Source organism: Acidipila rosea (genome assembly GCF_004339725.1).
GTDB lineage: Bacteria > Acidobacteriota > Terriglobia > Terriglobales > Acidobacteriaceae > Acidipila > Acidipila rosea.
Genome location: NZ_SMGK01000001.1, coordinates 977,191 through 1,092,533, shown reverse-complemented (window position 1 = coordinate 1,092,533; position 115,343 = coordinate 977,191). Strand labels below are relative to the sequence as shown.

Annotated in this window: 80 protein-coding genes and 2 pseudogenes (1 of these 82 running past the window's edge); 56 read left to right on the top strand and 26 right to left on the bottom strand. The window is 56.4% G+C overall.

Features of this window, described 5'->3' with window-relative positions:
- Both C7378_RS04450 and C7378_RS04445 read left to right on the top strand, forming a co-directional pair.
- On the top strand, positions 1-110 hold the 3' portion of the coding sequence (locus tag C7378_RS04450; protein ID WP_243648063.1) for a sulfite exporter TauE/SafE family protein. 670 nt of this gene lie to the left of the window's left edge; the window shows 110 of its 780 coding nt (coding positions 671-780); the start codon falls outside the window, past its left edge; it ends in the stop codon at positions 108-110.
- 181 nt (positions 111-291) lie between these two features.
- Positions 292-1,521, top strand: coding sequence for a carboxypeptidase-like regulatory domain-containing protein (locus tag C7378_RS04445; protein WP_131992217.1), 1,230 nt, complete (start codon positions 292-294; stop codon positions 1,519-1,521).
- A 140-nt stretch (positions 1,522-1,661) separates the two neighbouring features.
- Here C7378_RS04445 and C7378_RS04440 read toward each other — a convergent pair whose 3' ends face one another.
- Positions 1,662-2,222 (bottom strand): hypothetical protein, encoded by a 561-nt coding sequence (locus C7378_RS04440; protein WP_131992214.1) that lies wholly within the window; start codon positions 2,220-2,222, stop codon positions 1,662-1,664.
- A gap of 15 nt (positions 2,223-2,237) precedes the next feature.
- Here C7378_RS04440 and C7378_RS17935 point away from each other — a divergent pair.
- The 3 genes and pseudogenes from C7378_RS17935 to C7378_RS04425 all read left to right on the top strand — a co-directional run bounded on the left by C7378_RS17935 (position 2,238) and on the right by C7378_RS04425 (position 6,082).
- A pseudogene (locus C7378_RS17935) lies at positions 2,238-2,792 on the top strand (AAA family ATPase).
- Positions 2,793-3,438: 646 nt separating this feature from the next.
- Positions 3,439-4,404, top strand: a complete 966-nt coding sequence (locus C7378_RS04430) for an ArdC family protein (RefSeq protein WP_131992211.1) — start codon at positions 3,439-3,441, stop codon at positions 4,402-4,404.
- Between the two features lie 76 nt (positions 4,405-4,480).
- Positions 4,481-6,082, top strand: coding sequence for a ParB/RepB/Spo0J family partition protein (locus C7378_RS04425; protein WP_131992208.1), 1,602 nt, complete (start codon positions 4,481-4,483; stop codon positions 6,080-6,082).
- A 159-nt stretch (positions 6,083-6,241) separates the two neighbouring features.
- Here C7378_RS04425 and C7378_RS04420 read toward each other — a convergent pair whose 3' ends face one another.
- The 3 genes from C7378_RS04420 to C7378_RS04410 form a co-directional block, all read right to left on the bottom strand.
- Positions 6,242-7,891, bottom strand: a complete 1,650-nt coding sequence (locus C7378_RS04420; protein ID WP_207901336.1) for a c-type cytochrome — start codon at positions 7,889-7,891, stop codon at positions 6,242-6,244.
- A 28-nt stretch (positions 7,892-7,919) separates the two neighbouring features.
- Positions 7,920-8,939: a YncE family protein gene (locus tag C7378_RS04415; protein ID WP_243648062.1), complete on the bottom strand. Its 1,020-nt coding sequence runs from the start codon at positions 8,937-8,939 to the stop codon at positions 7,920-7,922.
- A gap of 330 nt (positions 8,940-9,269) precedes the next feature.
- The gene (locus tag C7378_RS04410; protein ID WP_165876650.1) at positions 9,270-12,164 is read right to left on the bottom strand and encodes a TonB-dependent receptor; all 2,895 of its coding nucleotides are present in this window, start codon (positions 12,162-12,164) and stop codon (positions 9,270-9,272) included.
- Between the two features lie 294 nt (positions 12,165-12,458).
- Here C7378_RS04410 and C7378_RS04405 point away from each other — a divergent pair, with 294 nt between their 5' ends.
- Together C7378_RS04405 and C7378_RS04400 are read left to right on the top strand one after the other, a co-directional pair.
- The gene (locus C7378_RS04405; protein ID WP_131992202.1) at positions 12,459-13,142 is read left to right on the top strand and encodes a response regulator transcription factor; all 684 of its coding nucleotides are present in this window, start codon (positions 12,459-12,461) and stop codon (positions 13,140-13,142) included.
- Positions 13,139-14,566, top strand: coding sequence for a sensor histidine kinase (locus tag C7378_RS04400; protein WP_131992199.1), 1,428 nt, complete (start codon positions 13,139-13,141; stop codon positions 14,564-14,566). Before C7378_RS04405 ends, C7378_RS04400 begins: the two co-directional genes overlap by 4 nt.
- Before the next feature lie 218 nt (positions 14,567-14,784).
- Here the strand turns inward: C7378_RS04400 and C7378_RS04395 are convergent, their stop codons facing one another.
- Positions 14,785-15,243, bottom strand: coding sequence for a MerR family transcriptional regulator (locus tag C7378_RS04395; protein ID WP_131992196.1), 459 nt, complete (start codon positions 15,241-15,243; stop codon positions 14,785-14,787).
- Positions 15,244-15,305: 62 nt separating this feature from the next.
- Between C7378_RS04395 and merT the strand changes: the two genes are divergently transcribed.
- Positions 15,306-15,656 carry a mercuric ion transporter MerT gene (merT, locus tag C7378_RS04390; protein ID WP_131992193.1) on the top strand — a complete coding sequence of 117 codons (351 nt, stop codon included), beginning with the start codon at positions 15,306-15,308 and terminating at the stop codon, positions 15,654-15,656.
- Between the two features lie 82 nt (positions 15,657-15,738).
- Here the strand turns inward: merT and C7378_RS04385 are convergent, their stop codons facing one another.
- The gene (locus C7378_RS04385; RefSeq protein ID WP_131992190.1) at positions 15,739-16,056 is read right to left on the bottom strand and encodes a hypothetical protein; all 318 of its coding nucleotides are present in this window, start codon (positions 16,054-16,056) and stop codon (positions 15,739-15,741) included.
- A gap of 30 nt (positions 16,057-16,086) precedes the next feature.
- Here C7378_RS04385 and merP point away from each other — a divergent pair, with 30 nt between their 5' ends.
- From merP to C7378_RS04345, 8 genes are all read left to right on the top strand, one after another.
- Positions 16,087-16,377 (top strand): mercury resistance system periplasmic binding protein MerP, encoded by a 291-nt coding sequence (merP, locus tag C7378_RS04380; RefSeq protein WP_131992187.1) that lies wholly within the window; start codon positions 16,087-16,089, stop codon positions 16,375-16,377.
- A complete protein-coding gene (merA, locus tag C7378_RS04375; protein WP_207901334.1) occupies positions 16,377-17,849 on the top strand; it encodes a mercury(II) reductase in 1,473 nt (490 codons plus the stop codon). Before merP ends, merA begins: the two co-directional genes overlap by 1 nt.
- A 129-nt stretch (positions 17,850-17,978) precedes the next feature.
- Positions 17,979-20,615, top strand: coding sequence for a CHAT domain-containing protein (locus C7378_RS04370; RefSeq protein ID WP_131992181.1), 2,637 nt, complete (start codon positions 17,979-17,981; stop codon positions 20,613-20,615).
- Positions 20,612-21,919 (top strand): S41 family peptidase, encoded by a 1,308-nt coding sequence (locus C7378_RS04365; protein WP_131992178.1) that lies wholly within the window; start codon positions 20,612-20,614, stop codon positions 21,917-21,919. The genes C7378_RS04370 and C7378_RS04365 overlap by 4 nt, the downstream gene beginning before the upstream one ends.
- Positions 21,920-22,826: 907 nt before the next feature.
- Positions 22,827-23,921 carry an efflux RND transporter periplasmic adaptor subunit gene (locus tag C7378_RS04360; protein WP_131992175.1) on the top strand — a complete coding sequence of 365 codons (1,095 nt, stop codon included), beginning with the start codon at positions 22,827-22,829 and terminating at the stop codon, positions 23,919-23,921.
- Between the two features lie 5 nt (positions 23,922-23,926).
- Positions 23,927-26,983, top strand: coding sequence for an efflux RND transporter permease subunit (locus C7378_RS04355; RefSeq protein ID WP_131992172.1), 3,057 nt, complete (start codon positions 23,927-23,929; stop codon positions 26,981-26,983).
- Positions 26,980-28,323: a TolC family protein gene (locus C7378_RS04350; protein WP_131992169.1), complete on the top strand. Its 1,344-nt coding sequence runs from the start codon at positions 26,980-26,982 to the stop codon at positions 28,321-28,323. Before C7378_RS04355 ends, C7378_RS04350 begins: the two co-directional genes overlap by 4 nt.
- A 75-nt stretch (positions 28,324-28,398) precedes the next feature.
- Positions 28,399-28,902, top strand: a complete 504-nt coding sequence (locus tag C7378_RS04345) for a DUF2127 domain-containing protein (protein WP_131992166.1) — start codon at positions 28,399-28,401, stop codon at positions 28,900-28,902.
- A 184-nt stretch (positions 28,903-29,086) separates the two neighbouring features.
- Here the strand turns inward: C7378_RS04345 and C7378_RS17635 are convergent, their stop codons facing one another.
- From C7378_RS17635 to C7378_RS17630, 3 genes are all read right to left on the bottom strand, one after another.
- Positions 29,087-29,263 carry a hypothetical protein gene (locus C7378_RS17635; RefSeq protein ID WP_165876649.1) on the bottom strand — a complete coding sequence of 59 codons (177 nt, stop codon included), beginning with the start codon at positions 29,261-29,263 and terminating at the stop codon, positions 29,087-29,089.
- A gap of 459 nt (positions 29,264-29,722) precedes the next feature.
- A complete protein-coding gene (locus C7378_RS04340; protein WP_131992163.1) occupies positions 29,723-30,421 on the bottom strand; it encodes a hypothetical protein in 699 nt (232 codons plus the stop codon).
- Between the two features lie 486 nt (positions 30,422-30,907).
- On the bottom strand, positions 30,908-31,075 hold the full coding sequence (locus C7378_RS17630) for a hypothetical protein (protein WP_165876648.1): 168 nt from the start codon (positions 31,073-31,075) through the stop codon (positions 30,908-30,910).
- Between the two features lie 184 nt (positions 31,076-31,259).
- On the opposite strand from C7378_RS17630, the gene C7378_RS18165 reads away from it, so the two are divergent.
- On the top strand, positions 31,260-31,745 hold the full coding sequence (locus C7378_RS18165; RefSeq protein ID WP_131992861.1) for a winged helix-turn-helix transcriptional regulator: 486 nt from the start codon (positions 31,260-31,262) through the stop codon (positions 31,743-31,745).
- A 147-nt stretch (positions 31,746-31,892) separates the two neighbouring features.
- Entirely contained in the window at positions 31,893-32,513 is a 621-nt protein-coding gene (locus tag C7378_RS04330; RefSeq protein ID WP_131992160.1) for an NYN domain-containing protein, read from the top strand.
- 174 nt (positions 32,514-32,687) lie between these two features.
- Here the strand turns inward: C7378_RS04330 and C7378_RS04325 are convergent, their stop codons facing one another.
- Together C7378_RS04325 and C7378_RS04320 are read right to left on the bottom strand one after the other, a co-directional pair.
- Complete coding sequence (locus tag C7378_RS04325; protein ID WP_131992157.1) at positions 32,688-33,806, bottom strand: tyrosine-type recombinase/integrase; 1,119 nt, start codon at positions 33,804-33,806, stop codon at positions 32,688-32,690.
- A complete protein-coding gene (locus C7378_RS04320) occupies positions 33,793-34,512 on the bottom strand; it encodes a hypothetical protein (RefSeq protein WP_131992154.1) in 720 nt (239 codons plus the stop codon). The genes C7378_RS04325 and C7378_RS04320 overlap by 14 nt, the downstream gene beginning before the upstream one ends.
- Before the next feature lie 174 nt (positions 34,513-34,686).
- On the opposite strand from C7378_RS04320, the gene C7378_RS18160 reads away from it, so the two are divergent.
- The 11 genes from C7378_RS18160 (at position 34,687) to C7378_RS04265 (ending at position 50,498) form a co-directional block, all read left to right on the top strand.
- Positions 34,687-34,902: a helix-turn-helix domain-containing protein gene (locus C7378_RS18160; RefSeq protein ID WP_131992151.1), complete on the top strand. Its 216-nt coding sequence runs from the start codon at positions 34,687-34,689 to the stop codon at positions 34,900-34,902.
- Between the two features lie 65 nt (positions 34,903-34,967).
- Entirely contained in the window at positions 34,968-35,972 is a 1,005-nt protein-coding gene (locus C7378_RS04310) for a hypothetical protein (protein ID WP_207901331.1), read from the top strand.
- Between the two features lie 184 nt (positions 35,973-36,156).
- A complete protein-coding gene (locus C7378_RS17810; protein WP_131992145.1) occupies positions 36,157-36,411 on the top strand; it encodes a hypothetical protein in 255 nt (84 codons plus the stop codon).
- Positions 36,412-37,288: 877 nt separating this feature from the next.
- A complete protein-coding gene (locus C7378_RS04300) occupies positions 37,289-38,836 on the top strand; it encodes a class I SAM-dependent DNA methyltransferase (protein WP_131992142.1) in 1,548 nt (515 codons plus the stop codon).
- Positions 38,826-39,860 carry a PDDEXK nuclease domain-containing protein gene (locus C7378_RS04295; RefSeq protein WP_131992139.1) on the top strand — a complete coding sequence of 345 codons (1,035 nt, stop codon included), beginning with the start codon at positions 38,826-38,828 and terminating at the stop codon, positions 39,858-39,860. Before C7378_RS04300 ends, C7378_RS04295 begins: the two co-directional genes overlap by 11 nt.
- Positions 39,853-40,200 carry a hypothetical protein gene (locus C7378_RS17625; RefSeq protein ID WP_165876647.1) on the top strand — a complete coding sequence of 116 codons (348 nt, stop codon included), beginning with the start codon at positions 39,853-39,855 and terminating at the stop codon, positions 40,198-40,200. Before C7378_RS04295 ends, C7378_RS17625 begins: the two co-directional genes overlap by 8 nt.
- Complete coding sequence (locus C7378_RS04290; protein ID WP_165876646.1) at positions 40,197-41,219, top strand: restriction endonuclease subunit S; 1,023 nt, start codon at positions 40,197-40,199, stop codon at positions 41,217-41,219. The genes C7378_RS17625 and C7378_RS04290 overlap by 4 nt, the downstream gene beginning before the upstream one ends.
- Positions 41,210-41,614: a restriction endonuclease subunit S gene (locus tag C7378_RS04285; protein ID WP_131992133.1), complete on the top strand. Its 405-nt coding sequence runs from the start codon at positions 41,210-41,212 to the stop codon at positions 41,612-41,614. Before C7378_RS04290 ends, C7378_RS04285 begins: the two co-directional genes overlap by 10 nt.
- Positions 41,614-42,372, top strand: a complete 759-nt coding sequence (locus C7378_RS04280; protein WP_131992130.1) for an abortive infection family protein — start codon at positions 41,614-41,616, stop codon at positions 42,370-42,372. Before C7378_RS04285 ends, C7378_RS04280 begins: the two co-directional genes overlap by 1 nt.
- A complete protein-coding gene (locus C7378_RS04275; RefSeq protein ID WP_131992127.1) occupies positions 42,369-45,449 on the top strand; it encodes a type I restriction endonuclease subunit R in 3,081 nt (1,026 codons plus the stop codon). The genes C7378_RS04280 and C7378_RS04275 overlap by 4 nt, the downstream gene beginning before the upstream one ends.
- Before the next feature lie 1,422 nt (positions 45,450-46,871).
- Positions 46,872-50,498, top strand: a complete 3,627-nt coding sequence (locus C7378_RS04265; protein ID WP_165876645.1) for a TonB-dependent receptor — start codon at positions 46,872-46,874, stop codon at positions 50,496-50,498.
- 170 nt (positions 50,499-50,668) lie between these two features.
- Here the strand turns inward: C7378_RS04265 and C7378_RS04260 are convergent, their stop codons facing one another.
- Positions 50,669-51,700: a tetratricopeptide repeat protein gene (locus tag C7378_RS04260; RefSeq protein WP_165876644.1), complete on the bottom strand. Its 1,032-nt coding sequence runs from the start codon at positions 51,698-51,700 to the stop codon at positions 50,669-50,671.
- Positions 51,701-51,710: 10 nt separating this feature from the next.
- On the opposite strand from C7378_RS04260, the gene C7378_RS04255 reads away from it, so the two are divergent.
- The gene (locus C7378_RS04255; RefSeq protein WP_165876643.1) at positions 51,711-53,336 is read left to right on the top strand and encodes a tetratricopeptide repeat protein; all 1,626 of its coding nucleotides are present in this window, start codon (positions 51,711-51,713) and stop codon (positions 53,334-53,336) included.
- Between the two features lie 153 nt (positions 53,337-53,489).
- On the top strand, positions 53,490-55,022 hold the full coding sequence (locus C7378_RS04250) for a glycoside hydrolase family 27 protein (RefSeq protein ID WP_243648060.1): 1,533 nt from the start codon (positions 53,490-53,492) through the stop codon (positions 55,020-55,022).
- A 57-nt stretch (positions 55,023-55,079) separates the two neighbouring features.
- Here C7378_RS04250 and C7378_RS04245 read toward each other — a convergent pair whose 3' ends face one another.
- Positions 55,080-56,420 (bottom strand): APC family permease, encoded by a 1,341-nt coding sequence (locus C7378_RS04245; RefSeq protein WP_243648059.1) that lies wholly within the window; start codon positions 56,418-56,420, stop codon positions 55,080-55,082.
- Positions 56,421-56,587: 167 nt separating this feature from the next.
- On the opposite strand from C7378_RS04245, the gene C7378_RS04240 reads away from it, so the two are divergent.
- The 8 genes from C7378_RS04240 to C7378_RS04205 all read left to right on the top strand — a co-directional run bounded on the left by C7378_RS04240 (position 56,588) and on the right by C7378_RS04205 (position 67,512).
- Complete coding sequence (locus tag C7378_RS04240; protein WP_243648058.1) at positions 56,588-59,050, top strand: alpha-galactosidase; 2,463 nt, start codon at positions 56,588-56,590, stop codon at positions 59,048-59,050.
- A 155-nt stretch (positions 59,051-59,205) separates the two neighbouring features.
- On the top strand, positions 59,206-60,801 hold the full coding sequence (locus tag C7378_RS04235) for a SpoIIE family protein phosphatase (RefSeq protein WP_165876642.1): 1,596 nt from the start codon (positions 59,206-59,208) through the stop codon (positions 60,799-60,801).
- A gap of 13 nt (positions 60,802-60,814) precedes the next feature.
- Complete coding sequence (locus C7378_RS04230; RefSeq protein ID WP_131992106.1) at positions 60,815-62,497, top strand: DUF4135 domain-containing protein; 1,683 nt, start codon at positions 60,815-60,817, stop codon at positions 62,495-62,497.
- A gap of 77 nt (positions 62,498-62,574) precedes the next feature.
- The gene (locus C7378_RS04225) at positions 62,575-62,778 is read left to right on the top strand and encodes a hypothetical protein (RefSeq protein WP_131992103.1); all 204 of its coding nucleotides are present in this window, start codon (positions 62,575-62,577) and stop codon (positions 62,776-62,778) included.
- Between the two features lie 68 nt (positions 62,779-62,846).
- Positions 62,847-63,590, top strand: a complete 744-nt coding sequence (locus C7378_RS04220) for an iron-containing redox enzyme family protein (protein WP_131992100.1) — start codon at positions 62,847-62,849, stop codon at positions 63,588-63,590.
- Position 63,591: 1 nt separating this feature from the next.
- Entirely contained in the window at positions 63,592-66,027 is a 2,436-nt protein-coding gene (locus C7378_RS04215) for a protein kinase domain-containing protein (protein ID WP_131992097.1), read from the top strand.
- Positions 65,990-66,754, top strand: a complete 765-nt coding sequence (locus tag C7378_RS04210; protein ID WP_131992094.1) for a hypothetical protein — start codon at positions 65,990-65,992, stop codon at positions 66,752-66,754. Before C7378_RS04215 ends, C7378_RS04210 begins: the two co-directional genes overlap by 38 nt.
- Before the next feature lie 200 nt (positions 66,755-66,954).
- Positions 66,955-67,512 carry a sugar O-acetyltransferase gene (locus C7378_RS04205; protein WP_131992091.1) on the top strand — a complete coding sequence of 186 codons (558 nt, stop codon included), beginning with the start codon at positions 66,955-66,957 and terminating at the stop codon, positions 67,510-67,512.
- Positions 67,513-67,933: 421 nt separating this feature from the next.
- Here the strand turns inward: C7378_RS04205 and C7378_RS04200 are convergent, their stop codons facing one another.
- Positions 67,934-68,821 (bottom strand): aldo/keto reductase family oxidoreductase, encoded by an 888-nt coding sequence (locus C7378_RS04200; RefSeq protein ID WP_131992088.1) that lies wholly within the window; start codon positions 68,819-68,821, stop codon positions 67,934-67,936.
- A 146-nt stretch (positions 68,822-68,967) separates the two neighbouring features.
- Between C7378_RS04200 and C7378_RS04195 the strand changes: the two genes are divergently transcribed.
- The 3 genes from C7378_RS04195 to C7378_RS04185 all read left to right on the top strand — a co-directional run bounded on the left by C7378_RS04195 (position 68,968) and on the right by C7378_RS04185 (position 72,690).
- Entirely contained in the window at positions 68,968-69,582 is a 615-nt protein-coding gene (locus tag C7378_RS04195) for a TetR/AcrR family transcriptional regulator (protein WP_341539116.1), read from the top strand.
- A gap of 421 nt (positions 69,583-70,003) precedes the next feature.
- Positions 70,004-71,251 carry an acyltransferase family protein gene (locus C7378_RS04190; RefSeq protein ID WP_243648057.1) on the top strand — a complete coding sequence of 416 codons (1,248 nt, stop codon included), beginning with the start codon at positions 70,004-70,006 and terminating at the stop codon, positions 71,249-71,251.
- A 77-nt stretch (positions 71,252-71,328) separates the two neighbouring features.
- Complete coding sequence (locus C7378_RS04185; RefSeq protein ID WP_131992082.1) at positions 71,329-72,690, top strand: Gfo/Idh/MocA family protein; 1,362 nt, start codon at positions 71,329-71,331, stop codon at positions 72,688-72,690.
- Positions 72,691-72,715: 25 nt separating this feature from the next.
- Here C7378_RS04185 and C7378_RS04180 read toward each other — a convergent pair whose 3' ends face one another.
- A complete protein-coding gene (locus tag C7378_RS04180; RefSeq protein ID WP_243648056.1) occupies positions 72,716-74,134 on the bottom strand; it encodes an APC family permease in 1,419 nt (472 codons plus the stop codon).
- 591 nt (positions 74,135-74,725) lie between these two features.
- Here C7378_RS04180 and C7378_RS04175 point away from each other — a divergent pair.
- The 3 genes and pseudogenes from C7378_RS04175 (at position 74,726) to C7378_RS18040 (ending at position 79,183) form a co-directional block, all read left to right on the top strand.
- A complete protein-coding gene (locus C7378_RS04175; RefSeq protein ID WP_243648055.1) occupies positions 74,726-78,133 on the top strand; it encodes an outer membrane beta-barrel protein in 3,408 nt (1,135 codons plus the stop codon).
- 217 nt (positions 78,134-78,350) lie between these two features.
- A pseudogene (locus C7378_RS18155) lies at positions 78,351-78,584 on the top strand (transposase); the annotation flags it as partial.
- The gene (locus C7378_RS18040) at positions 78,485-79,183 is read left to right on the top strand and encodes a transposase (RefSeq protein ID WP_279388569.1); all 699 of its coding nucleotides are present in this window, start codon (positions 78,485-78,487) and stop codon (positions 79,181-79,183) included. The pseudogene C7378_RS18155 and the gene C7378_RS18040, both read left to right, overlap by 100 nt.
- Positions 79,184-79,321: 138 nt before the next feature.
- Here C7378_RS18040 and C7378_RS04160 read toward each other — a convergent pair whose 3' ends face one another.
- From C7378_RS04160 to C7378_RS04150, 3 genes are all read right to left on the bottom strand, one after another.
- Complete coding sequence (locus C7378_RS04160) at positions 79,322-80,932, bottom strand: ricin-type beta-trefoil lectin domain protein (protein ID WP_165876639.1); 1,611 nt, start codon at positions 80,930-80,932, stop codon at positions 79,322-79,324.
- A gap of 114 nt (positions 80,933-81,046) precedes the next feature.
- A complete protein-coding gene (locus C7378_RS04155) occupies positions 81,047-82,993 on the bottom strand; it encodes a family 20 glycosylhydrolase (RefSeq protein ID WP_243648054.1) in 1,947 nt (648 codons plus the stop codon).
- 304 nt (positions 82,994-83,297) lie between these two features.
- Entirely contained in the window at positions 83,298-86,489 is a 3,192-nt protein-coding gene (locus tag C7378_RS04150) for a TonB-dependent receptor (protein WP_165876638.1), read from the bottom strand.
- A gap of 655 nt (positions 86,490-87,144) precedes the next feature.
- Here C7378_RS04150 and C7378_RS04145 point away from each other — a divergent pair.
- Positions 87,145-89,469 (top strand): beta-N-acetylhexosaminidase, encoded by a 2,325-nt coding sequence (locus tag C7378_RS04145; RefSeq protein WP_131992064.1) that lies wholly within the window; start codon positions 87,145-87,147, stop codon positions 89,467-89,469.
- 51 nt (positions 89,470-89,520) lie between these two features.
- On the opposite strand, the gene C7378_RS04140 is transcribed toward C7378_RS04145, so the two are convergent.
- Positions 89,521-90,282 carry a DeoR/GlpR family DNA-binding transcription regulator gene (locus C7378_RS04140; RefSeq protein ID WP_131992061.1) on the bottom strand — a complete coding sequence of 254 codons (762 nt, stop codon included), beginning with the start codon at positions 90,280-90,282 and terminating at the stop codon, positions 89,521-89,523.
- A gap of 607 nt (positions 90,283-90,889) precedes the next feature.
- Between C7378_RS04140 and eat the strand changes: the two genes are divergently transcribed.
- From eat to C7378_RS04110, 6 genes are all read left to right on the top strand, one after another.
- Positions 90,890-92,338 carry an ethanolamine permease gene (gene eat / locus C7378_RS04135; RefSeq protein WP_131992058.1) on the top strand — a complete coding sequence of 483 codons (1,449 nt, stop codon included), beginning with the start codon at positions 90,890-90,892 and terminating at the stop codon, positions 92,336-92,338.
- Entirely contained in the window at positions 92,335-93,732 is a 1,398-nt protein-coding gene (locus C7378_RS04130; protein ID WP_131992054.1) for an ethanolamine ammonia-lyase subunit EutB, read from the top strand. Before eat ends, C7378_RS04130 begins: the two co-directional genes overlap by 4 nt.
- On the top strand, positions 93,729-94,514 hold the full coding sequence (eutC, locus tag C7378_RS04125; RefSeq protein ID WP_165876637.1) for an ethanolamine ammonia-lyase subunit EutC: 786 nt from the start codon (positions 93,729-93,731) through the stop codon (positions 94,512-94,514). Before C7378_RS04130 ends, eutC begins: the two co-directional genes overlap by 4 nt.
- Positions 94,515-94,624: 110 nt before the next feature.
- Entirely contained in the window at positions 94,625-97,336 is a 2,712-nt protein-coding gene (locus C7378_RS04120) for a bifunctional YncE family protein/alkaline phosphatase family protein (protein WP_131992051.1), read from the top strand.
- Positions 97,337-97,510: 174 nt separating this feature from the next.
- Positions 97,511-99,043 carry an acetaldehyde dehydrogenase ExaC gene (gene exaC, locus C7378_RS04115; RefSeq protein WP_131992048.1) on the top strand — a complete coding sequence of 511 codons (1,533 nt, stop codon included), beginning with the start codon at positions 97,511-97,513 and terminating at the stop codon, positions 99,041-99,043.
- 79 nt (positions 99,044-99,122) lie between these two features.
- Positions 99,123-99,494, top strand: coding sequence for a DUF779 domain-containing protein (locus C7378_RS04110; RefSeq protein WP_131992045.1), 372 nt, complete (start codon positions 99,123-99,125; stop codon positions 99,492-99,494).
- A gap of 42 nt (positions 99,495-99,536) precedes the next feature.
- Here the strand turns inward: C7378_RS04110 and C7378_RS04105 are convergent, their stop codons facing one another.
- Positions 99,537-100,619 (bottom strand): VWA domain-containing protein, encoded by a 1,083-nt coding sequence (locus tag C7378_RS04105; protein ID WP_131992042.1) that lies wholly within the window; start codon positions 100,617-100,619, stop codon positions 99,537-99,539.
- A 175-nt stretch (positions 100,620-100,794) separates the two neighbouring features.
- Between C7378_RS04105 and C7378_RS04100 the strand changes: the two genes are divergently transcribed.
- On the top strand, positions 100,795-103,176 hold the full coding sequence (locus tag C7378_RS04100) for a plasma-membrane proton-efflux P-type ATPase (protein WP_131992039.1): 2,382 nt from the start codon (positions 100,795-100,797) through the stop codon (positions 103,174-103,176).
- Positions 103,177-103,188: 12 nt separating this feature from the next.
- Here C7378_RS04100 and C7378_RS04095 read toward each other — a convergent pair whose 3' ends face one another.
- Together C7378_RS04095 and C7378_RS04090 are read right to left on the bottom strand one after the other, a co-directional pair.
- Entirely contained in the window at positions 103,189-103,692 is a 504-nt protein-coding gene (locus C7378_RS04095; protein ID WP_165876636.1) for an ABC transporter permease, read from the bottom strand.
- Between the two features lie 31 nt (positions 103,693-103,723).
- Complete coding sequence (locus C7378_RS04090) at positions 103,724-106,174, bottom strand: ABC transporter permease (RefSeq protein ID WP_131992033.1); 2,451 nt, start codon at positions 106,172-106,174, stop codon at positions 103,724-103,726.
- A gap of 327 nt (positions 106,175-106,501) precedes the next feature.
- On the opposite strand from C7378_RS04090, the gene C7378_RS04085 reads away from it, so the two are divergent.
- From C7378_RS04085 to C7378_RS04075, 3 genes are all read left to right on the top strand, one after another.
- The gene (locus C7378_RS04085; protein WP_243648053.1) at positions 106,502-106,735 is read left to right on the top strand and encodes a FeoA family protein; all 234 of its coding nucleotides are present in this window, start codon (positions 106,502-106,504) and stop codon (positions 106,733-106,735) included.
- A complete protein-coding gene (feoB, locus tag C7378_RS04080) occupies positions 106,732-108,612 on the top strand; it encodes a ferrous iron transporter B (protein ID WP_131992030.1) in 1,881 nt (626 codons plus the stop codon). Before C7378_RS04085 ends, feoB begins: the two co-directional genes overlap by 4 nt.
- Positions 108,613-108,744: 132 nt before the next feature.
- Positions 108,745-110,352: an ABC-F family ATP-binding cassette domain-containing protein gene (locus tag C7378_RS04075; RefSeq protein WP_131992027.1), complete on the top strand. Its 1,608-nt coding sequence runs from the start codon at positions 108,745-108,747 to the stop codon at positions 110,350-110,352.
- A 132-nt stretch (positions 110,353-110,484) separates the two neighbouring features.
- Here C7378_RS04075 and C7378_RS04070 read toward each other — a convergent pair whose 3' ends face one another.
- The 4 genes from C7378_RS04070 to C7378_RS04055 all read right to left on the bottom strand — a co-directional run bounded on the left by C7378_RS04070 (position 110,485) and on the right by C7378_RS04055 (position 115,117).
- Entirely contained in the window at positions 110,485-111,465 is a 981-nt protein-coding gene (locus C7378_RS04070; protein WP_424221128.1) for a transglutaminase family protein, read from the bottom strand.
- A gap of 11 nt (positions 111,466-111,476) precedes the next feature.
- On the bottom strand, positions 111,477-112,442 hold the full coding sequence (locus tag C7378_RS04065) for an alpha-E domain-containing protein (protein WP_131992024.1): 966 nt from the start codon (positions 112,440-112,442) through the stop codon (positions 111,477-111,479).
- Positions 112,443-112,532: 90 nt separating this feature from the next.
- Positions 112,533-114,017 carry a circularly permuted type 2 ATP-grasp protein gene (locus C7378_RS04060; RefSeq protein WP_131992021.1) on the bottom strand — a complete coding sequence of 495 codons (1,485 nt, stop codon included), beginning with the start codon at positions 114,015-114,017 and terminating at the stop codon, positions 112,533-112,535.
- Positions 114,018-114,202: 185 nt separating this feature from the next.
- Complete coding sequence (locus C7378_RS04055; protein WP_131992018.1) at positions 114,203-115,117, bottom strand: MBL fold metallo-hydrolase; 915 nt, start codon at positions 115,115-115,117, stop codon at positions 114,203-114,205.
- Positions 115,118-115,343: the final 226 nt, after the last annotated feature.

The following is a 115,343-nucleotide window of genomic DNA, read 5'->3' as shown; positions in this document are numbered from 1 at the left end:
GATGGGCCGCGGCTGGTGTGGCGCGCCGGGTGGGTAAGCGAATGGTGCGCCACTTCGTGATCGTCGTGGGATTTACCATTGCTGCCCTTCTGTTCGTAAAAATGTTTTAGGAATCTTGAGTGAGTTTCTCAGATTGACCTTCGCCAATATGGGAGCTTCTCAAGCGGCTACAAGGCGGCAACAACGCTGGCAAGGGATACTACTGTGACATCCTTATTCGCAAGATTCGTCTCGCTGACTGCAAAGACGTCCTCCCTTGGCTTGTTCCTCTTGGGACATACTGTGTTGATCATGTGCATCAACGCTAATGCGCAGTCGCCTGCGCTGAATCACCGGAAGGCATTCACGGCAGAGGCTGCCACTCCCGCCTCACAATATCAGGTCTCATCTCTGGATCGAACCCTTGTCTCGACAACTCCAGTCCCGAACGAGCTTCCGGATGCTCCGAGCGCACGCATCCAGGCGGCTACGATGGAAGATCAAGCGAGTCCTGCGTCAGTCCCGGAAAGCATTCCTGGATCAGCGCACGATCTGAACGGCGGAAATGATCAAACGCACGAAGTCGAAGGTACAGCGCAAATTACCGGGGTTGTTTCGGATGCGCAAGGTGGTGCCGTGCCCGGTGCCGAGGTAGTCCTGACTTCACCGGGCAAAATGGGACGTGAGAGGAAGACCACCGCCGCGAGCGATGGGACGTTTAGCTTCACCAATCTTCCCGCGGGCAAGTTTCGGATGGTCGTCGCAGCACCCGGGTTCAGCGCTTATACCTCTTCTGAGCTTTCCGTGATCTCCGGAGAGACACTCCAAGCGCCAAAGATCACCCTCAACGTTGCTACCTCTTCCTCCGTCACTGTCTTCGCAAATGCCGATCAGATCGCTGAGGCTCAGGTCGAGGAACAGGAAAAGCAGCGCGTATTCGGCGTGTTTCAGAACTTCTATACCAGTTATATCTGGGATGCGCAGCCCATGTCCGCGAAGCAGAAGTACAGGCTGGCGTTCCGCACCATCATAGACCCAACGACCTTTGTTGTGCTTGCGGGAGTGGCGGGCGCGGAACAATATAACGGCACCTATCCTGGATATGGGCCCGGAATCGCGGGGTACGGAAAACGATATGGCGCAGCGCTGGCAGATTCGGTTTCCGGTCGAATCATCGGAAGCGCAATCCTGGCATCCTGGTTTCACCAGGATCCTCGCTACTTTTATCAGGGAACCGGCGGGATCCGCTCGCGAAGCTGGCATGCGCTAACTTCCGCAGTCGTAACCCGCGGAGACAACGGGAAGCTGCAACCCTACTACTGCCACCTTCTGGGGAATCTTGCGGCGGGGGGTATAGCGAACGCATATCATCCAGAATCCAGCCGAGGAGTGGGGCTAACTTTCCAAACCCTCGGCGTTACGACAGGCGCAAACGCAATAGGCAATCTCTTCAGAGAATTTGTTTTGCGAAGCCTAGAGCCATCGGTGCCTGGTTTTGCGAATGGTAAAAAGGTTTCCACCTCCACACCAAGTCACCCATGATCGCCCTCTGTGCCAACGCAGAGGGTGCCTCGCCGGGCACGGGCACTGAATGCGGCGGAACAGCAGATCGTGCTCCAATTGAATTTCGGCGTGTACATTTGTCCTGTCTCCGACTTGCGAATTTATTAGCCCAAAATCGCTCAGTTCCTGTTTTGCCTCTGGTCCAGGAAGTGGTGCCGGAAGCCGCCAGCCAAACCGAGGGAGTTTACAGGCTGGGGAAAAGTTCTGCAATGAATTCCGTAGATCAGAACACCATCCCTAAGCGGCTTAGCCAGGCTGCAATTTCGGCATTTGTGGCACGAATCAATTCGTGCCCTTTCAAAACTTCGCCACCAAGAGTTTTTCCGCAGCCGCTTTAGCCCCTGCTCACTCCTGCACCCAAAAACAACAAAGCCACCAGCCGCGGTTGCCGAAATAGCTTTTGGGTAACAGATTCCAAGGCGAGTCTGGAAGACGCGCCGCGAAACATCATCCTTCTTTTTTAATGATGTCACTTGCAATATCCATCCCGGAAACCCGAGATAGAAGGCTAAAATAAATGTACGCCCAGCCGTCTGGAAAGTTGCGTGAATTCCGTTATGAATTAAGGACCCCAGCAGCAGCACCCCCAGCTTTCCGAACTCCACATCCCAAGTCAGCAGAACCGCCGTGCAGCCGAGCGCCACGGCTGCGCTTACCTTGAATCCCGATTGCTTTTGCATGGAAAAACCTCCGCGATGGAGACGTTTATAATGACCAATCTCAATCTTTACGTCGTAACCGGAGGCCCTGGAACAGGGAAAACCACCGTTCTGAGAGAATTGGAGCGGAAAGGCTTTCCCTGTGTTCCAGAGGTGGCCAGACAACTCATCCAGGAACAGATGCAGACGGGCGGCAACGCCCTGCCGTGGGGGTGATCGAGACCAGTACGCGAGGCTGATGCTAGAGCGGTCTATCACTTCTTTCCGGGAGTACACACCAGCGTCGAGGATCACTTTTTGCGACGGGGCATTCCGGACACGCTCTGCTACCTGCGCCTGATTGGCCAGGACGGTGCCGAAGCTATGGCCGCGAGCACTATTTACCGCTATGCCCCGAAGGTGTTTCTTGCGCCAGCGTGGAGGGCGATTTACGCAACCGATGCTGAGCGCAAGCAATCTTGGGAAGAGGCCGTCAGAACCTCTGAGCTGATGGCGCGCGTATATGGGGAGTGCGGCTATCATGTGCTGGAGCTGCCGCTGTGCTCTCCAGAAGAACGGGCAGACTTCATCCTCTACAGCAGCGTCCGGTAGGGCCCTTGTTAGCCGCGCTGCTGGCAACGCCCTGCCGCGCGGGGTGATCGAGATACGCGAAGCTGATGCTAGTGTAGTGGCGTCAACGAAAATGCCTATTATCGGAACGAGCAGAAGCGCCAGAAAGTCACTGCAATTGTATAGGTCGCTTCTCTGTATCGGCCCGACAATAATCGACAGATTAGTGACGTGACGCTCTACACTAAAGCGGTCTATCGCATCTTTCCGGGAGCACACGCCGGGCAAGATTTCTTTGCTGCCGGTCAGTCAAAGGCCGAGGAGTTCACCACTCCGGTTCAAATGCATTCTCGAAACTTCTGAGATTTGCGCCCGAAATGCAAATCGTTCCTACGACACCTTCCCTGACTTGCGTAGGCGATAAGAGCAACCTTCTGAATTTCCTCTTTCGCGACGTGCTCCCGCTTCCGGCAACGGTCTAGCAGAGGCGGGAAGAACCCGTCAAGGGTCTCCGCTGCGCTCCGATGAACGCGCAACGACCGCGCGCCCCGGACTGAACCTTCCCGCCCCCGCCCGTTGCAAAAGCCATGAAGCGGGAGCACTCAACAAAAGAAATTCATGTTTCAGGCAGTGCTTCTCCTCATGCACGCAAATCGCCCACAGCGGGCAGCACAGAAGGAGCAACGTCATGGCATCGACTGTTACAACATTCGCAACAACCAGCAGCGCCGCGCCGCACAGCAAAAATGCGGCGCAGCAGAGCCGCAGCAACTCACCCTACCAGCAGCGCACCAGCCAGCGCGACAACCCCACGCAGCAGCTTATCAAGCAGGCCGTGGATTACCTCATCCAGCAGCTTGAAGCAGGCAAGAGCGAAACCTTGACCGCCTACCTGAACGCAATGGCGCAGTTCCATTCGTATTCCTTCGGGAACATTTTGCAGATCGCACGGCAGAAGCCCGACGCGACGCGCGTAGCAGGCATTCGCGCGTGGAACGAGTTGGGCCGTTACGTGAAGAAAGGCGAGAAAGGCATCCAGATTCTCGCGCCGATGATCGGCTACCGACGCAGGAAGAACGATGACACGGAGCAGGAGCCGACGCAGTTAAATGCGAATCAGGACGCGAAGCCCGCGCCCATGCTGATTGGCTTCCGCGCCGTGTACGTCTTCGACATCAGTCAGACCGAAGGCGCAGACCTGCCCGAACTGGAGCACGGCATCACCGGCGAGGTCGGCGCGTACCGCGACCGGATGCTGGACTTCCTTGCACGGCAGAACATCGCGCTTGAATTCAACGAGAAGATCGCTCCGGCTTTGGGTGTCAGCTACGGCGGCAAGATTGCTTTGCTGCCCGGTCAGTCGAAGGCCGAGGAGTTCACCACGCTGGTCCACGAGACGGCGCACGAGCTTCTGCATAAGGCCGAGCGGCGCACCATCACGACGCAAACCGTCCGCGAGACTGAGGCCGAGGCCGTGGCCTTCATCGTAGGCCGGGCGGTCGGGCTGGAGTTGGGAACCAGCAGCGCCGACTACATCCAGCTTTACCACGGCAACGCCGTGCTGCTGGCCGAAAGTCTGGAAGTCATCCAGCGCACCTCCGCCGTCATTCTCGCCGCACTACGCGCCGAGGAACCGGAGAACCCAGCCGCCTGATCCGCAACTCTACGGGCGGGTACGGGCCGTGCCCGCTCACGCTTTCACGCTCGACAACCTGATAAGGAGAATCACAATGACTACCGCAGTACAATCGCAATCGGAATATCGCAACCTGCCGATCCTCAGCCTCACCGAATCGGCATCGAACCCTCGCACCACCTTTGACGACAAGGCACTTGACGAACTCGCAGAGTCCATCAAGGCGCAGGGCGTGCTCTCCCCGCTGGTAGTTCGGCCCAAAGGAGGGCACAGCTACGAGATCGTTGCCGGAGCGCGGCGTTATCGCGCGGCGCAACGGGCCGGGCTGGAATACGTCCCTGTCCGCATTGCAGAACTCAGCGATGCGCAAGCGGTCGAAGTTAGCATCGTGGAAAACCTGCAACGCCGCGATGTGCATCCGCTGGACGAAGCGAACGGCTACGCCCGTTTGCTTGCGCTCGACGAGCCGAAGTATTCCATCGAACAAATTGCCGCCAAGTGCGGCAAATCTCCGGGATATGTACTCGCCCGCGTTCGCCTCGCACAACTTGCGCCTGCCGTGGTCGAAGCCTTCTCGAAAGACGAGATCGGCGTAGGCCATGCGCTCTTGCTGGCGAAGCTCCAACCGGAGCAGCAGGAGCAGGCCCTCGCCGCCTGCTATCAGGAAACCTACGGCAATGGCAGCAAGTCGAAGCGCATTCTGCTGCCTGTCCGTCATCTCCAGCAGTGGATTGAGCACAACATTCTGCTGGAGCTTGCCGCCGCTCCGTTCTCGAAAGAGGACGCGCAGCTTTTACCGGAAGCAGGTTCCTGCCTCGAATGCCCCAAACGCACGGGACACAACGTCCTACTGTTTGATGGCATCAGCCCACGGCATGACAGTTGCTCCGACCCGAACTGTTATGGCGCCAAACTGGAGATGCACGTCAAACAGGCCATCGCCACCAAACCCAAACTGGTACAGATCAGCACGGCCTATGGCAAACCCGCCGAAGGCAGCGCGGCGATTCCACGCAACCAGTATGTCGAACTCCGGCAGGACAAGCCGCAGAAGAAGGAGCAGCGCGACTGGCCGGAATACAAGACCTGCAAGTCCACTACCGAAGCTATCGTCACCGAAGGCAGCGAGAAGGGCGAACTCCGCAAAATCTGTGCCGACCCGAACTGCGCGATTCACCATCCGAAGAAGCAGAAGTCCACTGCCGACGCCAATTGGAAGGCCGAACAGGAAAAGCAGCGCCGCGAGGAAGCGCTGGCCCAAACCACCGGGCTGCGCGTCCTGAAAGCCATCGGCGAAGCGGTTCCCGTGCGGCTGATGAAGCGCGACCTGCTGTTTACTGTCGAACGGCTGACTGCCATGCTGGACGAGCGCAAACTCGCCATCCTCATCCGGCAGCATGAGATCGGCCAGCCGAAGGACACTGGCTCGCCAGCGAAACTGCTGTCGGCGCTTCTGCCGAAGGCCGAGGAAAGCAAGCTGGGGCGCATTTTGGTGGAGACAGTCATCTTGCTCTCCATGCGTACCGATACGGATACCGTAAAGGTGCTGCGCGATGCGGCTCAGACCTACAGGGTAGACATCGATGCAATCGCAGCAAAGGTCAAGCAGGAGTTCGCAGCTAAGGACAAAGCCAAAACCGCGAAGAAAGTCACGTCCAAGCTGCCAGCCAAAGCTGCGAAGAAAACCGCAGCATAACGATTAACTCCACAGGAACACTTTGCGGAGCCTTGTAAGTCACAGGCTCCGCATTTTCTTATGTCGCTGCCCGCCTGCCCGCCCTTGTCCGATGCCCCGGCCATCGCCGGGTCGGCATCTTCCTCCCGCCCGACGGGCAGTGACGAGAACACACGAGGCTTATCTGATTCGCCATGGCGAAACCTCCGACCAATGGCTCATTGCATTCTCGGCCCATGCCGTCGATTTGTCTGTGTGGCACGACGTGCATGGATTGGGAATCTTGTATTTGTCCGTCATGGCCGGTGAGATGAACCGGAAGGTATGGGCGTGAACGTAGGCTCCCGGGACGCCCTCTGATTCGATCTTTGGCATATGGCAGGCGACACATTGGCTTCCAGGGCTGCCGTCTTTATGATGGGTGTGCGCCTCCAGTGCGGCTTCGTGCGGCCCGTTTGGAGAATTCGGGCCATGACAATCCAGACAGATTTGGTTCGCAGGCTTGATGAGCTGCGCGTAGTTTCCCGTCCCATGCACGTCATGGCAATCGAAGCATGTGATGTTGTGCCGATACATCACGCTCTGCACAAAATCATTCCCCTGCATGCGGTTCTTGTGCGCCGTGCAATCCGGAAAATAATAGAAATCGGTCTGCCCAAGGGTGCAGTTTTCCAGTCTCCAGAAGTCCTGCAGCTTGAGACCGACATGATAGCCAACAGGCCAGTCGTAATATTTTCCCTCGATCGGATTGGTCAACGGCCGTCCCTGCGAGTGGCACTGGATGCAGGTGTCGTTCGCCGCCAGTGAATCCATCTGCGCCGGGTTCAGGATGTTGCTCCGTGTCGGATGTTCGACATGCGCGCTGCCGGGGCCGTGACAACGTTCACAGCCCACGTTCCATTCCGCCACCTGCTTGGTGTGGATGTTGTAATCGACGGAATGGCAACCGTCGCAGGTTGGGCCGGTGGGCCGCTGCATATTGTCCGGCGGGTAAAGATGCGCCCACCAATCGGCCCCGTGCGACGGAACAACGTATTTGAGCCATTTGCGATTGCCGATGTCCCACTGCACTGGCAACGGGTAGTAATTATCTCCAACTTTGGTGAAGTAGCGTTGTTTCCAGATGCTGCCGTAGACGAAGGCAACCTGCTCTTTGATGAACGGGGCTACATGGTTCGTCGCGAGATCGGGAAGGATGGCATCGGGATGCGTTCTCGGATCGCGCACCACCTTTGCCATCGGCGTCTTCTTCCAACGTTGATAAATATCTGCATGGCACTTGGCGCAGGCTTCGGAGCCGACATAGTGGGCCGAAGTGATGGTGGAGGTTTGCTGTTGCAACTCTGTTCCCGAAAGAGGGCGGAGGCTGCGCACGAAGAGCGCGAGTTCCCAGCTCTCCGGGCCGGAGACTCTATGCGGACTGCCGAGGGCTGGCATACCGCTGAGCTGAACCCCGTTCTCGATGATGTAGTGAATCTCGCCATCCGTCAGTTTTTGGGTCGCGGGAGCCCGCAGGTCCGGGACGCGCGGATACTCTTGCAAACCGATTTGTGTCCTGCCGCTGCCGTCAATCCCATGGCAGCCAGCGCACCGCATGAAAAACTCCTGACGCCCTTGTTCCAGTGCTTCGGAATCGCCGGTGAAGGGGTTCTTTCTATGTCGTTCCTGCCGGGGAATAGCCATGTTCCGCAGACCACGGGCCATGGTGGTCTCGAAGGCCGATGGCGTCGAAGTGGCACGGAAGCCCCGCAGCATGAAAAATGTCAGGCAGAGGATTCCGAGGACCAGGAATCCTAGGATCGTTGCGAGAATTGGCTTCCATGATCGCATCGCTGATTTCCTATGCCTCCGTCGCAGGCTACTTTTGACCAGCGGGCCGCATGATCCTCAATACGGGGTGCCCGTTGATGTCTTGCAACGGAAAATAGACGAGATGCGTCTCTGGATCGACGGCCACGGTATGCGCATGAGGCATGTTGAGGGAGCCGAGCAGAGTCAGTTTCCTGCCGCCGTATTGGAAAATCGTAACAGTCCCCGACTCGGCGGAGACATACAGCCGCTTCAGGCCCGAATCGAAGGCCAGCACATCGGGATCGTCACCCACATCATAGCTCGAAAGCATCTTCATGCTGTTCAAGTCCACCAGCGCCAGGGAATGGTTCTCCTCCCCTGCGATGAAGGCGAGATGGTCCGCCACATCGAGCGCGATGCCGTGCGGGTTTTCGATTCTGGGAAGCGGGTATCGGCCCAGGATTTTATCGGTGTTCGGGTCGATGGCGACAAGCAGGTTCAGGCCATGCACTGCTACCAGAATATGTCCCGATACCGGATCGTAGACGGTGTTTCCCGCGCCGCCGCCAAGGGGAATCGTGGTGGTCAGCGTGTTGTTCTTGGCGTCCACCACCGCATCTACGCCGCCATGCTCGTCGGAAACAAAAACCTTCTTTTGCTTTGGCGCGTAAGCAAGCCCGTCCGGGTAGTTGATCGGCCCCGCCGTGCCCACAATCTTCAGCGTTTGCGTATCGACGGCTGCGACCTGATGCTTTCCCGTGACCGAGGCATACAGCCGATGCACCTCGGGCGCGGCAAAGACGCCATGCACCCGCTGGAAGCCGGCGAGGTTGGCGATCACTCTTCTGGCCCGCACATCGAAGACGACGAGTTGGTCAGCGTTCATGTGTGCGATATAGAGGCGGCCATTCACCGTATCGAGACTTTGATAATCGAACCGAACTGCGGCTCCGGGCATCGGCACATCGGCGACTACGGTCAACAGTTTATCGACAGGTTTCGCGGACTGCGCGAGAGCCATAACGGGAACGAGCACCAGGGCTGCGGCCATGCAGCTTGTAAGCATGTTGTTTCGACGGTTGATCATTCTGGATTCCATCCTATGCTGAGCGCAACAACTCTCCGATACTTTGTGGATGAGCTTCAATCATTCGGGCTGATAAAAGACTGCTTACGGCGCAGCCGAAGCATCAGAAAGCCCAACTCTACGGTTATAGTCGCAGTCGTCGGAACGGAACACTGAAGATGTCCTGAAGATTTCCTTACTTCGCCGTAAGGGGATCGTGAGCAAAACTTCAGAAAATTCCGGCACGATGCCTTTGAATACCAGAAGGAGGACATGAACCATGCAGATTCTTACGATCGAAGACGAACCGGAACTCGATTCCTGGTGCATGCTTCTCGACAGCATGTGCTATCAAAAGCTCAGCGCTACGCCTACGTCGACCAGTCGATTGGCAACGGGATTGCCGACCTGCGCGGAATAAACCCCGGTGGCGAGCGCGATCGATTGGCCAAAGAGCGGCGAGCCAAGAACATTCACCGGCGTGGCAAGATTGACGTTATTCAGCGCATTGAGGACAGATACACCTAGCGTCAGAGCGTAACGGCGGTTCGTTGCCCCACCGAGGCTTGTGCCGCCGCCGCTGCTCAGGCCGCGTCCGCCAAGGCCATGATCCGGCCCCCCTTCTGTTTCGGGTGCGGAACCTTCACCGCCATGCTTCTCCCCGACCTTAGGACCCAATCCAAACGTCCGGCTGAGCCGCACGTTCAACATGAAATTATTCGGCCCGGTTTCTGTGTTGGGACGGATGGGGGTATCGTTTGGGCCCGGAGCGGTATTGAAAGAGCCATACTTTGTTACGACCACGTTGGCTGGAGGTGTTGAGGCGGTTGCCGGCGCTGGTCGAGCGTCGTATACGCCGGTTCCATAAATATCCTGCGGAAGCTGGATGCTGAACGGCTGCCCGGAACTCGCGATGAGCATAGGGCTGAGTCGGAAGGCGTATGGCGCGACAAAGCTGCCCCCGATAACAACGCGATGGCGAATGTCAAAGCTGGTGCGCCCATAGTCCTGGGAAAGATCGTAGGGGTTGGTCTGGAAGCTGAATTCTCCGGCAGGGCTGCTCTGCAGGTTCAATCCCGCCTCGCCATGAGCATTGTTGAAGACGTAGTAGCCGAACAGTGAGACCCTGCTTGTCTGGACATGGATGTTCGCAACCAATTGCGTCTGCTTGTAGATGGCAGTGGATTCGTAGTTGTAGATGTTGCCGGCGGCGTTGCCGAGAGGCCTGACACCGCTGGTCGGATCGGCGGGATTGAAAGTTCCAGGCAATGGCGCGTTGATGTCATTCGCCAGAAACTGGTGAACTCCGCGAGAGTTCACATAGGTGAGTGACGCTGTTGTGCTACCCGACAGTTGTCGTTCCACGCTTACCGCAGTATCCATGTCATAAGGGAAGACAAGATTGGGGGCAATTTGAAAGGTCGTAGGCACCGAGGTTGCGGCCCCCGTCAGTTCCGAGAGAGGCGGCGGAGTCGGGTAAAAATCAGGATTATTCACGAGGTAAGTTCTCTGGTTGATCCCGTTCATCCGTTGCGCGATGATCATGTGATCGTCATCAAGATGCGTATAGAAGATGCCCCAGCCTGCTCGCAGCACCGTTTTGGTGTTCGAGCTGCGGCCCAGACCCCAGGAAACGCCGATCCGAGGCGCCCAATTGAACTTCCTGCTGACGTAATTTTCCGATTCAAAGCGCAGGCCGTAGCTGGCCATCAGATGCGGCGTGACGCTCCAGTCGTCGTTGACGAAGAGGTCACCGTCAATACGATTGATCGAGGCCCGAAGATTGCCTCCCGTGATACTGAACTGGCTGGGGCCATATCCTGCGGCCTGAATCTGGGCCATGGTCATGCCGTTCTGCAACCCTTGCAATGTTTTCTGGTAATCCGTCAGTGAGTTGAACGTGAATGTGCCGTTGAACCCTCCGTTGGTGGACTCGCTGCGGGGCAGGTCGAGCAGAGTACCGCCGAACTCAATCTGGTGCTTGCGGAAAGTCAGGGTCGAATAGTTTTGAATGGTGTAGTGGGTCTCGGAGCGGTTGAAGGTGCCGGAGCTGTCGCCGCCTCCAGTGAATGCGCCGAGAACCTGTATCGTTGGCGAGAAGTCCTGCGGTGTCTGCGTATTGTGGAAATGGAGATATTGAAAGAAGGTCTGATTGATCAGGCGGGGGCTCAAAACCTGAGTGTCGATAATTTGGACATTCTGGTGATGAAAAGTCCGGTCATAGGCTTGCGAGGGAAGCGACTGCGTGTCGATGCCGTCGTTGCGATCGCTGATTGCGTAATAGCGATAGCTTGCGCTGAGGGTGTTGTTCGCGCTGAGCTGAATATCCACGTGCGGGCTTACGTTGGTAAGGATGCGAGGATTCAGAACCGAAGTCACATACGGGACGACATTCAGACTGGAGTCGAGAATGTCCGTATTCACGAGGCTGGCCCGGTTGATATTGCGACGCTGAAAGTCGAAAAAAAACGATGCATTCTTCCAGAGCGGGCCGCTGAGGTCTGCGTCCCAGAGCCAGGTGTGGTAAGACGGCGGCGGCACATTGGAGGCGGAGAGAAACGTGCTCACGGCATTCATCACCGAGTCGTTGTATTCGCTCGATGCATCCCCGTGGAAAGCTGCCGCACCCGGTTTGGTGAAGATATCGATCCGTCCGTACCCCAGACGGTCGTTTTCCGCAGTAAAAGGATTGGAGTTGACGCGAATCTCGCGGATCGCCGATTTGGGCGGCATATCGCTGCCCGTCATGCCATTGACGTAAATCTCAGCGCCGCTCGCACCGACCGAAGGGCCAGCCAGTGTTGTTATCTGGTTCTGCAGTTCGTCCGGGTCATTGGAAAGGGCATTCATGTTGTTTCCCGAGACGGCCACGGCAGAGGCGTTGGACTGAGGAGAAACGTCCAGCAGCGGAGCGTTTCCCTGAACGACAACCTGTTGCGCCTGGGCTGCGATGGAAAGATCGATGTCCAGGGTGACGAAGCGTCCTGTGCCCGAAATGGCGACCTGCTTGACGGCTCTCTGAAACCCCTCCGCCTCCGCCGTTACCTGGTATCGCCCGGCAGTCAGGCCTGTAACTCGATAGTGTCCTTCCCCATCGGACTGCACTGTGCGCGCAAGTCCCGAAGGCTGCGGCTCAACAACGACTGACGCACCCGGCATCACAGCTCCAGAGGGATCGATGACACGGCCTTGCAGGCCGCCGAGCCGCTGGGCATACGCCCCGCCGCACATCCAAATAGTCAGCACAAGTGCGCGAATGCAAGGGCAGAGATTTTCGCTGAATGATCGGAGGAATTTGAACCGCATAGAAGATAAAAGATTCCCGCTGCAAGGCCCTTGAAAGCCAGCAAAATAAAGCTGATGGCTTGATCTCTGCGCAACAACATAAAACATCGACTGTCTTTGTTTATAGTCGCAATTATCAAAGCCAATCCTGAAGATGGCCTGAAGATTTTCTTACTTCGCCGTCAGGATATCTTCAGCAAGAGTTCAGAACATTTCGGCGCGATGTGTTTGTATACCGGAAGGAGGACATGAACGATGCAGATTCTTGTGGTTGAAGACGAACCGAAGGTCGGCCACGCCGTGCAGGAAGGCTTGCAGGCTGAAGGCTACGAAGTCGTCCTAGCTGGGACCGGAGAGGAAGGATTCTTTCTCGCCAGCAGCCGCGCGTTTGATCTGATCGTACTGGACATCATGCTGCCGGGCCGTGATGGCTTGGAGGTGCTGGCGGCGCTTCGCAGACAGAATTCGGGTGTCCAGGTACTGATCCTCACTGCGAAGGACGCGATCGAAGATCGCGTCGCCGGATTGGATACAGGAGCCGACGATTATCTGGTGAAACCCTTCGCGTTCCCGGAGTTGAGCGCTCGCATTCGAGCGCTGTTGCGTAGGGGAAAGGCAGAACCGGCGACGCCGCTCAGAATCGGCGCTCTTGAGATCGATCCGGTAAACCGGACGGTGTTGCGGAAAGGGCTGTGCCTGGAGTTGACGGGCCGGGAGTTTGAATTGCTGGAGTTTCTGGCACGCAACAAAGGCCGGGTCGTCTCCCGCGAAATGCTGGCGCGCGATGTTTGGAAAGAGCCGGGACGGGCCACGCCGCTCGACAACGTCATCGACGTACACATCGCACGCTTGCGAAAAAAACTGGACGATCCCTTCGAGGTCAAGATGCTGCACACTATCCGCGGCGTCGGGTTCATTCTCAACGAGGAAACGCCATGAAGAGAATACTCGCCAGAACACTGCGGGTGAGGCTGACCTTGCTCTACGGCGTCCTGCTGGCTGTCGGGCTTGCGTTCTATGCGGCAGGAACCTCTGTCTATCTTCTGCACAACTTGAGAAAGCAACAGGACGCAAGCCTGGGCCGTGAGATCGAAACGGTGGAAGGACTCATCACGGTGTCGCCAGATGGCGAAGTGGAACTGCGCTCGGAGGAAGGTGAAGCGCGCGAAGGAGGATCCGAACAGGGGTACCTGTTGGAGATATGGACCGCTGGCGGAAAACCGATGTATCTGAGCGATGCGCTGGAGGGGTCTCCGCTGGGTCCGGCTCCGGACGCGGCGCAGAAACCGTTCGACCGCTCTCCGCGCACATATCGTCTGCGGAATGGCACGAGAGTGCGAGTCGAATCGCGAACGCACCAGATCGAAGGGCAGTCGATTCTGCTTCGGCTTGGTGTCAGCGAGGAGCCGCTGTGGGATGAATTCTGGGACATGGTCTCGGTGCTGGCCATCGGCCTTCCGGTCACGGTGCTGCTGATCGGCTTGGCCGGGTATGCGGTTGCCGGGCAGGCCCTGCAGCCGGTGGAGGAGATGGCGCAACGGGCCAGGAAGATCAGCGCAGAATCCCTCAATGAACGTCTGACCGTACAAGACCCGGAGGATGAGCTGGGCCGTCTTGGACTCGCTTTCAATGAGACGCTGGCTCGCCTGGAGAAGTCCTTTGAGCAACTTCGCCGCTTCACGGCGGATGCGTCTCACGAGCTGCGCACGCCCCTGACCGCGATTCGGAGCGTGGGCGAAGTCGCATTGCAGAACACGGGAGATGCAGCGTATTACCGTGACATCATCGGCAGCATGTTGGAGGAAGTAAGTCGTCTCACCCGCCTGGTCGAAAGCCTGCTGACCATGTCGAGGGCCGACGCCGGGCAGATTCAACTGCAACGCACAAGCATCAAAGTCCTCGATCTGGCGAAGGAGTCGGCGGCGTTGCTCGAAGTGCTTGCGGAGGAAAAGCGGCAAACAGTCGCGGTGGAGGGAGATCCATCTCTCACCGTGCGTGGCGACCGGCTCATTCTGCGCCAGGCGTTGATCAATCTCATCGACAACGCGGTGAAGTATTCCCCATCCGGCGGAACCATTGCAGTGCGGGTGCGGGCAAACGGCAAAGACGTCTTGATCGAGGTGCGGGACAGCGGCCCCGGCATCCCGGAAGAGCATGCCGGCAAAATATTCCAGCGTTTCTATCGAATAGACAAGGCGCGCACCCGCGCCGAAGGCGGAGCAGGTCTCGGCCTGTCGATCGCGGAGTGGGCCGTGTCCGCCAATGGCGGGAGGATCGAGCTTCACTCCGAAGCAGGCCGGGGCTGCACATTCATCCTGCGCCTTCCCTTGAACACGGCGGAGAACCCTGAGCCGAACGCATGACACGATCCGCGCCATGGCGCGAGCATTGGCTTAAACATGATGATGAGAATTTGGTTGTTTGTTGTGTGTGTGGAGTTGTTGGAGTACGAACCTCCGGCTCCAATACGAATATAAGCCGGACAGCTTTCTCCATGTCATCTACAACCAGGGAAGTCAATTTATTAGCACGGAGGCTGGCAATCCTAACCTTCCATCCCAGAAGACCTTCACGGTAAAACTCACATACTCTTTTTTGCGCTGAGGATTGGCGCGGGCGTGGAGTTCAACCGCAATTCATTATTGTTGTGAGCAAGTGATTGGATGATCGGGCAGGTGCCGCGCTGATGTTTGCGTTCACACTGCCGAACCAATTGCTGCAAGGCATCGCGGATGGATGCGAGTCCCGCGATCTTTTGTTCGACGACGTGCAGCTTTTCCTGCGCCAGGTCGTGCGTCACGCTGCACGTTTGCGGTCCGTCCAACCGGAGCAGACCGGCAATATCCTCCAGATTGAAGCCGAGCGTCTGCGCCCGCTTGATGAAGCGGATGCGCCACGCATCGCCCTCCGCATATTCCCGATACCCGGACATGGGCCGCTCCGGCTCCGGCAACAACCCGGAGCGCTGATAAAAGCGGATGGTTTCCACTCCCACTCCCGCCGTCTCCGCCAACTTTCCGATGGTCATTCGTGATTTCATGCTTGACTCCGTACCCATGTACGGAGATTACTCTGTTTTTATTGCGGAGGAAAAGAAAGCGCATGGCATCGGAGAAATCCAAATCTGGCACGCTGGCGTTGGGTGGACTGGCGGCGATTCTTGCTTCGACGTGCTGCCTGGGGCCGCTGGTGCTGATTGCCCTGGGCTTTAGCGGTGCATGGATCGGAAACCTGGCGATGCTGGAACCCTATCGCCCGCTATTCATCGGCGTGGCGCTGGTCGCTTTGTTCTTTGCCTGGCGGCGCATCTATCGACCCGCCGAGAAATGCCTGCCAGGCGAAGTCTGCGTGTTGCCTCGGACCAAACGCGTTTACGAAATTCTGTTCTGGGTGGTTGCCGTACTGGTGGTGATCGCGTTCACCTTCCCATACATTGCGCCACTCTTCTACTGAGGGAAACGAGATACCCATGCCTGGCCCAAACCACAAACCAACCGATCTTGCCTGCGGCCGCTTCACAGTTCTCCTTTGGTGGCTACCCGTCATCGCTCTCGTTGTCGGGGCCAACTGGCCGAAGTTCGAGTTGCTGCTCTGGATTCCCGCCTTCCTGGTTATGGGTGTGGCCTGCCTTGCGAACGCCGCGCGATGCGGGCGGGTGCATTGCTATGTCACAGGGCCGCTTTTTCTGGTCGCGGCCGTATACGTTGCCTTGTGGGGTTTCCATCTTGTGCCGATGCAGCCCAATATCTTCCTGGGTTCCATCGTCGGGGTATTCCTGCTTGCCCGTCTCGCGGAAGTCCCCCTCGGCAAGTATAGAAAGAGCGCCTGTGCGAGTCAGTAAAGGCCCGCTCATGAAAAACATTCTGAAATAAGGAGATTTACCATGAAATCCAACAAATTCGTACTTCCAGTCCTGCTGCTGGCCGCATCGCTTCCCGCCCTGGCGGCCACTCGTACCGTAACGCTCGCGGTTCCTGGCATGACCTGCCCGGTATGCCCGATCACAGTGAAAAGGGCGCTCAAGACCGTTTCCGGTGTTTCCAAGGTCGATGTGAGCTACGCGAAGAAAGAGGCTGTCGTCACATACGATGACGCCAAAACCAGCGTGACCGCGTTGACGAAAGCGACGGCGGACGCCGGGTATCCCTCGAAACTGGAAGGAACGACGAAGTAATGTCAGCCAAAGGCATGCTTTCCAGAATCGGCTCTGTCCTGAAGGAAGAAGACTGCTGCGCTGTGCCGCGCTCAAAACCGCTCAAGGTCGCCATCGTCGGCAGCGGCGGCGCGGCCTTCGCCGCCGCTATCCGCCTGCAGGAAGGTGGCGCAGAGGTGACGATGGTGGAGCGCGGCACAACCGGAGGCACCTGCGTCAACATTGGCTGCGTGCCCTCCAAGATTCTTATCAGCGCCGCACATGTCGCGCACGTGCGAGCCTCCAGTCCGTTCGATACGGGCATCTCCGCCGCTCCGCCGGTTGTGAATCGAGCTGCCTTGCAGGCCCAGCAGCAGGCGCGCGTCGAGGAACTACGCAGCGCGAAATACGAATCGATCATCGAGAACAGTGCGAATATCCGCCTGATTCAGGGCGAGGCGCGATTCCAGGACGACCACACGCTGCGGATCCGTGGTGCCGATGGCCGAGAACAATCTCTCGCGTTTGATCGAGCGTTGATCGCCTCCGGCGCGTCTCCGGCAATTCCGCCGGTGCCCGGCCTCAACAACACGCCCTACTGGACCTCCACAGAAGCCCTTGCGGCGCAGGAGCTGCCGGAACACCTGATTGTGTACGGCGGCTCTTACGTTGCGCTGGAGCTGGCGCAGGCATTTCTGCGTCTGGGCAGCCGGGTCACCCTGATCGTTCGCTCCAGGATTCTTTCGCGCAGCGACCACGCAATTGGCGACGCGATCCAACAAATTCTGATCGACGAAGGTATGCGCATTCTCACCGGCAGACAGATCGAGCAGGTTCAGCACGACGGCCATCAATTCACAGTTGAAGCCGGCGGCGAACATATTGTTGGCGATCGTCTTCTGATTGCGACCGGACGACGGCCCAATACCGCCAGCCTTGGTCTGGAGCATGCAGGCGTGCTGACCAATGAAAACGGCGCGATTCCCGTCGACGAGTTTCTGCGTACCTCCAATCCGAATATCTACGCCGCGGGCGATTGCACCACCAACCCGGAGTATGTTTACGTTGCCGCCGCTGCTGGAACAAGGGCTGCAATGAACCTGCTCGGTGGAAACGAACGGCTGGATTTATCGGTCGTGCCAGGCGTGGTATTCACTGATCCGCAGATTGGAACAGTCGGCCTGGATGAATCCGCAGCCCGTGAGAGCGGATTCCGTGTGGACACTCGAACCCTTACGCTGGACAACGTGCCGCGGGCTCTCGCTAACTTCGATACGCGCGGATTTATCAAGCTGGTTGCGGAAGTAGAAAGCGGCAGGCTTCTCGGAGTACAGGCCGTGGCCTCGCAGGCAGGGGAGCTGATCCAGACCGCAGCGCTGGCCATTCGGACGCAAATGACCGTGAATGATCTTGCTGGTCAACTCTTTCCGTATCTCACGATGGTGGAAGGACTCAAGCTGGCAGCGCAGACGTTTACCAAAGACGTCAAACAGCTTTCCTGCTGCGCCGGATAAGGAGGGCGCACCTGCGCGAGAAGTAATCTGTTGCGGCTACGTTTTGGACGCGCTTAACAGGACGAATCTACGAATATTTGAACTGTTCGACACAATCTGGCATCATTGACCCCAAGTGAACGGGGTATTATGCGAATTGCCTCCTCCCCTGCCGTTCGCGTCACTGCCGGTTTGCTCGTTGCCGCTGCTCTGGGCGGGGTTGGATATCGTATTGTCCACCGCAGAGATCCAGATTCTCCAGAGTTGCTGCTGAAGCGAGCCGATGAGATGTCGTGGCTCAATAGCTGGATTGCGGCGGCTCCCATTTATCGTCAAGCAGAATTGCAGTTCCTGCAGGAGCACAATCTCTCGAAGGCTCTGTATGCGCGCGTCAGTCAGGTGCCGGCACAGAGCGAATCTTCCACGACGATTCCGAGCCAGATTGCGGTTTTGCGCCACGATCTGATTTTGCTGGAGGCGCATGATCCGGAGACGCGGCTTCGCATCCTGACGATTCTCGGAATGCTCGAAGTGAACTACGACTCCGGTATGGCGCGCCAGACCTGGGCCGAGGTCGAAGCTCTGGCGGTACGGCAGCATCATTATCTGCTCGCGTCTCGCGCGATTGGAGAACAAGGGATTGCCGCATTCCTGCTCGGCGATATCGCAACCGCAAAAAAGGACGTGGTGAAGGCATGGATGGTTGCAAAGGTCGCCGACCCAGCCGCGCAGATTCGATATGCCAGCATGTATGGCGCTGGTCTGGTGGAATTGCACAAATACAAAGAGGCCCTTGGACCGCTCAATGAGGCGATCAAGGTAGCCGCGAAGACGCACGGAGCGGCGTATCCCACCATCGCGACCACCGCCAAGATCGAAGCGCTGAGCGGTATCGGCGACAACAAGCAAGCACTGGCACTCGCCGCAGAAGAAATGCAGAAGGTATCCGCCTATCATCTTGCCGGACACCTCTATGAGCTTTACCAGACACGGGCCGACGTTGATGAGCGAATGGGCGACTGGAGTCAGGCGATCTCCGACCTCGAACAGTCAGCCACCAATGCAAAGAAGCTCTCGTACTGGCGTGGATTGACGCAGGTGGACGGGCTTTTGGCACAAGCCTATCTCCATCAGGGAGATTTGCAATCTGCATTGACGGCAATCAACCAAGCCATCGACGCCAACCGGAACATTCCGGATGAGCTGTACTTTATGCCCAGGAATCTTGCCATCAAAGCGGAGATCATGGAGAGGCTTGGGAACGTCAAGGCGTCCAATGATCTTTATGACAAAAGCGAGGACCTGCTGGATGCGCTATTGAGTAAGGCTCCAACCCCAATGGTCGAGCGGCAGTTGCTCAGTGACCTAAGCATGGTCTATGCGGGATATTTTGCATCGCTCACCGATCAGGGCCAGATGACAGATGCGTTCCGCGCCATCGAGCGTGCGCGCGGGCGTGTGGAGGTGCAGGCTCTTGCCCACCGCGAGGTGGTCGCACCGGGCGAGCAGGACGCCGGGGAGGCCCGCCTTACGAAGCTAGATGTCCAGCTACTCAACACCAACGATCCAGAGGCGAGAAGCAATATCCTCGCAGCCATTTACACCACGGAACAGCAACTCACCGGGGGAGCATCGGCGATGGACGTACCGCCCACGCCTGTCCCGCTCTACGAATTGCAGCACGACCTGCGACCGTCGGAACTCCTCATCGAGTATGTGCTTGCCGATCCGCACTCCTATGCGCTCGCCATTACACAATGCGCGGTTCATCGCTACACTCTGCCGCCGAAGACAGAACTGGAGCAGGAGGCGACGCTGTATCGATCCGAACTCATTCAGCAAAAGACCGACCTACCACTGGCTCAGTCTCTGTTCAACGGACTGCTTGGTGGCATGCCGGAGTTCAAAGAAACGCAGGCGCTGATTGTGGTTCCTGACGGGAAACTGCATCTTCTTCCGTTCTCCGCGCTGGCAAATACCGGGCAGTTCGTCCTCGCTTCTCATCTGGTTTCAGTGGTGCCATCAGGAACCGTGCTCGATATGCTAAGACACCGCGCCGACCAGACGATGAGAGACGACCTGCCGTATCTGGGCGTGGCTGCCTGGACATCCAAGCCGCCCTCGACAACTTTGATTGCTGCCATTCGCAGGACGGTGTCCGGGCCGGAGCGGCAGGAATTGGTTGCTCTGCCTGAAAGCCGGAATGAAGTAGAGACCATCGCCACCGATCTTCCCAAACCCGGCACCATCCTGCTGGGCGATCACGCCACCGAGACGGACTTCAAGCGTCTGCCGCTCAACCAATACAACGTTATCCACCTTGCTCTGCACGGATATGCCGATTCCGAATTCCCGGACCGCTCGGCTCTTGTCTTCGCGCCGGAGTCTCCGCCTTTGGATGACGGACTTCTCCAGGTGCGCGAAATTCGGCGACTGCCTTTGAATGCCAGCCTGGTAACGCTGTCGGCCTGCAATACCGGCGTCGGGCCGGTGGGCGAAGAAGGCGTTGCGAATATCGTCAACGCCTTCATCGAAGCGGGAGCGCAGAGCGTCGTCTCCACGTTTTGGGAGGTGGAAGATCGTGCTACCGCGCAGCTCATGATGGACTTCTACCAGCACCTTAGCCATAACGAAGGAAAGGCCGAGGCCCTGCGGCGAGCACAGCTCGATATGCTGCACTCCGGCGTGCCGCCATACTACTGGGCCGGATTCGAGCTGGTAGGCGAGCCGAGCGGCAGCCTCTTCCATAGGTCGAGGACGGAAACTCCGGTCAGGAGCAATCAATGACGACGAATTCGGCCTTAAAGACCGCCGTGCCCATTCAACTCTCCGCAAAGGACCGGCATGTCATTCTCGAAAATGTGCTCCATGCTTTGCAGAAACGGTTCTATTCGCCGGAGAAATTGAAAGAAGACTGGCGGATGGCGGTGGAGCGCCACAGACCTCTCATTGAAGGGTCGGTAACAACGGACACCTTTGAGCAGGCAGTGAGTGATCTGTTGACGGAATTGCACACTTCCCACCTGGGTTTTTTTCACCGCAGCGCGCGCAGAGCGTCCAGCCGCGCCGCGCTCAGTGCGACTTATCTTGCCGATGACACGCCCTATGGGAAGCGCTGGATCTTTCAGGATGTCCACTCCGGTGGGGCTGCGAACATTGCCGGCATCGCGCCCGGAGATATCCTGCTTGGCGTCGATGGCCGGGAGATCACTCCGCCTGAGCATCCCATTTTTGTCATGGGCAAGCAGACCAGCATTGAAATCGTCGGCAATGACGAGCAGCGACGCACCACGTCCGTCGATGTAGCTCGTCCGAAAGGCAAGAAGCTCCACTTCATTCAACCAACGCTCGTTGAGACCCGCCACATGGGCGGTGGACTGGGATATCTGAAGGTTGCAATGTTTCCCGGCATGGTGGGCGTCGAAGTGGCAAATCAAATCTCCGATGCGATAGAAAAACTGGGCGCGATCGAGCGCCTGATAATCGACCTGCGCGGGAATACGGGCGGTGGAATCGGCGCGCTGCGCGTCATGAGCCTGCTGACTCCGGAGAAAATCCCGGTGGGCTTTGCACTGGACAGGCGGCGAGTCACAAAGAACCTTGAATCGGCAAAGCTCACCTTTCCCCGATTCTCACGTATACCCGCATCCACCAAGGCCCTCTGGCCGCTTGCTCTAAAATTTGCACCCGCGATGCTGGCCAAAAAGCCGATCGTGCTTCAGTCTGAAGGGCTGGGCAAAAAGCCGTTTCATGGACGGGTCGTTCTGCTTGTCAACCGACACACTGCGAGCGCCGCCGAAATGATCGTCGCGTTCGCGCGCGAAAACCAACTCGCCACGATCATTGGTGAGAAGACCGCCGGACGGCTTCTCTCCGCGACCTCCGTCAAAGTCGGCAAGGGCTTTCGATTGGCGCTGCCCACCGGAGCCTATTACACGTGGGAAGGAACGGTTCTGGAAGGAGATCCTATCGTTCCCGATCAGATGGTTGAGTTTGACTGGCGTGATCGACGGGGCGGACGCGATCAACAGCTTGAGCACGCAATTAACCATATTCGCAGCGTGGCTGTTATGAAGTCCATGCATCAATGAGTGCCTCGGCGGAGATAAGCGGCCAATGTCTTTGCCAGATGGCAATGATGAATCGCCAGATGCAGCGCGGCTGACAGAGGTGGTTTATTATTCTTCAGCTGAATTTTTCTTACTGCAAGCCCGCCAGCCAGAGCATGTTCCCGTTCAGCGCGGCTCCGTGCTGTCAGCGCAGGATTCATGCGGCCTCGGGACAAGCAGGTTCACAAATTTGGCGCTGACGGACACACAGTCAGAAGTGGAACCGATTGGCCGCTTATGGCGATTTCCCATCATTCCGGTAAACTCCAGTCGATCTGGGCGTTTCCCGGTACCGATGCGAATCGTACCCGTTGATTTGTAGGCGAGTCCGCCGAATAGCCTGATCTCACTCCTGGCGACCACACGCTCCGACCTCGGGGAACTTGGAAATTCAAACCCCGATATATTATTCTTTGACTCAGCAATGGGCGATGGCCGCACCTTACGAAGTGATGCACCGGACAGACCTTCCTGGGTCCAGAGGATCATTGCGTGCCTGCTGCTTACTCTCGCGGTCACGGTCATCGTGAATCCGCTATGGGAATGCCATGATCACCTCGACAGTCTCAGGCATCTCGGCCCCCATGGCATTCTGGTGATCATGCTTATGGTTGCTTGTGCAGGACTCTCACTCTTGAAGTCCCTGCGCTGGCTCTGGCTCAGCATGGTGTGCTCGGTGCTGCAACCATCGCAGACGATCGTCCTTGGCCTGGTTGTATCTCAGAAGCCCCTCTGTGCCCTGACCTCCGAGTTGCCCCTGCCACTCAGAATTTAGCCATCCTTAGTACCCCTGTGTCTGATTGCGGTCTCTATCCGCTGTGCACGGTCGTTCTTACGTGCCCGGATGCTTGCGCGACACATTGATTCGCATTGCGACAGGTGCTGAAGGATGACAACCAACATTCCATTCCATTGCAGTATGCGGCGGCCATCAGCCCTCGGCTCGTTGCTCAGAAGCATACCGGCAGCAGCGGCGGTTGCGTTGATTACTGCTGCTACGGCTGCTGCCGGTCAGGCACCCGATGCGGACGCCGTTGCCGTGCAGCTTCACGCTGTCACCCCTCACCTGGTTGCATATGCTCAGGTCGAGCCCATCGGTCTCCTGCCGTTAGACGCTGCGGAAACCGGCGTAGTTAAGGGGCTAAAGGTTCTCCCCGGTGTGCATGTCCGCACCGGAGAAGAATTGGCTCGGCTGAGCGGCCCCGGCATACAAACCTTGCTAATGCAGGGGGAGGCCGATGTTCGCAGCGCCCGGTCTCAGCTCGATGCCACTCAGAAGTCGCTGGCCATCGAACGCCAACAACTGCCTTCTCACCTCAGCACCCGGCAGGCAGTCCATCAGGCTGAAGCGGCTGAAGCTCAGGCGCAAACGGCTTTGGATAACGCGCAATCCAGGCTTAGTGCGGTGCGTCAGTTGATGACGTTGTCGGCGCCGGACGACGGTATTGTGCTTGCGCTCAACAGCGCAGACGGCCAATTGGTAACCGCCGGCCAGACGATTCTCACATTGCAGCCGACCAACCGCTTATGGCTCAGGGCGGTCTACTACGGTGCCGACCTAACGGCGATCCGAGTTGGTATGACGGGCCGATTTGCGCCGACAGATGGAGGCAAACCGATTCCTGTCCGAGTCAGTTCGGTTCCCGGAACGCTCGCGGCCGGCGGCGGCGAATCCGTCGCCTTGCTTCCTCTCCAGGCCAGAACCACATGGCTCAGCGGCGAGGCCGGCACGGTCACCCTTGACATGCCGTCGCGCCGGCTAATCGCCGTTCCGACGCGAGCGCTCATTCTGAATCAGGGCAAATGGTGGGTGATGGTCCACACCGCCAAGGGAGATCGTCCCCAAGCAGTCGTGCCGGGTCCGACCGAAGGCTGGGAGACCTTTCTCGAGAGCGGGCTTGCGCCGGGCATGAAGGTCGTCGTCAATAATGCCTACCTGCTCTTTCACTCAGGTATTTCCGAACAGTACCAGATTCCGGACTGATACCCGTGGAAGAGAAAAACACATTCCGCCGTTTGCTGATGCAGCCTTTGCTGTGGATCCTTATCTATAGCTCTCTGGTTCTCTACGGGCTGTATGCCTTCTGGAAAATTCCAGTCGAAGTCCTGCCACGGTTCAACTTTCCGGAGATCAGCATCATCACGCACCAGGCCGGATCGACCGCCTCGGAACTGGAATCGCAGATCACCTGGCCGATTGAAGGCGAGGTGATGTCCCTGCCCAATCTGGTGGATGTGCGCTCCAGCATGGGGAATGGGACCGTCGAGACCGATATTCGCTTCCGCGAAGGCACCGACCCGCAGCAAGACCTGATGGCGGTCAATGGTGCCATTGATCGCGCGCACGCGGAAATTCCAGCTTCCGCGAATCCATTCGCTGAGATCATGGGCACCGGGATCAACGAAGTGGCGGACTACAGCCTGGAGATTCCCGCCGAAGACGCCCCGGCAAATGTCCAGCGAACGGTCCTCGCGAATATCGTTCCTGCCCTTCGCGCGCTGCCCGGCGTTTATCGGGTTGAGGTATATGGAGCAGGACAGGAGGCACTGTGGGTCCAGCCGGACCTTGCGGCGATGTACAGGTACGGAGTCTCCATCACTTCCTTACTCAGTACGCTTCAGCAGCAGGTTGTCCTTGATCCTGGCGGCTATGTGACGCAGGGACATCAGGACCTCTTTATCGAGATTCGCAGTCTGCCGACCCATATTCGGGAACTGGAACAGATTCCGGTGACCGGCCCCAACGGGCCAATTCATTTGCACAATCTGGCGCGGATCGTCCGGGCGCCCATACCCACTCTGAACGCCGCGTTACTGGATCGCCGTCCCAGTGTCGCGCTGGTTGTCTTTAAACAGCCCGGTGCATCCACGATACCTGTAGACCAGAGTGTGCAAAGAACGCTGTCTGAAAACCTGAAGCAATTGCCGGCCGGCGTAAAGTGGATCAGCATCTACGATCAGGGGCATCTGGTTCACAGCGTCGGAGCAGACCTGGGAAGGAATCTGCTCATTGGCGGCGTGCTCGCCATCGCGGTCCTAGTCTGGGTTCTCGGCGGCGGGCGAGGGATCTGGATTCTGGCGCTCAGTATTCCTTTGTCCGTGCTGCTCGGCATCGCCGGCTTGTATGCAACCGGCCAGAGCCTCAACCTGATGACCCTGGGCGCTCTGACGATCGCGGTCGGATTGCTGAGCGACGACGGGATTATCGTGCTCGAGAGCATCTACCACCGCTGGGAACAGGGAGACGAACACTGGCCCGGGATCGCGCGCGGCCTGCGGGACATTGTGGGCCCCGATATTACCGGAACGCTCACCACCGTGTCTGTGTTCGTTCCTTTGCTCTTTGTCGGCGGTCTCGCCGGACTCTTCTTTATTCCCTTTGCGTTGGCGATGGCGCTCTCGCTTCTTGCATCGCTGCTGATTTCGATCAGTCTGATTCCTCTGAGCCTGGGCTTTCTCAAGGCGAAAGCTCGTACCGTTCCAACCACCGCGGGCAAGGCACTCGATTCTCTGCGAAGACAGAATGAACGGCTCTTCCAGGTGGTTGCGCGATTTCCCAAACTCAGTCTGGCCACATGTGCCGTTTTGCTGGTGCTGAGTCTGGCTGGGCTGCTTCTGGTGCCAATCAATTTCCTGCCGCTGCCCAACGAAGGGGTGTTGCTCGAAAGCTTCACTCTCCCGCCCGGCAGTTCCATGCTGGAAACGGAGAGCGCGGTCATGAGCATGACACGGCGCATGCAGGCTGACCCGGCCGTAGATCACGTATTTGTTCGCATCGGCTCACCCTCGACAGGAATTTATACCGAGCCGGCCTACGCCGGGGAAATTCAGATCACTCTCAAGCCTGACGTGAACATGAATAGCCTCGACAGCATCAGTAACAGGCTCCTGAAGGAAAGTCATACCGGTGGCATCCAGTTGTCCATCGATACACCCACCATCGAGCGTGTCGGCGAAAGCCTTTCCGGCCTTCCGCAGCCCTTTGTTATCGATGTCTTCGGAAGCAGCGTCGATGAATTGCGCAACCTCAGCGAGCAGATTGTTCGGCGGCTCCGGCCAATCCATGCGCTCACCGGCATCTTCAACAATGACGGATATCTGATCACCGAATTGCAAATCACACCAAGAGCGGACGCGCTTGCTGCACGGCACATGACGCCGGCGCAACTCTATGCGCAGACTACTCCGTTGCTGAACGGAGAAGTAGTGGCTGAGGTACCGGAGGGTAACGTTCCACTCGCGCTCTACCTTCGACTTGCCGACGCTCCCGATCGATCCATCGCCGCGCTCGAACGATTACCGATTCGCACCGACGCGTGGACTGCGCTGGGGCAACTGGCCGACATCCGGATGGTTCCCACACCGAATCAGATCCGCCACATTCATGGGGCACGATCGCTCGAGATTCTCGCCACGCCGACAGGCCCACTGGGAAGCACAATTTCATCGGCCCGCAAGGCGCTCGCAGCTTTGCATATGCCGCCCGGATATCGATTCGCCTTCGGCGGCCTGTATCCGCAACTGGAGAGCGCGGCGCTCGGCCTGGGAGCGGCGGCCATCGCAGCCTTTGTGCTGATGGTTGCCATTATGATCCTGCAGTTCGACGGACTGCTGGCGCCGGGATTGCTGCTGCTGCAAATCCCGCTCGCGTTCACCGGCGGGGCCGTCGCTCTGCTGGTCAGCGGTGTTGGACTGAACGCGATCGGCCTGATCGCCTTTCTGACTCTGGTGGGAATTGGCCTCAATCACGGTATCGTCTTGCTCTATCGCACGCGCCGAAACGAAGCGGAAGGGATGCCGCCGGAGGAAGCCGTCCGGGAAGCCATCCATGTGCGTTTCCGTCCCATCGCGCTGACGACTCTGACCGCCATTCTGGGCATGTTGCCCACTGCTCTGGGCTGGGGACAGGGAGCGGCCCCCGAGCAAGGCCTGGCCGCCGTGATCCTCGGCGGCATCCTGTGGAGCGCCATGCTCAGCACCAATCTTCTTCCGGCACTCTACCTGCACATGCGGCGCAAGCAAATCGCGAAGGAGAGTCGGGCATGAAAAGATCGTTTTGTCCCCATTGGCGCGAGCTCGCGGCATGCCTTCTCGGTCTGATGCTGTCGGGTTGCGCTAGCTATCGTCCACACCCCTTGCCGACAGCACCCAATCTCGCGAGTGCTCCAGAGCTGACAGTACCCTCACGCCAGTTCTTCCTGCCCGGACTTCCACCGCACCCCATTTCGCCGAGCGGTTTGGACGAGACAACCGTTGTCATGCTCGCGGTCTTCAACAATCCCGACTTGAAGGCCGCACGTCTGCAAGCTGGCGTCGCCAGCGCCCAATTGCTGGAAGCTGGATTATTGCCAGACCCGCAATTCGGTGCCGGCTATGCGACCTCCGCGCTGAACTACGGAGGCGCTATCAGCCTGACCCAGGATATTCAAGCCATGATTACGCGTGGTGCGGCCAAGGCGGCAGCGCGAGCAGCGCAAAAGCAGGTGAATCTGAATATCCTGTGGCAGGAGATCCAGGTCGCCGAGAGAGCACGGGAGTTGTTCATCCAGGTTCGCTCTAACAAACAGCTTCAGGATGTTGTGCAGGCAAACCAGGTTTTACTTCTGGATCGGTACCGCCGCGACCAAGCCGCGATGGAGCGTGGGGATGAAACTGCGGGTATTACTTCCGCGGACCTGATCCTGGTCACTGATGCGGATGCCACTCTCCGGCAGCTCCAAACCGAAGTCAACCTTACAGAGCATCAACTCAACGAGCTGCTTGGACTCCAGCCCGATGTCCAGCTTCACCTGGTCGGTCCAACTCATCTCCCGCCATTGACAAAGGGCCAGTTCGATGAGGCGCTCGCAGCGCTCTCTCACAAACGTACCGATCTGCTGGCGCTTGCGGCCGGATACCACAGTCAGGAAGAAAACCTGCGAAAGGCGATTCTCGCTCAATTTCCATCGCTCACCGCGGGCGTAAACTTGGAACGCGATCCCATCGAGGGCGTGAATGCCTTTGGACCGGAGGTTACGCTCACGCTGCCTATTTTCAATCGCAATCGAGGTCAGATTGCCATTCAGCAAGCTACTCGCGAGGCACTTAGGGAAACCTATCAGGCGCAACTGGACGCCGCGGCGAGCCAGGCCGACCAAGTCTGGAAGGCAACCCGAATCATGGCGGCGCAACTGCAGGACCTCGACGCGCAGTTGCCCGTCCTGGCGAAGACGGCCGCAGCGGCCGAACGAAGCTATCGACAAAACAATCTGAACGCAGGTCTTTATGTGAGCGTGCAATCCGATCTCCTGTCGAAGCAGGCGGAAGCAATTCACCTGCGCACCTCGCTCGACAACGCGCAGTCTGCATTGAGAACCCTGTTGGGCCTGCCGTTCGCGGCCCCATGAGGTCCCGCCGCGCGATCGGCCTCATCGCAGGGACTTCGATTCACGGCATCATGCAACGTTCGGAATGCGGAGTACATGAGACAGCTTCCAACCTATCTTCGAGAGCTTCTGTTCCGCGTCAGCGTCTGGCTGAAGGGGTTCGACGCTGCCCTGGAGATTGTTGACGGCATTGGTCTATGGGTGGTCAGGCCGGGATGGATCGTTCGCATGATCGGCCTGCTGACGCAGGACGAGATCGCCGAAGATCCTCACGATTTCGTTGCCAATCATCTTAGCCATGCTGCGAGTCATTTCTCGCTCGCCAGCGAACATTTCATGGCCATCTACCTGCTTGGGCACGGCATCGTCAAAATTCTCGTCGTGGTTGCGCTGCTGAGGAACAAACTTTGGGCTTACCCGGTTGCCATCCTTGTTTTCGGAGGATTTGTCGTGTATCAAATCTATCGCTTCGCCTTGACTGGAAGTGTCGGTCTGATTGCTCTCTCCGTTATCGACCTGATTGTGATCTGGTTTATATGGCTGGAGTATCGAGCCGTGAAGTCATCCACGAGTTCACACCCTGCAACTCGATCCTGCTGATCCGATATTGCAGATTCATCGTTGAGGTGGAAAACGTCGATCAACGTCTCAATTTTGCGTTCTTTGCGAGGTAAGATGGACCGGATCTCGGAAAACAGGCGGGGTGCATACGAGAATCCCGGCATCCCGCCTGCACCCGATAGATTGGGTATACTCATGCGCCTATTTTGTCTTCTTGCAGGATTCACGCTCTTCGCCCCAAGTATTTGGCAAACGCCAGTCCCGTAGGAGCGCCCAACGGCATCAGCCAATAGGCATCTTTGGCGCGCATGTACAGCGGGCTGGTGAAGATGCCTTTGTCGTCCTCGCCAAGGTCCTGAACGCAGCGAACAATGTGCGTGATGCCGCACATTGGTGCCATTCTGGATAGCAACACTCGGCGCACTGGTGACATACTTGCGGCAGATGCGTAAGGCCTGGACGCATCCTGGGCCGACGCAATGCGTTCAAAACGCCTGTAAATTTGGATTGGAGTACAGCGGCGGGACAGGTGCTTGCGCGTGAGGACTACTTCTCGGATTCGCAGTTCTTATTTCCTTGTCGTCCGGTTTTGCTGGGTGCCCTCTGCTAGGGATCGACGCGCCCGGAAACGCAAGCTCAATTCTGCAATCCCTCGGCCGACGCCTCGAATGCGAAATTCAAAGACAAGAGGAACATGGACATGCCCTATGCACTGATCAATGGTTCTCCTCTACGAGGCTGCGAGCGGGAAGTGCCACGGAACGTTGCGGGCTGACGGTCCGGGGGCTCAAATGAGGGTAACAGGACAGTGGGCTCATCGATGTCCCATATCTCATAATCTATCAACGAAAATGCGTGGCTACCTGATCTGAAGCGGATAGTAGTACGACGCCTGATCCTGCTCATGCGTCGTCGATAGGTAGTATTGTCCGGCATGGGCACGCCGTAAATCGAGATTGACCGATAGCGTTTCCTGCTGTCCTCGATTGTTGGCGAGAGTGGCGGCCTCGGTAACTAATCCGCTTCCATCTGGACCATGCGTGACGGCCACGACATATTGGCCAGGGGAACTGAAGCGTGGCAGGATGATCGTTAGCCGAACACGAGCGGCAGGCAGCGTGACGGACTGCAATTGGCCCGGCTGCTGGCCTCGAAATGCGCCAGCATCCCACAGATTGACCGTTTCGGCGACCACTGCGCTATTTGCGGCCAACGAACGCTTCTCCATCTCGTGTCGAGCAACCGTGATGACCGCTGCAATGACGACACACGTCGCAACAGTGGTTACGAACACCAGCTTTTGCCGCCGCGACTGATGCTCGCGCCGCATCGTCAATAGACGACGCATACAGACAGGACAGGTTGCGGCGTGATCGACTCGCGGATCGGAGAGTGCGATCCGTTTGGACTTGCGGGCCAGGTCGCGCAGGAAGGCTTCGTCAGGGCAGGGACCTCGCGGTGTCGTCTCACCTGCGAGCACCCGCTCTTGATGACGTTGCTCGATCCATTTCTCAAAACGGTCCTCGGCTCGTGAGGGCCACCGCAGATTCACTCGCATCGTGGAGAATCTCCAGACCGGGAGAGGTTCTGAAGAACCGATTCTAACTCCCGAAAGTATGCGCGGCGTACCGCCGTGTGGTCCATATCCAATTGCTTCGCGATCTCCCGCCACGAATATCCTAGCCAGCGCCAATGAACAATCGAGTTGGCAAACGGGGACAGTCGCGCTAATAGCTCCCTAGCATATACGCGCTGCTCTATCTCAGGCCGTTCAGCGTACACCGGCTCCAAATCGTCAAGCGAGCCATGCAAAAGCTCGCGGCTGCGCTTCGCCGCAAGTTGTTTCGCACGACGGCGAAGGACGCTCTTCACACGCGCCGTCAATTTGTCTTGAGGTGCATTCGGGTGTCGTCCGAGGTAATCAGCCGCATTGTGGACAGCATGATCCATGAGGTCGTGCGCGGCATCGTGGTCGTTCAGGTAGGTCCAGGCGCAAAGGAGAGCGTAAGGCCACGCTACCTGGGCAGCGGCCTCCAGCACCCGATCAGAAGCTGGATGCCCGGTCGAATAGGCCCAACTCCACGTCCGATCTTGCCAGCGAGGACCATTTGGCGGCATAGGCGAGCATCTGCCCGAGGGGGATTGACCACCAGTTATCCAGAAGTATAGGCGAGGAGTTTGCCGCCGCGATGAAAACAATTCCAATTTCCATGCCCCAAGTCGCTTCTGTAGATGCCTTTAGTAATTACGGAACACGCCTCTCAGGGATTGACTCCGGCGAGGCAGTGAGCAAGTCCGCCCATGTCGAATAGCGGCGGTGTTGTGTGGCGAGAACGGCGGTTGAGGACAATTCCGATGGGACTAAAGTCGGCTACAGGCATATCCCCACAGCCGCAATGGGTCGTGGACTGAGCCGTCTCCGTCCGTCGCAACCCACACACCATGCAATTTCGGAAGGCCGCCAGTTTTCAGCTCAGGAACAAGCCGCGATCCGATTTGCGCTGGCGTTGCTTCAGGGAAAATGGAAGATTGGCATTCTTTGTCGGCTTCAGCAAGGGCCGACGCGGCCCGGCGAACTTCGCCGACTCTTCCCGCAGGCGTCGAAGAAGATGCTGACCCAGCACCTCCGCCAGATGGAACGGGATGGGCTGATCGTTCGCACCGACCTGAGCGGGAAAGTACCGCATGTCGAATACTCGCTATCGAATTCGCGTGGCCAAGCTGTCTCGCGCCTCCTGCAGATACTCATGACATGGAGTGCGGATTACTCAGAGCCCCCTCGGACGGAATCTCCGACCGCAAGGCCGTCTTTTCAGCACCTGAATCCCGCCGACAATGCGACAGACCGGTATATCGGTCGGGCACAGGAAAGGGCAAGTTGACGCTGAAAGCACTACTTCCCCGAAAACACTGAGGCCAGCCCTTGCAGGCTGGCCTCGCTTCCTGCCCACCGAGGGGCAGGGGGAGTTTCTACTACAATTCTACAGGTACACCCTTCTGTGTCAAGGTCGAGAATTGAGGAGGGGGCAGTGGCGATCGTAAACATTTATGTCGATGGATTCAATCTCTATTACGGTGCCCTGAAGCGGACTCCCTACAAATGGCTGGATCTGGGCAAGCTCGCGCAAACTTTGCTCCCCGAAGACACAATCCAGGAACTGCACTACTTCACGGCGCGCGTCAGTTCGAGGACGTACAACCCCTCCTCGGCCCACGATCAAGGTCTCTATATTCGGGCGCTCAAAACGGTTCCGAACCTGCACATCAAGTACGGGCACTTCCTGACGCATTCGGTTCCGATGTATTTAACCGACGTCACGCCTGCGCAGAAGGTATGGGTGGACAAGACAGAGGAGAAGGGCTCGGATGTGAATCTCGCGTCCCACCTGTTGCGGGACGCCTACACGAAACGGTTCGAGGTGGCGGTTCTCATCACAAACGACTCCGATCTGGCGGAGCCGGTACGCATCGTCGCCCAGGAGATTGGGCTGCCGGTCGGAGTCCTCAACCCGCATCAATTTCACAGCCGGGAACTCCGCCAGTATGCGACCTTCATCAAGCGCATCCGGCAGGGAGATCTCGCTTCCAGCCAGTTTCCGCGGACGCTGATCGACCGGAAGGGCACGTTTGCCAAGCCAGCGGGATGGTGAGAAGTGGCGTGACAGCGCATCGACATTGCCGTCCAATTGACGTCCAATACTGTGCGCCGAGAGGGCTAAAGAGGGACTGAGGGAGCCACCCGTCCCACTAGAGTCAACAAGTTACCTCAGTTCTGGAGACTTTCACGGCGATAACACGGGTTCAAATCCCGTCGGGGACGCCAATTAATTCAACAACTTAGACATGACAGCCGTTACTCCTACAAGTTGCGGGGACTCTACGGGGACGAACGTAGAGGAATCTACTGCACGTTCCGGCATCACCCCTTCAAAAACTGTGTCCAATTTCCCGACGGCTCCCGCCATGTAGGACGGCGAAAGATGCGCATATCGCTGTGTCATGCGTGGAGTGCGATGTCCGAGCAATTGGCCCACCGCGTACAGGTCTACGCCGCCCATCACCAGCCAGCTTGCTGCCGTGTGCCGGAGGGAATGGAAGGACGCATCCTGAATCCCAAGTCCCTGAAACAGCCTACGCGTGTAAACGCTGAGTTTTTGTCCGTCCAAGCCATCGAGTACAAGATCACCTGGTGTGCTTTGCGGAAGATTTGCCAACAGCCGAAAGGCCAGTTCATTCAAAGGAAGCACGCGAAGGCTGCCATTCTTTGTTTCTCGCAGGTAGAGTCTGCGGTTTTCCAAGTCAACATCCGTCCAGCGGAGCGAGAGCAGTTCTCCGCGGCGCATTCCTGTGAAGGCAGCGAGCGCCAGCGGAAGCCGCATCCATTCCGGTGCGGCCTCGAGAGCCGTCTTCAACTCCGATGGCGAGAGATAGCGTGTACGCCCTTCTGGAGCCTTCGGCATCTTCGCCCCTTGGGCGACATTGCGTTGCAATAATTCCCACTCCACCGCCAGCTTAAGAGCGTGCTTGAGGGTGGTCACTTCCTTCTGAATCGTCCCCGCCGATACCGTTTCTGCTCGTTTCGAGATAAAGTCCGCAACCGTCTTCCGGGTTATTTCCTTGGCCAGTTCTGGCAGATTCGCCTTTAACGTTTTCAGAATCCCCTCTAACCGCTCGAACGTGGTGGAACGCAGGCGCGTTTTCTGATGGCGCTTAAAGCGCGCCAGCAGTTCCGTTGTGGTGATCTCGGATGCTGCTTTGACTCCGAGCACCTTATCGCGCTCAGTGCGTGTTTTGACGGCTGAGAGCACCTTGAGAGCTTGCGTCCGCGTATGTGCAACTACTTTTTCCTTACGACGCTGGCCGGAGGCGTCGATATAGGAAATCCACCAGCCGCCACGGTCTTTACGCTGAAATACTCCGTCCCGCTCTCTAGCCTTTGGCATCGCCTTGCGCCTCCACTCTCTCCAGAATCTCTTTTATGTGCTGAGTAACCCACCTGCGTCGGATTTCCGTCCTGCATCGCTTGTTCACCTGCCGAGCGACCCATTCACTCCGATCTGGATTTTGCCTTGATTGCTTCCACTCAGCCCAGGCCTTGGCAGCCGCATCAAGCAGGAAGGACATCTTACGGCTCCGGCTCAAGTCACGCCGGAGCGCCGCTCCATTACCCTTGCAGTTCGCGCAGTATGCACCCCGTTTAATCAAGCGCCGAGGCTTGCGGCCATAGGCAAAATACGCTCCGCAGTCTGGATTGCTGCAACGCGCCAACTGGTAGCGGAAAGGTGATTCCATGAAGTGCAAGAACCAGAAGAGGGCAAAGTCCCGGCCAGTCAATCGGGGAGCGCCCTTGAGCTTCCGGAAATCTACGAAGGGTTCTGGATTTACTCGCTGGCCGCTTGCATCCACTGATTGTGGCAGCCCGTTCCGCACCAACCAGTCATTCAGGTCATCAGAAAGTGGCTGTGAATAACCAGCAGGAACAGTGCTCACGCTCCTGTCGAATGGCGCCTCCACTGTTTTATCCATTCCGGATTTGCCGCTTGCAATCCATTGATCGAAAGCGCGATGAAGAGTTTTGTGAAATGCGGCCCCCGCTTGCGCCAGTGACTCCGAAGCGCCAAAACCCTCGGGAGACAGGCGAATAAACATGAGGGCAGTCTCCTCCACCCGGAGGTTGAGTAGATTCACAACTGCTCCGACAACCTCTTCTTTCTTCCCTATCCCGCCCAAAGCAGCACCATGCATAAAGTGATGCACTTAGCATATACTAAATGAACCAAACTAGCGTAGATCCGATGAAATCTTTGCTGCATTATCCGTGCTATGCAAACCATCAACCAGCACCAATTCCTTACCGTCCAGCAGGGCGCAGAACGGCTGAATGTCTCCGTATGGACCCTTAGATCCTGGGCCTATGCTGGCCGGATCGCGTCGCACAAATTCGGCAGCCGGCTGATGATCTCTCGGCAAGAGCTGGATCGCATCATCCGCGAATCCGAGCGGCCGCGGTTGAGCAACCGCCCAAAGGAGTCGGCATGAGCACCGGGCGGGGATCCTTTTTCCGTGTTGATCGCGGAATATGGTCAAAATTGTGTGCCCTCGGCATGAACGAAGCTGTCGCATATTTGGTGCTTGCGTGTGGAACGGGGCGAGACAACGTACAGACCAGGTGGTCGACCCAAGCCTTGCGAACATATGCAGGGATCAGTTGGGAGCAAGCCAAGAGGGCGATAGCTAATCTGATCGCCAATGGGCTAATCCAACCGGCAGACGGTTATACATCACAGCGGCCACGCTATGACCTCACTCCATACGACGCCGCGTCGCTGAACGGAAACGCGAGTACCCTCGAAGCCATTATTGTCGAGTCCGCAAAAATATGGCTCCCGAACAGCATAGTGATGGGTGCCGGACACGAAGCATCACCGCTGCAACGACTGCGTAGTGCTGGTAACCTCTTGGCGTTGCGCCTGTTTGTGGAGTTCTATGAAGCCCATAACCTACGCGATTACGGCGGGATCCGCCCAGAGCTAATTCGGATGCGATATCAGCGCAAAAAAATAGGAGAATACGGAGCTCATGTCATTTGGGGATTTCTGCCTGAAACAAAAAGTCTCTCGTGGGAGGGCCTTTTTGCACCCCATCAGCACCTGGAGCCCCGCCAAGCTGACGCGCCATCGCCAGTGTGGGAAAGTGTCGCCCTACTTGAGCAGATGGGCCTGTTGACCTTCGTGCCACATATAGTTGAAAACAGTTCGATGTCGGCCGAATCTATCCATCCCTACGGTACCGGCGGCAGCGACGAAGACCCGCTTGAAAGGGAAATAGCCTACGCCGCCGACTCAGCTGCGCGCGAAATGTGTATTGAGTCGGCGTTGGAGCGGGCCGAAAATAGCGGATACCGGCATCTTTGTCCGGTGATTGTCACCCTTCCCGACGTGCAGATGGTAGGGATTGCGAGACTGCGGTATCGGCCCCACACAACCCGCACGGCCGCCTGGCATGCCCAGCTATACGTCTCGGGCCATAAATGGCTGGAGACTTACCATGGCATGGGTCAAAATGCCGAAGGCAGATGCTCGCGGCGCGCAGCTCTCTATGGAGCTTGATACCAGACAGTTGATGGAGAGGCATCAACGTTCATCAATGAGTCTCAACGAGCTTCAAGGGGTGTCAAAGCGGCTATGCCGGTAAGTGATTATCAAAGAAAGTGAAAGAAAGTAATATCACCTCCAACCGTCGGAAAAGAGCACATCGCTTGCACCCCGCCGATTGTGAGACCTGGAGAACTTTATGATGAATCCAGAAACATACATTCAGGAAGCTGAACGGCTTGAACGTGAAAAGTTCGGGGCTTGTTTCGCGAAGCTCCCGCACCAAAAAGCAACATCGAGCAGACTGCTTGGCAGGGTGACCAGCTACTCACAAAAAGTGCTGCCGTCCGGCTGCATCTTTTATCGCATGTCATCAAAGAACGACAAGCCGGGCTGTCGGCCCCCTGAACGAAGTGAATATGCCGGTCGACGGACCAGGGGTGGGGAAGCATAAATGGCGCGCATAGCAGTACCTAATGCCAAGTGTAGAAATTTTCTTTGTGGAATATTTTTTTCGCACCCGATTTTATAGAAATTAAGAGCTGCGAGAACCGGCAGAATAGTAACGATATGCGGATTTTTCAGTGTTTACTAGAAAATTATAGGGACTGGACATTTGGGGCCTGAATTCCTTGATAATGACATATAGACGGACGCGCAAGTTCTGTTCGGTTTTGAATGAAAAATGAGATAGAGTTCCGACCTTCCTTAGCTGATTTCTGAATTGTCAAAGGTCAAAGCAGACAATGAGTGAATTCCAGAAAGCCGTGCGGTTTTGGCGCTGCGATTTTATCGACTGCCGTTACGAGTGGCAGGCGCGAGCCGACGAGAAGCCTCCGCAGTGTCGAAAATGCGGAAGGAGAAACTGGGACGGAGGCTACGCCAAGACAAAGGCTCGGCTGGGGAAACGAGTAATCCCGTTGAAGGTCCCGTGGCGGAGTATAGAAAAAGGCGTTCCTGAAGTGTCTGTCCGGATTCCGGATTGATTGCATTTGCGACGCAAAATTGGCAACCTCACTCCTGGAGGCAGTCTCGTTGGGGATAGCCTGGAAGCGGTACTCAGAGCCAATTGACTGGACGGGTTACGAGCCATGCAGTTGCGAACTGAATAGCGATTACGCCGAACGGGAGTACGGTTATTATTCGCAATGTCTGCCGGGGAACACGCCGAGTCATGCCTGATTCAGAGGCAGTGTCATTCATCCACCTGCACTGACTGGCGAACACCTCGTAGAGGTTGGCAGCGGGCAGACCTCGTTGTAAAGTTCTAAGCCTGACTTTACCGATCACTGGCGCCCGTTTGTTACCATAGAGCGAATCAAAGAGACATTATGGCCAAGCCTGCAACACTGAATCCTTCCGCGATGGAAGGCCTTGAGGCCAAGCTCTGGGCCGCCGCTGACGCTCTGCGCAATAATATGGATGCGGCGGAGTACAAGCACGTCGTCCTCGGCCTCATCTTCCTCAAGTACATCTCTGACGCCTTCGAGGCCAAACGGGCTGATCTGGTAGCTCTCGCCGCCGAAGGCGCTGACCCGGAAGACCCGGACGAGTACCGCGCTGAAAACATCTTCTGGGTGCCCAAAGAAGGCCGCTGGTCCGTCCTCAAGGACAACGCGCCGCAGCCCACCATCGGTAAGCTGGTCGATGACGCTATGGCCGCCATCGAGCGCGATAACCCTTCGTTGCAAGGCGTACTTCCCAAGGACTACGCCCGCCCCGGCCTCGACAAGCAGCGCCTCGGCCAACTCATCAACCTCGTCAGCAACATCGCACTCGGCAGCCCAGCGGATCGCGCCAAAGACATGCTCGGTCGCGTCTATGAGTACTTCCTCTCGCAGTTCGCCAGCGCCGAGGGCAAGAAGGGAGGCCAGTTCTACACGCCGGCGCACGTCGTCCGCGTGCTGGTCGAGATGCTCGCCCCCTACAAAGGCCGCGTCTACGATCCCTGCTGCGGCTCCGGCGGCATGTTCGTTCAGAGCGAGAAGTTCATCCAGGCGCACAGTGGGCGCATCGGCGACATCTCCATCTACGGGCAGGAGTCCAACTACACCACCTGGCGTCTGGCCAAGATGAACCTCGCGATTCGTGGCATCGACGCGCAGATCGGCCACGGCGACACCTTCCACAGCGACCGCCACCCCGACCTCAAAGCCGACTACGTCATCGCCAATCCGCCCTTCAACGACAGCGACTGGCGCGGTGACCTGCTCAAAACCGACAAGCGCTGGGCCTATGGCGTACCGCCTGCCGGCAATGCCAACTACGCCTGGGTGCAGCACTTCATCGCGCACCTCGCACCCACCGGGCTTGCCGGATTCGTTCTGGCCAACGGCTCCATGTCGTCCAACCAGTCCGGCGAGGGCGAGATTCGCAAGGCCATCATTGAAGCAGATCTTGTCGATTGCATGGTCGCGCTGCCGGGCCAGCTCTTCTATGCCACGCAGATTCCCGTCTGCCTCTGGTTCCTCGCCAAGTACAAAAAGAATGGGCGCTTCCGCGACCGCCGCGGCGAGACGCTCTTCATCGACGCGCGTAAGCTCGGCGTCCTCAAGAACCGCGTCCAGCGCGAGCTGACCGATGAAGACGTAGCCAAAATCGCTGGAACCTACCACGCCTGGCGCGGGGACAAGGGAGCCGGGAAGTATGAAGACGTGGCCGGGTTCTGCAAGGCGGCCACGCTCGATGAAATTCGCAAGCATGGCCATGTGCTCACGCCGGGCCGCTACGTCGGGGCCGAGGCCGTCGAGGACGACGGCGAACCGTTTGATGAAAAGATGGCTCGTCTCGCCGCCACGCTTCGCCAGCAGCAGGCCGAGGCTGCAAAGCTCGACGCCGCCATCGCCTCCAATCTCAAGGAGCTTGGTTATGGCGAGTGAGCTCATCCCCAATGGCTACTTTGAGTGGCTGGAGGCGCTCAAAGGACGCATTCAAGCGGCGCGCAGCCGGGCGGCATTGGCCGTCAACTCCGAGTTGATTCGTCTCTATCACCAAATCGGGTACGACATTCTTCAGCGGCAAACCCAGCTCGGATGGGGTGCCAAGGTGATCGAGCGCGTGGCCCGCGACCTGAAGGCGACATTCCCGGACATGAAAGGCTTCTCAACCACCAACCTGAAGTACATGCGCTACTTCGCCGAGCACTGCCCGGACGTGCAATTTGGTCAGCAGCCTGCTGACCAATTGCCCTGGTTCCATATCGTCACCCTGCTGACCAGGCTGGAACCCTCCGAGCGTGAATGGTATGCCTTGCAGACCGTGGCTCAGGGATGGTCGCGGCTGACGCTGGAGCAGCACATTCAAAACCGCCTTCACCAGCGCCAGGGCGCGGCGATCAGCAACTTCGCCCTGCGCCTGCCCACGCCTGATTCAGCGCTAGCCCATGAAACGCTCAAGGACCCATACCTATTTGACTTTCTGGGCTTGGCGGATGATGCCCATGAGCGCGAGATCGAGAACGCGCTCATCCGCCACATCACCCGCTTCCTGTTGGAGTTGGGATCGGGTTTCGCCTTTCTGGGCCGACAGTTCCGGCTGGAGGTCGCAGGCGACGAGTTCTTCATCGACCTGCTCTTTTACCACACCCGCCTCAAATGCTACGTCGTAGTCGAGATCAAGGCTGGCGCATTCAAGCCGGAGCACATCGGCCAGTTGAACTTCTACCTGTCCGTAGTCGATGCACAGGTCAAGGCGGAGGAGGACAATCCCACCATCGGTCTGCTGCTGTGCCGGAAGCAGAACCGGCTCGTGGCCCAGTACGCGGTGAACGGCATCGACAAGCCCATCGGCGTGGCCGAGTACAAACTACTGGAAAACCTCTCCGAACCCCTGTTGCGGAACCTGCCAAGTATCGAAGAGATTGAGGCTGAGCTGGCGGAGAACGTGGGAGACGAGGATGAATAACTACGGATGCGCCGGTACAAGGCCGAATCGCGATCATTCACTGCCGATGCCCGCCACCGGCCCACTCCTGGTTGTCTCCGATCAGGGACTGATCCTTCATGCCCGGCTTGCCGTCGGTGCAACCGGTAAGGATTCCTTACCAGTTCAAACCGCGAGCGAACCGACACATCCGGCAACTGTCAAGGAATGCTTGACAGTTCAGTCGGAGATCTCGCGACAGCAGCGCCGCCAGCTCGAAACCAGCCAGCCTGTCAGCGACTTCGACCGAACCGTGGAGCAGATCAAGCAACTGGGAGCACCCAAGCCGAAGAGCGTCCGCAAGGGAGAAATGAGCCAATGAGCGAACGCAAACAGACAATGCGGCTACGACAAACAGAAAGCCAACCAGAGAATTGTCTGGGGAATGCGAACCGTACGATCACTCCTGACGATTCCGAATTACAGTGGCCCAGCTTCACGCTGGGCGACCTCATCGACAGAGGCGACGCGGAGCTGCAGACCGGTCCATTCGGCACGATGCTTCATGCAAAGGCATACACGAAGGACGGCACACCCGTTGTGGCGGTAAAAAACATTGGAGACAACAGGCTGGTGGAGGATGACATTCCTCGCGTGGACCAAGAGACCGCTCTGCGGCTTGAGCGATACCGCCTCTTGCCTGGCGACATTGTTTTTGGAAGGAAGGGTGCAGTTGATCGAAGAGCCTTGGTCAAGCCAGAAGAAGAGGGCTGGTTGCAGGGAAGTGATTGCATAAGGTTGCGCCTTAATCGAAATAGAATCCAACCCCGATTTATATCGTTTGTGCTTGGGTCCGCGACCCACCGTGCTTGGTTTATCCAACAGGCTCATGGCGCGACAATGCCGTCGCTGAATCAGGAAATTCTTTCGCGTCTCCCACTGACAATTCCGTCGCTCTCAGAGCAGCGAGCTATCGCTCGCATCCTCGGCACGCTGGATGACAAGATTGAGCTGAACCGGAAGAGGAACGAGACGCTGGAGGCGATGGCGCGGGCGCTCTTCCAGTCGTGGTTTGTGGACTTCGACCCCGTCCGCGCCAAAGCCGAAGGCCGCGACCCCGGCCTCCCCGCCGACATCGCCGCCCTCTTCCCCGACTCGCTCGAAGAATCGACTATCGGAGAAATCCCTACTGGCTGGACTGTTGAACAGATCGGAACTCTGACAGAAGTGATCGGCGGAACGACTCCAAGTACCAAGGAGCCTGAGTATTGGGCTCCGGACATTCATGCATGGACAACGCCGAAAGACCTGTCCAGCCTACAGACGCCTGTTCTGCTTAAGACAGAGCGGCGGATTTCGGACAGTGGTCTGAGTCAAATGGCTCAGGACTACTGCCTATAGGCACTGTCCTTCTGTCTTCACGAGCGCCGATTGGGTACTTAGCAGTTGCAGAAATTCCGGTTGCCATCAATCAGGGCTTTATTGCAATGAAGGCAAAAGATGGAGTTTCCAATTTGTTCCTGCTCTATTGGGCCGAAGTCGCTCAGGAGACAATCAAGAGTCGGGCAAACGGCTCGACATTTCTAGAAATCAGTAAATCGAACTTTCGCCAGATTGAGGTGGTTCGGCCAAGTGAGGCCGTCATGAAGAAGTTCGATGCGTATGTCCGCCCGTGGTATGAGCGCATCGTTGCGAATGAGCGTGAGACGGAAAATCTCATAACAATGCGAGACGCTCTCCTGCCGCAGCTCATCTCTGGCGAGATTCGAGTTGGCCGAGTGGAAGGGGAAGGATAATGCCTGAAGCACCGGCCCCAAATTTCGTGATGCATGGCGCTCGTGGAGCCATAGCCTCGGGACTTGGTCACATCTCGGCACAGGTCGAGGCGCTTGAACGTGCGGTCAATGAGAATCCATCTTTGGCATTCGATCTAGCAAGGACTGTCATCGAAAGCGCATGCCGGACGATTCTGACGGAGCGGGGCATCGCATTCGCGTCGACGGATGAATTGCCGAAGCTATTCAAGGCAGCATCGAACAGCCTGCCGTTCTTACCGGCTTCCGAAAAGGGAAATATCGACGCCCGCAAGAGCTTGGCACAAACACTGAGTGGGCTCTCAACGGCGGTTCAGGGGGTGTGTGAGCTTCGCAATGCGTGCGGCTTCGCCTCTCACGGCTCCGACGGTCCTCGACCGCGACTTGAGAGCGTGCAGGCTCTGCTCGCAGCCGAAGCCGCAGATACGATAGTCGGCTTCTTCCATCGAGTGCATCAGCAGGACCGGTCTGCACCGTCGCCAAACAATCTCACGTTGGAAAACGATGCCGGGTTCGATGCATTCATTGACGAGCAGTTCTCCGCTGTAAGCATCTTTCAAGAGGACTTCCTTGCAAGCCGGGTGCTTTTCGAGCTTGCGCCGGAGCCTTATCGCCTGTACCTCTCTGAGTACAAACAGGACAAGAAGACTAGCGAGGATGAAGAACAAAAGGAACAAAGTCCGGATGAAGTGTTGGCGGCGGCAGAACGCATTATGGCCCTGAACGAGGTGGAGCCGTGAGTAATAGAGGTTTTGGCGAGTCCGTTGTCGAAGAAGCCGCAATAGCATGGCTTGAGGCCAGGGGCTGGACGATTCTGCATGGGCCGGAGATTGCCTCTGGAATGCCAGGTGCCGAGCGCACCGATCCGGACTTTCGCGATGTGGTGCTGGAGCGCAGGCTGCGCCAGTCGCTGCAGCGGCTGAACCCTATGCTCTCGCAGGATGCCATCGAGGCCGCGCTGCGCAAGCTGACCATCGTGGATGGACCGAGCCTGCTGGAGCGCAACCGCGCCGCATGGCGGATGTTGACCGATGGCGTTGCGGTGGAGATTGCGCGCCCGGACGGAACGCTGGGCGGCTTTCCCGTGCGCGTGGTGGACTTCAGCAATCCGGAGAACAACGACTGGGTGGCCGTGAACCAGTTCACCGTCCGCGAGGGCCAGCACGTGCGGCGGCCCGACATTCTGCTCTTTCTGAACGGCCTGCCCATCGCCGGGATCGAGCTGAAGAACGCGACCGACGAGAAGGCCACCATCTGGGCCGCCTACGACCAGTTCCAGACCTATAAGCACCAGATTCCGTCGCTCTACGTCCACAACGCGCTGCTCTGCATCTCGGATGGCATGGAGGCGCGTGTCGGCTCGCTGACCTCGCCGCCGGAGCGCTTTCTGCCGTGGCGCACGATTGAGGGCGAGAAGCCCGCGCCTGCGACCATTCCGCAGTTGCGCGTGGTGATCGAGGGTTTGTTCGACAAGCAGCGTTTACTGGACTTCCTGCACTACTTCATCGTCTTCGAGGAAGAGAAGACGGGTACGGTGAAGAAGATTGCCGGATACCACCAGTTCCACGCGGTGAACCATGCCATCGACGCGACGATTGCCGCAGCAGACAGCCAGGGCGACCGCCGCGCCGGGGTCGTCTGGCACACGCAGGGTTCCGGCAAGAGCCTGACGATGGTCTTCTACGCAGGACGGCTGGCGCTTGATCCGCGCTTGCAGAACCCGACCATTGTCGTCCTGACAGACCGCAATGATCTGGACGACCAGCTCTTCGGCACCTTCTCCCGCTGCCATGAGACGCTGCGCCAGCCGCCGATGCAGGCTGAAAGCCGGGAGCATCTTCGACAACTGCTGAGCGTGTCGTCGGGCGGCATCGTCTTCACGACGATTCAGAAGTTCGCGCCGGATGCAGGCGACCAGCAGGAAGAGTTAACAGACCGCCGCAACGTGATTGTGATTGCCGACGAGGCGCACCGCAGCCAGTACGACTTCATCGACGGCTTTGCGCGGCACATGCGCGACGCCTTGCCGGGGGCTTCGTTTATCGGCTTCACCGGGACGCCGATCGAGAAGACCGACGCCAGCACGACGGCGGTCTTCGGCGACACCATCTCCGTCTTTGACATTCAGCGCGCCGTTGCCGATGGCGCGACAGTGCCGATCTATTACGAGAACCGGCTCGTGAAGCTGGACCTAGACGAGACGCTGAAGCCGCAACTCGACTCCAGCTTTGAGGAAGCCACCGAGACGGAAGAGTTGAGCCATCGGGAGAGGCTGAAGACACGCTGGGCGGCGGTCGAGGCCATTGTCGGTACGGAAAAGCGAGTCAAGATCATAGCGAAGGATCTCGTGGACCACTTCGAGAAGCGGTCTCTGGTAATCGAGGGTAAGGGCCTCATCGTCAGTATGAGCCGCCGGATCTGTGTGGAACTATACCGGGAGATTGTCGCGCTCCGGCCAAATTGGCACAGCGACGACGACGCAATGGGCGCTGTCAAGATTGTGATGACGGGAAGCGCGACCGATCCGCTGGAGTGGCAGCCGCACATCCGCAACAAGAAGCGGCGAGAGGCCATTGCCGAACGCTTCAAGAAACCTGGCGATCCGCTGCGGCTCGTGATTGTCCGTGACATGTGGCTGACGGGCTTTGATGTGCCGTGCCTGCACACCATGTACATCGACAAGTACATGCACGCGCACGGCCTGATGCAGGCGATTGCCCGCGTCAATCGCGTGTTTCGCGACAAGCCCGGCGGCCTGGTCGTGGACTATCTCGGCATCGCGCAGGAGCTGAAGAAGGCGCTTTCAACCTATACAGAGGGCGGCGGGGAAGGCGACCTGACGCGGCCCCAGCACGAAGCCGTTGAGTTGATGCTGAGGAAGCATGAGGAGTGCTGCGAACTCTTCGATGGCTTTGACTGGTCGAAATGGAGCAACGCGAATTCTGCCGTCAGGCTGGGACTGCTGCCTGGAGCACAGGAGCACATCCTCGCGCAGCAGGAAGGCCGCGAGAAACTGAGCAGTGCCGTTGCCGAACTCTCCCATGCGTTTGCACTGGCGGTTCCACACGAAGAAGCCATCCGCATTCGCGATGACGTGGGGTTTTTTCAGGCCGTGAAGTCGGTGCTGGCGAAGACGCCGACGCAGCAGGTTCGCCAAGTGGACACGGAGCATGCGATCCGGCAGATCGTGTCCAACGCAATTGTGTCGGAGGATGTCGTGGACATCTTTGCCGCTGCAGGACTGAAGAAGCCTGACCTTTCCATCCTATCGGACGACTTTCTTGCAGAGATACAGTCGATGCCGCAACGAAATCTGGCTGTGGAGCTTCTGCAAAAACTCCTCAGGGGCGAGATCAAGACGCGCTCAAAGCGTAATGTCGTTCAGGCGCGAAAATTCTCTGAGTTGGTAGAGGCTTCGCTCCGGCGATACCAGAATCGGGCAGTCGAAACGGCCCAGGTAGTTGAAGAGTTGATAGCCTTGGCAAAGAATCTCCGCGAAGCGGCGCGTCGGGGAGAACATCTCGGTCTGAATGAGGATGAACTCGCGTTCTATGACGCATTGGAAGTCAACGACAGCGCGGTTCAGGTTTGGGGGGATGCGTCGCTCCGTACCATTGCGCGGGAACTGGTCGAAAATGTTCGCAGGAATATCAGCCTCGACTGGACCCAACGAGAGAATGTGCAGGCTAAGCTACGTGTGATCGTGAAGCGCATCCTGAAGAAGTATGGCTACCCACCAGACAAGCAGGAGCGGGCAACACAGACTGTTCTAGAGCAAGCGGAAGTGCTTTCCGAGACGTGGGCCACTTCTATTTAGACTAGGTTGGGTGTAGGGAGGAAATGGATGCGTAGCTGGAACGCCAACTCACCCAAAGTTCGTTAAGGAGCGCAGATCAACGCTGGGATCGGATGAAGAGCGCGTTACTTGGAGATGGGGGTGGAGAACCTAAACGCTCTGGAGGGGAACGTAGACGATAATCAGAGAACCTGTTTCAAAGCCTTGGCCATGTTAGCTGAACTGCTACTCTTTGGCGCCGCGACTTGAGAAAGTCCGGGGACGCTGCGGGGACTAGCGGGGCTGCAAACTGAGCCAATTTGCTGCAAAGCACTCTCAGGCAATAGTGCAGTCAACCAATTATGAGCAAAGCCTTTATGCTCGCTTCTGCAAAGCACTCCAAAGCGTGCAAAATAGCCTGATACCCACTTTCACGGCGATAACACGGGTTCAAATCCCGTCGGGGACGCCAGATAATTTCAAGCACTTAGCAATAAAAGCAACAACGGTTTAAGCAAGTTTTACGCAAGACCGTTCCTGAGTCTCCACACTCACAGGTGCAGCTTCCCCGCCTTGCTCTGCCACTCCAGAAACGCTCGACAATCTCCCGTTGAATAGCTCCGCTGGCAAGTATCGTCTTCGTTCCCCACATTGCGGACACGTTGTAATGAACCATGTATCCGGCATGGTCAGGACGGGTGCGGCTATCGTCTGACGGCATTGTTTGCAGGAGATGCAGAAAGGGTGCTCGTCTCAGAGTTTGAGCTGATGAGAGAGTATGAAGACGTGACGCTGCGACTGGCCGGAACATAACTGACAATCACTGAGAAGAATAGGTACAGCTATTTCGACAAATCGCAGCAATACCTCCGCGCGAAAGGTGCGAAGTCCTCCGATAAAAGCCGCCCAGCGGCCTTCGAAGTAGGGGCGAAGTCTTCGACCTTACAGCCAGCCTACTCGGCTTCTTCGCGGATGGCGGCAAGGTGGTCGTTTTTTCCGGTGCCCGAGAGCCCCCTGCAAACCGTGAACTCGGTCTGCTGAAGTGAGCACCTCACGGATAGCCACCCTCTGAGCGTCATTGAGAAAATCGCGCGATGTGGCCGTCTCTTCGGCCCTATCCGAACTGAGCATCGGCGCGGCGGCATCCCTGCCGTCAATGACGTGACGGACGATGGCACGCTCGGCTGCAATCACTTCCGGCGTCGTTAACCCGCGACCGGAGCTACACTTGTCGCCTTGCACAGGCCGGAACCCCTCACCAGATATCGGACAAGAGTGTGGATTGACAGGGCTATCGAACGGGGATTAAGGTGCCGCCATTGTTCTAAGGGAACTCAATAGCCACCCAACATAGAAAGCGGCCTCGGGCCACTGCTCTTCCCTGGCAGTATGCCTGCCAACATTACTCGACGGGCAGTTAAAAAAAACAAGCACGAGCAAAGCAAACCTTTTCAGGAGATTGAGATGCACAGACAGTTGTTTCCTTCACTTAAGGGCCTGTTGCATGTAGTAGTTGTTCTACTGCTCGCAATCGGCATAGGTCACGGACAGGACACGAATGCATCACTGAGCGGCAGCGTTACAGACCCTACAGGCGCCTCAATCCCAGGCGCGAAGCTGACCTTAACGAATACAGCGACAGCATTCAAAACGACTCTGACCACGGATGCTGCCGGCCAATATAACTTTACCAGCATCACCCCGGGTAGATACGACCTGTCAGCAGCTGCATCGGGCTTTAAATCAATCACTGAAAATGGAATACAGCTCACGCTCAGTCAGCATGGGCGAGTAAATATCAAGCTTCCCCTGGGCAATGCAGCTGAAACAGTTACAGTGTCCGCAGAATCTCCCGAAATCGATTTCGATAACCCACAGCTGGGCGGAGGAATCGCTCCTGAGACGCTCCAGGACTTTCCGCTGATTGTTTCGGGAGCTCCGCGCTCTTCGGCTGCTGTGGCCCTTATGATGCCGGGCGTCAGCACCGGCGCCAGCGGGAATGCGTACAACGCGCGCATCAACGGTGGCCTGGTTTCTGGAGATGAAGCGCTGGTCGATGGGGCAACTGCAATGGAAGGCTACATGAACCAGAGCGGAATGGTAAGCCTTCAGACCGACTTTGGAATGTCACCGGACATAACCAGCGAAGTTACGGTGCTCACCGCAAACTATGGCGCACAATATGGAAACAGCACTTCTGGACAAATCATTATTCAAACGAAGTCAGGAGGGGAGCAGTATCACGGCTCTGCATACGACTACCTGACCAACCGGGCGCTCAATGCCTACCAATACGGTACGCCCGCAGGTACGCCAAAGCCAGAGAACACACAAAACGACTACGGTGCGAATCTTGGCGGTCCGATCGCAATTCCGGGACTCCATGGACCAGGTTCTTTTCTCAAGGGCTACTTCTACTTCAATTGGGAGGGATTTCAGGAGGCCGGTGGCGCGAACTCTGCCACCCTTTCGATTCCGTCTCTCAATGCTCGCGCGGGTAATTTCGGGGCCGCTGGCAGTCAACTCTATTACCCCAATGACGTCGCGAAGTACGGTACCGATGCAGGACAACCTATTGCCTATAACGGTGTAAAAAACCTGATCAACCCTGCCTACGAAGACCCTGTCGCCAAGGCATGGATGGCTGAGTTGCCGACACCTACAAGCGGTGGAGAGTTGAACAACTACTTCATTCCGAAGGCGGGCCAGGGTTCGCTAACCGCCAGCGAAAATGTATACTTTGGTCGCGTCGACTTCAATATCGGAAATATGGACCACCTCTACTACAGCACCTGGTGGCAGTTTTCCGGAATCAATACCCAAAGCAACCTTCCGGTCGCGATTTCGACTGCGCAACCTGCGAGTCCGGAATACGCCGACATCGAGCGCCTGAACTGGGAACATAACTTCTCGGGCAATATGAACAATCACGCGACGCTCGGCTACCTTGACCGGAACGAGGGATATTACGCACTCAATGGCAAGGCGGCGTTGCCTGTCGTGTCCGGGGTGGCCAACACCAAATACCTGCCGGAGTTCACATTTGGCGGCGGGTATACGCAACTCGGCAACAATGCCGGGCCAGATTCTGCTGCCAACCTGACCACGCGCGGAACCTGGGCCTTCAACGATGTCTTCACCCGCGTAATGGGCGCGCATACATTCACCGCAGGCTTTGAGTGGCGGCTTGCCGGAACCAGCATTCACCACGGTGTGAACCAGGGTGGAACCTTCAATTTCGCTCCTGACACGACCGGGAATCAGGGCTGCCCATCTGCTGCGGCATGCCCCGGTGATGCCGCGGCAAGCTTCTATCTCGGAGCAGCCGCAAGTGCAAATGTGCAGTACTACAACGTCTTTGCTGAGTATCCGCGTCAGCCTGCCTATGCCCTACATGTTGGTGATAGTTGGCGCGTAAACCCCAAGCTGACTCTGGATTACAGCCTGCGCTGGGACTATATTGCGCCATTCAGAGAAAAATACAATAACCTCTCCTTCATCGACCCGACGGGACTTAATCCGGGCGCAGTAACAACCGGAGGAAAGGAACTGCGCGGGCGGCTGGCCTTCGCTGGTCATGGATTTGGAGCTGCAAGCTATGGGGCCCCTTATCCAGAAATTCCTTTCAAGAAGGCGTTTGCACCACGTGTTGGCTTCGCATATGCAGCGACCTCGAAAACCGTGGTTCGTGCTGGCTATGGGATCTACTTTGGCCAGGCTTTCTATCCCGGGTGGGGAGGCGGCATGGGGCAGGACGGCTTCAATAAAAATCTCACCCTAAACCAGAGTCCGAGCGGCAACTTCCAGGTCCCGGCTCTCTATCTTGCAGGTGGCATAACTCCAGCCCAGGTAGGTGTGACTAAAAACATCTCTGCCAGCTTCGACAACGGGCAGACCCCATCACTTTACCGCCCGCAAGACGGAAACAGGAGGCCGTACTCATCGCAATGGAACTTAACTATTCAGCAGCAGCTACCTCATAACTTTGCTGCCACGCTTTCCTACGTTGGGACTAAAGGTACCCACTTGCCTTCTACCCTGAATCCGATCAACATCCTGAACCCATACGATCCTTCCATCGCCAAGCTTGGCTCCGACCTCGCCGTCAGCTACAACTCTGCAAACGGTCCCGCAACCTTCGCCGCAGATGGCATCAGCCAGCCCTATGTTGGATGGGCTGGGCAAATGACTGGCTGCGCGCCGACTGTTGCTCAGGCGCTACTGCCCTTTCCGCAGTATTGTGGCGATCTTCAGGGCCTTAACGAGCAGCACGCAACTTCAATCTACAATTCCTTCCAGGGTGAGTTGGAGCGGAGGTTCAAGAACGGCCTGTATGTGCTGGGCACGCTAACTGTTTCTGACCTATACACCGACTCGAGCTACGCAACCCAATCGACCGCGGCCACAGGCGTTGGCAATGATGGCGCATTTTCACCCTTCAACGAAAAATCGAGGGCATATTCACTCGCTCCGGACAACGTACCCGTCACCGTTCAGATTTCAGCAGTTTACGATCTTCCGTTTGGCCACCATAAGCAGTTCCTGACTTCGGGTGGCCCTATGAATATGCTCGTAGGCGGCTGGCAAGTTAGTCCGCTATTTCGCTACGAATACGGAACTCCGCTCTGGTTCAGTTCATCTTCGTGTCCGACCGGTAGTCTCGTCCCTGAGTTCCGCGAGTCCTGCGTGCCTGGCATTCTCCCAGGTCAGAAGCCCTTGTTGCATGGCCGCAATAGCTTCAACCCAGCGCAGGACGGCGGCCGATACCTTAATCCTGCGGCATTCGAGTCTAACTTCTCCACCTTCGGATATACCGGCTTCGGAAAAGCTGTTTCCACCATCTATGGCCCTTCCTATAAGGACACGGATATTGCACTGACGAAGAATACTCAAATAACTGACAAGGTAACCTTCAGGTTCACCGCGAACTTCTTCAATGCGTTTAACAATCACTCTTTTGTCACCCAGGGCAATGGCCCGGGGCTCGCGTTTGTCACTGATGTAGCTGCTTCAGGAAACTCCTTCGGGACCTGGAATGGTACGGTCAGCAACCCGCGCAATATTCAGGTCGCGGCTCGTATTCTATTCTGAGAGCTTGGCTGGATAGTTTCTCTCCGGATATCCGACTCGCCTGTTACAACGAGGGCAGAGTGTTCAGGGCCTGACGAATAGGCCTGGACCACTCTGCCCTCACTTTCTTACAGACGATACTCCGCAGATGTAGATCCCAAAGCTATAAGCCGGGCGAGTTATCTGCCCCGTCAGGGATGGATATTGTCCTGCGAAGGGCCACCCATGGCCTGATTATGAATGCGAAGATAGTCGTTTACCTCCTGCTGGGCAAGCGAGGTACGGCCTAATTTCCGATACAACCGCGCCAGGGCGAAATGCGGTTCGGCGTAATTAGCATCAAGGCGGGCCGCTTCGCGAAATTCGAGGACAGCGGCATCTTGTTTGCCCATATGCTCAAGCGTATTACCGAGCTGGAAGTGGGCCTGGGCCAGTTGCGGCTCAAGCCTGATCGCTTCACGAAGATTCACCTCCGCTTCCTCTGGCCTGTTCATAAGCTCAAGGACGATACCCAGATTCAAGTAGGGCCATGCGGAGGGATGGGCCGCGCTGCGGTCCAGATCAATTGCCTTTTTGTAGTTATCGATGGCCTGCGCATTCTGGTTGAGGGCGTAGTAGCAAAGGCCAAGGTTGTTATAGGCCCGTACCATGGCTGGAGCCAGGCCGATCGACCTTTTGAAATTAAGAATGGCCTGGTCATATTGCTGAGCATCATAGTCGAGCCTGCCCAGCCAGTATGGATAGACGGGCTGCTTCGGGTCTTTTGCGGCGAGAGACTGTAGTAGCTTTCGTGCCCAGTTGGAATGACCCATGCGTATGTATGTCATGGCGAGCGAAAAGCTTAGTCGATCGGGCAGCGGAGCAATGGCTTGCGACTTGTTCCATGCGACAGCTGCGTTCAGATAGTCATGATTAAGAAAGTAAATTCCACCCAGGAAGGCAAGTAGGCGGCCAGCTTCAGTAGAATGCGGGTCGCGCTCGATTTCGGGGATCAGGACTTTCTCCGCTGTCAGATAGTCATGTATCTCGACAGCATGGCTCAGCGTCGTAGCAGTTGCCGATGGCAGCCCCAGGTCCTCCACTCGAGAAAAGCTCTGCGCAGACTCATCAATATCTGCCTGTCTGCTGATGCACCACGCTGCAGGGGTAAGGGTCAGGAGCGCGAAGATGCACCCGGCGATAGCTGTACCGCGCTGGACCATGAGCGCAGTATACTTCGACAAAGGAGTGGGCGTGCTGAGATCCGGTCGGGTAAATGGCTCGCTGATCTATTTTTTACGATGCGTCCTGGTCCCGCTTCTGGCGGTTGCTGTGGCCGAGTTACTGCCGGCCCGGGCACAGCGGCCTGACACCGCATACCGCGATACGATTCTGGCAATTCAACAGCAAATTCAAACCAACCATCTGGACAACGCCCGCGCGCTGCTTACTTCTGCCCTGAGCCGTTATCCCACAGACGGCGGCCTGGAGAACCTGCTGGGAATTGTAGAGATTCAGGAAGGCCATATTGGCCGCGCGAAGAAGGCATTCCTGGGGGCCGTCTCGCATAGCCCCAGGCTGGGGAGCGCGTATTTAAACCTCGGACGCGTCTACATGGAAACAGCCGAAGCAGATCCCAAGGCGCGTGCTGAAGCTCTCCAAGTTTATAAGGCTTTGCTGAGGATGGATCCCGTCAATGCTGAGGCGAACTACGAACAGGCCACTATCCTCACCTGGGACCGCGACTATCAACGTTCGCTTGAAAGCCTGCAAAAGCTGGATTCGAAAGCCCACATGCAGATTAGCGTCGAGACATTAATCTGCACAGATGAGTTCGGATTAGGACATAACAAGGCCGGTGAACGCGCCGCAACTTCAATGAGTGCAAGTCCCGACCTCACCGAGCAGGACGCGATGAAGGTCCTTCCCGCCCTGCGAACCGCACACCGTGCCGATCTGGTCGATACGCTATTTACAGCGGCCAACAAACGCCAGCCGCTTTCCGCATCTGGGCTTCGTATTCTCGGACTGGCCCAGGAAGCTGAGGGGAAGCCCGAGCAGGCGCGAGCAACATTGGAGCGTGTTTTTGCCATGGACCCCACAAGTATCGCTCCGCTGGTGGACCTGGCGCGCATTGCCGCTGCGGGCAAGGACTATCGGAGTGCGCTTGGCTATCTTGCCCATGCTCGCGCTCTCCAACCGAATGATCCGAGCCTCCCCTATGAATTTGGCATGATTTGCCTGAAGCTGGAGCTGCTCGGCGAAGCCTCAAAGGCAGTAGTCCAAGCAGTCAGGATGGCACCTGACAACCCAGACTATAACTTCGGAATGGGATCGATCTGGTCCCTGGAGCACGACCCGGGACAGGCCCTGCCCTATCTCAGGAAGTATCACGATCTGCGCCCGGCGGATGCCGAGGGAACACTCGCGCTGGGAACTGCTTACCTCCAGGAGGAGGATCTAAAAAACGCAACCATATGGCTAAGCAAGGCTGCCGATGCTCCGAGCACCGCGGCCAGGGCCCACTATTACCTCGGCAACATTCTGCGTGAGCAGCAGCAATACGATCAGGCCATCGCTCAACTTCAGGAATCTGCACACTTGAAGGCCGATGAGCCAAAGGTTTATGCGGAGCTTGGCCGCGTTTATCTGCAGATGAAAAGCTATCCTGAGGCGAAAAGGCAGTTGGATCACGCGCTCGCCTTAGATCCGGACAACTATGAAGCGAACTTTGCATTGCTTCGGTTCTATTCCTTCACCAATGACCCCAGGCGCGAAGAGCAATCAAAACGCTTTGCCGATATCAAGAAGAATCGCGAGAAGCTCTATCTCGAATCCATGCGAGTCATTGAAGCTCGACCCCAGACTGAGTCTCCTTAACCCTTCAGGCAACGTCATGTACCGGGTTGCAAGAACAATGGCCACATTCATCTTGCTGCCTATATAATTCCGCGTGAAATTTCGTATTTACTGGCAATCACTCGAAAAACAAACGCGAGATCTTTACATGTCGTTCGACACCGGAGAATAGAAATGCACACACAAGTCGCCAGCAGGCGAAAGCTAGCATACGTCCGCATGAGTTTGCTTCCGCTGTTCCTCTTTTTATTACCGCTGACCATCCTTGTCACTGGATGTGAAAAAGGCCTTAACGGAAAATGGGCAGCCTCCGGCCGAACCTTGGATAACGGGGAAAAGCAGTTATCCATCCTGGAACTAAAGCAGAGTGGCAGCGACCTTACCGGCACATTTAAGACCTTGGGCTATTCCGTGGATGTTAAGGGAACAGCAACCGGAAACCATTTTGAGCTCTTTAGATCTCAAGAGGAGAAGAAGCCATTTCTGGCAGGTGACCTGGTGAATGGCGAGTTACATGGCGTGCTAGGCAATCACCATGCATTTGTGGCAAAGCCTGCTACTTCCGATGACCATCTACCCGAGGTGACCTATATCGCGCCTCCACCGCTGCAAAATGTGTCCTATAACGGCCTTGCCAAAACTCCACCCATGGGCTGGAATAGCTGGAACCTGTTTGCAGGCAAAATCGATGATCAGACGGTGCGCGCCATTGCCGATGCGATGGTATCGAGCGGTATGCGCGATGCAGGATATATCTACGTAAATATAGACGACACCTGGGAGGGTGTACGGGATGCGAACGGAAACCTGCAGCCTAATCACAAGTTCCCGGACATGAAGGCGCTGGCCGACTATGTCCACTCCAAGGGACTGAAGCTAGGTATTTACTCATCCCCTGGGCCACGGACATGCGCCGGATACCCGGGCAGTTATGGGCATGAGGAGCAGGATGCGAAGACCTTTGCATCCTGGGGCATCGACTACTTGAAGTACGACTGGTGCAGCGCTGGCATGATTTACAAAGACGAGCAAATGCAGCCGGTTTATCAAAAAATGGGTGCCGCATTGCAATCAACCGGCAGGCCAATAGTTTTCAGCCTTTGCCAATATGGACTTGATGCCGTCGAGAAGTGGGGTGGACAGGTCGGAGGCAACCTATGGCGCACCACCGGTGACATTCGCGATGAATGGTCAAGCATGATCGGCAACGTTGAAAAGCAGGTGCCAACCGCCCCCTATGCCGGACCCGGTCACTGGAATGACCCGGACATGCTTGAAATAGGCAACGGACATATGAGCGACGACGAATATCGTACCCATATGAGCCTGTGGGCATTGACTGCTGCACCGCTACTGGCCGGCAATGACGTGCGCAGCATGACCGCCGCTACCAAGGCGATCTTGTTGAACAAGGAGGTCATTGCAGTCGATCAGGACCCGCTGGGCCGCCAAGCATCCCCGGTCAAGAATGGTGATCTTGAGTTGTGGACCAAGCCGCTGGCCGACGGTGGCGTCGCCGTAGGTGAGGTTAACTATAGCGCGTCAGCGATGAAGGCCACCATCAATGCCGGCGATCTGCACCTGAAAGGACCCGTCAGGAAGGCGCGAGATCTCTGGAGCCATAAGGATGTTAAGTTCACAAAGGGAAGCTATTCGGCAATGGTTCCACCCCACGGTGTGCTCATGCTTAAAGTGAGCGCAAAATAAATCCAGGGACCGGACGCGCTGCCGTTCTACAAAGGGCGGCAGCGCGCTTCACTTTTCTCAGCGCCTCCTCGCGCGCATTGCCCGGTAAACGATCAACCCCAATCCGATCCAGAGCAGGCCAAGCAACTGCGCCTGATGATTCAGGTTTAGCCAGATGAATCCGCACACCAGAAATCCGAGAATTGGAATCGCAGCTGCCAGAAACACCTTCTCAGGCGAGCGGAACTTGTAGTGCACCAGAGCCGCAACGTTCACGCCCATGAATGCTATGAAGGCCCCAAAATTCAGCAGTTCCGCGCCCCGCTCAAAGGTGAGCAGGAACGCTCCGATTAGCGTCACCAGCCCAGTCAGCAGTACATTATTCCGCGGAATTGCCGTTGTAGGGCTCAGTACCCCAAAGAATCTCCGCGGCAGCGCGTCCTCCCGCCCCATTCCATACAGCAACCGCGCCGCGCCAAACTGTGCGGCTATGCCGGAACCCATGTTCGCAACCAGCAGCGTTGCGTTGAGCAGCAGAAACAGAAATCGCCCGCCCACTCGCAGGCCAATATGGAGAAACGCCGTATCCACCATCCACGCCGGAAACGGCACTCGCCCGGGCCACGAGAGCTGCGCGACATAAACCTCAAGAGCAGACAACAGTCCGATGGCCACACAGGTGAAGACTGTACCCAGCATCACATTGCGCCGTGGATTCTCAACCTCTTCTGACATCGTGGAAATTCCATCAAACCCAATGTAGGTGAGCACGGCAATGGACGTGCCGTGAAAGAGCCTGCGCGCGGAGAACGTCGAAGGATCGTAAAAGGGCACCATCCATGCCGTGCCTGCTGGTCGAATTACCGTCGTGATGTACTGAAAACCGTATGCCAGAAAAATAGCGACAACTATGCTCATGCCCAGCGCTAAGAGCGCATTCACTCGCGCTGACGTCTGCACACCGCGCAGATTCAGACCGGTGAACACCAGCACGAAAGCCACAACCCATGCCCCATACGGAACACGGGGCAATAGCTCCCGGCACGCGGCACTGCACCAAACCACGCAGATAATTGGGTTCAGCAGATAATCCATCAGCATGGACCAGCCCACTATGTAGCCACCCAGCGGGCTCAACTCCCGACCCACATAGGTATAGGCCGATCCAGCACTCGGATACACGCGCGCCATCCTGCCGTAGCTCACCGCCGTGAACAGCATGGCTATCATCGCGATCAAAACCGTCGAGACAACATGCCCGCCAGCCACATTGCTGACCACGCCGTAGATACTCATAGGCGCGGTTGGCTGAATGATGATGATGCCGTAGAGAATCAGGTGCCAAAGCTTCAGCGACCTCTGCAGGTGCGGCGTCTTCGCGTGCCGGTCGACCGCTGTCGATTGACCTCCGATATCCAAGCCACACTCCCCCTGAAATAAAAGGCCGCTGCTGGGCACCTTCCGCTGTTGACACGATTGGAAGTCTATTCTAGGCTTGCGGCTTAAAAAATAAATAAGCTCGCACTTATCACTACGCATTCAAAACTAAACTCGCTTACATACTTTTCCTTTAAATGGAGGAACTGGTGGTCTGTCAGATCGAGATCTTCCTGCGTAAATGTGCGATCGCCGCTGCCTTTGCCGGAGCGCTATCACTTCACGCCCAGAATCGTGCTCTTCATGTCAGTGTGGCCGCCGATGGAAAATACAGCATCGGGCTACCCCAATCTACAGCTTCCGCGCTTACCGCGGGCGTAGCGGCACAGGTCGACGGACAATGGCTCCATTCTGCGGATTATCCTCGCCACACAATCAAACAGTCCACCACGCACGGCTATCTCGGCCAGGCCGAGGAGTGGCAGGTCACCTGGGCCGGTCTCAGCGGCCAGCCCGACCTCATCTGCTCTCTACGCGCCTACGCGAACGAACCCTTCGCTGACGTGCAGGTCACTGTACACAACAGCACAGGTAAGCCAATCCGTGTCCAGGCCATCCGTCCGCTTGAAGCTTCCTCCGGAAGCATCGCCGAACTCGGCGGCCCGGCTTCCGCGGACCGAGTCCTCTCCGACAGTTTCAGCGAAGACCGCCCTGCAATGAAGATTCACGACCTCGCCGACGCGACTGGCAACATGCACCGTGCAGTAGGCAGCCAGCTCATCTATAACCGCCAGAGTCATCAAAGCCTTTTCGTGGGCGCACTCACCTCCGACCGCTTCCTCACCATTCTTCGCCTTCGCGTCGATAAATCCTCCCCTAGCACGCCACACGTCGCTGCTTACGAAGCCGAGTCTACCGGCACTACGGAGCTCGAGAAGGAGAACTCGCTCAGGCACTCGCCGGTCAATGATCAGATCCAACTCAGCCTGCCAGTTGCGCCGGGTGGCGATCTCTCCTCGGAGCAGCTCGCCATCAGCATCAGCACCGACTACCATCAGCAGCTCGAAACCTACGGCTCGCTCATTCGCCAGATCCATCATGCACGCGTCGCCGCCCCGCCACTCCTCGGCTGGTGGAGCTGGACCGCCTACTACTTCGGACTCAATCAAGGGGCCGCGCTCACCAATGCCGAATGGGAGGCACAGCACCTCAAGCAATACGGCTATAACATTTTTCACATCGATGAGGGCTATCAGTATGCGCGCGGCGAGTACATCACTCCCGATGCAACGCTCTTCCCGCACGGCCTTGTGCCACTGGAATACCAGGTACGCGGCCTTGGCCTCACCCCTGGCATCTGGACTGCCCCTTTTGAGGTCTCTGAGCGCTCCTCCATCTATCAGCAGCACCCGGACTGGCTCGTAAAGAACGCCCAGGGTCAACCTATCCACGCCGGGAGTGTGTCCGGCGGCAAAGATAAGCTATACGTCCTCGACACCACCCACCCCGGCGCCCAGAGCTATCTTCGGGAAACCTATTCGAAGCTCGTGCGCGAATGGGGCCTTCACTACATCAAGATGGACTTCATGGATGACAGCGCCATCGAAGGCTACTACTACAAGCCCAATACAACGGCCATGGAGGCACAGCGAATAGGTCTACAGATCATCCGTGACACCATAGGCAACGATGTATACCTCGACAAAGACGGCAGCGTCATGTTGAACCCCGTCGGCTATGTCGATTACGGCCGCATCTCCCAGGACACCGGCCACACCTTCGGCGCCAGCCACGATGCGGCCACCGGCATCGCGGCGCGTTATTACATGAACCGCAATTTCTTCGTCGCCGATCCCGATGCCTTTGCCGTTTCTACCCAGACCATCACCGACCAGTCCTGGCATGAAAGCCGGAGACCCGCAACCCTTGATGAGGCAAAGGTCTCCATTGCACTGGCTGCGGTCTCCGGTGGCATGCTCGAAATAGGAGATGACCTGCCCTCTCTGCAAAATGCTCCGGACCGCCTAGCCCTAATTGATAACCGCGACCTCATCGACATGATCCGCCTTGGCCGTGCCTCCACCCCCATCGACCTCATGAGCTATGCGCCGCCCAATGAACAGCCGAGCATCTTCGATCTCAAGGAGTCTTACCGGCAGAGCATCCTCACCGTCTTTAACTGGACGGAACACTCCGCTGAGGATGTCATCCAGCTCTCTTCACTCGGCCTTTCGCCGTCGGCCAGCTATGCGATCAGCAGCGTGCTTGAGAACAGCAAACCTGTGCATCCATTAGCCGGTACGCTCCACCTCACACTTCCCGCCCACTCCGTCATCCTGCTCAAGATCATCGATCAGGGCAAACCCGTGCAGGCCCTTGTCGTTACTGCCGATCACCCCAGTCACGGCGCCCCCGGCGAAGACCTCACCTTTTCCGCGCACCAGACCGGCGGCGATCCCGTCCTCGCCTATCGCTGGAACTTCGGCGACGGTACTAACGTCGAAGCGGCCACCACCACTCATGCCTGGACTGAACCCGGCGATTACCGGGTCAGTCTCACCGCAACCGGCCTCAGCCATAACCACGCCGGGCAAAGCTTCACGGTCCATATCACTGGGCACATATCCACTGGTTTCGCTCCCGCTCGAAACCGCAGATTTCAACAGCCCTAGCTAACGGCGTTTTCCCATTGCAAGGAGACGCCGTGAAAAGTAATCGGCATCTGGGTTACAAATCATCTGCGAATTCTGGATCTACAATAAGCACCTAACGGTTCCAACGGCCCGATCATGACGGGAAATTCTCTCCAGATAAGATGAGGAGCACGATGCCGCCCACACCCAACACGCTTTTGTTGCTGGTCGACGGATCGTCGCAGCGAGAAGCAGTCATTTCTCACTCCCCCTTTACCATTGGGCGTTCGCCTGATAGAGACCTGGTGCTTCCCCACCCTTATATCTCTCGAAACCACGCTGAAATTGTATTTGAGGGGGGACAGTTCCATCTGGTGGACTGTGGCAGCAAGAGCGGCTGCTACGTCAATAGCAAGCGGGTCACGCGCCAGACATTGGCGCCTAACGATATGATCCGGTTAGGCACATTGGAAGGTCCAATACTGCGCTTTGGCAAGGCTGAGGACACAACGTCTGTCCTAGGCGAACTGCTGCATCAGGTGAAGCCGGCATCGGACCTGGAAAAGCTCCGCTGGTTCCTCGATGCAGCACGCAAACTGAACATGGTGGGCGCGGTTCATGAGATTCTGATCTCCCTGATCGAGACCACCATGAATCTGACACGGGTGGAGCGCGGCTACGTCTTTCTGAAGGATGCTGACGGGAACTTGCAGTTGTCTGTAGGCAGAAACATCCAGATGGAGCCGCTGCAGGACGACTCAACCATCTCTCATTCGGCCATCCAGCAGGCGATTCACAGTGCGTCGGAGTTCATCGTTACGGACACGCTGGCTGCGGAAGCCGGTTCCCCTTCGGCGAGTATTGTGGCTCAGAATCTCCGCACCGTCATTTGTATCCCGCTACGCAAGCGGTCGACCGAGCGAGGAACTCCCGTTGCCGAGATTCTAGGCATGCTTTATCTGGACAGCCGTCAACAGAGACAGACCCTGATGCGCGTGGACAGTGACCTGTTGAGAACAATTGCGATGGAGGCTGCGGTACTGGTCGAGAACGCTTCGCTGGCAAGCGCCGAGGAGGCCGCTCGCCGCTACCGGGAAGAACTGAGCATAGCAGCTGGTATTCAGCAAGGCCTGATGACGGTCAGAATGCCTGAACTGGCCTATGCACGCGTCCTCGCTCACAGTGTTCCGTGCAAGGAGATTGGCGGCGACTTCTACGATGTGATCGCGACGGAGAGCGCACTGTATGTGGTCGTGGCTGATATTTCAGGAAAGGGCGTTTCAGCAGCGCTGCTAGGGTCCACGCTGCAGGGACTGGTGCATGCGCAGGTGCTGGCAGGGCTGTCACTGCCCCAGATCGCCAGGTTTTCTAATCAATATATCTGCGCGAAATCCATTTCGAAGTATGCGACGCTGGTTCTTTTGAAAGTGACTCCCGATGGCTCCGTCGAGTACCTCAATTGCGGGCACGTCCAACCACTACGACATCGGCGGGAGAAAATCACTGTTTTGAGAAACAGCAACCTCCCGGTGGGTTTATTGCCGGACGCTATCTATTCTTCGGAGATCATTCAGCTCGAGCCAGGGGAGCGCTTCGTTCTGTTTACGGACGGAGTCACAGAAGCGGAAGATCCATCGGGAGAGTTTTTTGGAGAGGCGCGACTCGAATCATCCGTATTACAAGGGGCCAGCATTCAGAGCATCTTCGAGCAGGTGCAGCTCTTTATGGATACAGCCCCTGCGAACGATGACTGCACCCTCGTAGAGGTCTGCTACGGACAATGTTCGTGATCGCGGATGAGTGATGGGATCTCCTGATCGGCAGGCCAATAATGGCGTTCTCTTAGTTAGCGGTTATCACGGTACGCTGCGGGCGGCACGCCGGGCGGGGCCGCCGCATGACGACGGGGCTTCTACTGAAGAGCTTTCGCCGATGCTGGAAAGAATGCTGGAGCCGTGGCTGGCGAAGGCATTGGATCAACTGAACAAGCGTACAGCACAAGGTCTGCTCATCTTTCAGGGCGAGCCCATCCCGGTGCACTCGCTGCTACTGCTGTTGAAGGATCGGTTGATCGGCATTCTTACGCAGGCAGGGGGTGAGTTTTGCCTCGACCAAGGCGATGGGCCTGATCTATCGAGTGCGAACGAGATAGTGCACAGGTTTCCGTTGCTGTCTCCGCTAATCAAGAGTGTCGTTGCCGAATGGGCGACTGCAATAACTATATTTCTGCAGCGGCTGCATCGTGATAAGCAATGGATTGCGGATGGACTGCAGATCGCCGATCTGCCTCCTGTCGAGACTATATCCGGAACAGCCTCCGACGCTCACGCGGGTGGACATTGCGTTCTCCGGGTTTGCTTTCGAGGAGCAGGCTGTTTCTATTACAAGCCGCGACCGGTAACGGGAGAGTGGCTTTGGCATGGGCTGCTCGAAGGAATGGCGCTATTGGAGCCTGAGCTGCGATTGCCTGCGGCACGCGTCTGGACGGATGTTTCAAGATTTGACTACGGTTGGGCAGAATCAGTGTTTCCTGAGGAAAGCCCGCTCGCCAGCAACTCAAATGGAAGGGCCGCAGGGAGGCTCGACTACTGGCACGCGGCCGGCGCCATGCTGTGTCTCGCGCAGCATACGAGACAGACCGATCTCCACCTTGGGAACATCATCGCGACGGCTAGTGGACCAGTTGTGACCGATGCCGAATGCTTCGCAACGCCGAGTCTAAATGTCAGGACGGATGTGGCACTCTCGGTAGAGAAGGCAGCTATCAGGAATGCAGTGGAGTCGATGGTGAGGACCGGGTTGCTTCCTAACAGGTCAGTGAATGGCTGGCCGGATGTCTCCGGATTTTTTGGACGTGCGGCGGCTGCGCCGGGAGTAAAGCTGCCGAAGTGGGAGATTGCTTCGGATGGTCGCTATCACTTGACTTCGATTGATGCGGAACTTGTCGACCATCCTAACGTGCCGGCCCAAACCACCGCAGTCGCTGTGCTACCGCAGATTTTAAGCGGCTATCGTCACGCGGCAGAATTACTAATACGTCTGCGAAAGACTCTCATCAGCCGTGGTACGAAATGGCGCGATGTACTGGAAAATATACATGCGCCACGCATGGTGGTTCGCGACACCCTCTCGTATGGACTGCTGTTGAGCCGGTCCCTGGAGCCGCGGCATCTCCACTCCTGGCACCGGCGTCGAAACGCAATTGTCACTGGCCTTGCAGCCGGGGCCGCCGTGGGTTCGCCTCGATCGTTGCTGCGCGCGGAGACGCGTGCTCTGCTTGCAATGCACATCCCACGGTTCGTCATAGTTCCCGGCACCGGAACGCTGGCAAGCAGCTCATGGCGCACTCTTGCGCATGATTTTGCACTTTCCACCCCGGCCCACGCGGTGGTGGCACAGATCGAGGCACTGTCGACGGAAGGCATTGAAAACATCCAGGTTCCGGCTCTCTTATGCGCGGTTTTACAGGCTGAAATGACCCCTTGACATGTTGTGCTAAGATTCCGGTGTGCTGAATCCGCTGTGATGGATTGATTCTGCGCATCAACGTCGAAAGGATCGCTATGAGCAACGTAGAAAGGCTTCAACAGGCAGGACTTATCCAAATCCATCACCCCCTGACGGATGCAGAGATTCAAAGCGTCAACCAACTTAGCCCGGCGGAAATCGATGCTTTGATCTCCGTGCGCGTTAAACTGGGCGACGAATTTTTCCAGCGCAAGGTGCAGGATGGCGACTCCCACCGCATGGGAACACTATTGCTCTAACTGAGCGGTCGCTGACCGCCGCTTGCAACCTGGACGGCGTCGGAAAGATTGCAAGAGAGAGAGACGGTATGACGACGCATAGTCAACGTCTGCGTGAAACGGTGTGCCTTTTTCGGGCACGCCTCACTTCCTTGATCCGTGACGTATGGTTTCACCCGCGGCTGGCTGAGCTCTACCCGGAATTCCTTTTTGCAATCTACGGAGTGACGGTCAGTTCGGCTCCTGCGATGCGGGCCGCTGCGGGGCGTTGCGCGGGCGAGTTGGCAGACGATCCGCTGGCTGCATGGCTCCGGGATTACTATCTGGAACATGCCGAAGAAGAAGCGGGGCATGAACAGTGGCTGCTGAATGATCTTCACTCCTTAGGCGTGGCGCGACAACGAGTGTTGGAGCGCTTGCCCTATACAAGCGTTGCCGCGCTGGTCGGCGTGCAGTATTACTGGATGTTTCACGTTCATCCGATTGCTTATCTGGGCTACATTGCCGTACTGGAAGCGCCTACGTCGATCGAATTTCTTGAGGAAGTTTCGAGACGAACTGGCATTTCCCTCAGCTCGATGTCAGGTCACGTGATGCATGCCACGCTGGATCCGGGCCATGTCGCGGAGTTCGACGCTGCACTTGATTCTCTGCCTCTGCTTCTGCACCACCAGGAATTGATTACAGTAAGCGCCATTGCGACGATTGCTCATCTCGAAAAAGTGTTCTCCGATATTCTGGAGCACTTCGCGCGAGTTGACGATCCAGCAGGTGCGGCGACGATTTTTACCACTTCCGGAATTGCGCTCGCTTCACCGTCCAGTGGGTTCTGATATGCAGATGGCCTTTCATCCCGGAGACAAACTCCTTCACTATCGCCTTGTCAGAAAGCTTGGCGAAGGAGGAATGGGTGTTGTCTTCGAGGCAGAGGACATTCAACTGCAACGCACGGTCGCAATCAAGGTGCTGCAGCCGGCGATCTCTGAAGACCACGAGATGCGCGAACGATTTCTGCGAGAGGCGCGCGCCGCATCCGCCATCGATCACCCGAACCTCTGCACCATCTATACCGTTGAGACAGCTCCGGACGGCTCCCTGTTGCTGGTGATGGCTTATTATCGCGGGCATACTCTCTCTGAGCTGATTCAGCATGGTCCGATGGATATCTCGCATATCCGCGACATTGGACGGCAAACAGCCGCCGGACTTCATGCGGCGCACATGTCGGGCATTGTGCATCGTGACATTAAGCCAGGAAACATCTTCCTGCTGAACTCCGGCACGGTGAAGATTCTCGACTTTGGCCTCTCCCGCATTGCTCATCAACAGCAACTGACCGCGCCGCACAAGGTGATGGGCACTCTTGCCTATATGCCCCCGGAACAGCTTGCCGGAGACGCGGTGGATTACAGAACAGATATATGGGCGCTGGGAGTGGTGCTCTATGAAATGGCGGCAGGACACTCGCCCTTTCGGCAGGCAACGCAGTCGGCCATGATGACAGCGATTGCCGCGGGCCGCTACGTTCCGCTGCACCATGCACGGCCCGACCTCCCCGATTCCATCTATCTTGCTGTGAGCGGCGCACTGCGCTTGCATCCACATGAGCGCCATGCTTCCGCTGCCGAGATTCTGGCACTACTAAGCGAGGCTGGCGATGCGGAAGCGATGCCGAGCGCCATGCCTGCCCTTGTTTCAGCGGCCAGCCTGGCACCGACTGTGATCGGCAGCTTCGGTGGCGCCTGGGATATCGAGACCAAAACATTCCGAGAGCACCCCGCGGGCGGTACAGGGAGAACGCCGTTTTCCTCGCTGGTGCAGCCGGGTAGCGGAAGCTCCTCCATCGCGGTGCTGCCGATGCGCAACGTCAGCTCCGACCCGGAGAATGAATATTTCAGCGATGGACTTACGGACGAGCTGATCAACGCTCTTGGGACACTCCCTGGCTTGCACGTCGTCTCCCGTACCTCAGTCTTTTCGTTCAAAGGCAAGCATCAGAATATCCGCGAAATCGGTGAGGCTCTGAATGTCGACGTGGTGCTGGAGGGCAGTGTGCGGCGTTCAGGAGCGCGTATCCGCATTACGATTCAACTCACCGATGCCCGCAAGGGATTTCATATCTGGTCGTCTCGATTTGACCGGGAAAATACAGACGTCTTCGAGCTGCAAGATGAGCTTGCGACCGCGGTAGTCTCTGCCCTGCAGGAAAAGCTCTCACTGAATGTGCGTCAATCCGATCTTCAGACAAGAGCGCCGATGCAAACGGATGCCTACGAGGCTTACCTGAAGGGACGCTATCATTGGGGGCAAAGAACGATCGAGAACATTCAGCTTGCGGGTCGTTATTTTGAACAGGCCTTGAAACTGGACCCCAACTCCGCTGCGGCGTATGCCGGAGTAGCAGATTTTTATTGCCTGCAGGGGACTCTCGGCCTGATGGCCCCAGATGAGGCGTGGTCGATAGCGCGCTCCTCGGCACTGCAGGCAGTTGCGCTGGATCCCAATCTCCCCGAAGGCCACCTGGCGCTGGCCGCCGTGTTGCAGTTCTATGACTGGGATTGGAATGGCGGACGCGAACATATAGTGAGAGCCATCGAGTTGCGCCCCCAGCGCGGTGAGTCTTATTTTCTTTATGTTTCCCATCTGATGACGCAAGGGCAGCTGCTGGAAGCTTTGGAGCAGGCCCGCATCGGACTGACTTACGATCCGCTGGCAACTCCGCTGCTGGCTGCGCAAGCCATGCTACGGACATACCTGGGGGATCATGACAGCACAATTTTATTGGCGAAGGCTGCGCTCGCTTCGTCGCCGCACTATTACGAACTCTACTACTCACTTGGGCTGGCGCAGTCGTTGACCGGGCGCACCCATGAAGCCGTCGCGACCTTCGAGCGCGGTATCGAGCACAGCGGCATGCCTGTTCTTCTCGGCTGGCTTGCAGAGGCCCATGCCAAGAATGGAAACCATGATAAGGCTCGCGAGGTTCTTGCCAATCTTCTCGACATGGCGAGCCGAGGCAATCCTATGCCTGTGTCGATTGCGGTAGCCGCAGCTGCTCTCGGTGAAAATGAGCTCGCGTTTACCTGGTTGGAGAAGGCTGCGGAGCTGCATGACATCTTCGTGGCGTATGTAACGGTGCTTCCCAGTCTAAAAAGGCTTCACAATGAACCGAGATATCAGCGACTGCTTGACCGCATGAAGCTGGCCCATCCTTCCACGCATCGGAGGCACAATGAAACTCGGAAGAGTGCAGTCGATACACGATCCTAGAACGCTGCAGCTGGCTGATTACGTCAGTATTGCTTCTTTGCCTGTACCGCCAAGCAAGGAATCATTCGAGACTACTGCGTCGTGGCCAATGCTGGCCAATAATCAATTCAACTGCTGCACTTCTGCAGCTGCCGGCCACATGGTGCATCACTGGACGGCGGCGAATCAACGGGGCGTCTTCCTGACGGATGCAGACATCATCCGGGCGCACGCGCAGCTTACCGGAGATCGGCTTATGGATTGCGTCTCAATGCTGGCGGCACTGAAATACTGGCGGAACACCGGGATCGGGAATCATCGCATCCACTCCTTTGTGAACGCTCGCGCGCAGGCTGGAGATCAGCTGCGGGGCATCGTTCACCTGTTCGGCAGCGCCTACGTCGGGATGGATCTGCCCAAGTTTGTGCTGGCAGGCGACCCGAGCGGATGGACTGGAATTCCATGGGCAATTCCAGATTCAGTCTCGGATGAAGACGCCGCACCCCAGCCTGCGAACGGTCACTGCGTCACGGCGATCGGCTATGGCGAAGATGGGGTATACGTGGTCACCTGGGGAACATTCAAGACGATGAGCTGGGAGTTCTACAATCGCTACAGCATCGAACTATATGCAGTGCTGAGCCCCGATTGGGTTTGCGGCGATCAGGTCTCACCATCGGGCTTCGATTTACTCAGTCTGCGGCGAGACTTGTCACTCGTACAACAAGCGTCCCCAGCATCCCGCTGAATTCTGAGTTAGTGAATGTCCTGGTGCGGGAAGCGGGGCGAACCCATGACTCGAAGGCGGCCAGATTAGCGCCGACGCGCGAAATCCCAATATCGGCAGATTCCGGCGCTTCCGCTCCAGGCTACACTCGGCGAAGCATGGCGCCGCTCTCGCGCGCGCCAAAAAGCGCACGCTAAACTGTAGCCCAGGGAAAGTAACGAATGCCGGATGACGGTCGCACCAAAATTATCTATAGCAAGACGCCGGAATCGGCGGCCATGTTGGCAAACGTGAAGCGAGCCATGGCGATCACCGCCATGCTTAACCGTTTGACGTTCAACGACGCGGATGAAATTCGAGCCTTGTTCAGCGAACTTATCGGTGAAAAGGTAGACGAGAGCTTTTTACTGATCCCTCCATTTTTTACTGCCGGTGGGAACGAAATCCGCGTCGGGCGTAATGTCTTTGTAAATCAGAACTGCACTTTCTATGACCTTGGCGGCCTCGACATCGCGGACGATGTAATGATCGGGCCTAACGTGAGCATCATCACGACGGGCCATCCGCTGGAACCTGCGCAGCGACGCTCAGCCACAATAGGAAAGCCTATCGTGATTGAGAAAGGCGCTTGGATAGCAGCAGGCGCAACCATCATCGGCGGCGTAACAGTAGGCGAAAACTCGGTCGTCGCGGCGGGCTCTGTAGTCACGAAGCGCGTCGCCCCAAATACCCTTGTCGGAGGAAATCCGGCGAGAGTGATTCGTTCGATTGGCGACTGAGGGAACCTCTGCAATGGATCGAAACTGGAGCTTCAAACTGCCCCATCACCCACTGCCTGCACCCGCGGTGACCAGCGCAACTGTGATCCCCCATGGATCAGAGACGGCCCATTGCTAACGCCGCGCTGCTCTCCACCTACCAAATAGGCGTTTGCAATTCTCCACCGAATGCGGACTTGAAACAGAATAGGAAAATACCTTCAAATGGGGTCTCCAGCTTGCGGATGTGCACGTATGAAGCCGATGCGTGGAGCGTTCCATGCGCGACCTGCTCCCGCCGCATAAAGCGATTTAAATAGACCCATACTAGAACATCTAAAATCAAGCCATCAAAGCAGTCGCACTCGATGCCCGGTAACACTCACCGCGGCAGCCTGATCCCAACAGGAAGAGAGTGCCAGCTGCCCGGTGAGTAGAGTGACTACACCCGCTCGGTCGGCGCGCCGATTGAGTTCAGATCCGCAAGCGTCTGGACAGGGAGGCGAAGGGACGCAGCCTGCAGATTCTCGCGAAGATGTTCGACCGAGGAAGTGCCGGGGATCAGCAGGATATTGGGCGAACGCTGAAGAAGCCATGCGAGCGCGACTTGCATCGGCGTAGCCTGCAGCGACGCGGCTGCCTTGTCCAGTGTGGATGACTGCAGCGGGGTGAATCCGCCAAGTGGAAAGAACGGCACATAGGGAATGCCCTGGCTTGCCAGCTCATGGATAAAGCTGTCATCTCTCCGCTGTGCCACGTTGTAGAAGTTTTGCACGCAGACTATCTCGGTAATGGTCTGCGCCTCCGCCAACTGCTCTGGGGTCACATTGCTCAGGCCTATGTGACTAATCAGCCCCTGGCGCTTCAGGTCGGCCAGCACAGTCAGCGGCTCTTCAATGGATCCCGCAGCTGGCTCACTGACTGCTCCCACCCGGAGATTGACTACATCCAGCACGTCGAGCCCAAGGTTGCGAAGGTTGTCATGCGCGCCATCGATCAGCTCCTTACGGGAGAGAGCGTGAACCCATGCCTTGTCCTCCGTCCTGCGTGCGCCAAGCTTTGTAACGATCACTAATGTGTCGCGATAGGGGTGAAGCGCCTCCCTGATGATCTGGTTCGTGACATGCGGTCCGTAGAAGTCGCTGGTATCGATGTGGTTCACTCCGGCTTCTATTGCCTCTCGCAGGACGGCGATCGCCCCTTCGAGATCGCGCGGCGGTCCCCACACCTGCGGTCCAGCTAACTGCATCGCGCCATAGCCCATGCGGTTCACGGTCATCGATGAGTGAGGGAATGTAAAGCTGCCGCCGAGGTCCATCTCTTCTGCCATGCTCTATCTCCTTGCAGGCTGTTTCAATCATCCTGCTTGTGATTAGATGAAGGAAGCTTCAGGTTAGGAGTTCGCATTTGCCACCGCGCCTCAAGGTCCCTTTAGAGCCTCGTAAATCCCCCGTACAAGCGCGTTCCGTTGCGAGCGTGGACGCGATTCTCGAAGCCACTATTCAGGTTCTGCTGCAGGTTGGGAAGGAGAGGCTGACTACAACGAGGGTGGCGCTGCGAGCCGGTGTATCAGTCGGAACGCTCTACCAGTACTTCCCCAACAAGAATGCCCTGCTGCAGGCGGCCCTCAAGCGCCATCTCTCCGAGATTTCCGACAGCATCGAGCGTGTATGCAGGGACCATAAGGGCACAACACTGCGACACATGGTGACCGCGCTCATGACAGCGTTTCTGCAGGCAAAGATGAGAGATGTAAAAACAAGTGTTGCGCTCTACTACGTCAGCTCCGATGTCGACGGAGCGAAGACCGTGCAACAGATGCGAACCAGGTATGACAAGGCGATCGTGCGAATGCTGGCGAGCGCCTCTGAGCCTCTTGCAGTGGAACCAGAAATTGTCGCGTCGATGCTGCTGGGGCTATTGATGGGCGTCAGCCGCAGAATCCTCGAGTCCGGCGCCCCAGAACAGTATCTCGAACCGCTGCGGCGAGAAATGATCGTAATGGCGTGCGCCTATCTAGACGCTTGTTCTGCGCGCAGTCCGATCCAAGACACACCCTCTGTTAACGAGAGCACTCGTTACACCAACTGAGATTCGGATTAGCGGCCAGGACTTCCTGAGTTCACCGGCGAAGTGTTCTGCTCGGCCAGGCTGCTTCCGCACGTGACGGCTTTCCTCTGCGGAAGGCTAAAGCAGTTATGCAGCCACTGTGACGATGATGCTATTCCCCTTGGTGTGGCAAGAGTTCGTGGGGTGGGAAGAGGTTAATCGCCGACTTATAGGGCCAACCGCACCGCGCCTTTCCCAGGAAATGCAGATCGAAATACAGATAGCACCCAAGTGAAATAACTTATTGACAACTCGAAATAAAACGATACGATTACAGTCCATATCGGGGAACCGGCAGAATGCGTCGTGCCTAGTTCGCCGTTAACGGGTCAACGCCTTCCCCCGGCAACGTAGACGCCGTGGCGCTGCAGCAGCAGCGAATCAGGAATACCGGAGCTTAAAGATGCATCAGGTACTGAATACACAAGAGGAAACAGGAATGGACTCCACCACGACAATGAAAGCGCCGCTGCCTAAAGGCGCCTCAACACCTCGCAATCTGGCAGTCGATGCCTATCGTGGACTGGTCATGCTGCTGATGATGGGTGAGGTGCTGCAGTTCTCCAAGGTTTCCGCATACTTCGGCCATAGTATCTTCTGGAGAATTCTGGCCTACAACCAGTCTCACGTTGAGTGGTCGGGCTGTTCACTCCACGATATGATCCAGCCGTCCTTCTCATTTCTAGTAGGAGTCGCGCTTCCCTATTCCATAAGAAGCCGCCAGCGCAAGGGAGCGAAGTTCCCGAATATGCTGGCTCATACTATATGGAGGTCGCTAGTCCTTATAGCTTTGGGCATCTTTCTGCGTTCTCTCGAGAGCAGCCAGACTTACTTTACCTTTGAAGACACCCTCACGCAGATCGGCCTGGGCTACACGTTTCTCTTTCTAGTGTCCTTTCGGCCGGTGCGGGACCAGTGGATTGCATTAGGCGCCATTTTGTTTGGATACTGGCTCGCGTGGGCGCTCTATCCTGCTCCGGGACCAGGCTTCAATTATGCTGCTGTCGGTGTCCCTGCAGACTGGCATCACCTCTACACTGGTTTTCGCGCCCACTGGAATAAGAACAGCAACCTCGGGCAGGCCTTCGATGTGTGGTTCCTGAACCTGTTCCCCCGTGAACATCCATTTGTGATGAATGACGGCGGCTACTTAACGCTGAGCTTCATACCAACTCTTGGCACAATGATTCTCGGATTGTTCGCCGGACAATGGTTTATAGCTTCTGCGCCCAAACAGCCCATCCGCCGCTTTATCCAGGCGGGCGTCATTCTTGTCGCCCTCGGACTATTTCTTCACTTCGCAGGAATCTGCCCGATCGTGAAGCGGATATGGACTCCGAGCTGGACCTTATTCAGCGGCGGCGTATGCTTCCTCTTTTTGGCCGCGTTCAGCTGGATTATCGACGTCAAGCAAAAGCGCGGCTGGGCGTACCCACTCATCGTAGTGGGTACGAACTCCATTGCTGCTTACTTGATCGCCCACCTCTGGGAGAACTTCCTCGCCCGTAATCTTCTTACCAATTTAGGCCACAAGATCTTCCTGATTCTAGGTCCGGGCCTGCAGCCATTGCTGCTTGGTGCTGCGATTCTGTCAATCTACTGGATTTTTCTGTTCTGGATGTATCGTCGCAAGATCTTCCTCCGGATATGAGTTCTCTAGCTTGCTTTTGCTAGCCATTTGCACCGTGCAACAGGGATCCGCCTAACTTCCATCTATAAGGATGATTAATGAAAGACTACTTACCCGAAGGTTCACCCGCACCTAGCCGACGGCAATTCATTCGACTAGGCGCCATGCTCACAGCCGCATCGAGACTTGATGTCAACGCATTTGCTCAGGAGGCCCATCCGACCCCTTCGCGCTCCATGATCAACACCCCTTTTGCAGCGACGAAGACTCCGCGCATCGGGTTTATCGGCGTGGGCGGTAGAGGGACAAGCTTGCTCGGCTGGTTTCTGGCGCAGAATGCGCAGGTAGTCGCCATCTGCGATGTGGTGCAGGCAAAGGCGGAACATGCTGGTCAAATGACAGTGAAGGCGGGGCAAAAGGCTCCCCAGCTCTACACCCAGGGGCCCCATGATTATGAGGCTCTAACCGCGAGAAACGATCTCGACCTTGTCGTTATTGCGACTCCGTGGGACTGGCATACACCGATGGCCCTCTCCGCAATGGAGAATGGCAAGCACGCTGCCGTTGAAGTGCCGCTGGCTTACACCATGGAGGATCTGTGGCATCTTGTTGAGACTTCAGAATCTACGAGGCGGCACTGCATCATGCTGGAAGAGTGCTGCTATGGCTACAACGAGACTCTAGTGCTTAACCTTGTGCGTCATGGTGTGCTTGGCCAGTTGCTGTATGGGGAGGCAGCATACCTACATGACCTGCGAGAAGAGATGTTTTCCTCACAAGGTGAGGGCCTTTGGCGCCGCGCCTTTCATACGCAGAGTAATGGCAACCTCTACCCCACTCATGGGTTGGGACCCGTCGCAAACTATATGAGCATCAATCGTGGCGATCGCTTCGACTATATGGTCTCAATGAGTACGCCGGCGCTTGGCTTGGCGGCCTATCGCGCTGGCCACGTGCCGAAGGGCGACCCCAAGTGGAGTGAAAACTACACAACCGGGGATATGAACACGTCTCTGATCAAGACAGCATCCGGACTGGCGATTACGCTTAAGTTCGATACATCCAATGCCCACCCCTACGACCGAATCAACATGGTGGGCGGCACCAAAGGTGTGTTCGCAGACTATCCTCCACGGATATATATCGACGGCCAGCCAGGCAAGGAGGCGTGGAATTCAATCGACGAGTACAAGAAAGATTATGAGAGTCCACTTTGGGCGCAAAAGGGTGAAATGGCACGCACCTCCGGCGGCCATGGCGGCATGGACTTCATCATGATCTATCGACTATTGCAGTGTTTACGCGAAGGCCTCGCACCTGATATGGATGTCTACGATGGTGCGGCATGGTCTGCACCGGGCCCCATGAGCAAGATGTCATTAGAACTGGGAAGCGCGCCTGTTAAGTTTCCAGACTTCACGCGTGGCTTGTGGAACAAGCGTAGCGGCTCCTCCATCTGAACGAAACTGGCAGCGCAAACCAACCTCATGCGGCGATGACCCGATCCCGTTCACGTCGCATGAGGACATAGATCAACAATCCTGCAGCAATCCATGCTGTCCCGAGAAGCTGCGCGCTGTGGCTAAGGTGGAGCCAGATAAATGCGCTGACCAACAACCCACAAAGTGGCATCAGTACAGGAAAAATGACCTTCTCCTGAGAGCGGAACTTATAGTGGACCAGCGCTGCTGCATTGACTCCCATGAAGGCGATGAAGGCTCCGAAGTTCAGCAACTCTGCGCCTCTCTCGTAAGTCAAAAGGAAGGCTCCACCAAGCGTGCATAGCCCGACCAGGAGCACGTTGTTCTTTGGCACAGCGCTCCTGGGATCAAGCGCGCCGAAGAATCGCCGGGGCAGGGAGTTTCCGCGACCCATGGCATACAGCAGTCGCGCAGCCCCAAACTGGGCAGCGATGCCTGAACCCATATTGGCGATGAGCAAGGTGGCGTTCAGCAGATGGAACAAAAATTTGCCTCCTACCCGCAGTGCTATCTGAACGAAGGCAGTATCTACAATCTCCGGAGCAAATGGTATGCGACCAGGCCAGACAAGTTGAGCCGCATAGACCTCGATAGACGACAGGATGCCGATGATGAAACAGGTCAAGACGGTTGCGAACATGATGTTGCGACGAGGGTTTTCAACTTCTTCTGACATCGTCGAGATGCCGTCAAAGCCAATATAGGTCAACACCGCGATCGACGTGCCGCGATAAAGTCTGTTCGGGGAAAACGTCCTGGGATCGTAAAAAGGAAGGAGCCACAGCCCGGGGACAGGGCGCACTACCAGTGCAATGTATCGTACGGCCTCAGCCAGAAAGAAGACGACAACTATGCTCATGGCCAGCGCCAGCAATGCGTTTACGCGCCCGGAGGTCTGTACGCCCCGCAGATTGAGCGCAGTAAAGACGATCACGAATGAAACGGCCCATGCCGCGAATGGGACCTGCGGCAGAATGTTTACGGCCGCAGCACTACACCAGATAGCACATATGATCGGGTTCAGGATGTAATCCAAGAGCATGGACCACCCCACCACGTATCCAAAGAGAGGATGGAGTTCTTTGCCCACATACGTATACGCTGAGCCCGCACTCGGATAAATGCGCGCCATGCGCCCATAGCTGACAGCGGTGAACAACATGGCGATCATGGCAAGGAGTATTGCCGTTACAACGTGGCCCCGGGCGACATTGCTCACTACCCCATAGATACCCATCGGAGCAGTCGGCTGAATGATGATGATCCCGTAAGCTATCAGGTGCCATAGCTTGAGCGAACGCTTGAGGCCATCATCAGGCTTGTCTCTTACCTTGCTTTCCAGTTGCCCCATCCTTGCCAGTGTTTCACGTCCGTTATTGCCCCCGGTCGTATCTACCGGACGACCTCCCTGACGTCGCGACATCGAAGTTCGATGATGCAGCATCGCCCGGCAGCTGTACCCGTCTCAACATCTTGATTCCCTTCCAGATCTTGCTTCCCTTCCAGAAGTTGTCAGCCACCTGTCCGGATCATTACAAACTCTCAGATTCTTCACCCACATGACTTGCACCTGGGCCTACTTCGATCGCAGAACTTAACGCGAGGTTACGGATTATTCCGCATTTAATCATGCTCGTGCGCGGCGGGCAACGGTTATATCCCGTGATCCGAATCCTAACCGCGCAGTGCGCAGCCATGCTGACCGCATTCGCAGGTCTTATTCAGCAGATAAGCGGTGCCTATCGTGTCGCCAGAAACTTCAATGAGATATCACTTAAGGCCTCATATAGATCAGAATTGTCACGATTTATTCATTTTTCGATTGACACGCGCGGAGGCTTCCGTAACAATTCGATCCACACCGGAATCAAACGGTGCTATTGGCAGCCCTAAAGCATAAACATGCTCTATCGCTGAAGGCCCCTGACATCACATTGAGCCAGCTTCCCCGGCTCAGTAGCGAAGACAATGGAGGCATTACTTGCTTACAACGATACGAAGGCTATATCCCCTTTTGCTTCTACTCATCATCGCCAGCCGACCACTTTTCGCTCAGCGGGATGCTGCCTCTCTGGAGGGCCGCGTTGTCGATATAAGTGGAGCTACCGTCGCAAACGCCACGATCACAGCCGTAGACACAAGCACCAACTTCAGCTACCACGCGGTAAGCGATTCATCCGGAGCCTGGACGATCAGTCCTGTGCGTATCGGAACATACCGCATCACAATCTCTGCGCAGGGGTTCAAAACCACTATAGCTGGTCCGATTAGCCTGGATGTCCAGCAGCGCCAGAGAGTAGATGCCACGCTGCAGCTTGGGGAGACGAGTCAGAGCGTAGAAGTGCACGACACAGCTCCTCTTCTACAGACAGACACCTCAGAAACCGGACAGGTTGTAAATGCCAAGACCATCGTAGGGCTGCCGCTCAATGGCCGGAATTCCGTCCAATTGGCACAGCTCACTGTAGGTGTCACGGTGAGTGAGCCAGGCGCTCGGGACTCTACGGGGTTCGGCTTCAGCGCCAGTGGTTCACGCTCGCTCGATAACAACTTTTTACTCGATGGCGTCGATAACAACTCAAACCTCCCTGACCTATTGAATGAAGCAAACTATGTCGTAATGCCGCCGCCGGATGCGCTGCAGGAATTCAAGATAGAAACCGGCAACTACGATGCGGAGTTTGGCAGATCCACAGGCGCTATTGTCAATGCGACTACTAAGGGCGGCTCGAACCAATTTCATGGCGTTGCCTATGAATTTCTGCGCAACCAAAACTTCGATGCGATGAACTACTACGACCAGACGCGGCAGCCTTATCAGCAGAACCAGTTTGGGGCGACCCTGGGCGGCAGGATTATCCGGGATAAGCTATTTTTCTTCGTGGACTACCAGGGGCTTCTCCTCAATGAGGCTCAGTCGAATACCTCACTGGTTCCAACGGCGGCGCAGCGCGCCGGCGACTTTTCAAGCCAGCTGGATCTCACCAGCCCAACTGGTTTCAATGACTGTAATGGCAAGCCCACTTATCAGGGTGAGCTTTTCGATACCCGGCAGACACAGGCTACTCCGGGACAGGCAGGCGGCTATTGCGGCGTACCGTTCGGTTATACAGCGAATGGCACACCAATCAATATCATTCCAGGCTCCAGCACCGATTCGCTAGGGAGCAAGCTAGTACAACTCTTTCCAAGTCCAAACACAAACGGTCTCGGGTACAACTATCAGTCAGATCCCGTTACTACTCAGACCGTCAATCAGGGAGATGTCCGCATCGATCAAGTTTTCTCGGCACATGATACGGCCTTCTATCGCTTCAGCATGAGTGACAGTCCGACGACCATAGGGTCTCCATTTCCCGGCCTGGCCGACGGTGGGGGATTTTTCGATGGCATCCAGCAGATCACGGCATATAGCGGCGCAGCTAGTGAAGCTCATGTGTTCTCGCCGCACAAAGTGAATGAGCTGCGTGTTGGCTTCAATCGGCTTAACACGAGCCGCTATCAGTTCAACTACAATACCGACATATCAGCACAGGTTGGATTTCCCGGAGTTCCCAACCCACCGGGAAGTAACAATGGTGGCCTGCCACAGATGACCTTCAGCGATGTAGCTACGCTAGGTAGTCCGACTTTTTTGCCTGCCATCGAAAAGCAGACAACCTACACCATGTCAGATACCTTCACGCTGATTTCTGGAAATGTCACCTGGAAATTTGGCGGGGAGATACGTCCGGAGCAGTTCTCGATTTTCGAGCCTGCCTCGCCACGGGGATCGCTGAGCTTCGGCACGCAGTATACGGATAACCCAGCGTCTCCGGGCAGCGGCGGGAGCGGGTTGGCAACACTGCTTACGGGGCAGCCTGGAGGAGGGAATATCAACAACCTGAATAACATTGACTACTCCCGCCACACGTACGCACTCTTTTTACAAAATGACTGGCGTGCGACGCCTAAGCTGAGTCTCAATCTTGGCCTCCGGTATGAATACTTTTCGCCGGTCTTTTCCAAGAACAATGCGCAGGCAAACTTTAACCCTTATACCGGGGTGCTGGAGATTCCCAAGAGTAGCAATGTAAGTCTTACTCCTACATTGGCAAGCATTCTCCCTGTGGACCATAACGCATCCAACTCATTGATCGGCGGAGACTACAAGAACCTGTCACCACGCGTCGGTCTTGCCTATGAACTCACTTCGCGCCTAGCGGTCCAGAGTGCCTTCGGAGTTTTCTTCAACGGCGACGAAGCGGGCCCTTACAGTAATCCCAGCCCGGGCTTCAATCCCCCGTATTTTGCCAGTCAGACTTTTGTGGCCCCCTGTGCGCTGCCTTCTTACAATCCTGCTGCAGAAGACTGCTCTGTGCCCGGCATCAGCACACTTGCCCAAGGCTTTCCCTCAGACGCCCTGTCAAATCCGAATACTCCAACTCTATTTTCCCTGGACCCAAACCTCCGCACTCCGTACGTGATGCAGTGGCATCTGACTTTTCAGTATCAATTAACCCAGAACACAGCTTTTGAGACATCCTATGTTGGGTCGAAGGGTAACCGGCTCTACATCTATCTGAATGGCAATCAGGCCTCGCCGACGGCTGACCCTTCCTCTCCAACAGCTCCGAGACGGCCGTTTCCGTATATTGATGCGGGCACGGGATACCTGAAGTCGGCCGGATTCTCTAACTACAACGGGTTGCAGACATCGCTACAGCATAGGCTTAGCAGGGGGCTGTCCCTGATCGTTAACTATACTTATAGCAAGTCCCTAGGGAACGCCAGCAGTGCCGATCTTGGCGCGCAAAACAATGATGGATTCCGATGGAGCCGCTATCCGAATCGCGAGTACGGCCCCTTGGACTTCGATGTCCGCAATCGCTTTGTCGCAAGCTATCAGTATGATCTTCCGTTTGGACAGGGCGAACGGCTTGCGACGGGAAAACCAATAGTTGATCACATTCTGGCTCATTGGAACTGGTCAGGAATTGTAACGCTCTCCTCGGGAACCTGGTACACAGTTACAGATGGAAATGGCAACTTCGCAAACTCCGACGGCCAGCAACGCCCGGACATGGTCCCTGGACAGAAGGCTAATGGGAAACCGTGCATACCTGGGACCTTTTTCAATACTTGTGCGTTCACAAATCCAGTCCTGGGGTCATTTGGAAATGTAAGCATGAACAGTCTTGAGGGTCCGGGAGAAAAGAATGTAGACTTCGCGCTCCTGAAAACCATTCCGATCAAAGACTCCATACATCTGGAACTACGTGCTGAAGCCTTTAATGCATTCAACCACCCCAATTTCCTCTTTGCGGCACCAGGCCCGCAGAACTCCAATAACTCAACCGTATTTGGGACCCCAACCTTTGGGTACGTCACAGGGGCGCAGGCCCCACGGCTCGTTCAGTTTGCAGCGAAGTTCTACTACTAGCGTACCGGGGTTAGAGAGATATTCCTCTCTGACCCGCTCCTGCTATCCGTATGGATGCCGAATAGGCAACAGGCCCATGCGCGAGAAGCGTTCAGCTCGCGTCAGGCATGCTACTCAGTGATGTATGTCCTGATCTCACTAAAACTGGTTGCATAAATGGGTACGGCCTCAAGAGAGGAACTTACGGTTAAGGCTTGTCGAGTGGTGAGCTTCTTGTATGAAGAAGCGAGCGGTGTTATTGAGCGAAAAGCAGTGGGCGTTGTTGGCGCCATTATTTCCAGAACCCAAGCGGCGTAAAGATGGACGAGGCCGACCGAGGGCGAGCAATCGCGCATGTTTGCTGGGAATCCTATGGGTGCTGCGCACTGGAGCCCGGTGGCGCAATCTACCCGCGGAGTATCCCGACGGATCCACCTGCTGGCGGCGGTTGCGGATGTGGGAGGAGCAGGGCGTCTGTCTGCGAGCGTGGCGGAAACTGCTGGGCCAGATGGACCAGCGCGGTCTGCTGGATTGGGAAGAAGCTTTTCTGGACGCCACCTTCGTCACCGCGAAAAAGGGGGCTCCGGAGTCGGCAAGACCCGTCGGGGGAAAGGTACGAAGTGCATGGTGGTGGTCGCCGGCCGCGGCGTTCCTGTCGGAGCGCAACTTGCGTCCGCGCAGATCTCCGAACACCAGCTTGCAGAGAGCACGCTCGCAACCGTAAACGTGCTCCGCACAGACCCTGGACGCCCTCGTTCCCGCTTGCGCCGCGTGATTACGGATCGCGGCTATGACTCCGACCCATTGCGCGAGCGGCTGAAACAACGCGGCACCGATCTGATCGTGCCTACCGCAGCAACAAGCGACAACGACGCTATGAAGATGCACGCAAACTCAGACGCTACAAACGCCGCTGGAAAATCGAACGCACCAACGCTTGGCTGCAGAACTTCCGCCGCATCCAGGTCCGCTACGACCGCATCCTTACCCTCTTTTAAGGCTTCTTCCACTTCTCCTGCTCCTCATCACCTTGAGGCATTTATGCAACTAGCTCTAGTCATTCTTCGTTGAACAAATGAATCCCCGCTATGTCCGGCTATCAACCGATAAATCCGGTGCTATTCAGCACAAATATGTCTTGAGTTGGCACAAGGAAAATGGCCGCGATTCGTAGATCGCGGCCATTGTTGGGAGAATATCTACTCGAAATTAATTAGGCAGCGACCATATCTGATCAGGCTGATTATGCCCACAGGCAGCAATGCTAACGCCTTGGGAATTATTATTGAGAGTACTCCCTGTAAGGCATTTGTGGTCACTACTGATCACGTTGCCGAGGAGATTGTAGTTCCAGTGTTGCGTGCTATTCGAGTTACATGCCTGCATTACCGGCTTTCCATTTTGAACTGCAAGACACTTCCCCGACGACTCCAGTGAACCTCCCTTTGTTACGGTCCAGATTTCCTCCGGAGTTCCCTGACACGAGTGAACCTGTCCCGAAGAAGAAAGGCATCGGCTATAGGTGGGGATATCGTGATTCTTTCCGTTCACGATCATCGTGATTGTGCCCTTACGATTTGGCCTGCCGCAGGGTGTGGATGGATGGATACGCCATATTGCGGTGTCGTGAGGTGCGATGGCCGCCGATAAGGTGGATTGATGCTTTCCGCTCCAGAGATCCTGCGCATCTATCTTGCACGCCGCGCTTGCTGCAAAGCCGAAGTCAGAGGGATGCAGATCAACTTGCAGTGATTTGCCGGCGCGGTTCAATACCGCAACTGCATAATCACCCCCCTTCAATGGCTTAAACAATACATCGGTGACAGAGCTGCGCTTGACAAGCGTGGCCATGCGGCCGAGCGGATCCTGATCGACCGCAATGATTTGCTTATTGCCGAGAATAGCCACCGACTGGGGACTTAGCTTGTCGAGATCAGAGCTGAGTATGAGTGGCGCCGACATCATCGACCATAAGGCTACCTGGCTGCGCGTTTCCGCGAGCGTGATGCCGCTGTCGCCACCAATGATGAAGTCTGCATCGTTCCAATTACCAGGCTTCTGAAACCTGCCGAGAGGTAGATTGTAAGCATAGTTCCAAAGCACACTATCGAACCGCTCTGCATCAGGCTTCTTAACGTCGAAGGTTTCGATGTCAGTACCTTCGCGCCAGAGTTGTCCATAGTAGCGAACCCAGGTCAGCACATCATACCAATCAGGAGAATCCTGAAAGTATGCAGGTGCTGATTCAGAGAATACTATCGGCCTCCCAACCTGCTTCAATGCTGCATTCTGTGCAGCGTAGGCTTTGCGATAGGCTGCTTCACTGCTGGTGCCCTTAGGGGCATATACGTTACAGCCATCCAGCTTCAGATAATCGACGCCCCAGGATGCAAATAACCTGGCATCCTGAAGGAAGTGGTCTTTTCCTCCGCCGTTCGGGTCACCACTGCCTGCGAAACCTCCACATGTCTCATAGCCGGCATCCTCGTAGATGCCGAATTTGAGACCGAGCGCATGCACAGCCTGGGCTACCGGCTTGACTCCATGCGGAAAACGCATCAGGTCAGGCTGCAGGTCTCCGTTAGCATCCCGATCTTTCTGCATCCAGCAATCGTCAATGGTCACGGTGTTATAGCCCTGTGCGGCGAGACCGCTCTTGATCAGAGCCTTGGCGTTGTCGAGGATTGTCTGCGATGTAAAGTTGCACTGGTAGTGTGCCCAATCATTCCAACCCATCGGCGGAGTAACAGCCAACTGCTGCGCCGGGGCAGCGAAGGCAGGCCACGCTATACCGGACACCAGCATCAGCAAGGCCGCCAAGATATGGCTTCGGAGCGGGCGGAAAGCAGAAGCCGGACAAGATGCTTCTGCTGGAGGCGGGTTGGGATTGCTTGTAAGTTCGCGAAAGTCTTTCCGAATTGGCTTAATCATCCTCTACTCCGTTTTTGTTGCCTGGACAAGAAGTTTTACAGAAGGCGCGACCATGTTCAGCAAGGAAGCAGTCTGCTGTTCCGCAGCTTTAATCTGCTGTAGATTTTTCTGTTGCACCAGCGTGCTGACTTCAGTGTGGTTGCGAAGGTTATCCAAGGACTGCAGGCCTATGATTGCGACCTCGCTCAGATTATGGGAGACCGGCACCAGTTCCTGGGTTAGATTTGACTCGCCCAGGGTAGGCTGCAACTTCGCGTCATTATCACGCCATAGGATTAGCCATTGCCGCGCCTGTGCCCACTGTTGTTGCGTCGCATGGCCCGCAACGATCTTTTCTACAAGGTGCTGAAACTGGCGTGCGACGTCACTCTCAGGAGGCACAGCATCTACCAGCCGATTTAGCGGAGTGAATGAGGTGTAGTTCGGACCATCGTCTCGCGTATAGCCTATCGGAGGCTGCACAACTGCAGCCAGAACCTTTAACGTTGCGGGATCATGGTTCCCCGTCATCCGTTGCAACATCTCATCTGTAACAGCCTGCGGATTAATTCCATACCATTTCAGATTCTGCGAAATTACAGCGAGCCTCTGGTACATGGAATCCACATCTCGCACCTCTTGCGGAGACCAGAGTCGTTCCGCAATGGCTGCGGTCCGAGGCCAGATGCGGCTGTCAATGTTTTCCGGCGTAACGAATTCACTCCAGATGGTTGCTTCACCGCCGAGGATTCGCGCCCGCTGCTCGGAATCAAGGGAGGCTGCGTCACCTCCAAGCGGATCCACCAGGTAATGCTGCGAAGCTGGCTGGTTCAAATCAATGTAATAGCCCGTGGAGAGAATTCCACGATTCCCCTGCCTTGCGGCCTGAGCGAGTGAAGTCTGCCCGCGCCATGACTGAATGACCACGTTCTTTGGTGTTGTCGGCTGCAACACTTCGTCCCAGCCCTCCATGATCTTGTGGTGGATCGCAACCAGCTTCTGTACTCTTGCAGTGAAATATGCCTGCAGAGCTGCGTTGTCTGCTATTCCGTGCGCGTGCATGTACTGCTGAATCTGCGGATTATTGTTCCACTCCTTTCCGTTACACTCGTCGCCCCCGATATGAAAGTAGGCGTCTGGAAACAAGCTGGCCATTTCACCAATGAATGAATTGAGAAACTGATAGGTGGATTCTTTGGTGGGATCCATGGCCGCATCATGGACGCCCATGTGTATGGCTACATGATAGGGGCCCTTGCTGCTCGCCAGTTGCGGATAGCCTACAAGCCAGGAAGCAGTATGGCACGGCATATCAAACTCAGCCACTACGCGGATTCCTCGATCGCGCGCATAATCAAGGACTTGATGGATCTGAGTCTGGGTGTAGTAGAGGCCGTCTGAACCCTTGTTCTGCAATAGAGGAAATACTCTGCTCTCAGCCCGAAATCCCTGGTCGTCGGAGATATGCCAATGGAAAACATTGAGCTTAACTGCTTCCATTCCATCCAGGTCACGCTCGATTACAGGGATAGGGATAAAATGCCGACTCGAATCGATCATGAGACCGCGCCAGGGGAATCGCGGGTGATCGTGAATAGAAACTGCCGGGACGCTGAAGCCTTGAGGAGTAACTCTGACTAACTGCAGAAAAGTCTGCAATCCGTGAAGAACACCCAATGGGTTAGCGGCAGTTAGCAATACCTGTGTAGAAGAAATCTCAAGGTCATAAGATTCATCCTCTCCCAGCTGCTGCACTGGCTGGCTGGCATGATCGGTCTTGATAGTGAAATGAGGCTGGTTATACTGTGCTGCACGCCAAAGGGGAATGCCGGTTTCATGGGACAGAGTAACCAGAAATCGTTGCCGGGCGCGCTCGAGGCGGGGCTCCTTGTACCCTTCCAGGGAAACGCCGAAGGCGCCGTCAATCACAAATTCGCCCTGACCCGGTACTACGTGAGCAGGCAAAGGCATGATAGGCAACGTGCTTTGCGTTTGCGCCCGCAGCGGGACAGGCGAGGTGACTATCGAACAGCTCAAGAACAACATACAGGCTGAGCGAACAAGACGATTTATTACCAAGCAAAGACCTCCAGCGTAAATCAGGGAAATGGGCTTCGATCTCACCAGAGCCTTTACCCGTGGGTGCTCTCTAAAAAGACCTGTAGTCCCGACCGAAGAAGGCACCTGAGGCGGAGGACCTCAGGCGGCCTGGTTTGTCAGAACCTATGCTTCCGGGCATATCAGCTCCGGAGAGAATAAGCGTAGCAGCAGCGCTCTAGAATCTAAAGGCTCCCTGAAATGTGATCTGTCGTGGAGTTCCTCGTTCGAGCGAGCTGAATACACCGAGCTGGGAGGTGTATTCATTGCCACCCGGCACCGAGATGTCTCCGCTTGGTGGCAGGAATTCCGGATGATTGAAGAGGTTTGATATCTGAGACTGAAAATCAAACGTGAGGCGATGAGTAATTGGAATCACTTTCAGAGCGCCCAGATGGGTCATGTAAAGATGCTGGTTTTCGATACTGTTCGGAAGTGCGTTGCCAAAATGTCCAGGTTGCGGGACTGCGAATGCCGCGTCATTAAATGCCTGAAGGGTAGTTTTGCCACCGGAAAAGGAATAAGGGTCTCCGACTTTGTCAGGCAAACCGCCGAAGGTGCCGGTGTTCGATGGGTCGGAGCCTGAATAGTAAGGGGAATAATAGATTCCAGATCCTAAATAGGTGAGCGAAGTGAGAGTCCAACCGCCGACCATTTTATCGACTACAGGTGAGGCCTGCGAGAGGTATCGCTTGCCTCTGCCAAAGGGCAGCTGCCAGGATGCGGTGATCGATGCATAGTGGCGCTGAGTTGGGCCATCGTTCGCCCAATGACTCAACACATCGTAAGGATTCTCGGTATCAAGGTAATTGGCAATGCTGCGCTGAAAGCTGTAACTCGCGTCGAAGAGGAAGCCGCCGGCACGACGCTGGGCCTCAAATTGAAGACCATCAAATTTAGCTCCTCCATCAAAGCGGACGAGTGTTGTGCTGAAGAACTGAGGATATGGCCTCTCGCTCGCGGTAAATGGAGTCGTGCTGGGATGAGGAAGATTGATGTTGACCTGATAGTTCAACCCAGAGCTACGCGAACCTATGTAGGAAGCACGAAGGCCGATATTCCTTACCTGCCGTTCATACGTCACGCTGTACTGCTGAATTCTTCCCAGATGCGATTGCCTGGGATAGCCGTTCACCGATTGACTGGGAACACTGGCAAGCGCGGTGCTCGAAGGATAGGGATTGGGAAATTGTAGAAGCGGGGCTTGACCTGGTCCGAGCACGTTGAGATAGGTCTGCGTGATTGAGAACGGTCCTGTCGCACCCAACTGGGGATTGATGAGTAAGAACGGATTGTATGTTCCGGGACTTGCGATACCGGCATCAAGCCGTGCGGTATACAGGCCATAGCCGCCGCGAAGTACCGAATGCTCACTCAAACGATAGGCAGCTCCAAAGCGAGGCGCGAAGTCTGTCTTGTCCGATATGGCCTGGACCGAACCGGGCACCACGTTAATGTTGGAAGGGTAAAGAGAGCTGACTTTGCTGATCGCTGCAGGATCGACGACTACGTTGCCGGTAGCGGGATCAAAATTGTACTGAAGGTGGTCCGGGGTCGATGGTGTCTCATAGTAATCCCAACGAAGGCCATAGTTGAGAGTCAAGCGCGGCCAAATCTGAAAAGAGTCTTCGGCATAAATACCCGTGTCACCCACGTATTGAGACCGGTTAACCAAGGGTGTGGTGCGCTGAGCCTCCTGCGGAATGCCAAGCAGGAAATCCGCATAGGGGTTCCCTGTAGCAGATCCATCGAAATTAAATGTGCCGTAATCCGGAACAGCACCATAGAAGTTCATGAAGTGCTGGGTGAGAAATCCGAATTTCCAGACGTGCCGTCCTACCTGCCAGTTCAGCGAGTCGCTGAAGGTTATGATCCGGTTGTCTGCCTTGACGCCACCGGGGACATTCGACATGGCGGTGAGGCCGCTGATCGAAATCGAAGGAAATCCCTGACCGGTGAGGCCGCTCGGATTGGACCCCTCCAGTCCAGTGGCCGCGAGAACAGCTGCACCGTTCGGTGGCGTCTGTCCGCCTTCTGACTGGCCATCAATGATGTAGTCATAGGACAGCCCGAATCTGAAGCTGTTGACCAGCTGCGAGGAAAGAATCTGAGTGTCTCCCACCGCCCACTGCTGATTCCGGCGGAGCCTGGTCCAAACAAGTTTAGGGAGACCATTGTTTAGCACATAAGGCGTTTCTCTCATCAACCAACGGACAAACAAACTATTCGATTTGGTCAGGTTGTGATCGATGCGCACCAGGGGCCAGTCGCCCTTAAATAAATCGCTATTAAACGGGAATACGAATGGGTAGTTGTTGACGGGGGCCTGACTGGCGTACGCCCCGGTAGGCGCAGGATAATACGTGTTCTGAAAAGCCAGCGCTACGGAACTGATGCGATTCGCAGGAATCGTATTATTGGGAAAAGGCTGGCCAGTCAGCGGGTCGATAATGGTCTGCTGGAACTGGCCCTGGCGCCACTGAACAGTGGGTACGCTGGCGATTACGGGAGTCCCTAGCGGAATCCTCTGCGCGAACCACTCCGCATAGAAGAAGGTCCGGTTTTTGTAGATCGGGCCTCCTACTGCAATGTTCCACTCGTGCTCAAGGTACGGAGTCTTCGGCGGAGGAAAATACTCTGAGGCGTTGAGTACGGAATCATAAATCCTGTAGCTCTCAACTCCGTGGAAATCATTGCTGCCACGTTTGGTGATCAGATTGATATTGGACGGGACGGCGCTCTCAGCTGGAGCATTGAAGGTCTGAGCAGAGAGCTCTTCAAAGAAGTTGGAATTATTGTTCTGCTCACCCGCCAGATCGTTCGGGATTCCATCAAAGCTCTGCGACTGCTGGTTCTGCTGCTGACCATCCATGATTGGATAGGTTCCATAGCCTCCCTGCACCCCAGCTGCTGTCGTCAACAGCGCATAAGGAGTTGGGTAGATGTTCACCAAGGGGGTTTTATCATTCTGCTTTGCATCAAAGGTCGTGGATATCTCGGCTGACTCAGTATTGATTACGGCAGCGCCAGCGGAAACAACTACTGAAGTAGAGGTGGCCCCAATTGCCAAGACCGGGTCAACTCGCCGGACCTGTCCAGTCTCCATGAGAATATTCTGAGCCACAAAGGACTTGAAGCCCGGAGAATCGCAATGGAGCTCATAGGTGCCCGGCAACAGTTCGTCGAACTCGAAATCTCCCGCAGCACTGGACTGCGTTTGCTGAATAATTCGCCCGGTGGAGGGCTCCGACAAAACGACCTTGGCGCCAACGATGTTAGCGCCAGACGCGTCTTTGACCGTACCTCGGAGCGTAGAGGAGACCGACTGCGCCTTGCCTGAGCGGGCTGAGAGCAAGCCGAAACAGAGCATAAGACCGAGTACCAGCCCAAAGGACGGGCACCTAAGGGAACGGAAAAGGCACGCAAAAAACTCTCCAGAAGTGGGCCGCTCAGCAATCTGACTCATTCATCCTCCATAAGTGTTTCATTACTTCTTCCTTCGTTTTCATTCGACCTGCGGAGCATATCAGCGACCAACAATACCGTCAACAAAGAATTAACACATAAAGAAAAGTAATTCGCCTGACAACGAATTTAGTGCGGCTGTGCCTGCACAACAACGCGAGACGCGCTGAATTCAGTCTTTATACGGGCAGGAAATCTCGGGACATATGGGGTGTCTGCGCCCCATGTCTCAGAGAATTGCATTTCGCAACGGATTCTCTTAAAGTGGCTGCCACATGCAATATTCGAAAGAAAACGACGCAGTACGATAAGGGGACCTGCTGCGCGCATCGGGGGTGCGCCAGGCAGAGGAACGGAGCGCTAGTCTCGGCCGGAATTTCGTCGCTTGTCCAGCCCCACCTACTAACACGGCTAGAAGATGTGCAGTTCGGAAGACAAAGGAGTCATGCGTGAAAAGTCTTACGCGACGCAAGTTTCTAAATACGGCGGGGTCTGTAGCAGGAGGCGCAATTCTTAGTCCTGCGGCATTTATCCATAGGTCTGACACAGGAACTCACAGCATGATTGCCATGGACCAGACTGCCGCGGGATCCATGCCAGCAGCTTCCATCGAAAATGCTATCTACCCACGGCCGCAGGAAATATCGGATTCCGATAGTGGCTTCATTCTAGACAGCCAGGTCCGTATCATTTTGCCTCCAGCTGCGTCAGGAGAAGATGTCTTTCTTGCGCGCTCGCTGGCTCATGAGCTGAGCGACTGGTTCAACATACAGATCAAGACGGAAAGGTCGGACACGCTGCCCGCTAATGTGCGATGCATCGTGATGGGATCAATTCAAAACCCTCTGGTAAGTCACTGCTGTAAGCAGCAACGGCTCGACACTGAAAAGCTGAACCCGGGCCCTGAGGGCTACATTCTTCAAAGCAGCAGGGACCTGGTCCTGGTGGCGGGGAGCGATAATCGCGGCGCATTTTATGGAATGCAGTCTCTGCGACAATTGATTTATAAGGACGGCGATGGTGCGCTGATTCGTGGCGTCAGAATTCGCGACTGGCCCGATAAACCGTTTCGTGGAATTTATCTGTATCTTCCCGGAAGAAAGAATGTCCCCTTCTTCAAACGCTTTATCCGGGACTATATGGCGCTCTATAAATACAACACGCTCATCATGGAAATGGGTGCAAGTATGCGGCTAGAGAGCCATCCGGAATTGAATTCCGGATGGGTACAGTTCGCCCGCGATTGTAATTACAGTTGCCGCAACTATCCTCCGGGGCCCTTTCATGGACTGCAACAAAACTCATCCCATCAAGACACCGGAGACGGAGGCTTCCTCGAAAAAGAAGAGGTTGCGGAGCTGGCACGATGGATCAAGCAAAATCAAATCGAACTCATTCCGGAGATCGCCTCATTCACCCACAGCTACTATCTCCTGGCAGGACACAGAGATCTGGCGGCTATCCCCGAAAATAAATGGCCCGATATTTATTGTGCCTCTAATCCTAAATCTTACGAGCTTGTCTTTGAGGTCTATGACGAATATATCGATCTGCTGCAACCCAGGATGATCCATATCGGACATGACGAACTTTTTCTACCCGTAGATGGCTCACCGCGGTGCGCGGACAAAAACATTGGTGAATTGTTCGGAGAAGACGTTAAACAAATACACGACCATCTCTCAGCACGCGGTATCAAGTCCGCCTTATGGGCAGACATGCTGTTGGAATCTGTTCGTGGGCATGGCTTGCAGAAGAATGTTGCTGCAGATGGCTGGACCTATTACACACCCGGGGGCATGACCCCGGACCAGGTAGAGCGGTTAATCCCAAAAGACTGCCTTCTTTTTAACTGGTTCTGGGGTGATCAGTCTGACTCATCCGATAGTGCTCACCAGGAAATGAATGAGGCCACGCTGGATAAGATGGGCTTCCAGCAGGTGTACGGCAACTTTGATACCACGATCAAGAACTATGAGATACGCAAGCAGCGCTCTACTCTTCTTGGAGGGGCTCCCTCTGCCTGGTTTGCCACGAATGAATTTGGGTTCGGCAAAGAGCTGATGTCTGACTTTCTGGGCTGCAGCAGCATTCTATGGACTGGGAAGAGTCTAAACAGGAGAGACCATCTACTTCGGGTGCAGTCTATGATTCCTGCGATACGCATGCGTCTCAGCGGGATAGTGCCCCCCAGCCAGACGGAAACTTTGATCCTGCCGCTGGACATCTCAAGCAAATTTAATCTCGGCGATGACTCAACAGCTTTAGGCACCAGTCTTCCCAGCGCGGTAGTCGGTAATATCAAGCACAACGATATTCCCTTTGAGTTGCGGTCAGTTAATAACAGGCACTCGGTCATTGTCGGGACAAACGGAAGCCAGCCTAGTTCCCTGCCCCGTTCGGTAACTGGCATCCCAATTGGAGCATCTCCGACCAGCTTAATTTTTCTTCATGCGGCAGTGAGACCTGCAGCAAATAGAGAGAGTTTTCGCCTGATGTGGGACCAAGAGGACACCGCAGACCTCCTTGGATGGTACGAAGTTGCCTATGAAGACGGCTTTGTCACCACCATCCCTATTCGCTATGGCGTCAACCTCCTAGAGTCCAACTGGCAGCAACGAATTATCGCTGATGATGGACATCAACGAACCTATTGCTACGGTGCTGACGCGGTTGACATGGGTGGTACTGCCGAGAATCGCACCACCTTTTTCGCCTATGAGTGGACCAATCCACGGTTAGGGAAAGTGATTGATGAGATTCATCTGAAAGGTACTACCGGCTTTCGCGGAGCCTCCAGCGAATTCAATAATGACTGGGGACCAGTTATACCAAGTAATGGTGTGATCCTGAAGGCTATCAGCATGGTGCAAAAGAGAGGTTGACCAATGTATCTCTGTCTGCCTGCCTGCGAAGGCAGAGGATACGTCTGATGATCACACGAGTGTGACTTTAAGATTCTGACCGCGCAAGGCCTCGATGAAGTCCGGTGAGGCATTCTGATCTGTAATCACATGATGTATCTCAGAGAGTGCAACGATGCGGGAAAGGCTGCGGCGAGCGAACTTGGTTGAATCACACACGGCCACGACTGTACGAGCGCCCTTAACCATGGCGCGATTCACACGTGATTCGAGGAGATTAGGGGTTGTTAAACCTGCCTCAAGATCAAGGCCATCTACCCCGAGAAACAGGATGTCTGCATGCATATCCTGAAGCACGTCTTCCGCCAATGGACCTACGAGCGAAAAGGAGTTCTTACGAAGCGTCCCGCCGGTAAGAATAACGTCGAAGTTAGTTCCCATGAGTTCCGCTGCGATGTTGACAGCATTGGTGATAACCGTGAGCTGAGTAAAGCGCTTGAGCGCGTGTGCAACTGCTGTCGTGGTAGTTCCGGAATCCAGCATCACGCATTGACCATCATGAACCAGCCTGGCAGCCGCTTCGGCAATTTTCTGTTTTTCATGCAGATGATGGAGTTGCTTTTCCTGCAGGGAAGGATCCCGAAGAGCGCTCGAGTGAGCTGGTAACGCTCCTCCGTGCGTGCGGAGAATCAAACCCCTGGATTGAAGAGCATCAAGGTCCTTTCGGATAGTAATCTGCGATATCCCGAGCTTTTGTGCTACCTCACCTACCAGGATGCGCCCTTCGCTCTGCAGAATTGAATAGATATGCCGCCGTCGCTCATCGATCAGCATCTGGTCGCCATTTCCTGGGCGCGTGAGAGGTACGGATGATTTCCTGCGCATATCGACCTACGGATCTCCCTTGCTCTCGCAACTTCAACTGCTGGGAAGTATCGCACAAGTACACTTATGCACTCTACCGATTTGGAATTACCATTCCCTGCTGATGCTTCTGATCTGACTTAAAACGATCTAAAGCGAAATCTCAATGCGCTGCGCGGAAGATTCTCCCCACGTATGTGCGGATGGCTGCCGCCGTCAGGTGGAAGACGGCATGGGCAACCGCCGGGGCAATCGCGATGATCGGCGTTGCGCCCAGCGCCAGCCAGGGAAATCTCCGAGCGGTTCAAGAGAAACACATTCAGTTCTAGTACGTCGCTGAATCGCGGCTTACGAGTAGGCGCAAGCTGAAGACAGTGCGTCGCTGCATCTTCAAGTCAGCAGCGACTGAAGATGGGGCGCACGTGCCGAAATTTGCCTCGCTTTTTTACTGGCATATTTTCGAAGTACAACTAAACTCCTGATTAAGAGCAGGGCTGAAACCCTTCTCCCAGGCTCTTGCCTGACGGCCAGAGCTACCCTCAAACGATGCCGGACCGATCCCGGCTAAGGTACACGCTTGAATACTGAAGTGGTTCCTCAACACGCTGCTCCAACCGGGCAGACACGGCTCAAGCAGACGCTTGGCCCCTGGCAACTTTGGGGAATTGCGGTCGGACTAGTCATATCCGGTGAATACTTTGGCTGGAGTTATGGATGGGCTACGGCGGGGACACTGGGATTTGTAGTGACGTCCATGCTGGTGGCCGCGATGTATGCCACTTTTATTTTCAGCTTCACGGAATTGACCACGTCGATCCCCCACGCTGGCGGTCCATTCGCTTATGCTCATCATGCCTTCGGCCCGCTGGGGGGATACCTTGCAGGCGCGGCAACACTGATTGAGTTTGTGTTTGCACCTCCAGCGATCGCTCTTGCTATCGGTGCTTACCTTAATGTGCAGTTCCCGGAGCTATCGCCAAAACACGCTGCAGTGGGAACCTACGTTGTCTTCATGGCATTGAATATTGTCGGAGTACAAATCGCGGCGGCATTTGAACTTATCGTCACGCTGCTTGCGATCTTTGAACTGATTGTTTTCATGCTGGTCGTTTCACCAGGGTTCTCTCTCGCCCATTTTGTAAAAGGCGGATGGTCAGGCATCGACCACTTCAGCCTCCACGCACTGCCGGGCATGTTTGCCGCGATTCCCTTCGCCATCTGGTTTTTCCTGGCGATCGAAGGAGTTGCAATGGCGGCAGAGGAAGCAAAGGAGCCGAAGCGTTCAATCCCGATCGCGTACATCTCGGGCATCTGCACACTGGTGCTGCTGGCGATTGGAGTGATGCTTTTTGCAGGGGCCGCTGGAGATTGGACGAAGTTGGCTAATATCAACGACCCCCTGCCGCAGGCGATGAAGATCGTCGTAGGAGCAAAGAGCGGATGGCTACACATGCTCGTATGGCTGGGACTATTTGGGCTGATCGCCTCATTTCATGGAATAATCCTCGGCTACTCCAGGCAGATCTTTGCCCTCGCGCGAGCCGGTTATCTGCCCCGCTACTTCGATAAGGTGCATCCGCGCTTCCGGACTCCTCATCGTGCGATCATCGCTGGCGGCGTGATCGGGATAGCCGCCATCTACAGCGATGAACTGATTACATTCAGCGGGCACACTCTGACGGCGAATATCGTGACGATGTCAGTGTTCGGCGCAATTCTGATGTATATCATCAGCATGCTTTCCCTGTTTCGCCTGCGGCGCACTGAGCCCACGATGGAACGGCCGTTCAAGGCTCCGTTCTTCCCCTACTTTCCAGCCTTTGCGCTGCTTAGCGCTCTGGTGTGCATGGGTAGCATGCTGTACTACAACTGGCTTGTGGGAGTTGTTTTCGCTGGGTTGCTGCTGGCCGGGTACATCTACTTCCGCATGACGGGTCACCAGCGCGCAGTCGTGCCGCTCGACCTGCTGCTTGAGCATAAACAGGAATTGCAGCCTGAACATGGCGGGAACGGTCCAGCCTTATGAGTTCGTTCACGCAGAGTTGCGGCGGCCGTAATTACCTCTTCGACGACCTGAAGACCCTGCTGGCGAAGGCCAGCCCGGCGCGCTCAGGCGACAGCCTCGCAGGCATCGCTGCGGAATCTGAAGAAGAACGCATCGCAGCCCGGATGGCGCTGGTCGAGCTTCCACTCTCGTATTTCCTCAGCGAAACACTGGTGCCCTATGAAACCGATGAAGTCACGCGGCTGATCATCGACACGCATGACAGTATTGCCTTCCAGCAGATCAGCCACTTGACCGTGGGGGACTTGAGAAACTGGTTGCTGAGTCCAGAGGCTGATACAGAAACACTGGCGAAAGCCGCCCCGGGCATCATGCCTGAGATGGCAGCGGCTGTATCCAAGTTGATGCGCAATCAGGACCTCATTCTCGTTGCGCAAAAGTGTCATGTGGTTACGCGCTTCCGCAACACGATTGGACTGCCCGGGCGCTTGTCGGTGAGGCTGCAGCCGAATCACCCGACAGATGACGTCACGGGAATCGGGGCGTCGATGCTTGAAGGGTTGCTCTTCGGCTGCGGCGATGCGGTCATTGGAATCAATCCGGCAACAGACAGCCTCTCGATCGTAGTCAGGCTACTGAAGATGATCGACGACTTCCGCCTGCGGTATGAGGTGCCTACCCAGTCATGCGTGTTGACCCATGTGACCAATACGATTGAGGCGGTCGAGCAGGGCGCGCCTGTGGATCTAGTCTTTCAGTCCATCGCCGGGACGGAGCGCGCCAACGCCAGCTTCGGAGTCAACCTTGGGCTGTTGCGGGAAGCACAGGACGCCGCTCTATCCCTGCATCGTGGCACGGTCGGGAACAACGTGATGTACTTCGAGACGGGACAAGGCAGCGCGCTCTCCGCGAACGCCCATCACGGCCTTGATCAGCAGACCTGCGAAGCGCGTGCTTATGGAGTGGCGCGTGCGTTTCGGCCTCTGCTGGTAAACACCGTGGTTGGATTTATCGGGCCAGAGTACCTCTACAACGGCAAGCAGATCATACGCGCCGGACTGGAGGACCATTTCTGCGGAAAGCTGCTCGGACTGCCTATGGGCTGCGACATCTGCTACACCAATCATGCTGAAGCAGATCAGGATGACATGGATACGCTCCTGACGCTGCTGGTTGTCGCGGGTGTCCACTTCATTATGGGGGTGCCTGGAGCGGATGACATCATGCTGAATTATCAAAGCACCTCCTTTCATGATTCGCTCTATGCCCGCAGGATTCTGCGCCTGCGGCGTGCACCAGAGTTTGAAGAATGGCTGGCAAGAATGGGCGTGACCGATGAGCGCGGAGAGCTGAGGCAGATTGCCTCTGGCAATCAACTGATGCTCCATGCCAGCAAGATGCTGGAGGGCAATTGACCAAGCAGCCCATGAAAGACCCGTGGCTGCAGCTGCGGCGCTTCACCTCTGCAAGGATCGCGCTGGGGCGGGCGGGAGATAGTTTGCCAACGGACGCGCTGCTTGACTTTGAACTCGCGCAGGCGCGGGCGAGAGATGCTGTACACGAGGTGCTGAAGGCTGATCTGCTCCTGGAACGGGCGAAGGAAGCAGGATTTTCTGCGCTGAAGGTGCACAGCGCTGCTTCGGATCGCAGCGAATACCTGCGCCGGCCAGATCGGGGCAGGATGCTCGATGAACCAAGCAAGTTACAGCTGCAGGCGATGCAAGCCGATGAGCGGCCGGATATAGCGTTTGTGATCGCAGACGGCCTTTCGGCCCTGGCAGCAGAACGCCACGCCTTTCCTTTGCTGGAGTTGATGCCCGCTAAGTTGCCGGGATGGAATATCGGACCGGTGGTAGTTGCCGAGCAGGCGCGGGTCGCGCTGGGCGATGAGATTGGCGGGTGCCTGAGAGCAGCTTTCGTCGTGGTGCTGATTGGCGAGCGCCCTGGAATGAGTTCGCCCGATAGCCTTGGCATCTATCTCACTGCCCAACCGCGCTCTGGACGCACGGACGCTGAGCGGAATTGCATTTCCAATGTGCGCCCGGAAGGCCTCAACTATGAGATGGCTGCGAAGAAACTCGCTTACCTACTAATGTCCGCGCGAAAGCTTGGCACAACTGGCGTACTGCTCAAAGATCATAGTGACTTGCTTGCATTGGAGGATGAGGGTCTGCGAGCCCAGAAGGCGATATCGTAATTTACCTGGGTGAAACCTGCCAGACATAAGCTGCAGATGAAACAGCTCAAGTCCTGCTGCCAGATTTGCCGCCTGGGAATCTTAACCCTTTTCTTTAGATAGGACGCATAATGGTTTTCCGCAGTCTCGCCGTATTTGTGATGGGCGCCATGCTCGCCGGGAGTTCCGCTGTCTGTGCTCCAACCGCGACAGATAAGCCGCCCTCAGGAGTTGTTCTTCCGAATGGAAGAAGCATTACGCCAACAGGTAACTGGACTGTTCTGGCACCGTTTGCCTATGCGGTGGCTGTGCGTCCCGATGGAACGCAGCTCACAGTTCCCTCGATTGGATGGCCATTCTCCCTGAATATCCTGGACCATCCTGACTCTTCCGGGTCCAACGTCCAACAGATTCCTCCGGGGCAGACGAACAACCCAGCGGTGCGCGTGCATGCCGGGGTGGCTTACTCTCCTGACGGGCGGCTACTCTTTGATGCGACTGGCGACGATGGGCGAGTCGCCATTTACGATACCGCCAGTTGGCGCCAGATCGCCTCGGTCCAGCTCGATGGCGCTACTGCCGGGCGTACTTATTCAGACAGCTTTGCCGCCGCACTTGTGCTGAGTGGCGATGGTCGAACTCTTTACGTTCTGGATCAGGGTAACTGGCGCGTGGTCCTGATCGATACAGCGAGCAGAAAGCGAATTGCCTCAGTACCCACTGGGGTGAACCCTTTCACCCTCGCGTTGTCCCCCGATGGACGGCATATGTATGTCGCTAACTCGGGGCTGTTTGAATATCGTCCAATTCCAGGCGTAGAGCGTGCGCACCTGCTTACAACGGGGCTGCACTTTCCACCCTTCGCAAATCTCTCGCCAGAGGCGAAGAACGGAACCGTCGCAGAGGGCCACCAAGTGCCGGGCCTGGGCGATCCCAACGATGCGCGCGGGAGCTCTCTCTGGACCTATAACATCGCTGACCGTCTGCACCCTGAAGTCACGGCCAGGCTGCGGCTAGGGGCACTCATCACCGGTTCAGGCAAGGGTGTCGTCGGCGGAGCGTCGCCTTCTGGACTTGCATCTGACTCGCAAAACGTCTACGTGGCGCTGGCGCACGAAGATGCAGTGGCCGTGGTGCGCGGAGATGGATCTGCTCTGGAGCAAACGATCCCGCTTTCCCCTTTTACAAGCCGCGACCTAAAGGATGATTCCGGGCGGCCGCTGCGGGGTGTGATTCCTGCCGGGATGGCATTATCAGGGGACCATCTTTATGTCGCAGAGGCAGGTATCAATGCGGTTGCCGTAATCGATACACATAAGAGGCAATTGCTTGGTCAGATGCCGGTTGGATGGTTTCCTTCCGCGCTGGCAATAGCGCCTGACGGCCGCACGCTCTATGTGGTGAATGCGCGAGGCCAGGGCTCGGGACCAAATGGAAGCGATGCGGTGCGCGAGCCTGCACCGGGTACTTATGTTGGAGAACTGGAGCATGGCAGCCTTTCGACGATTCAGTTGCCGGTTAGCTCTACCAAGCTTGAAGAGATGACCCACGCTGTCATCGCAGACAATCAGGCAGCAGTGCGGCCAACCGAAGCGCTGCCCGCTGTTCACCATGTTTTTCTCATCATTCGTGAAAACCGCACCTTCGATGAGATTCTCGGCGACCTGCCGAATGCGAACGGCAACCCAAATCTTGCGCGCTATGGAATGAAGGGCTGGACTACGGAGAAGCCTGTTCTAAAGGGGGGCGTTGCAGTCACGCCGAATGCTCACGCACTGGCCGAACGATTTGCCATAAGCGACAACTTCTTTGCCGACAGCGATGTTTCCGCAGATGGCCATCGTTGGGTAGTAGGAATAGCGCCGAGTCCGTGGCTTGATCTCGCGTGGTCCTCGAACTATGGTGGCAGACGCCGGGAAGACCCTGCCAGTGAGGCGCCGGGACGCCGCGCACTTGGCGGTGGCGCCGATGCTCCGATGCCCGAAGATGAACCGGAGTATGGTTCGATGTGGGAGCACATTGCCAGCCACCACCGGACCATCTTCAACTATGGAGAAGGCCTGGAGTTGGAAGGTGGCGAAGAAATCGATGGCTCCGCGCCGGAGGGTCAGCGACTGGTGCTCAACGCACCGCTGCCTGCGCCGCTCTTCGCACACACCGATCGCCGATTCCCTACCTTTAACCTTGGCATCCCGGACCAGTTCCGCTATGAAGAATTCCGGAGAGATTTCTCACGAAAGATCGCGGCCGGAAGCGTGCCCTCGCTGGTGGTGATTCGCCTGCCGGTCGATCACACAGCCAGCCCGCGAACCGCGGATGGATATCCTTATCGCGCTTCCTATGTCGCAGACAATGATCTGGCGCTGGGGAAGATTGTCGATTTCCTCTCCCACAGCCGCATCTGGAAAGACAGTGCTGTATTTGTGACGGAAGATGACGCGCAGGGAGGAGTGGACCATGTGGACGCCCATCGAAGCGTATTGCTGGTAATGGGTCCATCGGTGCGTCCCGGGTATGTGGATCACCGACATACGAGCATGTCCAGCATTCTGCGCACCGTTTATGAATTGCTGGGGACAGGCCCGCTGAATCTTGAAGACGGCCTTTCCGCTGATCTCAGCACCATGTTTACCAAGCAGCTCGATCTGCGACCTTATAACGCGGTGCCAGCCGATCCGCGAGTCTTTCAACCGGAAAAGGCACGCATTGCCCGGCCTAAAACCAAGGAAGAGGCTGCCGAGTTAGTGGATTGCGACGATCCGCAAGATCTCAATCTCTCAGAGGCAAGATCAAGATCAAGGCATGCGCACTCTTCAACGAAGAAGCCGTCTCCTGCGGAGTAAGAAAGTGGCCCCGCATCCAGAGCGTGTGGTTGCGGGCTTTTCCGCCCAGACGGGGCGAAGAGCTGAAGACACTTTTGCTGGTGTTGAAAGCTCTCGCCAGAAGCTGATGGACGGGTGTAGCCTTGAGTCGCGCAGCGAGCTTCGCTTTTGCAGCATCGCACCAAAGGAGCCATCATGGCCACTCTTGCACCTACCAAGCAGATCACACCGGAAACTTATGGCCGTCCCATCCATCTCAAAAAGCGCTATGAAAACTTTATTAACGGTGAATGGACACCTCCCACCGACGGCCAGTATTTCGAAAATGTAACGCCAGTGACCGGGCAGGTGCTCTGCGATGTGCCCCGCTCGAACGCAGCAGACGTCAACAAGGCAATCGATGCGGCTCATGCAGCTCGCGAAGCATGGGGACGCACCTCTACAACTGCAAGGGCTCGCATTCTGGAGCAGATCGCTCAGCGAATTGAAGACAATCTCGAATATCTGGCGACAGTCGAGACCTGGGATAATGGCAAGCCAATTCGCGAGACGATGGCCGCTGATCTGCCCCTATGTGTCGATCATTTTCGGTACTTCGGCGGGTGCATCCGTGCTCAGGAAGGCGGAATCTCAGAAATCGATCATGAGACGATCGCTTACCACTACCACGAACCACTGGGCGTGGTTGCCCTGATCATTCCATGGAACTTTCCCTTGCTGATGGCGGCATGGAAGCTGGCTCCCGCCCTGGCCGCAGGCAATGCAGTAGTACTGAAGCCGGCGGAGCAGACGCCTCTGTCGATTCTTACCCTGGTGGAGTTGATCGCCGATCTATTGCCTCCTGGCGTGCTCAATGTTGTGAACGGCTTTGGGCTTGAGGCGGGCAAGCCACTGGCATCGTCACCGCGGGTCAATAAAGTCGCATTTACCGGTGAAACGACCACTGGCCGGTTAATCATGCAGTATGCTTCGCAGAATATTATCCCGGTCACCCTTGAACTGGGCGGCAAGTCTCCGAATATCTTCTTCGCCGATGTTATGAACGAGGATGACGACTTCTTTGATAAGTGCCTGGAGGGCTTCGCGATGTTCGCCCTGAATCAGGGCGAGGTTTGCACATGCCCATCTCGCGCTCTCATCGAGGAGTCAATCTATGACAAATTCATGGCGAGAGCCACGGCCCGGGTGAAGGCGATACGGCAGGGCAATCCTCTGGACAAAGAAACGATGATCGGGGCGCAGGCCTCAACGGAACAGATGGAGAAGATACTTTCCTACTTCGACATTGGAAAGCAGGAGGGCGCAAAGGTGATTACTGGAGGCAAGCGCTCCGAAGCTGGTCCGGCGGGAGGATTCTATATTGAACCGACGATCTTCGAAGGGCACAACAAGATGCGAATCTTCCAAGAAGAGATTTTCGGTCCTGTCGTGTCTGTAACCAGCTTCAAGAACGAGGAAGACGCGTTGAGCATTGCGAACGATACGCTCTACGGGCTTGGCTCCGGTGTGTGGACTCGCAATATCAATCGCGCGTACAAGTTTGGCCGGGGCATCCAGGCAGGACGCGTATGGACAAACTGCTATCACCTGTATCCTGCGCATGCGGCTTTTGGAGGCTACAAGCAATCGGGCATCGGCCGCGAGAATCACAAGATGATGCTTGAGCATTATCAACAGACGAAGAATCAGCTCATCAGCTATAGCCCGAAGGCGATGGGATTTTTCTAACCCACAACTCCAGATATTTTCGGGTGCCTGGCTCCTGCGGGAACAGGCATCCGAAAGCAGATAGATTCCACCAACCTCTATGCCTCCACCACAAATTCTCGTAACTCCGGCGGCGGAAGCCCTCATTGCAAAACTCCGCGCGAAGCATGGTCCGCTCATGTTTCATCAATCCGGCGGATGCTGCGACGGATCTTCACCGATGTGTTTTGCTCAGGGCGAGTTTCTGCTCGGCGACAGCGATCACTTCCTCGGCACGATTGCTGAAGTGCCCTTCTATATGAACCAATCCCAGTTCGAATACTGGAAACACACACAACTCATTCTGGACGTGGTGCCGGGACGCGGAGGCATGTTCTCACTGGAGAATCCCGAGGGAGTGAGGTTTCTCATTCGGTCGCGCGTCTTCACGCCGGACGAGATCAACGAGCTTCGCGAGGCGAATCTGATCTAAAGTCTGAACACTCAAACCGCCTCGCTGAAAAGCTCGTCCCACTCAAGGCTGCGCGTAGTAGCCAGTTCGAGTGCGAGCTGTGAGGCCTGGCTTGTCTACTTTTACCGAGATATCACGATAGTCATTCGGGTGTTCTGCTGCGGGCGAGTTGATTTTAAGGATGTAGAAAGCATCGGCATCAGAAGCTGCGGTTGCAATCTCCCCGGCAACATCATTATTCGAGTTGAGAACCCGGCCTCCTGACTGCAACGCGAGCACCTGCAAGGCGAGATTGCCAATCTGCATCTTCTTGGCGGAGGGAACGCCCTTGGTGAACTCCTCATAGAAGGTAGTGCGATAGCTCACACCATCGGCGGTGCCCAAGGGATCTACGCTGGAAAGCGTAATTCGAGCCTTGCGCAGCGAAGCTGATAGGCCTACGAGAGAAGCAAAAAGCCCTTCCTGATCCTTATAACTAAGCTCGACCTCCGGGCCCGACAGGAGAGGCCAGCCGGGGGATATCCAGATGAGAAGCTTGCGACCGGGACGAGTCTGCTCATAGGCAGCAAGGCGTTCCAGCCCGCTCGCAGAGAGCTGGAACTCTTCCGTCCATCCATAAAAGCCGGCCTCGCGGCCGATGTCACGGATAGCAATCTCTGCCTTGTCGAGAAAAGCAGCGAGCTGGTTGCCGTCACGAGAAGCTTGGGGAGTTATCTGGATGCCTTTGTCCCCAAGGATAACCAGCGTGATGGGCTGGCTCAGCTTGCCGTTGTTCCGTTTGAGGAATTGATCGACTTGCTGGCGCTCATAAGCCACATTGCTAAAGCGCGTGTTTACGGTATCGATGAGGAGTATCGTTTCAATGGGCGCTGCACTGGTAGCGGTTGCCTCCACTGCGCGGAAGCTGGTGATGGGTTGCTGCTTTTTATCCATGTAGACCGTGAAGTCCTGCTGCTGAAGTCCACTGATAGGCTTGCCATTATGGCCGGATACAACCACGTCGAGATCAAGAGTACCTGCCGTGGAGACTGGAGCAGTTATTGGAACGGAAGATTTGGGGGCTGCGGCTGCTACTTGCGCGGTGGCAAGTGTGGCGCTAACAGAGAGAGTGCAGACAGCCAAGGCAAGACGCCTGGAATAGCGCATGAATAAGTCTCCAGTCTATATAGACGCAGATTATCTTATCTGGGAGATGCCTAGCATGTATAAAACATTTCACGTCCGTACACGCCTGCGCTGCGACAGGAGATGGAACCGAGAACAGAGTAATGGTAGCGCTTTCATCTAACAGGCCCATTTGCCAGCAAGGGGACCCATATCTATGACTTTCAGCGGTACGACATCCAGGCCCCAAGAGCCCGCGATTCCTAAGACAACGGCAATCGATCCCGATGCGGCGCTCACGGGCCTGTCGAGCGCCGAGGCTCGAGAACGATTGAAGCAGGTAGGGCCAAACTCCATGGCGGAGACGAAGTACCACCCGCTGCGGAGAATCATAGACAAGCTGTGGGCCCCGGTTCCATGGATGCTCGAGGCTGCGATCCTTCTTCAGCTCGTGCTGCATAAGTTTACCGAGGCAGCTGTCATAGCGTCCCTGCTGCTGTTCAACGCCGCCCTTGGTTTCTTTCAGGAAGGAAAAGCACAGGCGACGCTCGCAGCCTTGAAGTCACGGCTGGCACTGAATGCGTCTGTCCGGCGGGATGGGGTCTGGACAATCGTACCGGCGGCCGAGCTGGTGCCTGGTGACACGGTCAAACTGTCGCTCGGCGCCGTCGTTGCGGCAGATGTCAGGATTATCGATGGTTCGGTTCTTCTGGACCAATCCATGCTCACGGGAGAATCAGTACCTGTGGAGTCGGGCGCTGGCACAGAGAGCTACGCAGGAGCCCTTGTGCGGCGCGGCGAAGCCACAGCGATCGTTACACAGACGGGTGTGCGGACCAAGTTTGGCCGTACGGCCGAGCTGGTTCGCTCGGCCCATGTTGTGAGTTCTCAGCAGAAGGCAGTCCTTCGGGTGGTGCGCAACCTTGCACTCTTCAACGGCGTAGTCATCGTGGCGCTGGTGATCTACGCGACCCTCCATGGCATGCAGTGGAATGAAACTATCCCGCTCATCTTGACCGCTGTACTGGCTGCGATTCCTGTAGCCTTGCCAGCTACGTTTACGCTTGCGACCGCTTTAAGTGCGAGATCCCTGGCCAAGCGCGGCGTTCTTCCGACGCGGCTCTCCGCTATCGATGAAGCAGCCTCCATGGATGTGCTTTGCTCAGACAAGACGGGTACTCTCACTCGCAATGAACTATCGGTGAACAACGTTCGGACGATGTCGGGCCATGATGAGGCTTACGTACTGGGCTTAGCCACTCTGGCCAGCGCGGAGGGCGGCCAGGATCCCGTCGATGCTGCGATCCGCGCCGCAGCGAAGAGCCGACCCGAATCGAAGCTGCCGAAGCTAGTTAACTTTATCCCCTTCGATCCGGCTAAAAAGATGTCAGAGGCACATGCGATTGATCGAGACGGTGTCCCCTTACGCGTGGTTAAAGGCGCGTACAGCACTATCGCTGCTCTAACGCACGCGACGTCAGATGCAGAAACTGCAGTCGATGAACTGGAGAAGCAGGGTTACAGGGTTCTAGCAGTGGCAGCAGGAGCTGAAGGCGCGATGCAGCTGGCAGGACTCATCGCCCTGAGTGACCCGCCGCGGTCCGACTCTGCTGCACTCATTGCGGAGCTGAAAACCCTTGGTGTGCGTACGATCATGGTGACTGGTGACGCACCGGCTACCGCTGGGAGTGTCGCCCGCGCAGTGGGACTGAATGGTCCTGTCTGTCCGCCCGGACCACTCCCAGAAAAGCTTCGTCCGGAGGACTTCGCAGTCTTCGCGGGCATTTTCCCCGAGGGCAAGTTTGACCTTGTAAAGGCTTTTCAACGGACAGGCCACACGGTGGGGATGTGTGGGGATGGAGCCAACGATGCTCCTGCTCTTCGACAGGCTCAGATAGGTGTTGCCGTATCCACTGCCACGGATGTGGCGAAATCAGCGGCAGGCATTGTGCTGACGACGGCTGGCCTCGACGGCATCGTGGCTGCGGTCAAGGAAGGCCGATCTGCCTTCCAGCGCATCCTCACCTACACACTCAACTCTGTCACGAAGAAGATAGTGAACGTAATATTCCTGGCCATAGGCCTGATCATTACAGGACACGCAGTCCTGACACCAATGCTCATGGTGATCATCATGATTACAGGCGACTTTCTGGGAATGTCAGTCACGGCCGATAATGTGCGGCAATCAGCCGCGCCCAACAAATGGCAGATAGGCAAACTGACGATTGCGGGATCAGTACTTGGGAGCTGCCTGCTCGCCTTCGCTACTGGGGCACTGCTCATAGGCGCGTACTGGCTCCGGATGGACATTCGCGCGCTTCAGACCTTCGCAATGGTGGCACTGGTATTCGGCAGTGAGGCAACCCTGTATTCGATTCGCGAGCGAGATCGCATGTGGCGCTCACGACCAGGCATCTGGATGGTGATCGCCTCTATCGGCGACATCCTGATCATCTCCATCCTCGCCATTCGAGGAATTGCGATTCAGTCTTTACCGATAGCACTTGTGGGAGGAACGCTTCTTGCAGCGCTCTTCTTCGCCTTTCTATTGGACCTTGTTAAGGTTCCACTCTTCAGGCTTTTGCAGATTGCATAGGGTTGGACAGGATCACTCGCTTCGCAGCACTCCAGGATCGGAGTGAAGCTGATTTTGCCACAGAGGATAGCTGAGAACGACAACTGCTGCAGAGTTGCTGTCCTCACTTCGGGTAAAGTTGCGACCGAGCAGCGGATGGGCCCCGAGCAGCGGAAAGAATGTTGCAGATACGCGTTCAGCCTTAGCTCTGATGGGCTGTTGAATGTTGTCGCCCGTTAGCTCATAGCTTGCATTTGTGAAGCCTGCAACCGAGGAGAAGGCCAGGCTATCATGCTGAAAGGTGAGTACATCAGGAGGCGAAAGCTCGCCCTGCTCGAAAAAGTGCCTGATGCCTTCGTGAATGCGGACAAGCTGCGACGGCTCAGCATAAGGCAATGGCCTCATCAAAACTGCGTAGACGATAGAGAAGGCTGCAGCCACTCCACCTATGCCAATGGCAAGCGTCAGCACAGCGGTCAGCGTGAAGCCTAAGGACTTGCGAAGTTGGCGCAAAGCATACCGAAAATAGTTAAACACCGTTCTATCCTCATTTCCAGGAACAGCGTTCCTACTCGCTGCGCAGGGTCTGGGCCGGATCGATCTTTGAAACCCGCATCGCCGGCAGCACGCTTGCCGCGAAGGCAATCATCATCAACAGAATCGGCACAGCGATCAGAGTCATGGGGTCATATTCGCTGATGCCGTAGATCTGGCTCTTGAGCACGCGCAATGTGAAGAAAGACAGGAGAATGCCCGCGGCTGTGCCAGACAGGGCGGAAATCATGCCAGAGGCCCCGACAGTAGCCATCGCTTTGCGTGTGGTTGAACCTAATGCGATACGGATGCCTATCTCGCGAGTTCGCTGGACGACGATGTTCGAAACCAGAGAATAGATGCCGATGGCCGAGAGCAGTAACGCCAGCCCCGCAAGTGTGCTGAGCAAAGTGACTTCTATCCGCTGCTGTTGCAACTGCTGCGCCTCAATCTCGCTCATTGAATAGAAGCCGGAAAAGGGCAGCGCGGGATCGGCCTTGGCCAGAGCCTGCTGCATCTCTGCTGTCAACCCAGAGATCGCACCGCGGGTGCGGACAATCCAACTTGGCTGGAACCAGACATTGGCCAAATTGATGGTTTGCTGACTTGTCTGGGCAGCGGCGGTGTAATAAACAGGCTCCGTCGAGAGTGGAACATCCCTAACAATACCGGGCGCTTTCGCGACGTCGCCCACAACACCAACGATGGTGAAGCTCTTCTTTCCAAGTTGCAGATGCCGCCCAAGAGGATTCGGATTGTGATAGAACTTGCGCCCAAAGGCTGCATTCACTACCAACACGCCCTCGGAGCTATCCGTATCGCTGTCACGAAAGGTGCGTCCGGAGAGGACAGGGATGCGCAATACGTCAAAATATTCGGGCGTAACCCAGACCGTGCTGATGCCCTCTTCGGTACCGGCGGGGGGCCCGTCAATAAACTTGATTCCATCGTTGAGTCCGCGCTCATAAGGCAGGCTCAGAGCAACGGCAGCGCTTCTCACGCCCGAAATCTGTTTCATGTCCGCTATGCTTTTCGTCAATAGCGACTGAAAAGCTGCGGCTTGATGGTAGCGGGCGTCATCGAGTGAGGCCTTGGCGGTCATCACGTTGTCCGGATTAAAGCCGGGTGGCAGAGTTTCCAGATGGATAAGGGTGCGCACCAGCAGGCCTGCGCCTGCAAGCAAGACAACCGTTAGTGCGACCTCAGCGCCGATAAGCCATTGGCGCAGGCGGCCCTGCTGGCCGGCTACGTTGCGGCTGCCCGATGCGAGAGCGGTGCGGATATCGACGCGCCGCGTTGCGAGCGAAGGCAGCGCACCAAAGAGCAGGCTCGTGCCTATCGACGCGACTGTTGCGAAGGCGAGTACCCGCTCATCGAGCGTGAAGCCTCCGATCGGAATCATGAATGTGGGCACCAGCCTTGCCACACTGAGCAGGATGAGCCACGCAAAGGCCACACCAACCGTTGCGCCCAGCAGAGACAGGACCAGGCTCTCAGTCCAAAGCTGGAAGAGAACAGCCCATCGTCCTGCGCCAAGGGCGAGGCGAGTAGCAAGCTCCTGCGTGCGGCGCGATATGCGCACGAGTGCCAATCCAGCAAGATTGCCGCAGGCGATGAGAAGGATAAGGCCCACCGCCACCATAAGGACGCGAATCTGGTCACGCATGTCCCCGGCGAGTTCGCGCTGAAGAGGCTGCACATAAAACCAGCCTGCGCCGTGATAGCTGGAGGGGATTTCATCGAAGGCTGGGACACGGACATGGCTGAGTTGCGCTCTTACCTGCTCCCAGGTAGCGCCGGGCTTGAGCCTGACGTAGATGGCGCAGTTGTTGCCGCCGCACTCACCGTGTGGATCGCCGGGACGTTGGGGAACCCATAGCTGCGCGGCCGTCGGCATCTGTGCGCCGCGCGGCAGAACTCCTACCACGGTGTAGGGTGCACCCCTGAGGGTGATAGTCTTGCCGAGAATGGCCGGGTTCGCATCGAATGTAGATTGCCACAAGCCATAGCTCAGCACGACAGCTTCAGGGCCACCTGGCATGTCCTCCTCCTGCGTGAAGGATCGACCCAGCATCGGCTTGATACCTAGAACATCAAAGTAATGGGCGGAGACGCGTGTGCCCTCGACATATCGCACCGTCGCTCCGGTCGTGAGATTGATGCCGTCGCTTCCTTCCTGACTGGTTGCGGCCAAAAGGGAGGGCACATTCTCCGTAATTGCCCGCCAATCCTTGAGGTCATGGCTGTCATCTTCTTCGTGGACAAAGCGGTGCGTCCGCGGGGAAATTCCCTGCTCGTGGGTAATCAGCGCACCCAGGCGCTGCGGCTCAGGATAGGGCAACTGCCGGAGCAGGAATCCATCTACCATGCTGAAGACAGCCGTATTGACGCCGATGCCGAGGGCCAGCGTCAGAATGACTGCAATCGAATAGCCCGGGCTTTTACGAAGTTGGCGAACAGCGGATTGGAGACTTTGCCGAAGCATCACGGAGACCTCGATGTTGCAAGACGGCAATCAGCGTGCCAACGTTGAGCAGCTGTAACCGCTTTATAATCAGCCACCAAAGCACAGCCTCCTGAGCTTGGGCGTCCATTTCCGGACAGAGGCTGTCCAGAAATGGACAGTCTCCAGACGAATGGCCCCGCTGATTTTGGGGGCTCGTCATTTGTGATAGCCATCACTGCACCGGACCTGCATACTCATATACGATTAAAAAGGTCGTATTTGCGATATGATGGTAGTTGAGTGTTTTATTCGTCATTCCCCGTGCGGGAAGAAACGTTCCACTACTCGGGGAAAGCATTGATTGCATTGAGCGAGCTGAAGACGGGCAGAAGCGGCGTGGTCGAAGACCTGGAGCTTCCCGAAGAGGTACAGCATCATTTAATGCATATGGGATTTGTGCCAGAGGCAAGAGTACTGGCTGTGCGGCGGGCGCCGGCCGGCGATCCAACGGTCTACTCGATCGCGGGTTTCGAGGTCGCGCTGCGGCGCGAAACGGCGCAGTGGATTCGCGTTCGTGAAGATAAGGGACAGGTGAAATGAGCAGCTGCTGCACTCCCCAGACAGTGGATCTCGACCCAACGCCGCGCATTCCTGGCAAGGTAAAGACGGTAGCGCTGGTGGGACCGCCGAACTCCGGCAAGTCGACGCTCTTCAACCGTCTGACTGGGCTGCGTCAAAAGGTCGCCAACTACCCGGGCGTGACCGTGGAGCAGCATTTCGGCAAGATGAGCGGCATAGACCGCAGCGACCTGACCCTGATCGACTTGCCTGGGATCTACAGTCTCAACTCTTATTCTGAAGACGCGCGGGTTGCAATCGAGGTACTAACCGGAAAAATGCCCGGCACACCCGCGCCCGATGCGGTGCTGCTGGTCCTTGATTCCCTGCATCTGGAGCGGCAACTGATGCTGGCGGCGCCGGTGCTTGCGCTGGGGCTGCCTGTTCTTCTGTTGCTGAATATGAGCGACGTGATGGAGGCGCGCGGAGGCGTCGTAGATACGCTGGCCCTGGCCCAGGAGCTGGGCGTTCCAGTAGCGAAGATCAGCGCAGCTCGCGGTACAGGGTTGGACGCGATCACCCACTTTCTGAATCAACATAGCGCAAACAGCGCACCCCAGCTGGAACTGCCCGTCGTGGGAAATGCCCGCAGCTATCGGCAATGGGCAACCGGCATCAGTACCCGAACAAAGTACAAGGCTCCTATCTCCTCCACATGGACGCGGAGGCTCGATTCCGTTCTCCTGGGGCGAATCTCCGGGCCGCTGGTTTTTCTAGCGGTTGTGATCGCCGTCTTTCAAGTTGTCTTCACACTTGGGCAGCCGTTGAGCGACGGCATGCAGGAGTTGCTCAACCGGAGCGGCGACGCCGTGGGGCATCTGATGGGATCTGGCTGGATGGAATCCCTGCTGATCGATGGAGTGTGGAAGGGCGCTGCATCCATCCTGGTATTCCTGCCGCAGATTCTGCTGCTGTTTCTCTTTATAGGAGTGCTTGAAGATTCAGGGTACCTGGCACGCGCGGCTCTTATTGCTGACCGCGTCATGCGCACAATCGGGTTGAACGGCAAGGCCTTCATTCCCCTGCTGTCGGCATATGCCTGTGCAGTTCCGGCCATCATGGCCACGCGCACGATCGAAAATAAGCGCGACCGCTTTGCGACCATCCTCGTTACTCCATTCATGACATGTTCGGCACGGCTGCCGATTTACACGCTGATGATCGCCGCGTTCATTCCAAACAAGCATATTCTTGGCAACTTCTTTGGCATGCGTGCAGCGGTAATGCTGGCACTCTATCTGCTTGGCTTTGTAGCCGCACTGGCGACGGCCCGACTGTTGAAGTCTTCCATCCTCAAGGCCTCGGCTGCTCCGTTCATTCTGGAGCTGCCGCAGTATCGAGTACCGACGCTGCGCTCGCTGGGTCTGCGCCTTTTCGACCGTGGCATGGTCTTCTGCAAGCAGGCCGGCACAGTCATTCTCTCAGTCACGTTGGTTCTGTGGGCGCTGAGTCATATCCCTTTCGGCACCTCCCTGCCGGACAGCATCATCGGCCATATAGGACGCTGGATCGAGCCCGCTATTCATCCTCTGGGCTTTACCTGGAAGATAGGCATCGGGCTGCTTAGCTCTGTAATTGCGCGCGAGGTAATCGTCGGCACTCTCGGCACTCTTTACGGAGCGGACCCGGCAACCCAGTCGCTCAGCCTGCAGGCGGCTCTGCGGCACGATCTGACGCTCGGGGGAGCGATGGCGCTGGTGGTCTTTTTTGCCTTCGCGATGCAGTGCACCTCCACACTCGCGATCGTGAAGCGGGAAACAAACAGCTGGAAATGGCCGGCACTGCAGTTCGCGTATATGAGCGTGCTGGCCTATGTGGGCGCGTTGTTGACAAACGTGCTTGTATCGCGGATTTTCTAGTATTCTTGAAGCTAGACCAGACGCCTCCGAAATATCCTTGCAAATGAAGTGATAGTAGCGTGCATTCCTGTGCCTGCTCAACCAGCACGCCGGTGAAGCGCTTCAGCGTAACGGGGCAAGAAGAGAATAATCATGATTTCTGTCAACAACGTAAGTATGCGGTATGGCTCAAAGATCCTCTTTGAGGATGTAACAGTCACCTTCATCGCGGGGCGCCGCTACGGCCTCACCGGCCCCAACGGGGCAGGCAAGTCAACCTTCATGAAGGTTCTGACGGGCGAAATTGATGCGCAGAAGGGTAATGTAGTGCGCCCCAAGAAGCTGGGCGTTCTGCGCCAGGACCAATATGCGTTCGACGCCTATCGAGTGATCGATACGGTCATCATGGGAAACAAGCCGCTGTGGGCGGCGATGGAAGAGCGTGACCGCATCTACGAGAAAGCTGAATTGACGGACGCCGACGGCATGCGCCTGGGCGAACTCGAAGGCATTGTCGGCGAGGAGGATGGCTATACGGCGGAAAGTGATGCAGCCATTCTTCTACAAGGTCTCGATATTCCAGATGACGTTCATGAACGGAAGATGGGCGAGTTGCAGGGCGGCCAGAAGGTTCGCGTCCTGCTGGCACAGGCGCTTTTCGGAAAGCCACAGGCGCTCCTGCTCGATGAGCCGACGAACTACCTTGATCTTGACTCGATCCACTGGCTGCAGGACTTCCTGCTGCGCTTTGAAGGAACGCTCATTACCATTTCGCACGACCGACACTTTCTGAACAGTGTCTGCACCCACATAGCGGATATCGACTATCAGACGATCATCACCTACACGGGTGGGTACGACGACATGGTGGTCGCAAAAACGCAGATTCGCTCGCGACTGGAATCAGAGAACGCACAGCGCGAAAAGAAGATCTCCCAGTTAAACGAGTTCATTGCGCGGTTTGCAGCAGGTACCAGGTCAAGCCAGGTAACAAGCCGTAAAAAGGAAGTTGAACGCCTGCAGACAAATGACCTTGCGCGCTCAAATATTCAACGCCCGTACCTGCGCTTTGAGCAGTTGCGGCCATCAGGGAAACATACGCTTGAATTTGAAAATGTTTGCAAGGCCTATGACGGACAAAGCGTAATTGATGGCTTCAGCGGCTCAGTGATGCGCGGAGAAAAGGTCTGCCTGATGGGCCGCAATGGCCAGGGGAAAACAACCCTGCTCAAGTCCTTGCTGGCTGAATTGCCTGACCTGAACGAAAAGGGCTTTTCGCTGGATGGAGGGACGGTGAAGTGGGGCCACGAAGCGCAGATTGGCTACTTCCCGCAGGACCACACAGGCGCCATCGAACATGGCACGACGGTCTTCGACTGGCTCTATCAATTCGACCCAAAGGCAACGAAGGAGGACATTCGCGGTCTGCTTGGCCAGATGCTCTTCAGCGGTGAAGAGGGGTTGAAACCGACGAGCGCACTGTCCGGAGGCGAAGCAGCGAGACTACTCTTCTGCAAGCTGATGCTGCAAAAGCCTAACATTCTTATCCTTGACGAACCAACGAACCACCTCGATCTCGAGTCCATCAATGCGCTGAACCTGGCCCTGCAGAAGTATGAAGGTACTGTCCTGTTAGTGACTCACGATCATGACCTGATCGAGGAGGTTGGTACTCGCATCTGGCACTTTGAAAATGGTTCTATCGAAGACTTCAAAGGTCCATATGAGGAATACGCAGCAGCGTCTGCAGCTAACCGCTAATCACCTCGCACGGAACCTCAATGGCGAAGCGTCAGACTCGACGCTTCGCCACTGCATTTTCTGGTGGCCGCATCGATACCCGGTGAAGCTATATGCGGAAATCTCTCCCTGATTATGCACGAAGTTGGTTAGCTACTGCTGCTGGGCCTGTTGCAGTTGCAGCAGGGGTTCAGCTGGAGGCGGTGGCGCCTGGGCCCGCTCCACAAGGATCGACCAGTCCTCGGGAATGGGCATCTCCTGATCGAGGGAGGGCGCAGTCTGGGACGCATTTACCTGCACTGCGACATACATCTCGCTCGATGTTCTGCCGCGGAATATGCCGCCCGTGGGAGGTACATCTGCATAGTCACGGCCGAGCGCCGTACGGATGTGCCTGTCACCCGCAATCAGGTCGTTAGTCGGGTCAAAGCCAACCCAACCCAGTTGAGGCAGTAACGCTTCCACCCACGCGTGAGTAGCATCTGTTGTTGAGCGGTCGTGACTCTCTTTTCCGTGATACAAATAGCCGCTTACATAGCGACAAGGAATCCCAACATGGCGCACCAATGCAATCATGATGTGGGCAAAGTCCTGGCACACGCCATTCCGGGAGAGCAATGCTTCGTCGATTGGCGAATCCACCCGGGTACTGCGCGGGGTGTAGTCGAAGTGTTCGTATATGCCGTGCTTTATTTCGTGCAGGAGGCTGAGTGGATCATCGCGACGAACGACGTTCAACCTATTGGCCAATTGAAGCAGGTCAGCTGTAGGTGTCGTGAATTCGCTGGGCAGAAGCATCTCCCAATAATCGCCTTCAGCGATCAAGGCATCCAGCTCCTGCCATGAGTCCGGTCCCAGAGACAGTGGAATACCTGCGAGAGGCTGTTGCTCCACTAACGATTCGGCAACAATGACAAGCTGCGAATGCTGCCCGGGAATGTCGAAGTGATGAATATTATTTGCGAGGTGGTCGCGATAGGAGAAGACACGGCAGCGGGGGCTTACCGATAGCGTAAAGCTAAGGCAGCGCTGGTTGCTATCGCTACGGGGGTGCATGCGCACCTCCATCACGCTCTCGCTTACCGGCTGGCTGTAGACATATTTAGTCAGGTGACGGATGGAATAGAACACCATTTGCAAGCCCTCTAAACGGCCAACGCCGTCTGCACTGAATACTGGATATAAACCTCGTAGATAGCGGCATGAATCTGCCAGCATTGTTCAAGGACGCTACGCAGATATCGACCCGTATCCTGCTCGAGTATTTCCTGCATCCGGCTATAGCTTAGTTGAGCTTTCAACCGTCCGGCGATGCGCATCAGTTCACTCGCATGCTGACCACGCGTCTGCTGCTCCACAGCTTCAAGCGCCGCATAAACCCTATCAATGGAATAGCGCAGCGAGTGAGGAAACTCAGCGTTCAATAGCAGGAACTCAAGGATACGCTCATAGGTGAGATCAGCCGTATATACCTTGCAATAGGCCTCAAAGGCAGTACAGGTGCGCAGCAGACCTATCCACTCAAGGTATTCATATGCATCGATGGTGTCTTCTTCATCCATCATGAAGACGTCGCGGTGGTAAACCTCAAGCAAGGTAGCAATGACGGATGCACGCTCCAGAAATCGCCCAAGTTGAAGAAATTGCCATCCTTCGCCATGACTTAGCGTCGTGTCTGAGACGCCCTGAAAGAGGTGGATGCCATCGATGACAGCGGGCAGAAACTCGGCCATCTGCAGATCCGATGGCACAGGCGTGCGAAGCTTGGCGATCTCATGGAAGAGGCGGTTAAGCCTCTGCCATTGTTCACTTGAAATTTCTTCGCGGATCTGACGCGCATTTTCGCGTGCAGAGATGATGCATGCTGTTACGGATGCAGGCCTTGAAGTATCGAAACACAGTGTATGGACCAGAGCATAAGCGTCGTCGCTCCACTCAACCTTGGTGGGATGCCCCAGGGCGGCCAACACGCGTCGCCAGCGGCGCTCCGCGCTGGTCTGCGACTTATCGAGCATGAGACCTATGTTCACGTCGAGGATGCGCACGGTATGCTCGGCCCGTTCGAGATATCGGCTCGTCCAGTAGAGGCTGTCTGCTACGCGCGAAAGCATTGCTACCTCTCTCTTTCCTTGACAGTTGCAGCGCTGCCTGCAGAGCTGCAACTGTCATCTTCCCGATAAGTTATCTGACTCCCCAGCAATTCAGGCTTGTGGAGACTGACTAAGTACCCATGTATCTTTACTGCCGCCGCCCTGAGACGAGTTAACTACCAGTGAACCCTTACGGAGGGCCACACGCGTGAGTCCGCCGGGCACAATCGTCACTTTATCCCCGAAAAGAATGTAAGGTCGCAGATCGACATGACGCGGTTCGATGCTGCCATCTTCCTGCAGGCAGGCGGAGCGTGAAAACGACAGCGTGGGCTGGGCGATGTAGTTGCGCGGATCTGCCTCAATGCGCTGCTTGAAATCTTCGCGCTCGGCAGCAGAACTGTGCGGCCCAATCAACATGCCATATCCACCGGACTCACCAACGGCCTTGACCACAAACCGTCCCAGATCGCTGAGCACATGCTGGCGATGGGTCGGGTCAGTCATCAGAAACGTCTCAACATTCTTGAGGACAGGCTCCTCATTCAGGTAGTAGCGGATGATCGCGGGCACATAGGCATAGAGTGCTTTATCATCTGCAACGCCAGTACCGAAGGCGTTAGCGAGCGTGACATTGCCTGCGCGATAGGCGTTAAACAGGCCCGCAGAGCCAAGGATCGAATCAGTACGGAAGGCTAGCGGGTCAATGAAGTCGTCGTCCACGCGGCGATAGATCACGTCCACACGTTTCAAGCCACCTGTTGTGCGCATATAGACGACGTTGTCGTGAACGACCAGATCGCGGCCTTCCACCAGCTCGATTCCCATCTGCCGCGCCAGGTAGGTGTGTTCGAAGTAAGCGGAGTTGTAGACGCCGGGCGTCAGCAGCACGATGGTCGGCTCAGCACGCCCCTCAGGGGCTATTGAGCGAAGCGTGCTTTGCAGAGCCTGCGGATAGTGCTCGATTGGCTGAACGCCGTATTTGCGGAAGAGGTAAGGAAGCGTGCGCCGCATAATGCGGCGATTGGTGAGCATGTAAGATACGCCGCTCGGAACGCGGAGATTATCCTCAAGCACGACGAACTCGCCCGACTCCATGCGCAAGAGGTCAGTTCCCGCAATCGCGACATAGACGTTACGCGGCACCTGCAGTCCGCGCATCTGTCGACGGAAGTGCTTGCAGCTGTAGACAACCTCACGAGGCACCACGCCCTGAGCAAGAATCTTGCCCTCGTGATAGACGTCATGAAGAAAGAGATTGAGGGCGGTGATCCGCTGCGTCAGCCCACGTTCAATCCGATTCCACTCCTCCGCCGGAATGAGCCGGGGCACCAGATCATAAGGAAAGATGCGCTCTGTACCTTCATCGCGCCCATAGACAGTGAAGGTAATTCCCTGCAGAAGAAAAGAGACATCAGCGGACTGCTTTCGGCGCTGCAATTCTTCCCGGGGCATGGTGGTGAGCACCTGCAGCAGTGCTTCGTAGTGCGGACGGATGCGACCATCGATGTCAAACATCTCATCGAAGGCTTCGTCCAGAAAATAGCTGCGCAGAAGAGGATGGTCGAATTCGCGGCGGCCAAGGGACACGCTCATCAGATACTCTGCTCCTCGTCTTTAAATTCACTTCTGCCTTGTCTGACTTGGTGTTGCTGAATGGACGGTGAAACGCTACGAAGTTTCTCCGTTGTAGCACGTCCGTCGGCAGGCAGCAAGAATGTTCACGAAATCCGAGACTGAAATTCCACCGCCCAGAGGTGTCAGGCCACGCAAGGCAAGAGCTAGACGTGGGTAAAGAGCGGCGCAGAAGTGTCCTCCGCCCGGGGCTGCTTCACAATCCGGGTCTCACCCTCGGCGAGGGGAAGAATAGACTGGCGAACTCCCGCACTTTCCGCCGCGGCAAGCAGCCGAGGAAGAGGTTCATCCATCGGCTCACTCGATAGCTTGAAAGTGCCGAAGTGCATCGGGATCATCGCCCTTGCCTTAAGGTCAAGGAATGCCTGCAATGCATCTTCCGGACTTGTGTGAACGCTGCGGAAGTTATCAGGCGAATACGCCCCAATCGGCAGAAGCGCAACCTGTGGGGCCAGGCGCGCGCCGATCTCCCGAAAACCATCGAAGTATGCGGTATCGCCGGAGTGATAGACGCGATGCTCGCCATACTCCAACGCATAGCCGCCAAAGCCTCGATGTGTATCGCTAAACATGCGCGCGCCCCAGTGCGAAGCAGGTGTCATGGTCAACTTGAGCCCGCGGAGATCATGCTGCTGCCACCATCGCATGGAAGTGATGCGGGAGAAGCCCAGCTTCTCAACGATATCCTCTACGCCGGACGGAACAATCACCTCGGGCGGCTTTCCACTGAGCTTCGTAGTGTGTCGAATGATGCGCCTGAGAGAGGGCAGGTTCAGGTGATCCATATGAGCATGCGTCAGCAGGACGGCATCAATGGGAGGCAGACTACGCAACGCTACACCTGCGCGCCGGTGCCGGCGTAGCAGGATAAGCCACATGGCAAACACCGGATCGACGAGCAGGTTGAGGCCGCCAAGCTGAATAAGAAAGGAAGAATGACCGATGAAGGTGATTCCCAGTTCGTTACGATCCGCCAGGACCGGAGTATGCTGCGTGCCACGGAGAGGCTGAAAAAGAGACTCCCCCACCAATTCAGCTATGAACTTCAGTTTGCCTGCCATAAACCTGCGATCTGCCACAGAAATTAGATGCCTGCGGATCGCGCGGGATGCGACGATGGAGAGATCCCTTGCATCGGAGGATTCATGGACAGGCTCACGATCAAGACACGTCATCGGCGTCAGGTTGTTGATATTACCGGCCACATTGAGAAGACGCTCGGCCCAGACTCAGCAAACGGCATCTGCTTTGTGCATGTTCTGCACACTACGGCAGCCCTGGCCACAT

What these genes read in the sequence shown, in the direction of transcription:
- C7378_RS04445 (WP_131992217.1), top strand. Translation starts at nt 292, where the DNA reads ATGTGCATCAACGCTAATGCGCAGTCGCCTGCGCTGAATCACCGGAAG.
- C7378_RS04440 (WP_131992214.1), bottom strand. Translation starts at nt 2,222, where the DNA reads ATGCAAAAGCAATCGGGATTCAAGGTAAGCGCAGCCGTGGCGCTCGGC.
- C7378_RS04430 (WP_131992211.1), top strand. Translation starts at nt 3,439, where the DNA reads ATGGCATCGACTGTTACAACATTCGCAACAACCAGCAGCGCCGCGCCG.
- C7378_RS04425 (WP_131992208.1), top strand. Translation starts at nt 4,481, where the DNA reads ATGACTACCGCAGTACAATCGCAATCGGAATATCGCAACCTGCCGATC.
- C7378_RS04420 (WP_207901336.1), bottom strand. Translation starts at nt 7,891, where the DNA reads ATGCGATCATGGAAGCCAATTCTCGCAACGATCCTAGGATTCCTGGTC.
- C7378_RS04415 (WP_243648062.1), bottom strand. Translation starts at nt 8,939, where the DNA reads ATGATCAACCGTCGAAACAACATGCTTACAAGCTGCATGGCCGCAGCC.
- C7378_RS04405 (WP_131992202.1), top strand. Translation starts at nt 12,459, where the DNA reads ATGCAGATTCTTGTGGTTGAAGACGAACCGAAGGTCGGCCACGCCGTG.
- C7378_RS04400 (WP_131992199.1), top strand. Translation starts at nt 13,139, where the DNA reads ATGAAGAGAATACTCGCCAGAACACTGCGGGTGAGGCTGACCTTGCTC.
- C7378_RS04395 (WP_131992196.1), bottom strand. Translation starts at nt 15,243, where the DNA reads ATGAAATCACGAATGACCATCGGAAAGTTGGCGGAGACGGCGGGAGTG.
- merT (WP_131992193.1), top strand. Translation starts at nt 15,306, where the DNA reads ATGGCATCGGAGAAATCCAAATCTGGCACGCTGGCGTTGGGTGGACTG.
- C7378_RS04385 (WP_131992190.1), bottom strand. Translation starts at nt 16,056, where the DNA reads ATGAGCGGGCCTTTACTGACTCGCACAGGCGCTCTTTCTATACTTGCC.
- merP (WP_131992187.1), top strand. Translation starts at nt 16,087, where the DNA reads ATGAAATCCAACAAATTCGTACTTCCAGTCCTGCTGCTGGCCGCATCG.
- merA (WP_207901334.1), top strand. Translation starts at nt 16,377, where the DNA reads ATGTCAGCCAAAGGCATGCTTTCCAGAATCGGCTCTGTCCTGAAGGAA.
- C7378_RS04370 (WP_131992181.1), top strand. Translation starts at nt 17,979, where the DNA reads ATGCGAATTGCCTCCTCCCCTGCCGTTCGCGTCACTGCCGGTTTGCTC.
- C7378_RS04365 (WP_131992178.1), top strand. Translation starts at nt 20,612, where the DNA reads ATGACGACGAATTCGGCCTTAAAGACCGCCGTGCCCATTCAACTCTCC.
- C7378_RS04360 (WP_131992175.1), top strand. Translation starts at nt 22,827, where the DNA reads ATGACAACCAACATTCCATTCCATTGCAGTATGCGGCGGCCATCAGCC.
- C7378_RS04350 (WP_131992169.1), top strand. Translation starts at nt 26,980, where the DNA reads ATGAAAAGATCGTTTTGTCCCCATTGGCGCGAGCTCGCGGCATGCCTT.
- C7378_RS04345 (WP_131992166.1), top strand. Translation starts at nt 28,399, where the DNA reads ATGAGACAGCTTCCAACCTATCTTCGAGAGCTTCTGTTCCGCGTCAGC.
- C7378_RS17635 (WP_165876649.1), bottom strand. Translation starts at nt 29,263, where the DNA reads ATGGCACCAATGTGCGGCATCACGCACATTGTTCGCTGCGTTCAGGAC.
- C7378_RS04340 (WP_131992163.1), bottom strand. Translation starts at nt 30,421, where the DNA reads ATGCGAGTGAATCTGCGGTGGCCCTCACGAGCCGAGGACCGTTTTGAG.
- C7378_RS17630 (WP_165876648.1), bottom strand. Translation starts at nt 31,075, where the DNA reads ATGGAAATTGGAATTGTTTTCATCGCGGCGGCAAACTCCTCGCCTATA.
- C7378_RS18165 (WP_131992861.1), top strand. Translation starts at nt 31,260, where the DNA reads ATGGGTCGTGGACTGAGCCGTCTCCGTCCGTCGCAACCCACACACCAT.
- C7378_RS04325 (WP_131992157.1), bottom strand. Translation starts at nt 33,806, where the DNA reads ATGCCAAAGGCTAGAGAGCGGGACGGAGTATTTCAGCGTAAAGACCGT.
- C7378_RS04320 (WP_131992154.1), bottom strand. Translation starts at nt 34,512, where the DNA reads ATGTTTATTCGCCTGTCTCCCGAGGGTTTTGGCGCTTCGGAGTCACTG.
- C7378_RS18160 (WP_131992151.1), top strand. Translation starts at nt 34,687, where the DNA reads ATGCAAACCATCAACCAGCACCAATTCCTTACCGTCCAGCAGGGCGCA.
- C7378_RS04310 (WP_207901331.1), top strand. Translation starts at nt 34,968, where the DNA reads ATGAACGAAGCTGTCGCATATTTGGTGCTTGCGTGTGGAACGGGGCGA.
- C7378_RS17810 (WP_131992145.1), top strand. Translation starts at nt 36,157, where the DNA reads ATGATGAATCCAGAAACATACATTCAGGAAGCTGAACGGCTTGAACGT.
- C7378_RS04300 (WP_131992142.1), top strand. Translation starts at nt 37,289, where the DNA reads ATGGCCAAGCCTGCAACACTGAATCCTTCCGCGATGGAAGGCCTTGAG.
- C7378_RS04295 (WP_131992139.1), top strand. Translation starts at nt 38,826, where the DNA reads ATGGCGAGTGAGCTCATCCCCAATGGCTACTTTGAGTGGCTGGAGGCG.
- C7378_RS17625 (WP_165876647.1), top strand. Translation starts at nt 39,853, where the DNA reads ATGAATAACTACGGATGCGCCGGTACAAGGCCGAATCGCGATCATTCA.
- C7378_RS04290 (WP_165876646.1), top strand. Translation starts at nt 40,197, where the DNA reads ATGAGCGAACGCAAACAGACAATGCGGCTACGACAAACAGAAAGCCAA.
- C7378_RS04280 (WP_131992130.1), top strand. Translation starts at nt 41,614, where the DNA reads ATGCCTGAAGCACCGGCCCCAAATTTCGTGATGCATGGCGCTCGTGGA.
- C7378_RS04265 (WP_165876645.1), top strand. Translation starts at nt 46,872, where the DNA reads ATGCACAGACAGTTGTTTCCTTCACTTAAGGGCCTGTTGCATGTAGTA.
- C7378_RS04250 (WP_243648060.1), top strand. Translation starts at nt 53,490, where the DNA reads ATGCACACACAAGTCGCCAGCAGGCGAAAGCTAGCATACGTCCGCATG.
- C7378_RS04235 (WP_165876642.1), top strand. Translation starts at nt 59,206, where the DNA reads ATGCCGCCCACACCCAACACGCTTTTGTTGCTGGTCGACGGATCGTCG.
- C7378_RS04230 (WP_131992106.1), top strand. Translation starts at nt 60,815, where the DNA reads ATGGGATCTCCTGATCGGCAGGCCAATAATGGCGTTCTCTTAGTTAGC.
- C7378_RS04225 (WP_131992103.1), top strand. Translation starts at nt 62,575, where the DNA reads ATGAGCAACGTAGAAAGGCTTCAACAGGCAGGACTTATCCAAATCCAT.
- C7378_RS04220 (WP_131992100.1), top strand. Translation starts at nt 62,847, where the DNA reads ATGACGACGCATAGTCAACGTCTGCGTGAAACGGTGTGCCTTTTTCGG.
- C7378_RS04215 (WP_131992097.1), top strand. Translation starts at nt 63,592, where the DNA reads ATGCAGATGGCCTTTCATCCCGGAGACAAACTCCTTCACTATCGCCTT.
- C7378_RS04210 (WP_131992094.1), top strand. Translation starts at nt 65,990, where the DNA reads ATGAAACTCGGAAGAGTGCAGTCGATACACGATCCTAGAACGCTGCAG.
- C7378_RS04205 (WP_131992091.1), top strand. Translation starts at nt 66,955, where the DNA reads ATGCCGGATGACGGTCGCACCAAAATTATCTATAGCAAGACGCCGGAA.
- C7378_RS04200 (WP_131992088.1), bottom strand. Translation starts at nt 68,821, where the DNA reads ATGGCAGAAGAGATGGACCTCGGCGGCAGCTTTACATTCCCTCACTCA.
- C7378_RS04190 (WP_243648057.1), top strand. Translation starts at nt 70,004, where the DNA reads ATGCATCAGGTACTGAATACACAAGAGGAAACAGGAATGGACTCCACC.
- C7378_RS04185 (WP_131992082.1), top strand. Translation starts at nt 71,329, where the DNA reads ATGAAAGACTACTTACCCGAAGGTTCACCCGCACCTAGCCGACGGCAA.
- C7378_RS04180 (WP_243648056.1), bottom strand. Translation starts at nt 74,134, where the DNA reads ATGTCGCGACGTCAGGGAGGTCGTCCGGTAGATACGACCGGGGGCAAT.
- C7378_RS18040 (WP_279388569.1), top strand. Translation starts at nt 78,485, where the DNA reads ATGGGTGCTGCGCACTGGAGCCCGGTGGCGCAATCTACCCGCGGAGTA.
- C7378_RS04155 (WP_243648054.1), bottom strand. Translation starts at nt 82,993, where the DNA reads ATGCCTTTGCCTGCTCACGTAGTACCGGGTCAGGGCGAATTTGTGATT.
- C7378_RS04150 (WP_165876638.1), bottom strand. Translation starts at nt 86,489, where the DNA reads ATGCTCTGTTTCGGCTTGCTCTCAGCCCGCTCAGGCAAGGCGCAGTCG.
- C7378_RS04145 (WP_131992064.1), top strand. Translation starts at nt 87,145, where the DNA reads ATGATTGCCATGGACCAGACTGCCGCGGGATCCATGCCAGCAGCTTCC.
- C7378_RS04140 (WP_131992061.1), bottom strand. Translation starts at nt 90,282, where the DNA reads ATGCTGATCGATGAGCGACGGCGGCATATCTATTCAATTCTGCAGAGC.
- C7378_RS04130 (WP_131992054.1), top strand. Translation starts at nt 92,335, where the DNA reads ATGAGTTCGTTCACGCAGAGTTGCGGCGGCCGTAATTACCTCTTCGAC.
- C7378_RS04120 (WP_131992051.1), top strand. Translation starts at nt 94,625, where the DNA reads ATGGTTTTCCGCAGTCTCGCCGTATTTGTGATGGGCGCCATGCTCGCC.
- exaC (WP_131992048.1), top strand. Translation starts at nt 97,511, where the DNA reads ATGGCCACTCTTGCACCTACCAAGCAGATCACACCGGAAACTTATGGC.
- C7378_RS04110 (WP_131992045.1), top strand. Translation starts at nt 99,123, where the DNA reads ATGCCTCCACCACAAATTCTCGTAACTCCGGCGGCGGAAGCCCTCATT.
- C7378_RS04105 (WP_131992042.1), bottom strand. Translation starts at nt 100,619, where the DNA reads ATGCGCTATTCCAGGCGTCTTGCCTTGGCTGTCTGCACTCTCTCTGTT.
- C7378_RS04100 (WP_131992039.1), top strand. Translation starts at nt 100,795, where the DNA reads ATGACTTTCAGCGGTACGACATCCAGGCCCCAAGAGCCCGCGATTCCT.
- C7378_RS04090 (WP_131992033.1), bottom strand. Translation starts at nt 106,174, where the DNA reads ATGCTTCGGCAAAGTCTCCAATCCGCTGTTCGCCAACTTCGTAAAAGC.
- feoB (WP_131992030.1), top strand. Translation starts at nt 106,732, where the DNA reads ATGAGCAGCTGCTGCACTCCCCAGACAGTGGATCTCGACCCAACGCCG.
- C7378_RS04075 (WP_131992027.1), top strand. Translation starts at nt 108,745, where the DNA reads ATGATTTCTGTCAACAACGTAAGTATGCGGTATGGCTCAAAGATCCTC.
- C7378_RS04070 (WP_424221128.1), bottom strand. Translation starts at nt 111,465, where the DNA reads ATGGTGTTCTATTCCATCCGTCACCTGACTAAATATGTCTACAGCCAG.
- C7378_RS04065 (WP_131992024.1), bottom strand. Translation starts at nt 112,442, where the DNA reads ATGCTTTCGCGCGTAGCAGACAGCCTCTACTGGACGAGCCGATATCTC.
- C7378_RS04060 (WP_131992021.1), bottom strand. Translation starts at nt 114,017, where the DNA reads ATGAGCGTGTCCCTTGGCCGCCGCGAATTCGACCATCCTCTTCTGCGC.
- C7378_RS04055 (WP_131992018.1), bottom strand. Translation starts at nt 115,117, where the DNA reads ATGGCAGGCAAACTGAAGTTCATAGCTGAATTGGTGGGGGAGTCTCTT.